Here is a 95,849-nt window from a genome sequence, read left to right on the forward strand (position 1 = left end):
GCGTCAAACAACTTGGAAAGAGCTAGCTATTACCAAGTTGTTTTCCTTACTCTCGAATCAATGACAACGCTCTGAATCCTGCATCTTGAAGTCACTTGGGTATAATTGGGTGATATTTCACTTTGGCGTTGATTCCAGTTCAATATCATGGCGATAGAAGACAAAGTGTGATTTATTGACGCCTCAATCGTTGAGATTTTAGGAACAGAAATGGTGATTCTCGACCACACACTCGCGCAGCAAATCGTCGATCGCACTATGTCGATCATTGGACACAACATCAATGTGATGAACGCGGCAGGCACTATTATTGGCAGTGGTGAAGCTGAGCGCATTGGTCAAAAGCACGATGGGGCGGTGCTAGCGCTCAACCACGGTGATTCGCTGGAGTTGGATGAGCAAACTTGCCAATCCCTGCAAGGCGTGAAACCGGGCATCAATATGCTGCTGCACTTTAAAGGTGAAGTGGTTGGTGTGGTGGGCGTCACTGGCAAACCTGAGCAAATCCGAGCGTTTGCTCAGTTAGTTAAGGTGACAGCGGAACTGACCATTGAGCAAGCTTCGCTGGTGGAGCAGTTGCAATGGGATCGTCGCCACCAAGAAGAGTTTGTATCAGCATGGTTAAACCAACAACTCAATGATTCAGATCTGCACGATTGGGCTCAGCGTCTTTGCATCGATTTAGTAACACAAAGAGTTGCCGTGGTGATCGAGCTTATTGCAGATAATGCTCCTGTTAGTTTGAGCAAGGTACGTGAAGTGGTGGACGTACTGTATCGTTCTGAAGATAAACCGTTGGTGGCGATCATGTCGATGAACGAAATTGTCGTTCTGAAGTCTTTGCGTTCTTCCTCTACCTCGAACAGTGACCAAAGTGTACTTGAGCGCATTCAGCGCCGATTAACTGCGAATCAGATTGACGATGTTCGCCTTGCGATTGGGCAATATTTTGATGGCGCAAAACAACTCCCTCTTTCCTACCAAAGTGCCAAGCAGGTGCTTGCGGTCGGTCGTCGTTCTCATCCTGAACAAACCACATTGAGCTTCTCTGAGTATCGCATACCTGTGTTACTCGCCCCGTTAGCCGACTCTTGGCAAGGTGAACAACTCGCTCAGGCGATGACTTCTCTTGCTTCAGCAGACAAATCTGGGCAGTTAGTGAAAACCTTAGAGGCGTATTTTCATGCCAATGGCAACGCTAATGATTGCGCTAATGCATTGTTTATTCATAGAAATACATTGAGGTACCGTCTAGATAAAATCAGTGAAGTGACGGGCATTTCAACGCATGATTTTACGGGGTTGGTTGAGCTTTATATTGCCAGTCATCTCAATAAGTTAAGTTGATTTATTGTGCAGGTGCACAATATTTAAATAAATAAGCTCAGTGTGATTTGGTTGTTTGCCTAAAGAATGCGCCGAGTTTTTAAGTGAGAATAGCTACATTGATGAGTTGCGAATTGTTCCTCGCAACGCGCTGTTTTCAGGAGAATGAAATGAAAGTTGTGATTGCCCCAGATTCGTTTAAAGAGAGCTTGACCGCTAAACAAGTGAGTGAGGCGATCAAGGTGGGTTTGTCTCGTGTTTGGCAAGACGCAGAGTTTGTCACGCTACCTGTTGCTGACGGCGGCGAAGGTACAGTTCAATCTTTGATTGATGCGACTGAGGGGGAGCAGGTTTTCGTGACTGTAAAAGGTCCGCTCGGTAATGATGTGAAGGCGTTTTACGGTATTCTGGGGGATGGCGAAACCGCAGTGATTGAGATGGCAGAGGCAAGTGGTTTGCATCTTGTGCCAAGTGATTTTCGTGACCCGAAAAACACCAGCAGCTTTGGTACCGGTCAGTTAATTTCGAATGCGCTTGATCGCGGTATTCAACGTTTGATCATCGGCTTAGGAGGTAGCGCAACCAATGACGGCGGTACGGGTATGCTGGCGGCATTAGGGGTGAAGTTCTTAGACCGTTCTGGTCGTGAAATCACCCTCAATGGTGGTGGTTTGGTTGAGCTAGCAAGCATTGACGTGTCTGGTCTCGACGCTCGCTTAGCTGATTGTGAGGTGCTGGTGGCGTGTGATGTTGATAACCCACTGTGTGGAGAGAAAGGCGCATCAGCAATTTTTGGTCCGCAAAAGGGCGCAACGTCAGCAGATGTTGAGCTGTTAGATTCTGCTCTCAACAAATTCGGCGAACTGACGGAGCAAGTGACGGGCAAGCACGTTCTGACTCAAAAAGGTGCAGGTGCAGCCGGCGGTATGGGCGCGGCGTTGCTTGGTTACCTGCCAGCACGACTGAAGCCGGGTATCGAGATTGTGCTAGAAACCGTAAAGCTCGCAGAGCACGTAGCAGACGCTGATATTGTCTTTACTGGTGAAGGTCGTATTGACCATCAAACCGTGCATGGCAAGACACCAATGGGTGTGGCGAAAGTGGCGAAAGAATATGGTTTGCCAGTCATTGCCCTAGCAGGCTGCACAGGTGATAACTTCCAAGCAGTCTACGAATGTGGCATTGATGCGGTATTCGTGTGTGTGTCACGCGCCATGAGCTTGCCTGAAGCGATGGAAGAAGCGGATACAAACCTAGCCAATTTGGTCGAAAACGTGGCGAGATTGTGGCAGTTGCCACACTAACTCTCGCAGTGTTTAGGAGCGATGAGCTGTGGAGGTTTGTGGTTTTCGTCGTTGCGGAAAACAGGCACAAAAAAGGGGAGGTGTTACCCTCCCCAAGCTAGCACATGATTGCGCCTACTGTTTTACTTCTTAGTTACCGTTACGATTGGTGCCGCCTTGTCTGCCGCATTGAAGTGGAAGTTGTAGTTTCCTGCTTCAGCAATCGTAATTTTAAGGTTTTTGCTACCGCCACCAGCATTCATGGTGATCGCTTTACCTAGCTCCACGCTGCCGTCACCACCAAAGTTGGTCGCGTCAGCCCAGTCTGCGCTTGCGATCTTCATTTCGTAGCTGCCTGCTGCTAGAGCGATGTCTAGTGAGTAAACATCAGCGGCTACGTAAGAGAATTTAGCGCTAGAGTCTTCAGCTGGCGTATCCCAAGTGGTGATAGTGCCGCGTAAGAACAGTGACGTGTCACCAAACGTTGGTGCATCTGCTGCTTTCGTTACTGAAATTACTGGTTTTTCTACGCTTTCATCTTGAACATTCAGTGCGTTTAGAGTGAAGTTGTATTTGCCAGTTTCAGCCACTGATAGCTTACAGTTGCCCGCTGCACCTAGGTCTAAAGAGTCACTTGCTTGGGTTGCTGCATCACAACCGATGTTTGGATTTGACCAACCTGAATCTGCAAACTTGAACTCGTGCTCACCAGCTTCAAGTACACCTGTTACTGAGTACAAGCCATTGCCGATAAAGGTCATTGCCCAATCGCTGCTATCAGACCAACCGTTCATAGAACCCTTCACGTAAACCACAGTTTCGCCGTAAGGAGGAATGCTTGATACGTCTTTGTTGTCCTTGTTAACCGGTAGACCGTCGCCTTGTGCACCGCCCTGAGGCTGTACAAATACCGCTGTTGTTAGCGCAGGAACTGTGAACGTCTCACCCGCGAAGCTTGCACCTTTTACGATGTCGTCTGCTGAGTTCTTCTGAATCTCATGCAGTTCGAAACCTGTTGCACCTTTCACTGTGAAAGATTGCTCTTTAGACGTTGAGTTCACCACTGCCACAACGGCATCGTAGTTGGTGTCTAGGTCTTTACCTGCTGATTTACCGTCATCGATAGACATCACGATCAAGCCTTCTACTTGGTCTTTGCCTACGTTACGGAAATCGACGCGGTTCATTACTTCTTGTGCAGTATCTAAGCGGAACAGTTCGCTAGAGCTGCGGATTTTCAGTAGTTCTAGGAATTGCTTCTTAGTTAGCTCGATATCTTCAGCACTTGGTTTCGCAGAACTGTCACCAACGATCTTCTGGATAAGCTCCCAGTTTGCGCCATCTTTATCTTGACGAGGTAGACCGACGTTCCAGTTGTTGTCCGTACCGTTGAAGAACACACGGTTGAACCAGTCACCAGAATCGTAAGAGTCACGCTGCATCGATTTTGAACGTAGCAGCTCAGAACCCATGTGAATGAATGGAATACCTTGCCCCAACATTACCGTAGATAGAGACACGTTTTGCATACGAGCGCGTTCAGCAGAAGGGGTGCCTGTAGCAATCTTGTAAGCGTTGTTGTCCCAAAGCGTTTGGTTATCGTGCTTAGATACGTAAGAGATGTTCTCTGATGGCATCTTAGTGTAGCCCGCAGGTGCACCGTTGTAGTCTACGTTCTTACCAAGTTTAGTGTCGCCCTTGTAATCAAGAAGAACGAATTCAGCCAAGTTACCCGCCATACCTAGGCGAACAAGATCTTGGTTGTGTAGACGACCGTTTACTGAATCAGCGTCTGTCTTCGTTTCTTCGTTAGCGTATGCCGCGTTACCAAAACCTTGGTTGAAGCGAAGTGGGTGGTTACCTTCTGAGTCTTTACCGCCATCGAATGGGCTGCCGCCACGAACTGCATCACGTAGACGGTCCGAGAAAGTACCGATCTCTGTGCCAGCCATGTTGACTTGCGTCGCTTGGTCGAAGCGAGCGTTTTGTGCCACTTCACCAAAGTCCCAACCTTCGCCGTAGAATAGTGTGTTAGGGTCAACTTTACGTACTTGCTCTAACGCGTAAACCATCACGTCTTTTGGCTGGTGACCCATCAAGTCAAAACGGAAACCATCCACTTTGTAGTCGTCTGCCCATACTAACAATGAGTCAACCATCAGTTTACCCATCATTAGGTTCTCTGTTGCTGTGTTATCACAACAAGTTGAGTTCTCTACGCCACCCGTGTTTACGTTCAGGCGGTGGTAGTATCCAGGGACAATCTTATCCAGAACCGACTTATCATTTACGCCAGATGCGTTAGTGTGGTTGTACACCACGTCCATGATAAGTTTTAGCTTCATTTTGTGTGTTGCTTGAACCATTTCACGGAATTCAACAATACGTTTAGAACCATTAGGATCGGTCGCGTAGCTGCCTTCTGGCACTGTGTAATGGAATGGGTCATAGCCCCAGTTGAAGCTGTCTAGCATACGTAGGTCATTCATCAGAGCCTGAGCTGAACCCGTTGTTGGATCGTAGCTGTTTAGGACATCTTCAATGACTTTACTTTCGTTTTCTGTACCACAAACAGAAGCGGCTGGTTTAATGTCACAGAGTTTGCCAACCGTGTCAGTAATATCCACGCGGTTTGCTTCGTTTTCATCGACGGTAGCGATATCGAATGCTGGCAGAATGTGAAGCGTAGTGAGACCTGCGTCTTTCAAAGCTTGAAGGTGTGAAACCGATTCACGATCCGCTTCTGTCAGAGCAAGGTACTTACCATTGTATGCTTTGGTCCCTTTGGTATCGCTAAAGCTGAAATCACGTAGGTGCGACTCGTACAGTACGTGGTCTTCGTCTTTAGCAAGTTCAGGACGTTTGTAATCATTCCAACCTTGAGGTTTCAAGCTATCGCTGTCTAGGTCTACAACTTGTGAGTACAGAGAGTTTTGAGACAAGCTTAGCGAGTATGGGTCAGTAACAAGGCGGGTTTCTACAACGCCTGTTGTTGGGTGGTAAACCTTAACTTGGTAACGGTAGTATTTGTTTAATACGTCGCTTTGCGCTTCTGATGCCCAGATACCTGTAGCTGGATCTTCTGTCATCGCAACGGTTGCTTGTTCTTTCAAATCTGCATCGTAGATGATCAGGTCAACGTCTTGCGCTGTTGGTGCCCAAAGCTTGAATGTTGCTGCGTTGCCATCAACAATTGCGCCAAGTTCCTGACCGATTGCGTTACCTGCATCTTTGTTAGCAAATACGGCATCAAGTACACCTGGTTTTTGTACTTCAGTTGCAGAAATAACATCGCCATCTGCGTTGTAAGCCACCATGACGATTTGCGATTTTAGAATGGTGTGAAGTACGTCAGCATCAACATCGATACCTGCTGCTTGTAGGCTAGAAAGGTGACGGAAACGTTTTTTCAGTGCTTCAGACAATTCGCCTGCTTTCGTCAGCTCAACTGCTGTACCACCAGTGATTTGCTTGTCTTCATCCATCTTGATGTCGTTAGTCAAGCTGTAGTAAAGCTTCATTGAGTCTGCATTCGCCGCCGCTTCCCAAGCGATGGTATTAGCATCTAGCCAATGCGCTTTTTGACCGTCAATTTCGACAGGACGTTCTTCAATTGGTTCGTAGTAAAGCTCGCTGCTGCCGTGGAAGCCGAACAAACCTTTCGATTCACCTAGCTTAGTCAGCTCAACTTTTGAGTTTGCACTGCCGAATGCCTTCTCATCGCCTTTGTGTAGGATGAAGTTCATACAGTTGTGTGGGTCAGATGCGTCTGGGTTCACTTTCAGAACGTAGTAAGCACCGTAAGTGTCACTGATGCCGTCGAATGGGCGAGGTGACCCCCAGTCCGTACCGCCCTCTGGGAGCCCCATTTCTTCAAGATCGGTACTTGTACAGCCTTCGCCATTCCAAAGGTGTAGACCCCAACCTTCGTAATCGCTTGCTGATGATGCAGCTGCGACATCGCGTTTGTAATAGATGACAACTTCGTTCTCTCCCGCAGGGTGTAGACCAGAGCCAGGGTTCGTTGTGTCATCGCTTGTGCTATCACTGCCACAACCGCTGATGACTGCCACAGAAAGGAGCGGCAGTACGGTTTTAGCAATCGCTGATAATTTAAATGTTTTATTGTCCACGTTTACAAATCCATTGTTATTGAATTGATAATAGATTGGCAAAATGCCGAAAAGGAAATGTTCAACAAGATGCTAATACACTGAACTATCAGCAAAATGTGAGAGCAGGCAGTTAAGTTTTTTACAAGTAAAAATTTTCTGTCACACTAGATTTTGTTCACAAATTAAATAATAAAACGGTCTCATAGTGAGATATTCAGCACAGCCTAAAGATGTAAATTTTTATAGGAGGAGAAAGGGGGGATGATAGGGGCGGAGAATGTCTAAGCCCCAAAACTGTGACTCATTTCTATAAAATTAGGGGTGTTATTTTTTAATTAAAAATAAGTTGCGGTGATATCGAATAAAAATTCGCCATACTCGACCAGTAAACTTCAGATTTTACCTACATGGTCGTTATATAATAGAGCGGAGTACGCCAAAGATGGCGCAATTATACCCCGAGTTAGAATTTTGCAGATTTTCCCAAGCGCGGAAAGTCTCGGTGAGCACTGACCTAAAAAGAGGCGGTTTATGAGTAGTATGGGCATTGCTATTACAGCAACTGGCCTTTCACTCATCCTGATATTTGTTTGGATGATCTCGTTGTCGATGCGTAAGCAACGTCTAGAGGCAGAGAGGAAAGCGCGTGAAGTGGCGTATCGCAAGGCGATGCAAAAAGCGCGCGAACAAGAACGTAAAGAGCGTGAGTTTAAGGCGGAGACCGGTCATATTCCGACAATTCTCTATTTAGCGAAAGAATCAGAGCGAGACAATCTCAAGCGCGCTCTGTATTGGTACGACAAAGCTGCCAAACTGGATAACGTCACAGGTATGTATGGTGTGGTGCGTTTGGCTGAGCGAATGCGTGAAGATGTTATCTTAAGAGAGCAAGCGAATTTTTGGCGTACTGCGATTGCCGGTATGGAAGGTGATATCGACGCGAAATTTGCAACGGGTAAGGCACTTTTGTCTGGACGTGGTACCGAGAAGAATATTCCCAAAGGGCATCAACTCATCGAAATGGCAGCAGATGAGGGTTGTATTCCTGCCATGTTGTATATGGGGGAATGGCAGTTATCACCGGAGAATACGGCAGGGCGTAGTGCTGATGCTTTGTTCTGGTTTATGAAAGCTGCCGAGCAAGACAGTGCTGAAGGTAAAATCCAAGTGGGTTTGTGTTATCTAAGAGGCACTGGCACTGATAAAAGCATGGTGAAAGCGTGTTATTGGCTTGAAAGAGCGGCGGAGAGTGGCAGCGCAGAGGCAATGTTTCACGCGGGAGAAGCGTGGAAAGATACCGGTAAAACAGGCAATGCGATTGCTTATATTTGGCTGTTTTTATCCGCGAACATGGGCTATGAGCCAGCACGTGTCGTTCGTGATGAAGTCGCAAGCAACATCGGCGTGGATGTTGTAGTGGGGCTGCAATCTATCGCTAAACCGCTGCAGAGGAAGCTCGCATCTGGTTTCGTCAAAAAGCACTCTATCATTCGTGCGTTAAACAAGGTCTACAAACGTGAACCTTACTTCCCAGATCAAGATGAACTCAATGAGTTGCTGAGTGAAGAACATCATGAAGAAGAAAGTTTGCTTGATGGCGCACCAGAGCTGAACTTTGATGCTGAGGTTCCACCACAGCAAGAGTTTGCTTCTCCACCCAAGCAACCATCAAAAGAAGTGCTCGACTTTACTCAGAACTTCTTACAGCCACAGAATCTCAACAAGCCTCATTCGTGAGGCTTTTTTATTGCCCGTGTTATAAGAAATTCCACCAAGTGCATATACCCAAGCATCTCTTAGGTATAAAGAGGTGAGTGATCTTTATGCAATTTTTCAACAGAAATCCATCACTTAATCACCTATCGTTATATAAATCGACAAATAGAGGGAAATCCCCCCTTGTTGGAAATACACGAATTAAGCTCCAATCCAATATTATTGATTAGCCAATAAAATGGCTATGAAAATAATTTGTTAGCTTAATTTGTGTTGATCTATCTAGATTCATTACTTTAACTAATATTAGCTATTAAGTTTTATATTACTAAATCTTAATTTCTATTTTCGGTTTTCTATTATCTCTATTGATCTTTAACTTAATTGAGCGCAATATACCCAAAAATAAAATAGCGCACACTCTGCGTATAAATACAGTAAGAAGCAACCTGTTATTATCCTTTTCAACATAAAGGGGCAAACTCACGCTCTTTTTATGTCTATTAGAGATTTGTGTATGTTGAGAATCATTAGTGCAGATAAGTTCATCTCTTCAAGGTTTATCTTGGAATACAGCAAAGTGGAATTTGCATCTTTGTTGGGAGTTTCCGTTGCTAAGATAACCAATATAGAGAATGGCAAAACATCGATTCCTCCGGTGTATGATTATGCCATCAACCACTTGCTCAGTGAGCACCCGTTTAAAGACAGCGCTGTTGAGGCTCTAAGCTCGCATGAAACGCTGAACTTCGCCCGTCGTGTGGATGTAAACAGTAAGGTGCAGCGCTTGTCTTGTAAGCGCTGTGACAGTCGAAGGTTACATGTTATGGCTGGCATGAGTGGTCTGTACTTTGTGGAATGTATGGACTGTAAGCACACCATGTACTCGTCTGGAATCGCGGTGAAACGGTATCAATTGTGGTCGAATAATGGCGTGAGGCTCGATAGCCATTTGTTTGATTAAACTGGCTCTCGCTGCTATCAAAGTAAAACCACCAAAGTAAAACAATAAAGTAAAAAGCCATCAGCAGAAATGTTGATGGCTTTTTGTTATAGTTTATAAATTGTTAAATATAAGCATATTTATTGTGTTTATTCTTGCTATTAAATCAATCTAGTAAAATATAGAGTGATGAAAATCGCAAAATTTTATTTTCTTTTGATTCCTTTTTTAATAATAACTGGTGAGGTCACATAATTCTTCACCTAAATTCAATTTAAACCAGAATCTAATATCATTGGCTTATCGAAAGGAAAGTGATAAAGATCGCGAAATTTTATTTCGAGAAAATAAGAGTTTTAATTATGAACTAATAATCACGAAATTTGTTTTTTGAATTTTAAATATTAATTTCGTTTGTAATATCTGTGCTTGTCGTCTTTACAGAACAAATAAGAGATATTTCAAATGAAACGTTTAATTATCGGTGTTAGTAATTACATGCCAGAAGACTTCAGTTTATTATCTGAATCTTTGGATGAGCAATTTAACCGAACTTTAAAACCACTTGAGCACGTCGAATTAACTGACGTTGGCGCTGCAATTATTACTTCTGCAGATATTAAGGCTGGTCTACACAAAATTATTTCTGAAACGGGTTATGGCATTCCGGTTTTCTTGGTCACAGATGAAAACCCAGTTTCAGCAGAAGATTACGTATGGTTAACCGGCGTTATCGATTTGGAAAGACAGTCAATTGAATACTACGGTCGCCAAATCAATGAGGCTGTCACCAAATACGAATGTCGCCTACTTCCACCTTTCTTCAAACAATTGACTCACTACGTGGAAATGGGCAACTCTGCATTCGACTGTCCAGGACACCAAGGCGGCCAGTTCTTCAAAAAACACCCAGCAGGTAAACAGTTCTACGATTTCTTCGGTGAAAACCTATTCCGTAGTGACTTGTGTAACGCGGACGTTGATTTAGGTGACTTGCTGATCCACGAAGGTTCTGCTCACCAAGCTCAAGCACACGCAGCAAAAGTGTTCAACTCAGACAAAACCTACTTCGTACTTAACGGCACTTCGGCTTCAAACAAAGTGGTTTGTAACGCGTTAGTGACCGAAGGTGACTTGGTGATGTTTGACCGTAACAACCACAAATCAAACCACCACGGTGCATTGATCCAAGCGGGCGGTATGCCGGTTTACCTAGAAACGGCACGTAACCCTTGGGGTTTTATCGGTGGTATGGATGAGCACTGTTTTGATGAAGAATACATCCGTGCTCAAATTGCGAAAGTGTCACCAGAGCGTGCTCGTGATGAACGTCCATTCCGTCTTGCGATCATCCAATTAGGTACTTACGACGGTACCATCTACAACGCACGTTACGTGATGGATAAGATTGGTCATCTATGTGACTACATCCTATTCGACTCGGCATGGGTGGGCTACGAGCAGTTCATTCCTATGATGAAAGACTGTTCTCCACTGCTACTGGATCTGAAACCAGAAGATGCGGGTGTGATTGTGACTCAGTCTGTTCACAAGCAACAAGCAGGCTTCTCTCAAACCTCGCAAATCCACAAAAAAGACCACCATATCAAAGGTCAAGCTCGCTACTGTAACCACAAACGCTTCAACAACGCGTTTATGATGCACGCGTCAACTTCACCATTCTACGCGCTGTTCTCAGCATTGGATGTGAACGCGAAGATTCACGACGGTGAAGCGGGTCTGCGCCTATGGCGTGATGCGGTTAAGACGGGTATCGAAGCACGTAAAGAAATCCTGAAAAGCTGTGAGTTGATTCGTCCGTTCATTCCTGACCAAGTTGATGGTCAACCATGGGGCAGTTACGACACCGATCTTATCGCAACTAATAAGAAGTTCTTCATGTTCGAGCCAGACGCAAGCTGGCATAAATTTGAAGGCTACGGCGAAGGTCAGTACTTCGTTGACCCATGTAAATTGCTACTCACTACAGCAGGTATTGCTGAAGATGGTAGCTACGCAGACTTTGGTATTCCTGCAACGTTATTGGCTAACTTCCTACGTGAGAACGGCATCATCCCTGAGAAGTGTGACTTGAACTCTATCTTGTTCCTTCTCACTCCAGCAGAGGACATGGGTAAGATCCGTCATCTTGTGGCGCAAATTAACCGTTTCGAGAAATTCATTCGTGATGATGCGCCGCTAAACATCGTGCTTCCTCGCGTTTACGAAGCGAACAAAGAACGCTACCGCGGTTACACCATCCGTCAGCTATGTCAGGAAATGCATGACATGTACAAAGAGCTGAACGTGAAACAGCTACAAAAAGCGATGTTCCGTAGCGAATACTTCCCAACTATGGTGCACAAACCAGATGTGGCAACACGCAAATACTTCCGCGGCGAGTGTGATTACTTGCCTCTGAAAGAAGCGGTAGGTCGTGTCGCAGCAGAAGGTGCGCTTCCTTACCCTCCAGGCATTATCTGTGTGATCACGGGCGAAATCTGGACTCAACAAGTGGTCGATTACTTCTTATCTCTAGAAGAAGGCATCAACCGATTCCCAGGCTTCGCACCAGAGATTCAAGGTGTGTACCTAGAAGACGTCAATGGTCGCACCACCGCCCATTGCTACGCCCTTAAAGATTAATCTACCCCGTTCGCATCGTGACTTGGTTGTCGCGGTGCGAACCGTTTATTCGTGGAGAATAATTTATGAGTACTGAAACCAAAAAAATGTCGGTGGTGCAGCTAACCATTCTGACATTCATTAACATGGCTGGCTCGGGCATCATTATGCTGCCAAGTAAGCTGGCGCAAGTGGGCACGATTTCGATTCTATCTTGGCTGATTACTGCGGCGGGTTCATTGGCTCTTGCCTATGTATTTGCAAAGTGTGGTCGCTTTAGTAAACGTGACGGTGGTATGAACGGTTATGCGTCGTACGCGTTTGGTAAATCGGGTGCGTTTATGGCGGGTTGGACCTACGGCTTGTCGTTGTTGATCGCCAACATCGCGATTGCGATAACCTGTGTTGGCTACGGATCTGCGTTTTTTGAAGTGACCTTGTCGCCAGTAGAGACCTGTCTGTACACCATCGCTATCCTTTGGATTTGTACCTTCGCTAACTTTGGTGGTGCGAAGATTACTGGTCAAATCGGCTCGTTTACGGTCTGGGGCGTTATCCTTCCTGTATGTTCTTTGGGTATCGTTGGTTGGTTCTACTTTAGCCCAACCATGTACGTAGAAGCGTGGAACCCACACCACCTACCATTTGGTGAAGCGGTAAGTGCGTCGATCGCGATGACACTTTGGGCATTCCTAGGTCTTGAATCGGCTTGTGCGAACTCAGAAGCGGTAGAAAACCCAGAGAAGAACGTACCAATCGCAGTATTGGGCGGTACGCTGATTGCGGCGGTGGTTTACATTGTTTCAACCAACATCTGTTCTGGTATCGTAGCGAACTCTGAGCTTGCTGCATCTACAGCGCCATTCTCAACAGTATGGACAGTGATGCTAGGTTCTACCGCTGGTAAAGTGGTTGCAGGCATGGCAGTTCTTGCTTGTGCAGGTTCACTACTGGGTTGGCAGTTCACTATCGCGTCAGTATTCAAATCATCTTCAGATGCAGGCTTCTTCCCGAAACTGTTCTCACAAGTTGATAAACGCGGTACACCAATCAAAGGCATGGTGGCTATCACGGTTATCCAATCGGTGCTTTCTTTAATGACTATCTCGCCAACATTGAACGAGCAATTTGAAGCACTGGTTAACCTAGCGGTAGTGACAAACGTTATTCCTTATATCCTATGTATGGGTGCAATCTTCATCATGCAGCAAGTGGCGCACGTGCCTGAGCGCGAGATGAAGACAACGAACATCATCGCTCTGATTGGTTCTCTGTACAGCTTCTATGCGTTGTACGGTTCTGGCTACGAAGCCATGATGTGGGGCTCTATCGTTACCTTCCTAGGTTGGAGTGCGTACGGTCTGATCGCTTCTAAACACGAACCTCTCGTGAACTAAGTTTTTTCAATCGAGCCTTCCCATACGCGGTGTGGAGGGCTCTTTTGCTTTTATCCATAACCTTTTGATTTGAAACACTAGGTAAGTTGAGGACACAACACCACTCGTAACGTGAAAACTCATTTTCGACAATTGGGGGACGAAAGATGATTAGCCAACCTGTTAAAATCGGTGACGATACCGTCGTAGTCATTCCAAGCGTGATCCTGACTGAGCTCGGGATAAGGGAAGGGGACACCCTCGAAATTGCGCTCAATAAAGACAAAATGGAAATTAAGAAAATGGTACTGAAAACCAGCTCTCCAAACGATTCCAGCGAAGAAGGCTAGAATTGAGTTAGAGAATCTTGGTTTGTCGGATACACTACTGGTTTCGCAAATCTGGCGCTCGCCGCTGTCTTTGAACTATTGATAACAACAAGAAGAGGTCTGGTACTATGCAAGGTATCCTCTCTATACAATCTCATGTTTCTTTTGGTCACGCTGGTAACAGCAGTGCCGTTTTCCCAATGCAACGCATGGGCTTTGAAGTGTGGCCTATTCACACGGTTCAATTCTCTAACCACACCCAGTACCAAGAAGGTTGGACGGGGCGTGCGTTCTCGGCTGATGACATCAGCGAACTGGTTCGTGGTCTTGGCAACATTGGTGCGCTAGAAAAGTGCCAAGCGGTTCTGACTGGCTATCAAGGCAGTGCTGAGCAATGTCTGGCAGTTGAAGAAACCGTCTCCAAAGTAAAACAAGCAAACCCAGACGCACTTTATGTGTGTGACCCAGTGATGGGCGCGCCAGATAAAGGCTGTATTGTGGCGCCGGGTATTGCAGAAAACTTGTTAAACCGTCTGATGCCAATGGCAGATGTGATCGTGCCTAACCAGTTCGAGTTAAGCCAATTTGCAGAGATGGAAATTCATACGCTGGATGATGCGATCAACGCTTGTCAGCGTGCACTAGCAAAAGGTCCTAAAGTGGTGTTGGTGAAACACCTTTACTGTTTGTCTGACGATAGCTTCAATATGTTACTTGCGACGCAAGAAGGCACTTATTTAGCGAAGCGCCCTCATTTTGAATTTGCTAAAGCCCCCGTCGGTGCAGGTGATTTGATCTCGGCGATTTTTACCGCTGGCTTGCTGAAAGGTTGGACGCCAAAACAAGCCTTCCAACACTGCCACGACGCGTGTTACGGCGTACTTAATGCGACTTACCAAGCGGGCGAATGGGAACTGCAAACCATCGCAGCACAACAAGAGTTCGTTGAGCCGAGCAAGCACTTCCCATTGGAAGAAGTGACATTAAGTTAAGTCTTATCATTGGTAGGAAAGAGGGAGCACAGTGCTCCCTTTTTTGATCTTCATTAACAGCCAGTGGTGTCAATTCTAAAGCTGTGTCCATCAACGCCTTTGCTGTCCATTCGATAGTAGGCGTAACACTGATTTGCCATCAGTGCCTCTGGTGATTCGTCACTACCGTAACCGACAATTGAATAACGATTGTTTTCGATAAAGACCAAGTCTGCTTGTTTCATCTCATCAGTGATGGTCAGATTGTCGAAAAATCCAACTTGCTCACCACACTCACTCTGAGTCTCTGGATAACCGTTGTAGAAATCTTGATAGCCAAGAGCTGTCAGGACGCACTGGTTTGCGCCTCGGTCCTGCTTAAACGCTTTTGCATTGTTGTGTAGGAGCGAGACGTAATACTGCATGTCAGCGAACAGAACTTGGATTGCAGCACTGCGGGCAGCAGAAGTACGTTGGTTAGAATAATGGACTGTGGCTACGGTTAACCCTCCGAGTACCACGGCGGTCAACAGCCACTCTTTTGCTGAGAATCCAGACAACAATCTCATTGGTTTTTACCCTATGTACAACTCAACCATATGCGTAACTGAGCGGGATTCTACGCATCGATTTTCGAAAATTTAAGGGCAAATAGCGTGTTTCAGAAAAACCTGACAGAAACTTGAAGTACGATCAAAGTATGAAAAGAGGAGCATAGTGCTCCTCTTGATTTTTGGATTAGTTTGGTGTCGGCATGGGAATAAGGCTAGGTGATACAATCAGTTGGGCTTCTGTCGCCGTTTGTACCTCTTCAACGGAAAACTCCGGTGCGAGTTCGGTTAACATCATGCCTTTATTGGTGATTTCGAACACGCCCATTTCAGTGACAATCAAATCTACCTGACCCACAGCGGTCAGCGGTAAAGTGCAATGCTTAAGCAGTTTTGGATTGCCTTTCACCGTGTGTTCCATGGCGACAATAACTTTCTTTGCGCCGACCACAAGATCCATTGCGCCGCCCATTCCAGGCACCATTTTGCCCGGAATGATCCAGTTGGCAAGATTGCCACGTTCATCCACTTGCAGTGCTCCGAGCACGGTTGAATCCACGTGACCACCGCGAATGATGGCAAAAGAGTCCGCGCTATTAAAGTAGCAAGAGCCTGCTATGGCGGTGATGTTTTGTCCGCCGGCATTGACCAGATCAGGGTCGATTTCTGCCTCAGATGCCAGCTTATCAATGCCAATTAAGCCATTTTCAGCTTGCAGTAATAGCTCGACGTCTTTGTCTACTTCATTGGCAACCAACGTTGGTAGACCGATTCCTAGGTTAACGATGTCGCCATCTCTCATCTCTTGAGCAACGCGCCATGCAATGCGGCGGCGAACGACTTCTTTATCTAATTGTGCAGTCATTAGTTGTCCTCCACTAAGATGTAATCGACGTACAAACTTGGGGTATGCACGGCTTCAGGCTCAATATCGCCCAATTCCACAATCTGCTCTGGTTCCACCACCACGATTTCCGCCGCAGTTGCCATTAAAGGATTAAAGTTCTGAGTGGTTTTGCTATAGAAAACGTTGCCACGACGGTCAACTTTAGATCCACGAATCAGTGCTAAATCGGCCTTCAGTGGCATTTCCAAGAGATATTGTTTGCCGTCAACTTCAATCACGCGTTTGTTCTCTGCGACGATGGTGCCAAGTCCTGTTGGTGTTAGTACGCCACCCAAACCTGCGCCAGCACTGCGAATGCGCTCTGCCAATGTACCTTGAGGAACAAGCTCCACTTCAAGTGTGCCTTCATTCATTTGTTTGCCCGTTTCGGGGTTAGTGCCGATGTGCGAGGCATACAGTTTCTTCACGCGTTTTTCCGCGATAAGTCGACTAGAACCTCGACCCGGTGAGCCTGTATCGGTGCTGATTAAGGTAATGTTTTTGATGTCTTTTTTGATCAACAAATCAATTAAACGTTCTGGTGCGCCTGTTGCCATAAAGCCGCCAATCATAATGGTCATGCCGTCGTGCAATAGGCTTTCAACTTGCTCTGTAGTGGCTGCTTTTTTCATGTTTTTCGTGTTCATGAGAGGCTCCTTCTAACAACGTTTCAAAATTAACGCCGTGCCCATGCCACCGCCGATGCACAGTGATGCCAAACCGTAATCACGGCGAGTGCGCTGCAGTTGATAAACCAAGGTGGTCACAATGCGGTTACCTGATGCGCCGATTGGGTGACCAAGTGCAATGGCACCGCCACTTAAGTTACTGCGTTCTAGCAGCCAAGCTTCATCGATATTGTGTTGCTCGGTAAGGGAACGAACCACGCCAAGTGCTTGCGCAGCAAAGGCTTCGTTAAGCTCAAAAACGTCGATATCTTCAATCGCCATTTCGGCTTTGGCTAAGGTATTGGCAATCGCAGACACCGGACCTAAGCCCATCACCTCTGGGGCGATAGCACCTTGTCCGTATTCGATGAGTTCAGCTATCGGCTTGAGGTTATGGCGTTTTACGGCACTTTCTGAAGCGAGCAAAATTGCGGATGCACCATCATTAATACCGGATGCATTGCCTGCGGTAACACTGCCTTCTTTATCGAATGCAGGACGCAGTGCTTGTAGACCTTCAAAGGTGCTGTCGGCTTTCGGATATTCATCGTTCTTTACTTCGAATTGGCGCTTGCGATCCACTATCGTAATTGGCGCAATTTCTGCTTCAAAATGACCATTTTCTATCGCGCTGATCGCTTTATGTTGGCTTTGTAAGGCAAAGGCATCTTGGTCTTCTCGGCTGATTTGGAATTGCTTGGCGATGTTTTCTGCCGTAACACCCATGTGGTAATTGTGGAAGGCATCTGTCAAACCATCTTTGATGATGCTGTCTTCTTGGAGTTGATGACCCATGCGATAACCGCGACGAATCTGACCGGAAGAGATGTATGGTGCGTTGGACATACTCTCCATACCACAAGTAAGCACTAGTTCTGCGTCGCCCGCTCGAATATGGCTTGCACCGTCCATGATGACTTTCATCCCACTGCCACAAATCATATTGAGTGTGTAAGCCGGAACGGATTCTGGAATGCCTGCCTTCATTGCGGCTTGGCGACCCGGTCCCATGCCTACGCCTCCAGTAAGTACGTTGCCAACAATCACTTCATCGATTTGTTCTGGGGCAATGTCCACTTGCTCCAAGGCTGCCTTGATGGCATGAGCGCCCAGTTCAACACTAGACAATGACGCTAATGAGCCATTAAAGCTGCCAATTGGGGTGCGCTTTGCCGCCACAATAAAGATTCGTTCCATACCGCTGTTTACTCCGTAATCGTTCTGTCATAACCAGTGTAGGGAGTGCGACGTGGTCGCGATATAGCCAGGAATTCAAAGCCGCTTTGCGAAAATGCAAAGTACAAACGAGGCGCAAATCACGAACTTTTACCCCTACCAATCTTAAGGTGAAAAGAAATCAACTTAGGAGAAAAACACATGCTTGATCGTATTGCTTGCGCCCCATGTTGCTGGGGAGTGGAAGAGGCATCTCATGCGACCAATCCAAGCTGGGGAAAGGTGTTAATGGATGCAAGTGACAGTGGCTTTCGTGGTATTGAATTGGGACCGGATGGTTTCTTCCCTGAAGATCCTGAACTGGTGAAAAGTGCGTTTCGTGTACGTGGACTGCAGGTGTGCGCTGGCAAGGTACAAGTGCCATTTTGCGACTCTGCAAACATGTCTGCCATTTTGGAAGAAGTCGACACCGTCTGTCAGCGTTTAGATTCGCTGGGCGTAAAGAATTTACTGATCATGGAAGGCATTCATACGGAACGTTATGGCTATATCGGACAAAGCGTCACTGCACCGCGTCTGAATATGGAAAATAAACGGACCATGATTGTTAACCTTGAGCGAATTATTCGCGTGGCAAGCCAATATGGTTTGCGCTGTTTGCTTCATCCGGGCATTGGCGGCTACATCAGTTATAAAGATGAGATCGATTTTGTCATGAGTCAGATTCCCGGGACCAAACTGGGATTATGCATCGATATTGGGCATGTGTTTTTAGATGGGATGGACCCGCTAGGGATCATTCGTCAGTACGGATCACGCATCGAGCATATTCATGTTAAAGATATCTCGACGGACAAATTGAGACTAGCTATCCGTGATAAGTTGGAGTGGGTTGACGCCTATAGTAAAGGATTGATCACTCCCTTAGGGGATGGCGATGTCAAGCTGCAACAAGTGATGAGTGCACTTAAAGCGGTCGACTATCAAGGTTGGATCGTGGTCGAGCATGAGCACGGCACCGCAGACGTGAGTCAGGTTTCGCGTGATTTAAAACGCAGTCGCGATTATCTCGCTCAGATTGTGGCGTGATTCGAAACTAGATGATGAAAAGGCAGTAATGATGCTCAGCGATCCTTGGTTCTATCTTTTGGCGATTCCTGCGGTGCTAATTTATGGCATTGGTAAAGGTGGGCTCGGTGGAGCGCTGGGCATTTTGGCTGTTCCTATGATGGCGCTGGTGGTGCCGCCAACACAAGCGGCGACGATTTTATTGCCGATTCTATTGGTGATGGACGCATTTGCGGTGCGTCATCATTATCGAAATGCCGATGTTCGAGTACTCAAAACTATGTTGCCGGGGGCTTTGCTTGGCGTGGTATTAGCGGGGTTATTTTTGAGTATCACCCCAGAGTCGGGGTTGAAGATCACCGTTGGCGTGTTGTCTTTGCTGTTCTGTTTTCAGTATTGGCTAAATGGTGAAACTCCATCTCAATCAGGGAAGTTAGGCGCTTGGATTTGGAGTACTCTGAGCGGTTTTTCCAGTACCGCAATTCATGCTGGTGGCGGTCCAGCGAGTATCTATTTACTGCCGTTGAAACTGCCTAAAATCAACTTAATAGCGACCATGGCACTGTTGTTCGGCATAGTGAATGTAGCGAAACTCGTACCTTACATTTGGCTTGGCGAGTTTGATTCGACCAACTTAATGACTGCGTTGGTGTTGATTCCACTCGCGCCTGTTGGCGTTAAGATGGGCGTGTATCTTTTGCATCGCGTCAGTCAGGAAAAAATTTATCAGCTCTGTTACTTGTTCTTGTTTCTTTCAGGCGCCAAGCTGACTTTCGATGGCGTGAGCACTTTATTGTTTTAACTCCAATCCGACTCAACAAGGTTTTTCCAATAAGAACTCTTTGAACTTTATTGCCACTGGAGATGCAGTTTTGGGTGAATGGTAATACAGATTCAAACTCCAAATACTGGTCTCATACTCTTCCAATAGTGGTACCAACTCGCCTTTCTCGACTGCTTTTTCGGTGACGAACTGCGGCAAGTAGGCGACACCAGCTCCTTTTAAGGAGCCACTTAATAATAGGTCGCTGTCGTTCACCTCGATTGTTTTTGGCACTTTGAGTACCATGTTTTCCACACCTTGGCGGAAGATCCAATCATTGCTGCCCGTCAGTGTGGTTGCAATTAAGCAAGCGTGGTCTCGTAGTGCTTCTGGGTGCGTGGGCAAGCCATACTTTTCTAGGTATTGCGGCGAAGCCACGACGATAAACGGGCACTGCATCAGCTCGCGTTTCACCAATAATAAATCTTTTTCACGGTAGCCTTGGAAGCTGGCATTGGCACTGATCATTAGGTCACAAGTACTGGCGTGATCCAATGCCCAAGGAGTGACGTTGATGTTGAAGGTCACCTTTGGGTTGAGTTTGGAATACTCGGCGATTTTATCCATCAGATAGTGATTGGCATAGACGGGCGTGCACGCGATGTTGATGTGACCTTTTTCGCTGTCTTGGAAGTCTTCTAACTTGCGACTGATGCGCTCTGCGCTATCGACCAAAGGAGAAAACTCTTCGTATAAGGTTTGCCCCGCTTGAGTGGCTTCCAATAACCGATTCGAGCGGCGACATAAGGTCGTACCGAAGTGTTGCTCCAGTTCTTGCAGCCAACGGCTTCCTGCGGAGACCGAAATGTTGAATTTTCGTGCTGCGGAGGAGATAGACCCAGAGCGGATCACATAGACAAAGAACGCCATTTTATCGAGCATGAGTTTTGCCTCCAAAGCAAAAAGGGAACAAGTGCGATCACCTGTTCCCTTTGTAAAACATTAAGTTATCTTATGCACGTGCTTCAGTCGCACTTCCAGATACTTTTTTACCCAGTTTTTTCGCCATCGCTTCTTCCATTTTCTCTAAGCTGACGCCTTTCGTTTCAGGCACATACTTAACAACGATGACCATACAGATGAGTGACAAGACGCCGAATAACCAGAAGCTAAATGCGCCATTGAATTGCTCTTTTAAGTAAGGGTTTTCGTTTAGCATTGGGAAAGATTGCGTCACGATGAAGCCTGTAAACCATTGTGCGCCGACGGCGATGGCCATGGCACGAGAGCGAATGCTGTTCGGGAATATTTCTGAAATCATTGTCCAACATGCACAACCCCATGATGTCGCGTAAGACACTACGTACAAACACAATGCGAACAGTGCTGCGTAGCCTTCGGTTTGTTGGTAAAGCACATAGCCGACCACGAACATACCAAATGCACAACCAAAGGTGCCGTATTTCATTAATGGTAGACGACCTACTTTATCAATCAGGTACATACCAAGTGCGTTACCACCGATAAAGACGATGCCGACAAAGGTAGTTTGGAACAGCGCGTTTTCTGTTGAGCCTGTGATCGGTTTTAAGATCTCAGGTGTGTAGTACATGATCACGTTGATGCCCGTTAACTGTTGAGCCGCCGCAACGAACGTACCAATCACTAAGATGGCGAACAATAATGGCGAACGCAGGCTGACTTTATTCTTCTTCGCACCGACGGTTTCTTTTAACGACTCTTGGATCTCTTTGATCAAACGATCTGCGTGTTTCGGGTTTGAGATACGAGATAACGTCTCTTTGGCATCGTCTACTTTGCCTTTCAAAACCAGCCAACGTGGTGATTCTGGGATGAGGAACAACAACATTGCGAAAAGCGCGGCAGGAATCACTTCAGAGCCAAGCATCCAGCGCCAGCCCATATCCACTAACCAAGCCTCTGACATGCCTTTTGCGATGAGGTAGTTGACGTAAAACACACCCGTTTGACCGATAACTGCCGATTGCTGGAACATGCTCACCGCACGACCTCGGAAGTCTTTTGGTGCGACTTCTGACATATACATTGGTGATACCACACAAGCCAAACCTACAGCTACGCCACCGACGATACGTAGAACCACATAGAAAGAGAAGGTTTGAGCGAGTGCAGAGCCAATGGCGGATATGATGAAGAGAATGGCGGCGATGAAGAGGGTGTTGCGTCGTCCGTATTTTAGGGCTGCCCAGCCTGCGCTGACCGCACCGATGATACTACCTAATACTACGCTGGATACGGCCCAGCCAGTTTGAGCTGGTGACAATCCGAAGTAATCACGGATTGGACCAATTGCGCCAGAGATAACAGCAGTGTCGTAACCTAATAAGATGCCTCCGAGCGCAGCGATACAACAAATCCTAACGATGTAGGCGATATTGTGCTTTCGAGCTTCGGCCTTGGATGTAGCTTCCATTGTTTTTTCCTTTATTAGATCCCCAAGCTTTCCTTTAACCATCGAATAAGATCAAGTTGGGTAGCGGCCAATACTCTGTTTTGTAGGGTACGAGTATTGGGTATCTATATTGCCGACTTTTAATGTTTATTAGATGTATGAAAATTATTTTTCATTTGTCGGTTGCATTTATCATATTTACTCTTTTGTTATTCGACTAGGTGTCTGTTCGTTTTTTATCCTAAAGTGTTACCCAAATCAAAAAATGAAAAACATTTTTCATTTTTAAATGTCAGTATAAATCATTGAAAATAAAGAGTTTAAATAAAATGAGATCTGGCGCAAGTTTGCTTGTAGGGCTTGCTGTGATTGGCTTTTTTCATGATTTAACAATTTGATGACATCGATTTCATGTTGTGAAAAATATTTTTCATTTAAAGTTTTTTTCGCTAATGTGATTTCCAGTGAAACGAAATCGGTGAAAGAGAAGCATCTATAAAAACCACGCTTTTACTTCACGACATTTATTAAATAACGGAAACATTGTCGGAGAATAAAAATGAGCAACGTGCAATATGGAATTAGCCCACTGACTTGGACAAATGATGACATGCCAGAACTGGGCGGCGACATCCCATTGGAAACGTGTCTAAGTGAAATGGCGGAAGCTGGTTTCACTGGAACAGAGTTAGGTACCAAGTACCCACGTGAGCCAGAAGTCCTAATCCCTCTACTAGAAAAGCATGGCTTAGTACTCGCTTCTGGCTGGTACAGCGGCAATCTCATGAAGCTGACTGCAGAAGAAGAAATTGCAGCGATGCAAGAGCACATCAAACTGCTTAAAGCGGCAGGCTGTAAAGCTATGGTGTTTGGCGAAGTGAGCAACACGGTTCATGGAGACATCAACACGCCGCTTTCTCAGCGTGTGATCCTGACGATGGACGAGTGGAAAACCTACTGTGCGAAGTTAACTCAAGTTGCTGAATACCTGCTAAACGAGCACGACATTAAACTCTCTTTCCACCATCACGTTGGCACCATCTGTGAAACCGAAGATGACATCAACATCATGATGGAATTCACCGGCGAAGCCGTTTACCTAACTCTAGATACGGGTCACATCACTTACGGTGGTGGTAACCCAGTGACCATGATTAAGCGTTGGGGTCATCGTATTGGTCACATGCACTTTAAAGACCTTCGTCTAGAAGTAATGAAAGCTGCACGTGATGCAGACAAATCATTCCTAAATGCAGTGCTTGATGGCGTATTCACTGTTCCTGGTACAGGTGACGTGGATTACGACGACGTATTCGCAGCATTGAAAGAGCGCAACTACCAAGGCTGGTTGCTGGTTGAAGCAGAACAAGACCCAGCGAAAGCGCACCCATTGACGTACGCGAAAACGGCTTACGAGAACATCACAGGCTACGCGAAGAAATACGGTCTATAAGAGCACAAGTAAGGAAGGGGAGATTCGTCTCCCCTGTATCAAGCCGTGGAGACAACGCGGCTACAAAAATGATTGATACTACCGGGGAAGACAATGAAAACTGTACGCCTAACTGTTGCAGAAGCGCTAGCTCAGTACCTAGCCGCACAAATGATTGAAATTGATGGTAAAAAAGAACAGCTGTTTGGTGCGGCATTTGCCATCTTTGGTCACGGTAACGTGACGTGTTTTGGCCAACAGCTAAAAAATATCGAAGACAAAATTCCGACTTGGCGTGGTCAAAATGAGCAGTCGATGGCAACAGCGGCAATCGCGTATGCCAAAGCGAACTTACGTCGTCGTATCGGTATCGCGACCAGTTCAATTGGTCCGGGTGCAACCAATATGGTTACCGCAGCAGGTATCGCACACACAAACCGTTTACCAGTGCTTTTGATTTCTGGTGATGCTTACGTCAGTCGTCTGCCAGATCCTGTGCTTCAACAGCCAGAGAATTTCTACGATCCTTCGATCACTTGTAACGATGCGTTCAAACCGCTAACACGTTACTGGGATCGCATTATCTCGCCAACGCAATTGATGCACTCATTGCCTCAGGCTATTGACACCATGCTTGACCCAGAAACCTGTGGTCCAGCGTTTATCGGCTTACCACAAGATATTCAGGGCGTAGCTTACGATTTCCCTGAAGTCTTCTTCCAAGAAAAAGTACACCGCATTCGTCGTCCAGAGCCAGAAGTGGCAGATCTAGAGGATGCAAAAGCGGCGCTGCTTAGCGCGAAACAACCTTTGGTTATCTCTGGCGGTGGCGTGCATTACTCACTAGCAACGGACGAGTTGGCTGCCTTTGCGAAAAAACACAACATCCCTGTGGTTGAGACCATTGCTGGTCGCGCCACGATGCTGCAAGACAATCCTCTAAACGCAGGTCCAATCGGCGTGACAGGTTCAGACTCTGCAAACTACATGGCAGCGCATGCGGATGTGGTGTTGGCTGTGGGTACTCGCTTACAAGACTTCACGACAGGCTCTTGGTCGGTGTTCAAGAACCCAGATATGAAGCTAGTTACCATCAATACTGCACGTTTTGATGCCATTAAACATCGTGCTATTCCAGTTAAAGCAGACGCAAAACGTGGCTTAGTTGAGCTGTCTAACCTACTGGGCGATTTCCGTAGTAGTGACGAGTGGGCGGCAACGGCGAAAGCGCAAGCGGATGAATGGAAAGCCGTGGTGCATCGTCGTACTCATCCTCAACCAGGCGACCTACTCGACGGTACGTCTTCTTATGCAGAAGTGATTGGCAAGCTCAACAAATCTATGCAGCCGGGCGACACGGTACTTACGGCAGCGGGTGGCTTACCAGCAGAGCTCGCGATGAACTGGCAGAACTACCAAATTGGTAAGTTCGACATTGAATTTGGCTTCTCTTGCATGGGTTATGAAATCGCAGGTGGCTGGGGCGCTAAAGTCGCGAACCCAGATAACGATGTGGTTGTGCTCGTCGGTGATGGCTCTTACCTGATTCAAAACTCAGACATCTACTCGTCAGTTCTGACGGGTCACAAGATGATTGTCGTGGTATGCGATAACGGTGGTTTCGCGGTGATCAACAAGCTGCAAAACAATACGGGTAACGAGTCGTTCAATAACCTATTGGAAGACTGTCGCCGTCCTGATGGCGAGGTAGCTCGCGTGGACTTTGCTAAGCATGCCGAAGCGCAAGGCGCAATCAGCGAGAAGCTGACCTCAATCGACCAGTTTGATGAAGCATTCCAACGCGCTAAAGAAGCCGACCGTACTTACGTGATTGTGGTCGACATCGACCCAGTATCACCAATGGCTTGGTCTAAGTGTGATTGCTGGTGGGAGGTGGGACTTCCTCAAGTGACACGCAATGACGACACCGCAGAGAAAGTGGCTGCATGGGAAGAAGGCAGAGCAGCACAACGCGCCGGCGTTTAAGCCCAAACCGATTTATGTATCAAAACATCCAGCTTTAAAACAGATTTCAACAATTCGATTTATAGGCTCTTGAGCAAGAGCCTATCAAGGAGTCAAACATGTTTAATGAAGAACGTCATTTTGAGCAACCAATCCGTTGGGCAATGGTCGGCGGTGGTCGTGGCAGTCAGATCGGTTATTCGCACCGTAATGCGGCGCAGCGCGATGGTTTGTTTAAATTGGTCGCTGGTGCATTCGATTTGGACGCGGATCGTTGTCGTGATTTTGGTGAGAACTTAGGTCTCGATGGCGACCGTTGCTACGCAAATTACAAAGAGATGTTTGAGAAGGAAGCGCAACGCGAAGATGGCATTCAAGCTGTTTCGGTAGCAACACCAAACTCAACTCACTACGAAATTTGTAAAGCAGCACTCGAAGCTAACTTGCACGTGGTGTGTGAAAAACCAATCACCTTCACGACGGAAGAAGCAGAAGAGCTCAAACAGATCGCAGCAGAGCGCAACCGCGTGATTGGCGTGATGTACGGTTACAGCGGTTTCCCAATGGTTCAGCAAGCGCGTGAAATGGTGAAGCGTGGTGATCTGGGTGAGATTCGTGTGGTGAACATGCAGTTTGCTCACGGCTTCCACAACGAAGAATACGAGAAAAACGATCCAGGTTTGAAATGGCGCGTCAGCCCAGAAGTCTCGGGTCCAACTTATGTTCTGGGTGATGTGGGTACGCACGCTTTCTACCTGTGTGAAGTGATGACGGGTCTTGAAATCGACCGTCTGTCTTGCATGCGTCAAAGCTTCATCAAGTCACGTGCTCCGCTCGAAGATAACGCTCACATCATGATGCAATTCAAAGATGGCGCAGTCGGTACGCTTTGGGCGTCGGCAGTGAATGCAGGTTCGATGCACCAACAAAAAATCCGCATCGTCGGTTCGAAAGCGTCCATCGAATGGTGGGATGAGCAACCAAACCAACTTCGTTTTGAAGTGCAAGGCGAAGCACCACGCATTCTAGAGCGTGGCATGGGCTACCTATACCAAGATGCACCGGGTGTGGCTTCTAACCGTGTTGGTGGTGGTCATGCAGAAGGTTACTTCGAGTCATGGGCGAACTTGTACCACCGTTTCGCGTTGGCATTCGATGCGGCTGACCGTGATGACCAGCAAGCGCTGTCTGAAATTTGGTTCCCAGGTATCGATGCAGGTATCGAAGGCGTGCGCTTATGCGAGAAGTGTGTGGAATCGGCAGACCAGAACGCCGCTTGGGTTGAATACAAATAATAGGAACAGACGATGACAAACATTGCACTTGAAACAAATCGACCATTGGATGCCATCGTTTTAGGACGTGCGGGCGTAGATCTCTACGCTCGCGAAGCTAAAACCGACATGGCGGATATCTCTGGCTTCAACAAATTCGTTGGTGGCTCAGCCGCGAACATTGCGGTGGGCATTGCCAAGTTAGGCGGTAAGGTCGGCTTTATTGGCTGCGTGGCTGACGATGCATTCGGTGGTTACGTTAAAGGTTACATGACGGAGCAAGGCATCAACCTTGATGGTATGAGAACCGATGGTTCTGGTTCGCGCACCTCGGTGGCATTCACAGAGATGAAGCCAAAAGATTGCACCGTGCTTATCTATCGTAACAACGCATCGGATTTGACCATCAAGCCAGAAGAGATTGATCCCGCTTACATCGCTAGCTCAAAAGTTTTGGTTGTCACGGGAACGGCATTGTCGGAAAGCCCAAGCCGTGAAGCCACTTTGATTGCGATGCAGCACGCGCGCCGCAGCAATACCTTAGTGGTGCTGGATGTTGATTACCGCCCTTACTCTTGGCGCACGGATACCGATGCTTCGATTTACTACGGCATTGCCGCGGGTCTTTCAGACATCGTGATCGGTAACCGTGAAGAGTTCGACATGATGGAAACCGTCATTGCTCCGGGCAACACCGATGATGACCAAACGGCGGCTCGCTTCCTAACGGAGAACACCCAAGTCGTGGTGGTGAAAGCCGGTGAGCATGGTTCGAAAGTGTATGACCGTACGGGTCATAAGTTCGAGCAAGGCATTTTCCGAGTCGAAGCCAATAAGCCATTTGGCTCTGGTGACTCATTCGCTGGCGGTCTGATTTGGACGCTAGTTACTGGTGGTTCGTTAGAAGAGGGCGTACGCAACGGCACGGCAGCAGCGGCGATTAATGTCAGCGGTCACAGCTGCACAGAAGCCATGCCAACTAAGGAACAACTATTCGATTTTATTGAGACGCGAAGTTAAGCACGGTTTGGTGCTTTCGGGCACCACATTGCTGCGCGTTTGGTCTCCCGGGCCGGTATGTCACTTTGAGGGTAACCAAACAGTGCGCGTACACACCATCGTGGCCCGGCTTTTTTGTTAAGCCACTTTCAGAAGGATAGGGCAGCCTCGTTTCACTACGAGCTGTGAGGAGAAAAGAAAAATGGGAAAACACATTCCACCATTTGATAACAAGAATGAACCAATTATTGGTGCGAACGACGAAGTAACGCCGCTATGTTACTTCAACCAAGTGTTCTTGGATCAGAACGAAACCTTTGACCATGTTATCGAAGGGTATGAGTCTGTCATCGTATTGGCTGGCGGTACTTGCAGCATCACTGTGACGAAAGACGGTGAAAGTGAAACGTTCGACAACATTGGTAAACGTAAATCAGTTTGGGACGGCAACCCAGAAGCGGTTTACGTACCACTTGGCTACCGCGCGACCATCCAATGTGTGAGCGACAAGGCTGACGTTATGATTGCGGGTGGTAAGTTTGAAGCGTCACTGGAGCCTTTCTGTGTTCGCGAAGAGAACGTAGACATGGTTCAGTACGGTTCAGATGAGACTAAAACTCACCGCAAAATCAAACACGTGCTGGGTCAATCCAACGCAGACAAACGTGGTCGCTTATTGGTGAGTGAGCTATTCACCGTTGGTGCAGGTGGTTGGTCTGGCTTTCCACCACACAAGCACGATGAAGATCGTGTTAAGCCTGATGGCAGCAAAGAAACCCTTTATGAAGAAGTGTACCAATTCCGCTTTAACCCAGATTTCGGCTTTGGTGCGCAGTTCCTATACGAGCATGAAGACGACTTTGGTCCGGTTTACCATGTGCGCACTGGCTCTGTGATCGCCATCGACAAAGGTTATCACCCAAGTGTGGCGGCGCCGGGTTATGAAATGTATTACTTCACCATCATCGTTGGCAAAACAGAGAAATCTTTGATTCAGCATTTTGATCCGCACCACGAATACCAAGTGGAGACGATCCCTGGCATCAAAGACATGATCGCGAAATTTAAGTAGGGGAATCATCATGTTGGTAAATTTGAATGACCTATTGCCGGAGGCTGCGGCGTCTAACTACGCTGTCCCTTGCTTTAATGTGTTCGGCTTTGAAGATGCACGTGCTGTTGTTGAAGCAGCAGAGCAAGTGAACAAACCTGTAATTCTGGCGTGTAATAAAGACGTTGTGGACTTTTATGGCGTCGAAACCGCTGCGGCGATGTTCCTAAATCTAGCGCATAAGAGCACGGTGCCTGTCGTGCTTCACCTTGACCACACTTACGAAGAAGACATCGTCTTTCGCGCGCTTAAAGCTGGGTTTAGTTCTGTGATGTTTGATGGTTCGCAACTGACGTTGGACGAGAACATTGCTCGCACTAAGAAAGTCGTTGAAGTGGCGCATGCTCTAGGAGCATCGGTAGAGGGGGAAATTGGTTCGGTGCCTTACGAAGAAGGTCGCGACCACATAAAATCTATCTACACAGAACCGGAAGATGCGGCGCGCTTTGCAGAAGAGAGTGGCGTAGATTGTGTCGCAATTTCCGTCGGTAATGTTCACCGCTTAACCGAGCCGACTTGTACTATCGATTTTGGTCGCCTAGACCGTATCGCAAATGCTGTGGCTGTGCCGTTGGTGATTCATGGTTCGAGTGGTATTCGCGATGAAGACATGCTCAAGCTGAAGCAAAGTCGTGTGTCCAAGTTCAATATTGGCACCTGTTTGCGTCAGGCTCTGGGTCATAATCTTCGCGATTACATGAATCAGGAACCGCAAAAGTTTGACCGTATTTACTTCATGCAAAAGGCGATGCCGTACGTGAAAGAAGAAGCGGTACGAAACTTTGAATTATTATCTTAAAATAGCGGCCCCTTTTGTTACTATAAGGGGCCTCTATCTCCAAGCGTTCATTGATAGGAGAGCAGTATAACTATGGATGTTGAAGTGAAAGCACCTGCAGATTTAGACACACTAAAAGAGTTAATCGCAAAGCGTTACGACAGTTTGAGCGGACGTTTGCAGCAAGTCGCGGATTTTGTAACCGACCAGCCGATGCTGGTGGCGGTAGAAACCATGGCGACCATTGCCAAGCAAGCCAACGTACCATTGTCGACCTTGAGTCGATTCTCTAATGCGATGGGCTTTGATGGCTTCACTTCTATGCAAGTACTGTTTCGCGATCAGTATTTGAATCGCCCGAGAGATTACAAAGAGCGTGTTCGTAAAGCTCGTGAGATGGAGGACGTCCCACATGACTCGCCTCAAGCCATCTTCCAAGATTTCGGACACGCAAACATTGAAGCACTAGAACAGCTTCAAATGTCGGTCTCTCCACAAAAACTGGAACGTGCAGTGGCTCTGATGGATGGAGCAGAAACCATCTACATCCAGGGGACTCGTCGCGCTTACCCAGTGCCCTTCTATCTTTGGTACGCCCTCATGAAATCCGACAAGAGTGTAGTGCTCTTGGATGATCACGGTGGCATGTTGTCTCCGTTAACTCGACGAATGAACGAAAAAGACGTTCTGTTTGCTATCACCTTCAATCCATACGCAGAAGAAACCAGCCAACTGATTGATGATGCTTGCAAAAAGAACGTACCGATTGTCTGCATTACTGATAACCAAATGACGCCTCATGGCAGCAAAATGGATGTCTGTTTTGAAGTGCAAGAAGGCGAATTAATGGGCTTCCGTTCGCTCAGCAGCTCCATGTATTTGGCGCAGGCGATTGCGGTGAGTCTGATTTGTCGAGAAGTGAAGTAACTTCATCGCTCAGTAATCTCGAATAGGGACGCGATCCTGCGAGCAAATAAGCAGTAAAGCGCGCAGATTTTTCCATACCTTTGTCCACTGATTAAGTGCAACTTAGCGGTTGCGCTGCGGGTTTGCTCGAGCTGAATTCGGCTTATGTCCTGCAATATACAGGGCAGTGAGAAGAGGTAAATCTGATGCGTTTTGCTCTACATGGCATGTGCTCTCTGCACAGCAATATCCTATCTGATGTCCGACTTGCCAAAGAAACTGGCTACCAAGGGCTCGAAATTCACACCGAAAAACTCTGGCGTTATATTCAAGCTGGCTTCTCCGCTGAGCAACTCAAACAACGTATGGATGAGTTTGGCATTGTCCCAACGGCGATCGACATCATTGGCGCGGTTGAAGTGACAGATAAAGCCAGCCAACGTCAATTGTTCCAAGATTCAGAAACGCTGTGCCGTTTTGCGCAAGCCGTGGGTGCACCTACCATCCAGCTCAATGCTTTTGAGGCATTAAATGGCTTAACTAAAGAGCAAAACATCGAACTCACGGCACAGAACATTCGCCAGATTGTCGACATTGGTAAGAGCTATGGCATCCGTTTCCAATATGAAGGCGCGGCTTGGACTCCAATCGCCAAATTGGAAGATTACTTCCGCCTGTACGACGCCGTCGGCCGCGACAACTTTGGTTTTGTTCTGGATACATGGCACTTATGGGCATGTCGCGGGGCAACGTTGGAACAAGTGGCAAATATCGATGCCGAGCTGATTTACAACGTGCACCTGTCTGACGGTAAGCGTCCTGCTCCGGGTGAGGCTTGGCCTGATGAGCGCGCTCTACGTGGTTACTTGTTAGGACAAGGTGAAGTGCCATTGAAAGAGTGGGTCGATGCGATTCGACAAACGGGTTACGACGGATTCTACTCTGGTGAATTCCTTAACGACCAACTCTGGGAAGGTGACTATCACGATATCGCCGCAGACATGCTGACTGGCATGAAGCGTCAATTCGACTAAGCGACGCAGAAGGGATTTCCTATGTTTAATATTGCTTTATTTGGAGCGGGTCGAATTGGTCAAGTGCATGCGATCAATATCGAACGTTCACCAGAAACCGCGATTTATTCGCTTATTGAACCCTATGAGCTCTATGCGGAGCAGTTTTGTGCGCAGTATCCGCAGACCAAACGCCAAACCGTAGAAGAGGCGATGGCGGATGAGAACGTTCATGCGGTGTGCATTTGCTCTTCAACCGATACTCATGCGGATTTGATTGAGCGAGCAGCAAAAGCAGGCAAAGCGATTTTTTGTGAGAAGCCTATCGACCTTGATTTGGGGCGAGTGCGCGATTGCTTGGGCGTAGTAAACCAGCATCAGGTGCCGTTCTTATTAGGCTTCAATCGCCGCTTTGACCCGCATTTCTTGAGCCTTAAGAAAGCGTTGGATGACGGTCAAATTGGCGAACCAGCAAGCGTAGTCATCACCTCTCGCGATCCTGCGCCACCGCCAGCACAATACAGCAAATCGTCCGGTGGTATGTTCCGCGATATGACGATTCACGACCTCGACATGGCGCGGTTTATCTTAGGGGAAGATCCAATCACGGTTACGGCACATGGCAGCTGCAAGGTAGATCCTGCCATTGGTGAAGCGGGAGATATCGATACAAGTGTGGTGACGCTTACATTCCCTTCTGGTGCGATGGTGACGATTCACAATAGTCGTCGCTCTGGCTACGGATACGATCAGCGTCTCGAAGTGCATGGCGAGAAAGGCATGTTGCAAGTGGCGAATCTGACCGAAAATCTAGTCAGCCACAGCACAGAAATAGGGCAAGTAGGCGCAACACCGAAGTACTTCTTCTTAGAGCGTTATGAGCGTGCTTACGTGGCAGAGTGGCAACACTTTGTTGAAGTACTTAAAGGCGAAGCACCATGCTGCTCGGGTATAGATGGTGAGATTGCTCTGACGTTAGCGGATGCCGCGTTAGAGTCGATGCAAACAGGGAAGACGGTTCGTTTGTAGGTCATCCCTAGCAGGAAACAAAAAGGGGAGCCGCATTGGCTCCCCTTTCTATTATTGAGATCTTAAAGATGCTTAAGTCTTACTGAGCTTTTTGCTGTTCTGATTTGCAAACAGCGGCAGTGAAGATAACGTCTGTTGAGCTGTTTAGGGCTGTTTCAGCAGAGTCTTGAATCACACCGATGATGAAACCAACGGCTACAACCTGCATTGCTACGTCGTTTGAGATACCAAACAGGCCACACGCTAGTGGGATAAGTAGTAGAGAACCACCAGCAACACCTGATGCACCACACGCTGATACTGCAGCAACAATACTTAGTAGTACCGCTGTCATTAGGTCAACGTCGATACCCATAGTGTGTACCGCTGCTAGCGTTAGGGTTGTGATAGTGATTGCTGCACCCGCCATGTTGATGGTCGCACCTAGTGGAATAGATACTGAGTACGTATCTTCGTCTAGGTCTAGTTTCTTACATAGGTTCATGTTCACTGGAATGTTCGCAGCACTTGAACGCGTAAAGAATGCCGTTACGCCACTTTCACGTAGACATTGGAACACCAACGGGTATGGGTTTTCTTTCGTTTTGAAGTATACGATCGCAGGGTTAACCACTAGCGCAATGATAAACATTGAACCTAGTAGTACCGCTAGAAGGTGAGCGTAGCTTGCTAGTGCACCAAAACCTGTTGTTGCAAACGTTGAGGCAACCAGACCAAAGATACCAAATGGCGCAAGACGAATGATAAAACGAACAATGTGGGAAACACTGTGGCTTAGATCTTCGAATACCGCTTTTGTTGTTGCTGATGCGTGGTGAAGTGCAAGACCAAGACCCACACCCCAAGCAAGAATACCGATGTAGTTTGCTTCTACTAGCGCGTTTACTGGGTTATCAACCAGTTTGAACAACAAGGTTTGGATAACTTCTGCAATACCTTGTGGTGGTGTTGCACCTTCAGCGCCCGTTACTAGCGTTAAATTGGTCGGGAAAAGGAAACTTAGTACTACTGCGGTTAGTGCCGCAAAGAAGGTACCCGCTAGGTAAAGAATTACGATTGGACGCATGTAAGTGTGTTGGTTTTTCTTTTGGTTTGCGATAGACGCAGCCACCAAGATAAATACCAATACTGGAGCAATCGCTTTTAGTGCACCAACAAACAAGCTACCCAGCATACCAACGCTTTCTGCGTGGCTTGGCGAGATAGTCGCAAGCAGAATACCTAAGACGATACCGACGAGGATTTGGAGAACGAGGTTACCGCGAGCGAATCGGGCAACCAGACTGTTGTGTTGCATTTGCATACATCATTCCTGCAATTTTTGACTCAGCAACAGTGCAATATTCAGTCATTACACGGCGTAATGTTCCCTCGCATGAAGGGGCTGAATCTTGTGGTTGTGCTGCTAAGACATCCTGATTATCAATTATCCTGTTTTTATAAATCCAGCCATTTTCTTGCTGAATATCACATATCTTAACTTGGTAATATTTTGTGTCTAGTTTTAGTTTGTTCTTAGTTTAAATGTTTGCTCAATGTTATCGTTATTGGTCTTTTGTGTTGATTTGTATGGCGAAGTATGAATGATGGTTTTTCATAAAGTTATTAAAAAAGGAGGCGTTAGCCTCCTTTGTTCTATTGATTACGCAAATACAACAAACTAGTAACTCTGTTGGCGTTTGCGCTTTCCGTCAACAATACTGCGAACCATTTTGCCGAACTGTTTATTCTGCGCTCTTTGCTCTGCGAGACTCGCTCCGTTATGGGCTTGTTCACGCAATAACTTCTGATAGTTAGTAAAGCGTCGTAGCTCAAGAGAGCCATCTTCAATCGCAGCTTGAACCGCGCAACCTGGCTCGGTTTGATGTTGGCAATCATTGAATCGGCAGTTATCAGCTAAGGCTTCAACATCAGCGAAAGTTTCACTCACGCCTGCCTCGCAATCTGCTAATTGGATCTCTCGCATTCCTGGCGTGTCCATTAAGATCCCACCGGATGGTAATAGGTGGATTGAGCGTGAGGTTGTAGTGTGTCGACCTTTGCTGTCATCCTCACGAATACCACCAGTCGCTTGTTCTTGCTCGCCAAGCAGGGTGTTTACTAAGGTCGATTTTCCTACCCCTGAAGAGCCAATAAATGCGACGGTTTGACCTTCGCCGCACCAACTCATTAATTTGGCAACGTCTGATTCATCCAAACCATTAACGCTTTCCACCATAAGCAACGGATCGAGCTTTTGTACCTGAGCTTTGAGCTCGTCAACATCGTCACATAAGTCTGCTTTCGTCAGCACAATCACGGGCTCTACATCAGCTTCATTGATGAGAGCCAAATAGCGCTCAATGCGACTGAGGTTAAAGTCGTGGTTGAGTGAACAAACGATGAAGACAGTATCCACGTTGGCGGCGATAAGTTGCTCGGCGACCTTACTACCTGCGGCTTTGCGGCTGAATAAGCTACGGCGTTCAAGTAGGCGAGAAAACTGTTGCTGACCATCCAATACTACCCAATCACCAACGGTCATGCTGGGTAACGAGGGATGGATAGGTAAGTGAGTTTCACCTTGTTCGCTAACCACAACGTAACCACTACGATGGTGAGCAATCACTCGCGCGAAAAGCGTGTCTTGGTAATCGTCTAACGTCAGTTGTTGTTGAAAAAAGGGTTTCCAACCTAATAGCTTTAATGGGTTAGGTTGAGTTAGTAGTGTTTCACAAAAAGAATGTGTTTTATTCATTGTTGAATTATCCCAGACGCAACAAAGCGCCTTAATACAAATCGCATTAGGGTCTAATTCGCATAGAGCTGACCCCGGTGAAAACCGGGCAAGGAAGGGAGGGGGTGTGGCTTAGCCACGAGAAAAAAGTTGGACGTTTACCCTTTCACTGCCCAGTTAGTGTTATTCATTACAATCATCATATTTCCTCTTAAGTTGGTGAGTTAACGGTCGGAGTATAGCGACTGTGCTCCGACTCTTACAACTCCTTTGCGTTTTATATGTGTTTTATTCGACGTTCTTCCATCTCTTGTGAATAGGTGTTGGCTTTTACGCCGTAGATGATTTGGATATGTCGTTCATCGATGATCACGACACCATGCGCTCCATGTTCCTTTAGTGCTTTTTGATTCACAATGGTGGTGTCTTTTAGTGTGAGTCGTAGCCTTGTCGCGCAAGCACCAGTTTCCACCAAATTACTCATGCCACCAATAGCGTCAATGATGGTATCGACATCCTGTTCTAGGTTTGGATTTACTTGCGTCAGCATTTTAAATACGCGAGAAAGGGCTTTTAACATGGCGAGAAACTCGTTTGCAGCAAAGCCTTGTTTATATCTCAGCAGCGGCTGTTTCGCTCTGATTTAGGACACAAAATCATGCATTGATAGTTTGGCGAATACGGCTTAGAGAAAAGAGAGAGGAATAAAAAAGCTCCTCACGTTGGAGGAGCTTTGAATCGATGAAGTGAAGAGACACTAATGATGATGTTCGTGCTTTTTCATTCCAGCCATGACTTTTTTAACTGGTGCGGTAAAGCTTTGCTTTTGGTCGTTGTCGTAAGTTACTGTCACTTCGATTTCGTCGCCTTCATTAAGCGGCTTTTTAAGGTCGAATAGCATGATATGCAGGCTGCCCGGTTTTAGCTCGGTGGTCTCTTTTGCAGCGAGTGTGATGTGGTCTACTTGACGCATCTTCATTACATCGCCTTCTTTAATCACATCGTGCAACTCGACTTTACCTGCTGCAGGGGTTTCTGCTGCGACAATATTGATGTCTTCTTGGCTTCGGTTAGCAAAGGTCACAAACACAGCGCTCGTCACAGCACCTGGCGCCATTGCTCGTGCATACGGTTCGTGTGGCATCACGTTTAGGTTTGCTTGTGCCAAAGGGCTTAGAAGTAGGGCGGAGAGGGCTAACGTTTTGATTGCATGCTTAGCTTTCATTGGTTTTTCCTTCTGCTGTCAGTTTAGTTATCGCTTCGACAATTGGCGCAGGCGTTAAGGTGTGTGGCACTTTAGTGATGAGTGTGCCGTCAGGCTTCAAGAAGTAAAAGTAAGAGCTGTGGTCGAGCGTGTATTTCAGCTCTGAGCCTTCTAGCTCCGTTTTACGGAAAATAACACCGTATTTGTGGGCAAGTGGGGTGGTCACGTCGAGTGGTGCGGACAGACCTTCAATCATCGGGTGGAAGTAGTGGGCGTACTTGGCTGATGCATCTGCCTCGTCACGTTCTGGATCAAGCGAGATGAACATTGGGCGCAACTGCGCTTTTTGCGCATCGTCGATTTGATTGAGTGCACCTGCTAGCATGGCTAATGAGGTTGGGCATACGTCTGGGCAACGCGTAAAGCCAAAGTAAACAATGCGAATGCGATCATCGCTGGTATCGAAGATATCGACAGGTTTATCGCCTTCGCCAAACAACACGCTTTGCTCGGTAGTGACTTGTTGTTTTTTCTCTACGTCTTTTTGTCCATCTAGGTACGTTTTGGTACCAAAGCCAAGGACAAACGCAACCACGAGAAAGAGAGACCAATTACGGCTCATATCAATTCCTTATCTTTGCATTTTGAGGGCCGGGTAGATGGTGTCTTTACCGTCGGAAAGTTCACCAACCCACGTCATTGAATCTTGTGTACAAACGGGCAATGTCACATCACCCACAAATTTACCTGGTGCCACTTTCTTTAGCATGAATTTTGGCTCGCCCATTTCCATTTCTCGACCAACCAAACTTAATACGAGCTGATCCGCTTCGCTGTCTTGCCATTCGACTTCGAGCTGAGCTGGGATAAGAGGTTGAGCAGTATCGACGCTAAGCGTCATCGCAACATTATGTTGGATACAAGGTTCAGTAGAGAGGAAACAGTATTCATCGAGCGACTTAGGCTCGGGCGCTGAAGAGAAGTTTTTTATTAGGGTAGGCGCGTAAAAGCCAGCGACCAGTGCCACGGCTATCCCTGCGATTTGTAACACTTTCATTAAGATTCAGTATTTATCACTTAACATTGCCTGCATCCTAGCACAGATGGGATGTACGAAAACTCGTAACTTCAACAAATTGTGCACTATCCCCATCTATTTGAAACCTATTGTTTGTAAAGCGTAAATAAAAAAAGCGGAGCCAATGGCTCCGCTTCTTAAATGATGGAATTGTGGTTCAGATTTACTTGTTTGAATCCGCAAACTTCTCTAAACCAAGTACTAACGCGATAGCGGCTAGCATCATGAGCACGGCTAACACCAGTTGTGATGGTTGAGACGTGATGTGCTCAAACTCAAACGGTGATAGGTTTTGCTCTAGCAATGGCACTTGCTCACCCTTCGAGTTAGTACGCCATGTTAACGTTTCCTTCCAAGGCCAGATCTTTGGTAGCGTACCGATCATTAAGCCAGTTAGGAACATTAAGGTTAAATCGCGGAATTTGCGCAGTAACCAAGACAACAAGTGAGAGAAGGACAGCAGACCAGCAACACAGCCAACAAGGAACAGCGCAAGGATATCAATTTGGAAACCTTTTACCGCGCCCAATACAGGAGCATACATGCCGATCAATAGCAAAATAAAGCTGCCTGAGATACCCGGTAGAATCATCGCACAGATTGCGATAGCTCCAGCCAGAATGGTGTTGATCGCCGTTGGCTCCATATGAAGTGGTTTTAGCACGGTGATGCTGTAGGCGAAACCAATGCCGATCAATAACGCAACAAAACGGATAGCGTCACGCTTTTCTACTTGGCGAATGATGTGGTAGACAGACACCAAGATCAGACCAAAGAAGAATGACCAAATTGGAATTGGATGAGTTTCCAATAGCCAACTGATTAGTTTTGCCAGCGTCGCGATACTGGTGAAAATACCCGCAAACAAAGAGATAAGGAAGAAGCCGTTAATGTGATTAAACGCAGCTTTGAAGCCATCCTTTTTCCAAATCGAGAAAAGTGAAGGGTTAATACGTCGAATGCTTTCTAGCAGTGTGTCATAAATGCCAGTAATAAATGCAATGGTACCGCCTGATACGCCTGGGACAACATCGGCTGCACCCATCGCCATTCCTTTGAAGTAGGTGATTAGATAGTTCATTTCTCAAGTACTAAGTCATGTAGATGGCCCTGAGTATACAAACATTGATGTCAAAAAAGTATGAAATAGTGGTGAGGAAAATATCTAAATGATTGCTTATCTAGGATCTGTTGAACTTTCGTGGTTAAGTTTTGTTCTGATGGGCGCATGGTTAAAATCGTTTTAGGCAAGAAAAGGAGTGTATTGCTTAGCCATTCTAGGTAAACACTCGCTGTAAAAATCAGCTTGAAAGGCCAACAGAACCTAGCAACGTTAAGCTTTTTGGTTAGTTTAGGTGAATAAAAACAGAAAGATACACGATAAAGAAATGGATTTGTTATCAGCTGTAAAGGGGCGCTTGATTGAATAAATGTCAGCGTAAAATTGATAAATTTGTTGAATGAAGTCGTTTGGTGACTTATTTATCACTTATGCCACAGAGTTGCGACTTGCAACTGCAATTTGCATTTTGACTTTGCATATTGCAAATGTTGTAACATCTTGGCAGTTTGATATGAGATCTTGTGCCCAAAAATAATGCTTTTCAAATTGGCATGATTAATGCATAATCCTTTTCGACCCTTCTTAAGCCGAGGGTCACCTAGCCAACTGACGTTGTTAGTGAATATACATTGTTCACATCATACATAAGCCAATCGCCTTAATTGCGGTTGGCTATTTTTTTGTCTGTCGTATACCCAAGTGACTTTGAGATGCAGGATTCAGAGCGTTGTTATTGATGCGAGCGCAATGAAAACAACGCCGTGTAATAGCCAGCCCTTTCCAAGTCGTATATATGTACAACGTTTCTTACAGGCTTTGCAATTTGCATGAATGCCCACAAAAAAGGGGCTGACGCAATACGCCAACCCCTGTTTAGCTACTCTCTTTCGAGTGATCAGTAACCCATCAATTGCAGCAAGTTCTCCGCCGTCACAATCGCTTCCTTACGGTTTGCAATGTTGAGCTTTTGGTACAAGTTACGAATGTGAGTCTTAATCGTTGTGCCTGCTACGTCTAACTCTTGAGCGATTTGCTCATTGCTAAAGCCTGAGTAGATCAAACCAAGCACTTGCCATTCACGTTGCGTGAGTGGACTGGTTCGAACCAGCTCCGGCACGTTCGGGTGGTTCACCAGTTTCTCAATAAAGTCTTCATCAAAGTGAATCGAACGGCTGCGTTGGTTTGAAGAGATGTCTTTCATCAATTGCTGAGCACGGTGACGTTCTAAATCGCCCAGCTCATGACGAAGACTTAGCTTCTCTAGTAGACCACCAATCGTTGCACCGTCGATTAAGAAGTTGCCGACCATACCGGTTTGGTTTGTCATCACTAGTGCTTCTTTCAATAGTGCTTTTGCTTGCTCTTCGTCTTTCTGACGCGCGGCAAATACCGCTTCAACCACAAGGTTGCGATTGGTATCGGTCACCAAGTTAGTACGACGAGCTTCGCTTTGTAGGAAGTCCAAAGCTTGTCGCGCTTCGCCATATTGGCCAAGGTTGATGTGAGCACGAGCAATATTGCGCCACTGTAACTGCAAGAAGTGGTTACACGCTGATTCCGGGCGAACTGCGGTGTTCAACCATTCTTGAATTGCTTCTGTGTTGCCACGAGCTTGCCAGAACAAGATCAGAGAGAGTGATGCGTTTGCCGTCCAGTCTACGTGATAAGTGGATTGTTTCATCAAGTGCTGGATGTGTTCGATAAACTTACCCGCTTTGTCTAATTCACCGCGACCAATCGCAATACGTGCCAACATTGAGTAGCTATGTAAGTGCTTACTTGGTGAGTGGTTTTCTAGAATTTGTAGCCCTTTGTATGAGCACTCTTCTGCTTCATCCAAGCGGTTCCAGCACCACAATACTTGCGCGCGAATTCGTAATAAAAACTCGTGAAGAGGAACATGCTGAAGCTGTTGATCTTCAATCAAGCGGAAGCCGGAATCTTGCAGCTCAAATGCTGCTTGGACGTAACCTTGCGCGATCATGATTTCACTTTGTTGCAAGATTGCCCATAACGCTTGGTGGTAAACCTGATACTGACGTGCCAGTTTTTCGGTTTGTTGCATCATTGGTAATGCGCGGTCAAGTTTACCCAGTACGTGGTTTACTTCACCAACGACTGACGTCGCCACGATACGGCTGCGGTACACCGTTGGGTCAAGTTGGCTCAGTGCTAACTCGGCTAACTCTAATGCACGCTCTGGTTGGTTGCTGTTGATTGCAACCTGAGCGAGTAGGGCATTAGCTTGACCTTGGTAGCCAGAATCAAGTTCGATATTACGTTTCTTATGCTCTTCTTCGGCTTCTGCTAGTAGCTCACCAACCTGGTTGTAGCGGTGTTGGCTTTGCGCCAACCATGCGCGCAACATCGACAGTTTCGGGTGGCTGAAGAGTAAGTCTTTATCAAGCTGGTTGATCGCCGCTTCTAGCGTTGTTAACTCACCTTGGTTGAACATCTTCCAACCAAATTCATTCAAGATTTCTACGATTAGATCAGTGTCGTCAGATTTCTGTGCGTGGTGAATAGCTTGATGCGGTGCTTTCTGTTTTAGCCAGGCGACAGCTGCGTTGCGGTGTAGATCTTTCTCTTGTTGAGGAATACGCGCTTGACGTTCATGCGACAAAAATTCGCCAAACAGATTGTGGAATCGGAACCAGTTTTGTTCACCTTCCAGTGGATAGATAAACAAGCCGTATCGATTGAGTGACTCAATCATGCCGAGTGCATCTTCACGTTGCGTCAATGCAAAGACGAGTTCGTCGTTGAAATGGTCGAGTACCGACACTTGCATTAAGAAATGACGTGTCTCTTTGTCTAATAGATCAAAGACTTCTTCGACTAAGTAATCCCATAAGTGTGCATGATTAAACTGAGACACCGACTCTACGGTTTGTGCCAGAGTGCGGTTCTGATGCTGTGCTTGTAGGGCGATAAGTTGTAACGCTGATGGCCAACCTTCAACGTAAGTACGTAAGTTGTTCGCCATGTCTTCATCGATGCCATCGGCAATGCGTTGGTTGAAGAAGCGTGTGGTTTCTTCGGTATCGAATGCCAACATTTCGTTGCCGATTTCGATCATCAAGTCACGGACACGAAGGTTCGCAGTGCCTAATGGCGGTGCCGCACGGCTAGTAACCACTACAGTAAGGTTGTCTGGCATGTGCTTTAAGAAAAAACGCATGGACTCGTGAATTTCGTCGTTAGTGATCAGATGGTAGTCATCGAGTACGACGTAACACTCATGCTGAAAATCTGCCATTTCAGCGAAAACTTCGCTGAATAAAGAGCGTAAAGAAGAGAACTGACGCTTTTCAGCCAATTTTTGAGCGTTAGAGCAGTTGTAGTTGGTCGCTTTGTTTAAAGCTTGCAGTAGATAGTTAACGAAGCGGAAACCATCGTTATCACTGTCGTCGATACTGTACCAACCTACATTGGGTTTGTCTGACAGCCACTGTGCCGCCATGGTGGTTTTCCCGTAACCAGCCGGCGAGCGAAACAATACCAGTTTGTAGTAAGGCGCTTGTTGCAGTAAGTCCAACACTCGCGGACGGACGATTGCGTTGTGCAGGCGACCTGGGCGAGTAAGTTTAGATGGAATCCACATTATAAATTCTGTCCTTAATTTTTTGAGCTAGCGAAACTAGAAACTGACTCACACCACTAAATTCTAGTTTGTATAAAAAGTGTACAGGCTTGCGAGTCGTTTTGGATGTTACGACAACAGAATTGGTTGTTACTTTGATCCACTTCCTAATTCTCAAGAGTTGATGCAAATGCCACCAACTACGCCCTGTATTTGTGATTTTGGTCACTTAAACATCGATGGTATTGATCCCATGTAGAGAGAGTTGCACATCTATTAAGGAGAAATTATCAATGTTAAAAGACGTAATGTGATCGATAAGACAGTTTTTACATTGGAGTTGGAAGGGGGAATAAAAAACGTCATGAACAAATTTTAATCTTTCTCACAGGTGGCTGTGATCCGAATCACTAAGAATAGGGTTATAGGCTGCCGTGTTGCGATTTGGATCACTAAGTTTGCAAGCTTACGCCCTCTACGCCCTACCCCCTCCTCCTTGTAGGGAGGACAAATGGGAGGATGTTTATTCACAGAGGGAAATGCACGATGTATGGCAGATGAATTACTAAAAGACGTGAGAATTTCTTAATGAAACCTACTCAACAGAAACAATTTGACAAGAAGTCGTTCCAAGAAAGCGTAAAGAAACATCTATCTGTGACTTACGCTCACACGGTTGAAAATGCAGATAGCCGCGCATGGTACCTAGCAATGGGTCGTGCATTGGCTGAGTTTACGACTTGTGATTTGCTTGCTACTGAAGCAGACGCTCGCATCCAAGAAGCGAAAAGCGTTAACTACCTTTCACTAGAATTCCTTATCGGTCGTTTGACTGGTAACAACCTAATCAGCATGGGTCTTTACGAAGAGATCACTGAAGCGATGGCTGAACTAGGTCACAACCTAACAGACCTTCTAGAAGAAGAGCGCGACCCATCACTGGGTAACGGTGGTCTAGGCCGTCTAGCTGCATGTTTCATGGATTCATGTGCGGCTCAAGAATTCCCAACAGTAGGTTACGGCCTACACTACGAATACGGTCTATTTAAGCAGTCGTTTAAAGATGGTCGTCAACAAGAAGCACCAGACGCATGGCGTGGTGTAGAAGGTTACCCTTGGGAAGTGGCTCGTCCAGAGCTAGCGCAAGAAATCGGCTTCTACGGTCACGTTGAAGTGGTAAACGAAAACGGTAAAGAAGTTCGTAAATGGGTTCCTGGCATGTCTGTAAAAGCAATGCCTTGGGATCTACCTATCGTAGGTTACGAATCAGATACTGTTTACCCTCTACGCCTTTGGGAATGTCAGGCAATTGCACCATTCTCACTAGAAAGCTTTAACAACGGTGATTACTTCGAAGCTCAGCACGCACTGATCGACGCAGGCAACATCACTAAAGTGCTTTACCCGAACGATAACCACGAGAAAGGTAAAACACTGCGTCTAATGCAACAGTACTTCCACTCTGCAGCATCTGTACGCGACATCCTACGTCGCCACGAAGCAGCAGGCTACTCGCTAGCGGATCTACCGAAGCAAGAGACTATCCAACTGAACGATACGCACCCAACAATCGCTATTCCTGAGCTAATGCGCATCCTAGTGGACGAGAAAGGTCTGACTTGGGAAGCGGCTTGGGAAATCAGTTCTCAGACCTTCGCATACACTAACCATACGCTACTTCCTGAAGCACTAGAGACATGGCCAGAGTCGCTAATCCAGCGTCTACTTCCACGTCACATGGAAATCATTTTTGAAATCAACCACCGCTTCCTACAAGAAGTTCGTAAGATGTGGCCTGGTGACGGTGAGAAGCAAGCTAAGCTTTCTATCATCCAAGAAGGTTTCAACCGCATGGTTCGCATGGCAAACCTATGTGTAATCGGTTCTTACGCAGTTAACGGCGTAGCAGCACTTCACTCTGAGTTGGTTAAGAAAGACCTATTCCCAGAGTTCCACGAGATGTACCCAACTCGTCTACATAACGTAACAAACGGTATCACGCCACGTCGTTGGTTGAAGTTCTGTAACCCAGGTCTATCTAAGCTAATTACCGATAAGATCGGTCCTGAATGGCCAGCAAAACTTGAGCAACTAGAAGGTATCGCTAAGTACGCAACAGACGCGAAATTCCAAAAAGAGTTCATGGCTGTTAAGAAAGAAAACAAACAGCGTCTTGCTGATTGGGTTCTAGATAACATGGGTATCGAACTAGATACTAACGCTATCTTCGACGTTCAAATCAAGCGTCTACACGAGTACAAGCGTCAGCACCTAGATCTGCTACACATTCTGTCTCTATACCACCGCATCCTAAATGAACCTGGTTTCGAGTGTGAGCCACGCGTATGTTTCTTCGCTGCGAAAGCCGCTCCAGGTTACCACCTAGCGAAAGAAATTATGTTCGCAGTGAACAAGGTTGCAGAGAAGATCAACAATGATCCACGTATCGGTAACAAACTGAAAGTGGTCTTCATCCCTGACTACCGCGTGAGCATGGCTGAAATCATCATCCCTGCGGCAGACGTTTCACAACAAATCTCTCTAGCAGGTAAAGAAGCATCTGGTACAGGTAACATGAAGATGGCTCTTAACGGTGCCCTAACTATCGGTACGATGGATGGTGCTAACGTTGAGATTCGCGAAGAAGTGGGCGACGAGAACATCTACATCTTCGGTCTTGATGTTGAAGGCGTGAAAGCGGTTAAAGCAGCTGGCTACAACCCTTACGACTACTACAATGCTGACCACTTACTAAAAGCGTCTCTAGACCTACTAACAGGTGATGAGTTTACGCCAGGTCAACCAGGTCTACTACGCGCTACATTCGATAGCCTACTAGATGGCGGTGACCCGTACCTATGTCTTGCTGACTTCGCATCTTATGTGAAAGCGCATGAAGAAATGGGCAAACAATACAAAGACCAAGCTGGCTGGGCTAAGAAAGCCATTCTTAACACTGCCCTAGTTGGCAAGTTTACATCAGACCGCTCAATTCGTGACTATGTGAACAACATCTGGAAACTAGAAGCGGTAAAACGTTAAAAGTGATACCCAAGTAACCCCAGGATGCTTTGTTCAGCGAGATTGACTTGGTTTTCAGGCAAGGCAACTCGCCCTCTGGGAGCGTGTCATTGACCCGATTTCGGTGTCAAACAACTAGGAAAGAGGCTGCTATTCCACGGCGTTGTTTTCCTTGAACTCGAATCAATGACAACGCTCTGAACTGTGCATCTTGAGGTCACTTGGGTATAAGACCAAGGTAGCCGAGCGCTACCTTTGGTCATTTTCAAGAATTAGTTATTGATAACAATAAAACCCTACATGGAAGGTGTCGGTATTACCTTCGGAGAAAGCGATGAAAGAACAAACAGCATTAAAGAAAGTCGCAGACATGGCGCGATTAGCTGATAGCTACGTCAGCGCGTGGGGAGACGAGGCAAAAGTTTCTGAGGAGACGCTACGCCGCTTGCTCACTTCACTTGGCTACGATACTAGCAGCGATGAGAAGCTATTGGCTTCTGCTGAGAAAAAACATAAGAAAGACGTACTAGCCCCTGTTCTTGTTTTACGCGACGGCGACCCAGTCGAAGTGGAACTAAACCTAGGTACGAGTGCTCGTGAGAGTGAATTTAGCTGGCGTTTAGAAACAGAACAAGGAGAGGTACTTGAAGGCTATCTTCAGTCGCAAATTGTTCGTGATGAACGAGCTGAGGGTGGCCCTCTAGTGTTTGCATTGCCAAAGAATTTGGCATGGGGTTACCACAAACTGATCATCAGCCGTAAACGCCGTAAGACACCTTACGAAATGTCGCTGATCATCACACCGAAAGCGTGTTTCAAACAAGAAGATCTAAACCAACATAAAAAGCTATGGGGTCCAAGCATTCAGCTTTACACACTGCGTACTCAGCACAACTGGGGTATCGGTGACTTTGGTGACCTTAAGCAGCTGGTCAGTGATATCGCCTCTCGTGGCGGTGACTTCATTGGTTTGAACCCAATTCATTCATTGTTCCCAGCGAACCCTGAAGGTGCGAGCCCATACAGCCCGTCTTCTCGTCGTTGGCTGAACATCATGTACATCGACGTAAGCTCTGTGCCTGAATTTGCACTAAGTGCAGAAGCACAACAACGCGTTGGCAGCGCTGAGTTCCAACAGCGTCTGCAAAAAGCTCGTGAAGCACACTGGGTGAACTACACCGAGGTTTCTGAGCTTAAGATGAACATTCTTCCGCTGCTATTTAGCGAGTTCAAAGCACGTCATCTAGACAAGAACACTGATCGTGCGCGCGCGTTCCTAGAGTTTGTAGAACTTGGCGGTGAGAGCCTACTTCACCAAGCGGCATTTGATGCTCTGCATGGTGAATTACACGCTGAAGATTCAAGTGTTTGGGGCTGGCCGGTATTCCCTGAGAAATTCCGTACGTTTGATGCTGCGGCAACTCAGAAGTACATCAAAGACAACTCTGACCGCGTTCACCTGTACATGTACCTACAGTGGATTGCAGACGATCAAATCAAAGAAGCACAGGCTCTTGCAGAAGAAAAAGGCATGGCGGTTGGTCTATACCGTGACCTTGCTGTTGGTGTTGCAGATTCAGGCAGCGAGACTTGGGCTGATGATGGCAACCTAGTACTGGATGCAAGCATCGGTGCGCCACCAGATATCCTTGGTCCTCTGGGTCAAAACTGGGGTCTGCCTCCGCTAAACCCACAAGTGTTGGAAGCGACAGGCTACGACGCGTACATCAAGTTGCTACGTGCAAACATGAAGCATTGTGGCGCACTGCGTATTGACCACGTTCTTGGTCTGCTTCGCCTTTGGTGGATTCCAAAAGGTGAGAAGGCGACAGAAGGAGCATACCTGTACTACCCAGTTGAAGATATGCTAGCAATCCTAGCGCTAGAATCTCATCGTCATCAGTGTTCTGTAATCGGTGAAGATTTGGGTACCGTGCCTGATGAAATCGTTGATATCCTTCGTGACGCAGGTGTTCACTCATACAAAGTATTCTTCTTCGAAACATCAAAAGACGACGGCGGCTTCATTTCTCCGAAGCATTACGCTGAGCAGTCAATGGCAGCGCTGTGTACACACGATATGCCAACCCTACGTGGCTTCTGGCACTGTGATGACTTGAAGATGGGTCGAGAGATCGGTCTGTACCCAGACGAGCAACAACTGGAAGGTCTGTTTGATGATCGTTTGAAGTGCAAACAAGGCATCCTAGACAGTGTTCGTTGGCATGGTTACCTACCAGAAGGTATCGGTCATGATGCGCAGTACGTACCAATGGATGGTTACCTAAGTGAAGCATTGCAACTGCATGTGGCTGCGGGTGACTCAGCACTACTAAGTGTTCAGCTTGAAGACTGGCTAGAAATGGACCAACCGGTAAACATTCCAGGTACTGTTGACGAGTATCCAAACTGGCGTCGTAAACTATCGATGAACCTTGACGAAATCTTCAGCCGTGAAGACGTTAACCGTATTTCTAAGCGCCTCACTGAAGTGCGTGCGAAAGCGAGCAAATAAGGTGGAATGGGTGATGTAGGAGTTCGCGAATTTAATTGCGCTGAGGTACGAAAGTACAGCCTAGGTCACTCATTAAATCGGCACAATCCGTTAGGATGAAGTACCGTTATTATGCCCGCAACAATAGCGGGCATTTTTGTTTTTTGACGCTATTTTATTCATCTCTTGGATAGAGTGCGGTTTTTTATAATTGTGTGAATTCACAACGTTTGGCTGAGGAAATCCGATGTTCAAAAACCATAAGGAGAATATCGGTGCTAGGGAGAAAGATTTGAAAACCAAGGTAAAGAAAAAATACGAACGCGCCTATGAATTACTAGCTGAGGCGGCTTACTCAGACCCATTTGCGTCACTTGGTCCATTCATCGATGATGGCGAAGGATCGTTACGAGTTTGGATGCCGGGTGCAGACAAAGTTGAATTGGTTGTCAGCGGTGAACCTCGTGTTGAGTTAGAACGCGAAGGCGAGAGCGGCTTCATCTTGAAAGAGAAGCGTGACCTGCACCTAACTCACTACCAACTTGCTGTGGATTGGGATGGCGTGGAACAGCTCATTGACGACCCTTACCAGTACCACAACATTTATCAAGAATACGAACACCTGCACACGCCAAAAGACATGTACCGCTACATGGGATCGCAGTTTGTGACCATCGAGCGCGGTGGTGAAAATATCTCTGGTGTGCGCTTCCTTGTTTACGCCCCTCATGCTTCTGCAATCAGCTTAGTGGGCAGCTTCAACCAGTGGGATGGTCGTCGCCATCCAATGCAACGTCTCGACTACGGTATCTGGGGCTTGTTTATTCCTGGTTTGGAAGAGGGCGTACAATACAAATTCGAACTCAAAGGTCCAAATGGGGAAGGGCTCCCTCATAAGCAAGACCCTTGGGGCTTCTACTCTGAACAATACCCATCATTCGCGTCGATCACTTACGATCACAACCGTTACCAATGGCAAGATGCAAAATGGCAAAATCGTCCCGTCACACAGAAACGTGATGAAGCTTTATCTTTCTACGAACTGCATGCGGGTTCTTGGAAGCGTAACGCTGATGGGGATTTCCTAAATTACCGTGAACTCGCGGCTGAGTTAGTGCCTTACCTTGTGGATATGGGCTACACCCACGTTGAGCTGATGCCAGTTTCAGAACACCCGTTCTTTGGCTCTTGGGGTTACCAACCTGTAGGGTTGTTTGCGCCGACGAGTCGCTACGGCTCTCCAGATGATTTCAAGTTCTTCGTTGATGCGTGTCACCAAGCGGGTCTTGGTGTAGTACTGGATTGGGTTCCAGCACACTTCCCATCGGATGATCATGGCTTAGCAAACTTTGATGGCACACCACTGTTCCACGATCCAGATCCTCGCCGCGGTTGGCACCAAGACTGGAACTCTTACATCTACGATCTAGGTCGTGAGCATGTGCGCCGTTTCCTTGTGTCTAACGCGCTGTACTGGTTTGAGCAATTCCATATTGATGGTATCCGTGTGGATGCTGTCGCGTCGATGCTCTACCTAGACTACTCACGCAGTCACGATCAGTGGATTCCAAATGTGGATGGCGGCAACGAGAACTACGATGCGATCGCAACGTTGAAGTGGATGAACGAAGAAGTGTACAAGCACTTCCCGAATGCAATGACCATTGCAGAAGAATCGACGGCATTCCCAGGCGTATCTGCACCGACATTTATGGGCGGTTTAGGCTTTGGCTTTAAGTGGAATATGGGTTGGATGCACGACAGTCTTTCTTACATCCAAGAAGATCCTATTCACCGCAAATACCACCACAATACCATCACGTTCCCGCTTGTTTACGCACACAGCGAGAACTATGTGCTGTCGCTATCTCATGATGAAGTGGTGTACGGCAAAGGTTCTATCCATAACAAGATGCCAGGTGATGAGTGGCAACAAACGGCGAACCTACGTGCTTACTACGGTTACATGTATGGTCAACCGGGTAAGAAGCTAAACTTCATGGGCGCTGAGCTTGGTCAAACCGCAGAGTGGAATCACGATGACCAGTTACAATGGTTCTTACTTGAGTTTGGTCGCCACCAAGGTGTGCAAGCACTGATTCGCGACTTGAACCACTTGTACTGTGACGAAGCGGCGATGCACGATCAAGATTGTGTGCCTGCTGGCTTTGAATGGCGTCTGCAAGATGAAGCGGAAGCAAGTATCCTTGCGCATGAACGTATTAGCCAAGATGGCGAACGTGTATTGGTGATCAGTAACTTCACACCAGTGCCTCATGAGCGTTTCCGTTTGGGTGTGCCGATGGAAGGCAAGTACGAACTTCTGTTGAATACTGACGACGCGAAATACGATGGCAGCGATTTTGAGGTACTAAGTAACGTCGAAACGCAAGAATTAGAAAGCGAGTCGTTACCTCAATCTCTTGAGCTGCGTTTACCACCTCTATCGACAGTATTCTATAAACTGACGAAATAACTTTCATTAATCAAACAGTAAGCCCGGTTTACATTGTAAATTGGGCTTTTTTTAACCAATTTTTGACCTTGTAAACTTGTTGTTCTACCTTGAATCAGGCAACCTTCGCTCCCATTTACTTGAACACCCACACGTGTAAAAGTGGCGTATTCCTTACTCTGGCTAGGCAAATAAAGCATGCTGAAAAGACTGAAGTCGTTTCTATTCAAAATTTCATTGGTTTTGTTACTGACTCCCGTTTTGCTGGTGGGCTTCGTCAAATACGTGAATCCGCCTCTATGGGGATGGAAGATCAGCCGCATGATCTCGCCACCAGAAGGCTATCCAGAGAGTAGCCAGCAAGAGTGGGTACCGCTGTCTCAGATTTCAAAAAATATCCAACTTGCGGTGATGGCTACGGAAGATCAGAAATTTCCCCATCACTATGGGGTGGATTTTGATTCACTGTTTTCTGTTATCTCACAAGCCGGCGAGAACGGACCTTCTCGTGGTGCAAGTACGATTACTCAGCAAACTGCAAAGAACGTATTTCTATTCCCTTCACACTCTTATGTGCGCAAAGCGTACGAGCTCTACTTTGCTCTTTTAATGGAGGCGATGTGGAGCAAAGAACGCATTCTCGAAGTGTATTTGAATGTGGTGGAGTTTGGTCCCGGTATTTACGGTATCGAAGCTGCAGCACAAAACTATTACGGTATTCGGGCTAGCCAACTGACCCAATGGCAAGCGGCGAGGTTAGCGGTGGTTCTGCCGAATCCTTACAAGATCAAAGTGTATCCGCACACTAATTACACTCAACATCGCACCAATTGGGCTCTGACCCAAATGCGCAATCTTGGCAACGTCGAGTTATAAGTTTCTCTTTTCCTTAACTATCTTGTGTCCGTAAATAGAACTACGCCCCGATAAAGGCAAAATGTGAAGCGTCACAAGCTTTAGGGCGTAGCCTTATAGAATGATGTGCTCAGTTTTTCATCCATTTACTATTAGTGTGAATAAAACTACAACACGAATACTGCGTCTATGCGCAACCAATGGACTGAACGATGAAACTGAATCTGATTACGACTACCTTATTGCTTGCATCGGCAAGTGCCATCGCCGAGCCAAACATCACCATATCTACCACGACCAACAGCCGTGACTTTCCTTTAAGTGCAGAGCAGGCTTTGGTTGTGCCATTAACCAAAGACGGCTATACGCTTAAAATCACCGGCGTTGAAGGCGATTGCGTTGCGCCCGATGGTCAGAAAGTTAAATTCAACAAACCGATCGCGCTGAATTGTGGAAAGCCAACGGAATTGCCGTTAAAAATCCGTTTTACTGGCGATTACTCTTTCGCTTTTGATGCGGAAGCGAAAACACTGCGCTTCAAGCGTGAACCTAAGAAAGCTGCCAAGACAGAATTCAAACGCCCAATCCCACAAGTGCAATGTGAGGTTTACCAAGGTGGCGAAGTCACCATCGCGTTAGGTGACAGTTTCCCAGATGGCACCAAGTTGCGTGATGCTTACACTGGGCAAATGGTTGAAGTAAAAGATCAGCAAGTATCGCTGACGCCAAGCAAAGACTCCGGCGGTTTGGTGCTACTAGAGCCAGTGAAGAAAACCAAAGAAGCAGTGCCGTTTGATTATCGTAATGCCAACATTTACTTCGTGATGGTCGACCGTTTCAACAACGCCGATACGAGCAATGACAATAGCTATGGGCGCAAGAAAGACGGCAAAGAAGAGATCGGTACCTTCCACGGCGGTGATCTAAAAGGCGTGATCGAGAAACTGGATTACATCAAGAGCCTAGGTACAGATGCGATTTGGTTATCGCCAATCGTTGAGCAAGTACACGGCTTTGTGGGCGGCGGCGATAGCGGCTCATTCCCGTTCTATGCTTACCACGGTTACTGGACGCGTGATTTCACCAAGATTGATGAGAACTTTGGTAACGAAGATGACCTTAAAGTGCTGGTGGAAGAGGCGCATAAGCGTGGTCTCAAAGTCTTGATGGACGCGGTAATCAACCACACTGGCTACTCAACGTTAGCCGATTTGCAATTTGACGGTATTGAGGTGTTAAAGCCAAACGCTGACCTACCGAAGAAGTGGGGGGATTGGCAACCAAAAGCGGGCGAAAATTGGCATAGCTACCACCAGAATATTGATTACCAGAGTCCAAACTGGGCGAAATGGTGGGGCGGTGATTGGGTAAGAACCGGTTTGCCGGGCTACCCTGCTCCGGGCAGCAGCGATATCACTATGTCATTGGCGGGTTTACCTGACTTTATCACTGAATCAGACAAAGCCGTGAAGCCAGCGCAATGGCTATTGGATAACCCCGGCACACGTGTAGAAGCGCGTGACAATTACACCGTTTCCGATTACTTGATTGAGTGGCAAACTGATTGGGTGAAACGCTTTGGTATTGATGGTTACCGTGTTGATACGGTGAAGCACGTTGAAGGTGATGTGTGGAAGCGCTTGAAAGAAGAAGCATCAAGCAGTCTAGAGCAGTGGCGCAAAGAGAACGGAAAATCGGGTCTGCCATTTTGGATGATGGGTGAAGTATGGGGGCATACCGCTTATCGCAGCCCTTACTTTGACGATGGCTTTGATGCGTTGATTAACTTCGACATGCAGAAGAAATTAGATAAAGGCGCGGCGTGTTTCAGCCAAATGGCAGACACCTACCAAAGCTATGCAGATACTATCGCCAATGAGAAAGACTTCAACCCAGTGAGTTACATGTCTTCTCACGATACTGAGTTGTTCTTCTCTCGCTTTAAAGATTACGGCATGCAGCGTAACGCCGCGAATGCACTGCTTTTAAGCCCTGGTGCTGTTCAGGTTTACTACGGTGACGAAGTGGGTCGTAACATTGGTCCTTACGCGGATGATTTCCACCAAGGCACACGCTCTGACATGGTGTGGAAGCTATCTGATGAGAAGCAAGCGCTGCTCAAACATTGGCAAACCCTTGGTCAGTTCCGTAAAGCGCATCCAGCGATTGGTGCGGGTCAGCATCAAGTGATTGAACAAGAAGGCGCGTACGTGTTCTCTCGCTCGCTTGGCAATGACAAAGTCGTTGTCGCGTTTGTGGGACGTGACAAGTAGTTAGAACTTCGTTTTAAGCCTAGATAGAAAAAGCCCTTCCTTGAGTTCTCAGGGAAGGGCTTTGTTATTTTCGGTGCTCACTTAGCTACTTCAATAGCTATCGGCATCAACCGCTATTTATTTCTTTAGCTCTTGGTCGATGACTTTCTCAAGCTCTTCGAAAGGTACATAACCCGGAATGACTTGGTCATTTATGATGATCGCTGGTGTACCACGTAGACCTAGGCGAGTGAAGTACTCGTAGTTTTTATCCAACAATGCTTTGGTCTCTTTGTCGTCGACAAGCTGCGCTTCTGTGCCGGTCTTCTTAGCGATTTTTTGTAGTGAACTTGCATCGTGTGGACCCGGCTTCTTCACCAACAAGTCGTGCACTTCTTTGTACTTGTCATGTTGGTTCTGCCAAACGTTCAATGCGTAACTTGCCGAGTTGTAACCGTTCTTCTCGTACTGTTCTTTGAACGATACCGTCATGTTCAGCACTTTTACCTGTGGGTATTCTTTCTCTACCTTCACTAACTCACCTTCAAGACGTTTACAGAAAGGACAGCTGTAATCGGTCACGTTGATGATCGTCAGTTCAGGGTTCTCTGCACCGAAGTAAGAGTGCTTGCCATCGTTAAGATAGGCGCGCGCTTCATCCAAAGTCGCGTTAAACGTCTTTTGATAAGCGACGTAGTCTTGCAGGTTTTGATGCAGTGAATTGAGGATCTGCGGGTTTTCTTTCAGTAGTTGAGTAATTTCTTGTAGCTTCTCTTCTGACGTTTTTTCTGCTGCGTGTGAAAATAGAGGTACCAGCGCGATAGCCACAGTTAATAGTGTGCGTGTGAATTTCATGATATTTCCTAAAACTCTTTTTCTTCGCGGTTTTTGTCGCGAAGTGATTAAAAATAAAACAATTGATTTGGGGATGAATAGCAATCGGGTTTTATTCTCTAAACACACATAGCTTGAGGTGCACCCGATATTTGTCGGGTATCGGTTCAGTATGATGGCGGAAAGCATTGCGCTCGCTGCCACTGATAGACAGCAAGATGAACGCAAATAGGAATAAGGGAACAATGAAGCTGTCGAGATGGTTTTGTGAAACCTGAATCAGCTTTTCAGACAGCTCACACTGCTTAGTCAGTCCTTTTTCGCTCTTTTGCTGTTGCCCAGTGGCATGCTCAGTCGTCACTTGATCGCCAATGAGAGGACAAGATTGAAAGAGACCTGCATTTTTACTTAAACAGATCACGACAACCCAAGCCACAAGGGCGAGTGTCCATCGAGCGATGTTGGATTGTGATCGAAGCAAAAGGCAAACCCTGAGTAAGTCTCTAAGTAATGACCGCACCACCCTAAATTAAATTGCACAGAAAATTTGTTAGTTTTCGGTCAAGAAATCTTAAATAAGCAACAAATCATGAAGCACGTCGAGAATGTGGCTAATAGCAAACTTGTTCCAAACTTTAACTTGCTTTGTTAATGGATTGAACTAGCTGATTCTCAGATAAATCTACCTTATCTTGGTCATAAATATTTATTATCTTTTAAATGTGATTCAAATCATAAAATAAAACTTCATAACTAAGCAGCATGACTGTTCGGTAAATGGATTGATTTTGATCATCTCTCTAGCACGTCGTTCAGGGGATCATCTATGCGTTCTGTTCCACATATATAGGTGAATTTATGACAAGCCCTGTTCATGCTGAACGCAAGGTGACGATCGGGTGCTACATTGCACTCGCGTTTGCGGTTGTGTTCTTTTCTGGTCTGATGCAATCCAACGAATGGTACGGTGTATTCGACTTTACAACGCTTAATGGTTCTTTCGGTAAAGTCGCTTACGGCGTGACGGAAGGTGCAGATGGCGCGGTACAAGCTGCGACCACATCTTTCCGTGGTACTGGTGGTAGCGGTGCTCGTGACGGTTTCATTTTTGCGCTTACTTTGATTCCAACCGTTATGTTCGCGTTAGGTATGATCAACGTACTTGAGCACTACGGTGCACTTGAAGCCGCTCGTAAGCTTCTTACTCCTCTTCTACGTCCTCTAATGGGCATCCCTGGTAACTCTGGTCTGGCTCTGATTGCTTCTCTACAAAGTACCGATGCAGGTGCGGCTATGACGCGTCAACTAAAAGATGAAGGTCACCTAACTAAGCGTGAAACGGACGTATTTACCATGTTCCAGTTCACTGCGGGTGCAACCATCGTGAACTTCTTCTCATCGGGTGCGGTATTGTTCACGTTGACGATGGCAGACGGCTCTCTAGCAGTAACTTCTTCTATTGGTTTGGCGGTTGTGGTGATGTTCGCGTTTAAGATCATTGGTGCGAACCTGTTCCGTATCTACCTAAACATGACGGAAGGTAAAGAAGACAAGCAAGACCAAAACAAATCAGAGAACCTAAAAGAGGAGACGGCATAATGGGTGACGTTAAAGCGAAAAAACCAATGGTGACGGATATCTTCGTCGAAGGTGCTAAGAAAGGTTGGGTAATTGCGACTACCTCTACGGTTCCTAACGTATTAATGGCGTTCGTTATCATCAAAGCGCTGCAAATCACTGGTGCGCTGGATCTGATGGGCACTGTGTTCTCTCCAATCATGGCAGTGTTTGGTCTTCCGGGTGAAGCAGCAGCGGTATTGATCGGGGCTTGGATGTCGATGGGCGGTGCGGTTGGCGTAGTGATCACGCTGTTTGACCAAGGCATCCTGAACGGCACGCACATTGCGATTCTTGCGCCTGCTATCTACCTAATGGGCTCTCAAGTTCAGTACATGGGTCGTATCATGGGTCCAATTGGTACTGAAGGTCGTTACATCCCAGTTATGATTGCAATCTCAGTATTGAATGCATTTGGCGCAATGCTAGTGATGAATCTGTTTGTCTAGGAGTGAGTCATGCAATTCTCTCTAAATGAATATCTAGAAGAGCTACGTCCGCTAATCAATGTGGATTGTGGCACTTACACTACTGATGGTATCGAGTTCATCGCTTCTCAATTTGAAGAGAAGTACCAAGCGATGTCAGGTTGGAGCATAAAACGCATCGACTGTGGCAGAGCCGGTGTTGGTCTTGAAGTTCGAAATAAGCCGGAAGCTGAGCAAATCGATGTGATGCTGATTGGTCATATGGATACCGTGTTCCCCGTGGGTACCGCTGAGCTTCGTCCAATGTCTCAAGATGCAGAGAAAGCCTACGGTCCAGGTGTGTCTGACATGAAATCTGGTTTGCTTAACATCGTATACGCGATGCGCAATCTAGACCAAGCGGTGTTGGATAAGTTATCTATCGCTATCTGCATGAACCCAGATGAAGAGACTGGCTCTTTGGATTCTGTGGATTGGATTCAATCAGTTGCGAAAAACGCAAAGAATGTTCTGGTTGCAGAAGCGGCACGTGCAGACGGCGGTTTAGTGAAAGCGCGCAAAGGCATGGCTCGCTACAAAATGACCTTTAATGGCGTTGCTGCTCACGCAGGTAACGAGCCAGAAAACGGTCGCAGCGCAATCACTGAGATGGCGAATTGGATTTTGGCTGTCAATGCAATGACCAACTTTGAATCTGGTACCACGTTGAACGTCGGTATTGTCTCTGGTGGTAACGGTGCGAACATAGTTCCGGAACATGCTGAAGCGATCGTGGATGTGCGTTTCTGGAGCAACGAAGAATACGATGATGTCGATAGCAAGCTAAATGGCATGCTGGAAACACCATTCGTTGATGGCGTGAGCATTGAGTTGGTTCGTGAAGCTTATAAGCCTTCTATGGTGCCAAGCCCACAAACAGAAAGCTTAATGACATTAGTTGAAGAAGCCGCAAGTGAACTGGCGATCGACATCAACTGGAAAGAAGTGGGTGGTGGCTCTGACGCAAACAACACGGCGATTCTTGGTGTTCCAACTTTGGATGGTCTAGGACCTATCGGTGCAGGCTTCCACAGCGATCAAGAGTACTTGTTACTTGAGTCTATCGAACCACGTATCAAAATGCTGATGCGTGTACTGGAGAAGATTGCTCAATAAGGCATTCTGCTTCTAAAGCTTGGTTCCCAAAGCTTTTGGTTTCAAAACTTTTTGTTTCCAAGGCAATAATCCCCGGACTTCGGTTTGGGGATTTTTTTATCTAGCCAATTGGCTTCCTTTCTTCATTATCATTACTCGCTATTAATCCTACGTTCAGGTTCATCGTCTTAATATCTATGCCACAGTCATAAGTTTAGGAGGCACGATGACCACAAGCATGTCTGTAAATTCGGCGTCCGATGACGTCTTAGACCAAACGATGCAAGCACCAGATGAGAAAACCTTCTGGCGTAAAATGAAAAATTCCGTCAAGAAAGCAGGCGAAGAGATTGCTGTTATGGGCATCAAATCATGGCTTGCGATGGCAGATTCCAATACCTCTGTTCGCCACAAAGCTATCTTAGGTGGCGCACTGGCTTATTTCGTCCTGCCAACAGATATGGTACCAGACGTACTAGCAGGTGTCGGCTTTACCGATGACATGGCTGCACTTACCCTAGCGGCGAACTCGGTCGGCAATGCCATCACCGACGAGCATGAAGAACAAGCGAGAGAAAAGCTGAGTTTGATGTCAGATTAAGTTTTATTGTACAGCACTAATAGCCATTTGTGCTGCTCGATAAAGTTTTCCAAATACCATAAGAAAAACATTTCTAATAAACTTTGCAGACATATCTTCAATTGCTGTTACTGATTTTCCAATAAACACTAGCATATGGCCTAACAGCCCTTTGACTTGTGATTCTCTTACTGTAGAAGCTTTAGCTACTTTTTCTATATTTCTGGCGAGTATATCATAAAATGTCATTCCAGTAGATACTGTGGCTTGGGCTGCTATTGCTGAAAACAAGCCAGTATCTTTTAATAAGGTTATCAACGCTGCTTGAATTCTTTCTGACCAATACTCTGTAAATGATGCTTGGTTTCTGTGTTCAAACTTAAATCTAGTAGGTGTATACAAGTACTTGTTAGATCTGACTTTTATTGCTCCCCACGTTTCGGAGTTAGCATTATCTAAATACCCTAAACTTGTTTCGCTAGACATACTATGAGCATTTAAATTAAAGCCAGAACTAGCGTCTAAGCGGTACTCATCGCCATTATATGGAGCATGAATAAATGGCCAGACAGGTACTTTAGGTACAGGATCTGCGCCGTGAGTACAGCGGTATACTTTGTCGTTGCTTTTACTAGATTTACGGGAATATTGTTCTAAACCAACTCTAGGTGCGCCAAAAGTATATAAATTCACTCGTAATGAATATTCTTCTCTCAGCCAATCAGAACATAATGAAGCCAGAGCTCCTCCTAAGCTATGCCCAACACAATGAATACGGTTAGGTAAAATTTGGCATTGCTGTAAATATTGTTTTATGCTTGGTTTGATACTTGAAAATGAATTAATAAATCCAGCATGAGCGATAGAGCCATTTGGAGAGCCTTTAAGACCGACATTTAGGTTGGTTACCCAATCATTAGCGTTTTGCGTCCCTCTAATGGAAATTACTAAATCTCCCTTATATTTTCCTTTCCCAATACCAATTACCGCAAACGCTTCAGATGTTCTCATTACACCAGGTACCACTTTTCTAAACAATGGTATACGATCTAATCCTGAGATACCTCCAGTTCGGCCACTAAAAACATCTTGCTGCGAAAATACAAAGTGTTTTTCAAAACCTCCTTGTCCCTTAAACGCTAGTCTCCCTTGCCCCTGATATACTCCATACGGTATGTTCGCGATCTCTGACGCAAGTTTTGGTGTTAAAGACGGCATTATGTATCCTCCGTAAACTCTGTTTTATATAAAAATCCATTTAAATTGCAGTTGCTAATAACCATTAGATCTCGAGCATTATCTAGGTTTATATTCTTGAAAAAGTATCGAAACTCGGTATCTTCAAGCTCACAGTAAAGATTACTTAAGTTGTCCTCTATAAATATAGGTGGTGAAACGTAGTTTAACTGAGACTCCCAAATATATTTCTTTTCTTCATTTATATAGGTATATATTCCGATATATGAATATGTTTGATTCAAAGCTGATTCTTTGAACCTTTGAGAATGTATGACTGGTTTAAAGTGAAATTCACCGAACTCATTAGTACTTGAACTCCTTTTGTAATTATTCTTTAAAAAATTAGCTTCTAAGTAAACCGTTACATTTTCTAGAGGTCTTTGATCAAGAACTAAAGTACCTTTTATCTCTGGGCTTAACGTATATTTAAATTTCTTAAAAAAATCGAACATACTTTCTTTGAAACCTAATGCAAGTATTGGAAATGAGAAAATGAATAAAAAAAGACTATTTTTAAACATGAAATTATGATGTGTGTATCTTAGTACCAACTTAATTATCAGACTACTATCTATCGCGATTTGGTTTTGATCTTTAATTTGATAATGGAATTTGTATCTCTATATGATGAAAATGTCCCATATATCATTTTCAAAGTGATAAACATAGACCAGTTATCTTAACCCTCTAGATGAACTAATATAGAATCTAACTACTTACCGATTAGTAATTGAAACAACCTCGGGGGACGAGAATTGTATCTAAACCTTTTTGATTTCGGGTTTATTGGAAATAAAAAACCACCTCAGAATAAGGTGGTTTTTGCTTAGACAGGATAATTGAGTTTGGAAGGGTTTAAGCTTCCGCGCGTTTCAGATGCACTTCTTCTTCGGCGACCCCAGCTTTTGGATCGTTGAAGCGAGCTTCATCCAGTGCGCCTTCTGATTTAGCAACAATGATAGTCACTGCGCTGTCACCGGTGATGTTTACTGCGGTACGAATCATATCAAGTAGACGGTCAACACCCATGATAAGTGCAATGCCCTCTAGTGGCAGACCTACTTGGTTCAATACCATTGCTAGCATTACTAGACCAACACCAGGAACACCTGCGGTACCGATAGACGCCAATGTTGCCGTCATGATAACCATTAGGTAGTCACCCATAGTTAGGTCGATGTTGAATGCCTGCGCGATGAAGGCTGTCGCTACACCTTGCATGATCGCCGTGCCGTCCATGTTCACGGTTGCACCTAGCGGCACTGTGAACGATGATACGCGGTTCTCAACACCCATACGGTGCTTAGCCGTTTCCATTGTCACTGGAATGGTCGCGTTTGATGATGCTGTAGAGAAAGCAAACATGATTGCGTCTTCCATCTTACGTAGGAACGTAATTGGGTTTAGACCAGTGAAGCCTTTTAGCATCAAGCTGTAAGTCACAAGACCATGCAGCAATAGCGTACCTGCTAGTACAACGAAGTATTCAGCAAGGTTGAAGATTGCGCTTAGACCAAGACCTGTAAACAGCTTCGCCATTAGGAAGAACACACCGTAAGGCGCAAGGTTCATCAGAATCGCAACCAATTTCATGATTACTTCATTCAGATCAGAGAAGAATGCTGCGATACGCTCGCCTGGCTTACCTGCTGCACTGATCGCGATACCGAATAGGACGGCGAACACGATAACTTGCAGGGTTTTACCTTCTGCCATTGCGCTGATTGGGTTGGTTGGGAACATATCAATGATCACTTGACCCAAAGATGGCGCTTCTGCTGATTTGAATGAACTTGCTGCGGTTAGATCTGCACCAGCACCCGGCTGGAATAGCGTACCCATGGTTAGAGCAAGTGTGATTGCGATAGCGGTTGTTGCTACGTAGAAAGCAAGGGTTTTACCACCCATGCGACCCAATGTAGATAGGTCTTTTAGAGAGCTGGTACCACAAACTAGCGAAACAAATACTAGCGGTACAACAAGCATTTTTAAGCTGGCAACGAAGATCTGTCCACCAACTTCGAATAATCCATTAACAATGTATGCGTCGACAAATCCGTTGTCGGCAAAAAGTGTGCGAATTGCAAATCCTGTCAAGATACCCGCTACCATACCCAAAATTACGCGGCTGGTGAGCGACATCGGTTTCTTGGTATTCATGAGAACACTCCTTATAGTTATGCACCTTGAGTTCACTTCAAGGCGGCGTGCAGATTAGCAGCGGAGTGTGAAAATACGAAAGAATAATCCTCTGAATGGTCGATAGATGTGAAGTTAGTCACTTTAAAAAATAGAATATTAACTAAATGGCAACTAAAAGGCTGGTTGAAAAGTTTGTTAATTAACAAATTTATCGAATTTACAACCGATAGAAATGAATTCTTACATTCTTGATTGGTAGAAAACTGTTTGCATACAAGTAGAGGGCAAGATGCCAAGTGCATAACTAGGCATCTTTTATTCAGTTGTTTATTGCGGTGTTATTTCAATGGAGGGCGGGTTTGGTTATCGATGGTACGAGCAAAATTTGAAATCTGTTGATAATCTGTAGGTGTCCAAATTGATTTTGAGGTCAGAGACTTAGGCAGTGCTGAGAAGGCTTTCTCATTGTCGCTTGCTCTAAACTCTACACTCATCCACTGGTCAATTGGTTGTTGATCGGCAAAGGTCGCGGATAACGAAAGCTCATGGTTTGCACCAGAGTAGTTGGGCGTTAAGTTCAGTGCCATATGGTAATCTCGGAATCGAACTACCCATTTATCAGGTAAGCGTCGCGAGCTATCCCACCAATCACCATCGAGTTGCTGGATTTTCTGTTTCGTTATCGCTTTCGATTGAGCTTTTAAATCCTTTAAAGCTTGTTTGAAAGCGCTGTCCATGGCTCTAGAAAAGCCTTTTTGATCGAGCTCGGGGTTGTCCAGTAATACTTGCTTGGCTAATTTTGCGCCGAGCATGTTGGAGTAGAGGTCTTCGGATGAAAAGGCAGATGCCAGCTCTTTAAATCCGCTAACGGACACCATACCGAACCACTGAGCTATTTCATGCCATTGAGCCAGTCGAAACGCGGTTAGCGCTGCTGCTTGAGCACTGCGATCTAGCTTCTCTTCTTCGCTAAGCTTCTCTTTTTGTTCATACCAACGAATACGACGAACACGAAGTTCTTCAGGCAAGTCCAGATGCGCTGCGCGACCGAGATAATGTTGATTTAGGGTGAATAAATAATAGGTGTAATCTGCGGTATCACGGACGTGGGCAGTATCAATAAACCCGCCTAGTTCGGTAAAGATAATGCCGTTAGCTTCTTCATTCAGACCTAGCAGGCTACCAGAGACAGACTCACTGCCATCGTTATAGTGGTGAGTACCCACTTCGTTGCTGGATAAGACATTCTCAAGAGAAAAGAATGGAACAGGCACGCTTCCTAGTTGCGCTTTGAGATCGACACCAAATGCACAGCACGGTCTTACGCCAACCGGTGCTTTCAGTTCTTGCGCGTGGACGAGTCCACTACAAAGGCTCAGTAGTAATAGTGCTGCTTTCTTCAAACCCTACTCCTAGAATGCTTCATTAATTTGGAAATAAAAACCAGTGCTGTCTTTGCCGACGCCCAAATCGACGCGCACGTTAATACGTGCCTTAAAGGCAAATCGATAACCAACCCCGACAGTAGGTAACCAGCTACTTTTAAAGAGGTCGTGATAAGTCGGTGCGATATTACCGGCACCTAGCCACCCAACCACACCATGACGACCTGCAATGGTATGGCGAATCTCTACTTGTGTAGAAAGCTGGTGTTTATCGCGATATTGCCCTTGGTAGTAGCCACGCATACGCTGGTCATCACCTAACTGGGCGTAATCAAACCAAGGAGCGTCACCGAAAATCGATTGTGAATATACCTCCATTGCGATAATCGTAGTGTCAGACCATTGTTGGTAAACACGATAGTTAGCAACGAGGTTGTCGTAGTCTTCATCACTACCGAGTGAATCTCGGTTCGCTATCCATTCAATATCGAGAAACTGTCCACGCATTGGGTTCGGTTCGAAATCACGCGTGTCGTATTCCATTCCAACTAAGACACCACTGCTGGTGGCATCGGCAACTTCTGAAGGGAGAATATCGCCATCGACACCGTCGACCTTACTGAATGACTGCCATTGCCAGCCAAGTTTGGCGTAAGTATTTGGTGCGACTTCAACGGCGATTTTTGGGCTCAACTGTAAACGTTGCCCTTCATACTGCACTTTGTTGTTCTCGTTTTCTGCGGCTTGGCTGCCAATACCCCAATAGTAACCGGGGGTATGGCTTATCCATGCCTCACCTAAAAGACGGACTTTGTCATTTTTTAAATAGGTGCGATTGTTTAACCCCAAGCCGTAAGAACCTGAGGTTGAACCATAAGAAGTAACGGTGACGGTCGAGTAAGGATCGCCTTTTTGCCAGTCATAAGGCGTGTACAACCCCACTGCGGCAACGCCAATACCAAACCCTTGTTCTGGGTTAACAAAAGGACCTGGTAATACGCCCCAGTCGATTAACTTAGATTCATCCACGGTCTCACTTGAACCAAGCTTGGTCAGGATGTCATCCATTAAGCTACTTTCGTCTTGCTGCATAGCAAAAGCAGATGACGAACTAAGCAGCGCGGTGAGCGCAAGACTATAAGAGGTTTTCATCTTCTCGTTACCCTAGAAACGACGGTCTAAAGAGAAGAAGATGCTTTGACGATCTCCAAAACCGGCTTCACCCAAAAGGTACCAATCTTCATTAATTTGGTATTGCATGCCTGCGATGGTGTTCCATTCAGATTCTAAACGCTGTTTTACTTCAAAACGCGCGCCTGATGGGATTACGCCACCTAAAGATTGTGGTAGTCCAAGATCTTTGAGTGAACCAGAGAGTTCTTGTTCGACATCTTGATACATAGCACCAACCCAAAATCGAATTGGCACGCCATTTTGATGGAAGTCGTAACCAACACGAGGAGATACAACAAGCGCATCAATTGAACCGTCAATAACGGTTAAATTGGTTTGAGTGTAACTTGCATCGACCAGTGCGAACCATTGGTCGTAGCCGCCGGCAAGTACAAAGCCAAGACCTTTGGTGTAACCGTCAAGGTCTAGACGAAAGTTCTCAATACGTTGTGGTTTCACAAACGGCAACTTAACTTTGACGTTTACATCCGTTTCTGAATAGCCGTCGAGCGTGCCGATCAAGCCATAAACGTTTAAGAAAGGAAATAGCCAGACATCAGCACGCAATGTCATTACATCGGTGGCTTGTTTACCTGGTTCTGCTTGCATATCGACTAGTTTTTCAATCCCGCCCAAGCCTTTTAAAGCGATAGAGTCGACATTGATGCCTTGTTCCATACTCATATAGCTGAGGTTTAAACCAAAAGGTTTTGGCAAATTGTAGCCAAGCGCCTCTGCTTTCTCTTTCCAAATAGGAAGAGAAATGGAATCCGCATTCGCGACTCCGGTAAACAAGCAAGATGCAGCAACAAGCAAAGAAGGTAATTTCATAAGTCACTTCATAAATCGTGGCGATCTCAATGTAAGCGGAAGATAGGTTACTTTTAGCTTATGAGATTCAATTATCGTCACGGAAAAATCACTGCTTTCTCATAAGGAAAAAGCACCAAAACGAGAGTTAAGATCCGCGGCTTTTATGTGTTTTTAGAGAGGCTTCTTAACTTCGGCGAGCGCATCTTACTCTTAAAATTTAAAAAGTAAACTTTAAAGTGTACTTTAGATTCTTGCGCGCTATACTCTGCAGCCACTTACATGAGGTTGGTGAATCTAGAACGATGAAACTTTCGGAAAAAAAACGCATTGCGCTGATTGAAGCGGCTCAACAGGAGTTTATTGAGCACGGATTTAGTGGCGCAAATATGGATAGAGTGTGTGAGCGAGCTGGGGCATCGAAGCGTACCTTATATCGCCATTTTGAAAGTAAAGATGTGTTGTTTATCGAGTCGATACAAAGCGTGCTCGAAACTCAGCGTGCACGATTGCAACTCAATTACTCACCAGAGAGCGATATCGAAACACAACTTAGAACCTATCTGCATGCCAAGTTGGACTCTATGTATGAAGACTTTGGTTTGCCGCTCGCCAAGATGGTGATCAGTGAGTTTATGCGCACACCAGAATTGGCAGAGAACTACTTACACCAACTTCAACGCCAAGATGCATTGCTGGAAAACTGGTTTAAAGAAGCCATTGCGGATAACAAGGTCAAAGCGCTTGACCCTGTCATGATGAGTTGCATGCTAATGTGCTTATTGAAAGGAAACTGTTTGTGGCCACAATTGGTTGCTAATCAAGCGGTGCCGAGTATTGAGCAGCGCAAGAAAGTCGTTGAGGATATTCTTACGCTGTTTTTAGATGGCTACCGACGTTAGTTTGCTTATTGCTTATTGCTTATTGCTTATTGCTTATTGCCTCAAATGTTTAACTCATCACGACATGACGCAGTGTTGATAGAGAGGTGTGATCCCACGTCCAATAGTCTTGTTCTCGGTTATGGAGCCCTCCGACCCAATAGTCTTGAATGAAAAAGTCTTTCCCACTCAAACAAGCTTTGCCACGAGCATTAATACTGACTTGTTGCTCCCACCAATTTTTATCAAATGAATCCACAGCAAACAGTGGTTTTTCCGCTCGTGCGAGTGGTAGTAGCAATGCATAAAACATTACGTCACCGAGGGTGGGAAGGGGCTCTCTTTGCTGACTTCTCTGAAACCAATCTTTAACGGTGATGGCTGTGCTTTGCTCGCCCAATACTTGCAACGCCAAATATTGGGTGAAGCTCAATCCTGACTCCGAGTTAGGCAGTTCTTGAAGGTGTCGTTTCATCACTGCTTTGATATTCGGTAAGCAATCTAATTCATGTTGTTCTAGCAAGTTAAGGAGCGGCTGTGGTGTTTGAGCCCGCAACGCTTGCCAGCAGCGTTTGGCTTGACTGAAAAGCTTCGCTGTAACCGGCTTTCGGTGTTGCCAACATGAGCGAATAGCTTCGGCAGGGAGTTGCCCAAAGCCAATAAACCGTTCTGTTCCTGGAAACTGGTTGAATTCGATGATCTCTATCACTTTACCTACCCTGTTCTCTAACAAGGAAAGTCCTCGAAGTAGCATGAATTGATCATAGGCATCGTGTTCAACCCAAAAAACAATACGTTCATATTGATGGTTAAGTAGAGTATGGATATTGTTTTGCTCAAACTGCGCTACATTTTGAACCGAATCTTTGCGACCCATCACGGGTAGCAATGTGCCTACGACGTATTGTGCTCGAATGGCGACAAAGCCTTTTTTATCATTGGGAATAGGACCGATGCACAGTGGATCAATCATAGGTAAGAAATCACCTTCAAACCCGCAAGTCTTTAATAGTTGCTGAATATCGTGCCCACAGCGGACATGGAGTGTTTTTAAATCTGCATCAAGCGGGTTTGCTTGGTGGTCAATAGCGTGCTTGTGCCTTTCTAATTCCTCTATATGTGCTTTTAACTTGCTCCAACTGGGTAAGCCAAGCTCTCTAGCTAGAGCGTGTTGAACGTCTGACAGCTGGATAGAGTCAGGAGTAAGCGTTTCTGGTTGAGAGTGAAACTGTTTAACCTGTTTGAGTGCAATGGTGTCTTTTTGGCGGATCGCCTTTAAGCGTTTTTTTGCTACAGACTTTTGCTGGTTAAGGTTAATGGAGAAGCTATTGTAAGATTGCATTTTTCACCTTTCTTATCTCTTCCACACTCGCTTTATTAGAAGTTAAAAAGAAGGTAAAAACAGATTGTTCCTGCTAACAAAAGCAGGGTGGTTGAGGTGCCGTGAACCGAGTTCTTTCCGCGAGTGTTGGGTGCTTTAGGCTTGAGCTGCTTCAATGGTATGTAATCGAAACAGGTATCGCAACTTTGAATAATATAAAGAAGCAAAACTGCACTTAACTTCACATAAAACAGTTCTAGAACTTAAGCGAGGAGTAAGTTGGAGAAGAGAAAGCATCCATGATGAAGGCTTAAGAATTGCGCCGGTTGAGCTTGTTTTGTGTCGCTCTATCCAACTCGCACTTTGGCACTATCAAGTAGTGTTTTATAGAGGGCAAGGGCGGCGGGTCCACTTTTCGCCCCTTTCGGCAAGGTAAGATGTAGAGCGACTTGATATTGGTTCGAATGTTCAAGATCTATCTCTTTGATGTGGTCGTTTTGACGGTACTCAACGAGATGTTTTGGGAGGCGGCAGAAGCCGACACCTTGCTCAACCGCTCTAAATGCGTGGTCAAAATTATCTACCGTGATTCTTTGACGCGCGCGTAACCAGCCTACGTCTCGCTTCTCTTTGTTTGATTCCCCTAAGTCTCGAACCACAATTTGGCTGGTGGTTGCAAAGTCCGCCAATGAAATATGTTCCTTTTTTGCTAGTGGATGTCGAGCTGCGATCACAGGGACCATAGTGGTAGTGCCGAACGCTTCAGCAGGGTAGTTGGTGATCGGAAGGTTGATGATGGCAATATCCGCAAGTTCATTGATCACCATGTCTGTTGTTTTACTCAGAGAGGTCTCTACAACTTGAACGGAAGTCGTGTTGTTATGTGTGAGAAATTCACTAAGTGGAGTATAGAGCCAACTTGGGTCGCACAAGTGATCGATCGCTACCGTTATCTGTGATTCTACACCGCTATTTAGCTGCTCACTGATCATTTCAAGTTCACGAGCCTGCTCAAGCATTGATTGTGCACGGCGCAACATCGTCTGACCGTGTTCGGTTAATCCGGCCTTACGACCTTTTACTTCTATCAGCTTGATACCTAATTGGTCTTCGAGCTTTTTCACCGAATAGATAAGCGTGGTATGGCTTTTATTGAGCATCACTGCGGCTGACTGAATGCTCCCCGCCTGTTCAATTGCTTGTAGTGTTTGCCATTGCTCTAAGGTTGTTTTGAGTCTCATTAGTCAGTTTTTTCCACAGTTAATGGCAAAATTATGAACTTTTTTGTCAGTTTTATAAAGGTAATAATCTTCCCATCAAAAGCGAGTCAATAAGAAGAGGAGACTCAAGATGGCGAAACTATTGCAAGTTGATTTTGAATTTCATGGTCCGTTTGGAGAAGAGATGTCGAATGCTCTGATCGATTTAGCTAAATCAATTAACCAAGAACCGGGTATGATTTGGAAAATTTGGACGGAAAGCGAGACAGATAAACTTGGTGGTGGCATCTATCTTTTTGAAGATGAAGCCACGGCGCAAGCTTATCTCGAAATGCACACTGCTCGTCTGAAACAGATGGGGGTTGAACAAGTAAGAGGGCAGATATTTGATATCAACGCGCCACTAAGTACCATCAATCAAGGTCCAATCGGAGAGTAATATTATGACTAACCGCACCTTTCTAACCGTTCATGGCACGATTTATACGGTATTTGCTTTTGCGTTATTTTTTGTTCCGACCATGATGTGGCCGATGTATGGTGTACAAATCAATGACCAGTACGCACTGTTTTTGTCCCAGCATACGTCAATCTTTTTAGGTGGGATTGCTGCGGTAAGTTTGATGTTGCGTGATGTTGAATCTGGCAATACGGTGAAACAACTGTTTAAAGCTTTGTTGGTCACGAATGTCTTGGGCGTAGCGATCACTACTTATGCTGGCATCACGGGGGTTTTTGTTGGCTTTGGTTGGAGTGATCCCGCCTTCTTCTTGCTATTGAGTGTGCTCACTTTTCTTCAATTGAAGAAGCAATAATAGAAGCTATCTTAATTAGATCATTATTAAAAAGCCCCGCGATAATTGCGGGGCTTTGTGTTTCTATTTATGGTTTTCCCCAAGTATGCTTAAGTCACTTGGGTGTAGCGACATTACTCACTCTTATAGGCGTAGTTGTAATAACCGTAGCCGTATGAACTCGCCGCTTTCTTCTCAATTGCGTTAAGAATGACGCCTTTGACTTCTACACCTGATTGCTCAAATCGACTGCGAGCGACTTCAAGCTCTTTCGATGTCGTTTGGTCAAAGCGAGCTACCATCAGAGTGGTTCCTGCAATCGCACCAACGATACTAGGGTCAGTCACTGCCAATACTGGTGGTGTATCGATGATCACTAGGTCATACTCTTGTGATGCTTTTTCTACAAACTCAACAAATCGTGGGTGCATCAAAAGCTCAGAAGGGTTTGGTGGTACTTGACCACGAGTAATTACATCTAAGTTCTCAACTTTAGTCGGCTTGATCACCATATCTTGACTAATCTTACCGCTTAAGAAATCAGAAAGACCGTTATCAGCCGTCAGACCAAAACATTGTTGCAAGTAACCTTTACGCATGTCCGCATCGACCAACAACACTTTTTGACCTGTCTTCGCTGCTACTGCCGCAAAGTTTGTCGATACAAATGTCTTACCAATTGAAGGCGCTGGACCAGAGATCATCAGTACGTTGTTTTTCGCTTCCATCATCGCAAAATGAAGGCTAGTGCGAAGTCCACGTAGTGCTTCAATCGAAAGATCCGCAGGGTTTTCTTCTGCCAATAGAAGCAGGTCTTTGTTGCTCTTGCGCTTAAGTTTGCTCGCAACTTCTAATTGTTGTACCGACTTAGGAACACTTGCGTAAACAGAAATACCCGTTTGTTCAATCTCGTCTGGAGAAGTGACGCCGCGGTGGAAAGCGGTTTTAACCAGAACAAAAGCAACGGCAACCATACCGCCTAATAGTGTTGCTAGAACAACGATAAGAGGCTTCTTAGGCTTCACTGGAATAGCGTAAGACTGTGCACTATCGATAATGCGTACGTTACCAACGGTACCAGCTTTAATAATGTTCAACTCTTGAACTTTGTTTAGAAGCTGAATGTAGATCTGTTGGTTAACTTCAACGTCACGTGTCATACGTAGGACTTCACGCTGCGTTTTTGGCAGCTTCTGAACTTGTCGGTTCAAACGAGCTTTTTCTTGCAGTAACGTCTGACGTTTATCCAATAGTGATTTATATGCTGGATGATCCTGCGTGAACTTTTGGCTGATTTCACTTTCTTTGAATGTCAGTTCGTTCAGCTGCGCTTCAAGAGCGACCATCACTTTGAGTGTTGATTGTGCTTCAAGGTTTAAGTCGATCGATTCGTTTTCTTGTCTAAAACGATTCAGTACGTCTTCAGACCCTGTCAGTTTCTCTTTGATTTCCGGTAGGTGATCTTTTAGAAAGTTTAGGCTCTGTTCCGCTTCCGCTGAGTTCCTTCTTACATTCTGTAGGAAGTAGTTTTGCACAACGTCATTCAAAATTTGCTGGTTACGTTCAGGGTATTCGCCTTCAATACTCAGTGACACAATACCTGTTTTCGCGCCACGTTCTGAAATAGACAGTTGTGAAGCCAATCGGTTGATCGCGTCAAGCTTGCTAATTTTTCCGATTGAAAAACTGTCTTCGTTTTGCGCAACCAGTTCACGTACTTTGATGCGGTAGCCATTCATTTCAATCGTTTGACCAACAACGCCAGAAAGCACAATTTGATCTTCAATCATCAGATCAAAACTGCCTTTCTCTGCATCTGTTACCACAAGCTGATGCTTGTAACCTTGCGCGGTACGTGGCATCTCGAAAGTTGAAACTGAGATGTAATCTTGAGTGCCATTGATGCGAGCAAGACCTTTACCGATAAAAGGAAGATAGTCCGGAGTGGCAATCGTCGTTAGGTTAAATTTATCGACCGTATCACCAAGGATCATACGTGATTTGATGATCTCAATCTCAGTCGTTGCTGACGATTCTGCAGCAAAAAGCTCGCCCATATCGCCGACCATCGCCGAAATACCACCAGAGCTTTTCTGTTCGATCTGAATCAGAGCATCAGCTTTGTAGATAGGTGTCGATAGCAATGCCACGGCAATACCGATTGTTGCAAAGAGAAGCGTAATGCCAATGATGAACCATTTCGCATCTATCAATATGCCAAACAGTTTACCGAGATCGATTTCATCATCGGTTGGTGCAGATGAACTTATAGTTTGGTTAGCCATTGTTTTTTTATTTCGCCAAGTAATCTGAAGTTATAGTTTTTTTGCCCAAGCCTGAGCGGATTGCTCAATCAGAGAAAACGCATGATCAAATGCTTCTCTGCTTTGTCTGTATGGATCTGGAATGTCGACAGAATTCATCCAATGCCCAAACAGCATGGTCTTGCCTCTTGCTTCTGGAACGATCTCAGTTAATGCATCGATATGACCTTGTTCCATTACCAAGATAAGATCTTGTTTCGCACAAAGCTGCGCAGTAAGTTGTTGCGCTTGGTGATTCTCAAGAGAAAACCCTTTTTCCGAGGCAATGAGCGTTGCTGTCTCATCCGCTGGTTTCCCAGTCAGTCGACTTTTCTCAACGGCAATACCGGCTGAAGAAATGGTTTTATTCGGAAGAAGTTGTTGAAGCACTCGTTCCCCAGTCGGAGAGCGACAAATGTTACCTACGCATACGACAAGAATGTTTGAAAACATGGTTTGTTCCTTATCAATAACTATTGGAAAGGGCTTACCTCTTCACATAAGCCCTTTCAAGAACGTCTGAACTACGGCCAGTTTCTAACGCGTAGAACACCTTCTGTAAGCTCATTGAAGCCTGAAATCGTCGGTACTAACTGTGCAATAACGCGGTTCCAACGACTGACTGGTGCAGCAGTAACATACACAATGTCGTAAGGTTCCAAATCAAATTCAGTACCAATCACTAACGCCGCTGCGTCAGAGACATCAAGTTGGTAAATGTCGCCTAATGCTTGATTGTCTTGAGATTTTCTGATGACAAAAACGCCAGTTGCATCCGCAGAAAGTTGGTTGATACCACCAACATTGCTTAGAGCCTCGGTCAAGCTCATGCCTGCGCGATCCATTTTCAGTAGCTTAGGATCGTTAACTTCACCCATAACAAACACTTTTTGAGTGTCATTTCTTGGCACATGTACGATGTCGCCAGGTTGAAGTAATCGGTTTTCAGTAAGGTCACCTTCTTGCATTAGCGCATAGAGAGAAATGTTTTCGACTTTGCCTTGGCGTGTCAGTGTGACGTTACGCCAATCCGCATCTTCTGCTAGACCGCCAGCGCGGTTAACTGCATCAAGAAGCGTAAGTGGGATATTGGTGATAGGTTGTTGCCCTGGCTTGTTAACTTCGCCAGTGATGTAAGATTTCTTGGAACGAAATGCCGCAACACTCACATCCACTTGTGGACTCTCAATGTACTTCGCCAACTTGTTAGCAATAATGGTACGAATTTGGCGAACATTTTTACCCGCAACCTCAACAATACCTATGTATGGATAGAAGATGGTGCCATCAGCATGCACCCAGTTACCCGCTTCTTCAGAGCTACGGTAAGAGCCTGCTGGAATGGTAAGTTCAGGGTGATCCCAAATAGTGATATTCAGAATATCGCCAGGACCGACTTCATACTCGTAAGCCGCGAGTTGATGGTCAAGTGTTGGGTTCGCTTTGGTCTCTACATCTGAGCTTTTTAGCTGCGAGACTTTATCAAGAGTCAGTGGAAAGACGTTAAAATCTGCCGCCGTATTGGCGCTGTTGTCTTCAACGATGTGCTTTCCACTCGTGGATAAGTGACTGCCCGGTACTGTACATCCAGCGAGAAGTACAGAGGAAAGGAGTAAACTGCCTAGCTTTGTATAGTTGAAATTCATGCTTTTTCATTCATCTGACGTAAAGAGCGAGTTGCTAAGAACAACATTGTTTTTTGCCTAAACAACAACACGTCACAATTTTATTGGGCAGTATTATTTATTTTAATTTATAAAATACTCAATAAGAAACGGGTTGCATCTGGCGAGCGCACTCTAAAGAATTTTTTGAGGAGGGGCAATAGACGATAAATTGATAAAAAGCCAGCTATATATTGCTGAATTTTATATTTCTGTGCGTTGAGTAGCGTGGATTTGACAAAAGTGTTTATTAATTAGCTCTAATTTTCCGTATCAGCTCACGAAATTTGTAATTTAACAGTTTTTCAATTAGTTATTGATGCGACCATTTTTCTAAAAAAATTTATATGCTTTGTTTTAAAATGTGATGTGTGTCGTATTTTTTATTCTACGTCAATAGCGCTTTGTTATGGTTTTGCCAGAAAGTAGGCAGCGTATGGTCAAAATATGATGTGGGTTCAACAAAGTGATGGTTTGATGAACGATTTCATACAACAAACCATCATTTCAATGATATTAGCGTTTTGCTAGCCCCTTACTGTTCAAGTACGGCAGAATATGAGGTCGCGACTCACCAGCAAGCTTCCCAGTGACTTCTTGCGACCATGAACTCAGTTTTTGATTGCTTGTACGGCTCGCATAATACGCTTGCATAGTTTGATCGTAGCTCTGAATATCATCTAAATTTAGCTCTTGGTATTGATTTTCATGAACAACCACATGTGCAGGTAGGCGTGGCTTTACTTCGGGATTTTGATCGGGATGCCCTAAGCACATACCAAACAACACCGCGCTATTTTCCGGTAAGCCCAATAGCTTATCAACTTGAGCGGCGCTATTCCTTAGTCCTCCAATATATACGCCACCTAATCCCATGGACTCGGCTGCAAGCAAGCAGTTTTGTGCCATGATTCCAGAATCTACTGCTCCAATCAGAGTTAGTTCTGTAAAGTCTGCCTGTACATCAGGATTGATGGTTGCATGGCGCTGATAATCAATACAAAACACTAAGAACTCAGCCGCACTTTCAATATAAGCTTGGTTACCAGCAAATTGAGCCAATTGCTTACGCTTTTCAGAGTCAGTCACTCGAACTATTGAGACGACTTGAAGCATACTAGAAGAAGACGCAGCTAAACCTGCTTGAATGATGGTTTGTCTTTGTTCATCAGTAATAGGAACTGCGGTGAATTTTCGGATAGAGCGATGAGCAAGAATGGTTTCAATCGTATTGTTCATGATGTTCTGGCTTCCTGAAGAGTGGTTCTATTTGGCTGAATCTTCACCATAACGGCATTTATTGGGAGCGTAAACAGAGATGCACTACAAAGTGTGCCACAGGACAAAACTTGACGAAGTGCAACCGAGCAAATTGAACATAAAGTGACGTTATTTATAAACTTGGGTATATACTGATTTTTAATAATCAATAGCTTACCAAATGTGGAGAACATGAAAGAGCTAATACTTCATACGGTCACAGTGTTTATGGGCTTTTTTGCCATCATGAACCCTATCGCTAACATTCCTATCTTTTTAAGCCTAACAGCGGATGATGATAAACAAACGGTCCGCTCAATTGCATTTCGTTCGGTCTTTATCGCTTTTGTTATTGTTGCTGTGTTTGCTGTTGCGGGTAAGGTGATTTTCGACTTGTTCGGCATTACGTTATACGCGCTGCGTATTACCGGCGGCATCTTAGTCTTTTTAATTGGCTTTCACATGCTGCAAGGTGAATCAACGCACAAGAAGACCAAAGAGAAAGCCTATTCACCAGAGCAAGAACAGGCGGCTTTAAGTATTGCAGTTTCCCCACTGGCAATGCCGATTTTAGCTGGTCCGGGCACTCTCGCGACAGCAATGAACTTTGCAACAGCGGGTGGAATAACGGAAACCATTATTACTATCGCATCCTTTGCTGTGCTCTGTGCTATTACTTACGTTTTGTTTCTCTTTGGCGACAAGTTAGTGAAAGCTGTTGGTCCAAGTGCGTTAAATGTGATCACCAAAATGATGGGGCTGATCCTCGCCGTGATTGGCACACAAATGTTCATTGATGGCGCTGCAGAGGCGTATAAAACCGTTTTTGCTTAATTTCTTTAGCATCTGAATACTTTACTTTGAATCCACATTGACTAGGCAGTTGATGTGGATTTTTTGATCCTAAGTTTCCACTTAAAAAGCAAGAAACACATAGACTTCGCCTATCTCAATAATAAGAATAACCAATTGTTGCTGTAGCACGAATTTCAGTAACCTTTTCAGAGCAATTATTGGGGGGAAACATGGCAACAAAAGCAATCGTAGTCGAAGGTGGTGCAATGCGTGGTGTCTTTGCTAGCGGCGTATTGGATGCATTCTTAGAACAAGACTACAAACCATTTGATTTTGCGATTGGCGTATCGGCAGGGGCTTCAAATTTGATCGGTTATTTGACCGATTACCCGCACCGTAGCATCAACGTCATTACTAAATTAGCAACCAGCAAACGCTTTTTCGATCCTACTCGTTTTTTAAAAGGCGGTGATTTGATCGATGTGAAATGGTTGTTTGAAGAATCAAATCGTTTGTACCCAGTCGATGAAGCGAAACTGTTTGAAGGCATTCCTTTCTTAGCAGCGACAACGAACGTAAATACGGGTAAAGCGGATTATTACCGTGTAAATCGTCATAACTTCCATAATGCGATGGAAGCGACGACGGCACTGCCTATTGCGTACAAGCATACTCCTTGCTTCTCTGGTGGTTGTTATACCGATGGTGGTGTGGCGGATTCCATTCCGGTTCGAGAAGCACATCGTCGCGGCGCTCGTGATATTACGGTTATCCTTTCTCATCCTTTGGCTTATGAGAAAAAGCCGGTAAAAACGCCTTGGTTAATGAAGAAGTTGTTCGCTGAGCATCCACAGATGGCAGAGGCAATGTTGCGCCGTTCAGAGAACTACAACGAATCGTTAGATTTCATTCGTAATCCTCCAAAAGACACGCACATTCGCGTTATTGCACCGCCGGATGAATTCAGTGTACAACGTCTATCAATGCGCCAGTCGGTATTGCTAGAAGGTTACGAAATGGGATTGGAAGCAGGGCGCGCCCACCTTACCAATCGGGCCGGTGAACACGGCTTAGACAGAGAAAACTGCCACTTCTGTATTTAGCTTTTGATGTCTAAAGCGGTTAGTCCATATCAACTTCAAGTGCTCCCCAAGATGAAGGTTCTCCCTCCCTCGTCAGAGGGAATAGGCGAGCGTCTGGTTTGGCATAACTTAACCTATGCAGACGTTGCGTGACGTGGTAGCTGTCGAGCCCGGAAATGGTCACTAAGTCGAGTAGCTCTAGATCTAGGTAGCCATCGGGCATGATGGCTCTTTCAGGTGCGTGTACCATCAACACTTCACCAATCAGCATCTCTGTCTGATTGCTTTCAATCTTGATGTGTTCTCTCAACACCAACCCCATTTTGAGATTGCTCTCTAGGACAAATGGCGCAGGAAACGCATCATCATAGTAAGGAGTAAGTCCTACCGCTTCAAACTCTGATATCTGTTTTGGATAGCGGGCGGAGGTTTGATGTGCTTTTTGGACGAAATCGACGCCGACGGCATTAATGGTGAAGTGCTTGGTATCGAGGATGTTTTCTAATGTATGACGACGGCTTTTGCGTGGACGAACAATAAAACCAAACAGTGGCGGATGTGAGCCTAAGTGGATCACAGAGCTTACGATAGCCAGGTTCTCTTGTCCTTGCCTGTCTCTTGTTCCGATGAGGTTCGCGCTTTTGTATCCCGCAAGGGAGTTGACCAATCGAGTTCTTTGGCGCTGCTCCATCGTTTGTATATCATGCTTTGAGAGTTTGATGTTTTCCATGTCCTAAAAAGGGGCGAGAAACCTCGTCCTTCCATGTTGTGTCACTATTTCGGCATGATGACGGTGTCGATCACGTGTATCACACCATTCTTAGCTTTGACGTCGGTGGCAATTACGGTAGCGTTATTGATCATCACTTTATCGCCCATGGTTTTGATCATCACGTCTTGCCCTTGGACTGTCGTCGCTTTGTCCATTTTCACTACGTCTGCGGCCATCACTTTTCCCGGAACCACATGGTAAGTGAGAATCGCAACCAGCTTATCTTTGTTCTCAGGCATGAGTAGCATTTCGACTGTTCCATCTGGAAGCTTAGCAAAAGCTTCATCTGTGGGTGCAAATACAGTGAATGGACCTTTACCTTTTAGCGTATCCACTAAGCCTGCGGCTTTGACTGCTGCGACCAACGTATTGAACGAGCCATTTGCTGCGGCCACATCAACGATGTCTTCTTTCATCATTCCATGTTCATGTGCTTTCGCTGGCAGTAAAAAAGTTAGGGTGGCGAACAAAACCGTGGTCGTAACCAAGATGCGTTTCAACATAATGCATTCCTTTTGTTGTTTGGGTACCGCTCTCTCCCTGATAAAGTCCCTGTTTGTACGCACGCCCTTTTCTTGGCGATCAACTGGCTTTCTTTTTATTCGAAGGACGGACGTGCTGAGCTAAAATGCGTGTACCTTCCATTTTTACGTCGGCACGTTTTCGCCAAGCCCACAATCGCTCTCTGGCAGCTTTCGCACTCGCTTCTACATCGACTATTGGGGCGAGGTATTTTGAGTCCGGTTCTAACTGGTACATCACGACTTCCATTGCGGTCATTTTCCAAGGCTCAAACAACAGTGGGGTGGGTACCTTAGCGAGCTCCGGAATCCATTTATGAATGAATTCACCATCGGCATCGTGTTCTTGTGCTTGTTTCGTCGGATTGTAGATACGAATGGTATTGGTGCCAGTCACTCCAGCCTGCATTTGAAATTGTGGATAATGGATACCCGGCTCAAAGTCGAGAAATAGCTGCGCTAGGTGAGTTACGCCATCGCGCCAATCCATGTTCATGTGATGCGTTAAAAAGCTTACTAGCATCGCGCGCATTCGAAAGTTGATGTATCCCGTGTGATGAAGGCAGCGCATACAGGCATCGACGAGAGGTATGCCAGTGGTTCCCTCCTTCCAAGCATCTAGTCGGATTGGGTCGATGTTGCTCGCTTGGCGAAGCAAAGGGTCATAGGCTTGGTTCACACAGCGAAATTCCATCTCACATTCAGATTCAAATTTCTGCATAAAATGACAATGCCAATGAAGCCTTGAAGACAACGCAATTAGGCTGCGACGAAACCCAGTCACTTGCCAATGTTGCAAGAGGTATTGATACACTTCTCGAAGCGAAATATTACCCCATGCAAGATAGGGAGAGAGGCGAGTACAGGCTGTTCGAGATGCCGTCGGGTTGGAAATACTGCGGTAATAATCTCGTCCTCGGCGTTGAAAAAAGTCTTCCAATGTTTGCCAAGCGAGTGAGCTCCCGCCAGTTTGCATGCCTTTTACTTTTTCTAACCAAGAAGTGGGAGGAGTAAAGGTGAAACCTAGCGCGTCGATATCGAGGGTGATAAGAGAATCGCTTTCAAGCTCAACCTCTTCTATCGGAGCTCGCATAACGGTATCCCAGTGTTTGTCCCAGCCGAATCGGTCTTTTGCGCCTCGCACAACTGCACCATGTTCAAACTCATGCCATGGAATGCCTTGTGCTTGAAGCCATGCTGATACTTGTTTATCTCGCTCAAACGTACAATTCAATCCAATTTCTTGATGAGAGAAAACGGCATTGATGTTGAATTGTTTTTGAATTGCACTCAAACAATCCCGAGCATTGCCAAACATTACTGAGATCTTTTGATCATGTTGGGCAAGCTGTACGTCCATATCTTGGAGTGACTGCCAAACAAAGCGCCAATGACGTTCGGAGTAATGTGGGTCATCTAGCAGCATGGGCTCAAAAATATAGAGCAGCACTGTTGGATTCTCAGAAGATAGAGCATGCTGCAGAGGAAGGTGGTCGGTCAGGCGTAAGTCGCGTTTTAGCCATACTAAGTTGATTGTTTGCATCGGAGCCCTCACTGGTTTTCCGACTTCTACGCATGAGAGAGGCAAATTTCTCACTCGGTGATCGATTTTATTACGGTTGACGTAGAGGCACGGAGCAAGGAGGTGCTTTATGTCTATGCCACTCAGTAAACTGGAAAAATTCTTCTATATCGACAAGCTTGTCATCCACTCTCTCGATCTCGCTTTGTATCAAGTCTCGGTTCTAGTCGACGGAGAGGAACACTTTGTTACTGACGATAAAGGGAAGTTTTTAAGGGCGCATTCGATATTGGAGTTGCAAAAGCAATGTCGTAACTTGAAAGCGAACAAACAGGTACTTCGCCAGCAAAGTGCCTACGATGAAATGATTGGCCAGCCAAGTAGGAGTGGTACTAACGAGCTGGAAGTGTTGCTGAAAGACAACGACCTCTATTGAAATTAGATTGAAAGGGGAGAAAGTGCGAGCTAGGTTTGTTAGCTCGCACCTTACTAATTACGCTTGTTTACGTTGTGCGTCTTTCTTTGCCAGTTTTTCTGCACGTCGTTGCTGACGTTGTTTGGCACTCTCACCACCGACGTGCTGCTCGCCACGAACCGCAGCTAACGACACTTGCTTTTCACGTTCGCGGAAGCGTGCTACCTGTTCTTCGCTGTGTTTACCAAAACATTTTGGGCAGCTGACACCTTGCTCAAACTGCTCTGATTGTTTGTCTTCTTCTGTGATTGGCAATCGGCAAGCGTTACACAAGTCGTAGTCAGCTTTTTCTAGCTGGTGGTTCACCGCAACGCGACCGTCGAATACGTAACAATCGCCTTCCCACAAGCTTTCTTCTTCTGGTACTTCTTCAAGGTATTTCAGAATACCGCCTTCTAGGTGGTACACCTCATCAAAGCCCTGTTCTTTCATGTAAGCGGTCGACTTCTCACAGCGAATACCACCCGTACAGAACATCGCGACTTTTTTGTGTTTCTCTGGGTCCATGTTTTGTTTTACATAGTCAGGAAATTCGCGGAACGTGTCAGTATTTGGGTTAACTGCACCTTTAAATGTTCCGATCTCGATTTCATAGTCATTACGAGTATCAACCACAAATACTTCTGGATCAGCAATCAGCTCGTTCCAATCTCGCGGCTTCACGTAGGTGCCAACGACATGGCGAGGATCGATGCCTTCAACGCCCAATGTCACGATCTCTTTCTTTAGCTTTACTTTGGTGCGGTTAAACGGCTGAGTATCTGAGTACGACTCTTTGTAAACAATACCAGTAAGGCGAGGCTCGGCATTTAGCCATGCAAGCAGTGTATCAATACCTTCGCGTTTCGCTGCAATCGTACCGTTAATACCTTCACTCGCCAGTAGCAACGTTCCATGTACACCGTGGGCTTCCATTAGTGCAAGCAATGGCTCGCGTAACTCTTGGTAGTTTTCCAGTTCCACAAATTTATACAGGGCGCAGACAACATACTGACTCATGATTATTCCTTACTTTAAAAGGTTGATGGTTCGACGACTCGATACCTAACAATTTTAGCGGCTCGGAGTATACCTGAGTAATTTAGTCGGAAATACGGACAAACTATGCGGATATTTTTAGTCATGTTTCCCCGGCGTTTTTTTCAACAAATTTCAGCGCGTAGCATTGGAAGTTAAAGGGTGTGAAAGTTTGAACCAGATCACATTTGTTATTCTTTTCTAGAAATGAACTAAGTTAATGAAAATTAAAGCTTTGTGGAAAACTTCATCACTTTATCACGTTTGCGGTGCTTGCCTCTGATTGCTGTTCCTATCGAGCTTGGTGTCAGTGTCAATATGTTTCCTTACCCTCTCCATGGTCAGTTCTAACTTTTAAAAAACTTTCTTGTAATGATAACCATTATCATCTAGATCTATTGCGTACATATGGTGCTCAATATTTAAACTACACACAAGATATAGATTATGGACGTTATAAAACGAGATGGACGGAAAGAAAAAGCCAGTCTAGATAAGGTGACTCGAAGAGCCGAAGCGCTGGCTGATGGACTAAAAGTCGAACCTATTGCGGTTGCACAACGCGTGGTAAGCGGTTTGTACGACGGCATTAAGGTGACGGAAATCGATGTGTTCCTCGCTGAAACGGCAGCAAGCCTCGCGACGGAACACCCTGATTATGCCAAGCTTGCGGCTCGCGTGATGGTGAGTTCTCTGCAAAAAGAAACCAGCGGATACGCAACTGCAACACGTGAGCTCTCTGAAATCGGTATTCTTTCCGATATTTACGTCGACTTTGTTGCCAAGAATCAGTTTGCGCTCGAAGACATGATTGACTACAAACGCGACTATCAGTTTGATTACTTCGGCTACAAAACTCTCGAGCGTTCCTACTTATTGAAAGTAAAAGGTGTGGTGGTTGAACGACCGCAAGATATGTTCATGCGTGTAGCGGTCGCTGTCGCGGGTGACGATCTTGAAGAAATTAGAGAGCTATACGATTTGCTCAGTCTTGGCTACTACACCCACGCTACGCCAACGCTGTTTAATGCTGGCTGTAAGATGCAGCAACTGTCTTCGTGTTTCCTATTAGCGATGCAAGAAGATTCCATTAACGGTATTTACGACACCCTCAAAGATTGTGCGCTGATTTCTAAATCGGCGGGTGGCATTGGGCTACACATCCACAATATTCGAGCGACGGGTGCGCCAATCATTGGCACTAACGGTGTGTCGAATGGCATCGTGCCAATGCTGAAAGTCTTCAATGAAACTGCTCGCTATGTGGATCAAGGTGGCGGCAAGCGCAAGGGCTCGTTTGCGGTTTATCTGGAACCTTGGCATGCGGATATCGAATCCTTCCTCGATTTACGTAAAAACCACGGTAAAGAAGAGTTCCGCGCTCGTGATTTGTTCCTCGCTCTATGGGTGCCAGACTTGTTCATGGAACGTGTCGAAAACGACGCGGAATGGACTCTGTTTAGCCCACACAATACCAAAGGTTTGTCTGATTTATACGGCGCTGAATTTACTCAGAAGTACCAAGAATACGAGCGTATGGGCTTGGGCGTGAAGACCATCAAAGCCCGCCAATTGATGACACAAATCATTGAGTCGCAAGCCGAGACGGGTACGCCGTACATGCTCTACAAAGATGCGTGTAATGAAAAGTCGAATCAGAAAAACCTCGGCACCATCAAATCTAGTAACTTGTGCGCAGAGATCATGGAAGTCTCAACACCAGATGAAACGGCGGCTTGTAATTTGGCGTCTATGGCACTGCCTAAGTTCGTTACAGACACGGGGTTTGATTTCGACAAACTTCACCAAGTTACCAAAGTCGCGATTAAGAACCTCGACCGCGTTATCGATGTGAACTATCACCCAACCGATAAGATTGAAAAATCGAACCACGCGCATCGTCCTGTTGGTTTGGGTATCCAAGGTTTGGCGGATGTGTTCTTCAAAATGCACCTTCCATTCGATAGCGAAGAAGCATTGCAGCTTAACCGTGACATCGCGGAAACCATGTATCACGCCTCCCTTGAAGCGTCTTGTGAAATCGCGGCGCAAAAAGGCGCGTACTCCAGTTATGACGGCTCACCAATCAGTCATGGTCAGTTCCAATTTGATCTGTGGGATGAACAACCAAGCAGCCGCTGGGATTGGTCACAGCTCAAGCGCCAAATCGTAGAGCATGGTGTGCGCAACTCGTTACTGATTGCTCAAATGCCAACGGCGTCGACAGCGCAAATTTTAGGTAACAATGAAGCGTTTGAAGCGCAAACCAGCAATATCTATAAACGCCAAACCTTGTCGGGTGAGTTCATCATCATCAACAAACATTTGGTAAGCGATCTGGAACAGCGTGGTCTTTGGACGAGCAAAATCCGTGACGCCATTATTCTTAATAACGGTTCAGTACAAGGCATTGATGCGATTCCAGACGATCTTCAATCCGTGTATCGCACCGTGTGGGAAATCTCTCAGAAAGTGATCATTGATATGTCTGCGGCTCGTGCCCCGTTTGTTTGCCAATCGCAGAGCCTCAACTTATGGCTCGCATCACCAACGTTCGCCCAAATCAATGCGATGCACTTCTACGCGTGGAAACGTGGTCTGAAAACCGGCATGTACTACCTGCGATCTAAGCCATCGACGAATGCGGTGAAAGTCACCGTTGGTCAGCAAAGCGAAGATGAAGATTGCCTAAATTGCGGCGCATAACCTATCTCGCCAATTAAAAAGATTCACATCAACCGAAAGTAAGGAAACGGTATGATTGTTAAAAACAAATTTAGCTTGTTCCCCATTCAATACGAAGAGATTTGGCAAGCGTACAAAACTCACGAAGCGGCTTTCTGGACTACAGAAGAACTCGATTTTGCTCAAGATCTTGCTGATCTTGCCAAGCTGACCGAAGGCGAAAAGCACTTCATTCGACATGTGTTGGCGTTCTTTGCTCAGAGCGAAGGGATGATCAACGAGAACTTATTGACTCGATTTTATGGCGAAATTGAAATCGCAGAAGCGCGCTGCTTCCTTGCTTTGCAGGCGTTTAATGAGGTCATTCACGCAGAGACTTACGCACTGCAACTCGAAACTTACATTCCCGATGTTGAAGAGCGTGAGCGCTTGTTCAATGCGATTGAAAACGTCCCGACCGTGAAGCGTAAGGCGGAGTGGGTAATGAAGTGGATCTCTTCCGATAAACCATTGGCAATGCGTTTGATCGCCTTTGGCTTGGTGGAAGGCTTGTTCTTCGCTGGCAGCTTCTGTGCCATTTACTACTTCCGTAAACGTGGTTTGCTGGCTGGTTTGGCAGCAAGCAATGACTTGATTGCCCGTGATGAAGGGTTGCACTTTAGCTTTTCTGCGCTGCTATTCAAAACCTTGGGGCAGGGTAAAGTGACACAACAAGAGTTTGAAGAGATTTGCCGTGAAGCGGTTTCAATTGAGAAAGAGTTTGTAACGGAAGCCCTACCAGTGGACTTGATTGGTATGAATGCTGAGCTGATGTGCCAATACATTGAGCATACTGCCGATGTTATCGCTGGTTTGTTTGGTTTCAACCCGATCTTTGGTGCTGAAAACCCATTTGATTACATGCGCTTATTGGATATGGAAGGAAAGACCAATTTCTTCGAAAAACGCGTTACTGAGTACAAACGACCTCAAGATCGCCAATTGAGTTTTGATGCAGATTTCTAACGGCAAGGAATAGCAGAGAAGAGTGATGAAAATAGAAATGTACAGCAAGGAGCAGTGCTCCCAATGTGAAACCGCGGCAATGTGGTTGCAAAATCAGGGCTTTAAAGTGGCAACGCTCAAGTTAGGTGTGGAGTTTGAGCGGGAAACTTTGTTCGAGTTATTCCCAACCGCAAGAAGCTACCCGCAGTTTATGCTTGATGGCGAACCCATTGGTGATTTCAGTCGCTTAAAATCGGCACTCGCTTTTGAGCAAAGCGCTGCTTTCTAAGTTAGGTCTCTAATCCCCTTTTATTGAGAAAAGGGGATTTTTATTTCCACTTAAATTTTGTGGATGTTCAAATTATCAGTAAAAACTCATAAAACTGTTGAAAACGCACTCGACATAAATGGTCGAAATTTGTACTGTTGATTCGCTTCACATTCCTAAAACTTCTTATCCGATAATCAGTTGAAGCAAAGATCTGTGCTTGATACAGGTCGGTTGGCAAAGGAATTCAACATGCAACAGTTTCATATCAGAAGACTAAGAGAAGAAGACGTCCCTCTGTTGAAAACGCTCTTGGTCGAACTCGACACTTCTCACCATGATGCTGAGCCAGATTTCTACCGTTCTCCGGAAGAAATGGCGCAGTTAAGGGAAGATCGCAACATCTTCGATAAATATTTTGATGGCAGCATCACGGCTTTTATAGCTTGTTCGAACCGACAGGTGGTTGGTTTTATCTCTGGTACCGTGCGAGAGGTAAACTCGATTCTCTCTCCGGAAAGACGCGTTGGATATATCAATGAGTTGGTGGTGTCTGAAAGCCACCGTAACTTAGGTATCGGCTTGTCTTTGATGGATAAAATCGAGAGTGATTTGTGCAGCCAAGATATTGAAGAGCTCGGTTTAACCGTGGCGTCATTTAATCACGAAGGTGAAGATTTCTACCATAAGATGGGTTACCGCGTGATCACCAAAATGATGACTAAGCGAGTCAAAGACTAACGCCACATTATGTTGTGAGACACGCTCCCCAACCTTAAACTGAAAATGCCAAACGTTGGGGAGTGCTATATCGTTTAATCATCTAGTTTCTTCGTACTTCATTGAAGATTTCACAAGATAACTGATAATTGTGCTGTCTTGCTATTTTCTGTGAAAAAAACAATTGTGGTAGTTCATATATAATGAGTAACGCGAGGATAAGGAACGCACTAGGATGTCCAAGAACAAAGCCAACGATACTTACGATTAACAATATTAGCTCTAAAGCAAATAAAGCATATTTACCTAGGTAGCAATGGTGAAAACCGCCAAGAAAGAACCAGTTTAACGTTGCGTAGGTATCGGGGTCCTTGAGACTTTTAGACTGGCGTTCGTAGAATTCTTTCTTTTGATGTTCAGGTAATGAGTTTACCTGACTTCTCAGTAATTCTTCCTGTTTCTCTAGCTGTTCAATTGGCTCAAATAAGCGCATTACGGTACCTCGTCATATATTTTTTCAATGAGGTCGGGTTGGTTACACCGCTTAATTCTTGCCAAACCAAGTTTCCAACCTTTTATTGCCCCATACTTAGCAATACATTGTTTGGTGTACTCTGAGCAAGTGGGCTCAAAATTACATTCAATATTCAATAACTGCTTTGAACCACCGCTAGCCTGGTAGCGATGGATCAATTTCAAAGAGATATATTTAAGCAAACTTATCGGCCGAGAGTGATAATTACAGCCTCACGCTTCCAAAATAGCATAAAGCGTTTTTGTTCCACTACTTGGAATACAACTTGCCAACCATCTTGTGCGTACTTGTTCAGCTCTGCTTCCATCTTTTGCACAGGCAAGCCACTTGCACCTAGTAGAATTGTGCCGCAACCACCTTCAACAATGTGAACCACTTTATATTCTGTAAACTTTGTCATTTTTATAACCAACTAATTTAATAAAAACAGGATGTTACAATAAGAAATAAAATGCATCAAGATGCATTTGTCGGGTTTGCCTAATGGTATTTATTAATATTTGATGCTGAACCAAAAACGCCTCTCTATCTTGTGATAAAGAGGCGTTTTTCTATCTAGGTTTTTAGCGAATTCTGAGTACTAGCTGTTTATTTCAATGTTGCTGCGGTTTGTTTACCCATCGCAATTAACTTGTCGAGAATACGCTCACCATCTGCACGAAGACCGTTGTGCTCATATTCGTTGGTGATCCACGCTTTTGAGTTTGGCATTGTAGCGAGTGTTTCGCGGCTAATGTCCATTTCTACAAACATATCGTCGGCATAGACGGCGCAGCTCACAGGCACCTTATTGTTTGCCAGTTGCTGCGCATCGTATAACGGCGTCCAATCTGCTTTCTCTGCCAATAACTCTGCCACTTCTTTCAGTGGCTTTAAGTTCACGTATTGGTCGAACATCCAAGGGAATACCATTTCTCCAGTGAAGTAAAACGGCTTATTTTGTTCGTAATTGAACGCATCATGCTCTTGGCGCACTCGGTGCGCGCTCCATTGAGAAGCAAACCCTTGGCAGTAAATTGATTCGTGCAAAATCGCGTAAATTGGATTGGTCTGAAAGTTTTGCTGCGCCAACATGTCGTTGAGGAATTCATAACGAAGCTGAGGCTTACCGTTCACTTCAATCAAGGCACTTTCTAGCCAGTAATAAGTTGGCAAGAAGGTATCACTGACACCAAAGTTAATCCCAATTTGTTGGAACTGTTCGACAGTAAAGCGCTGACCATTTGGCAGAAACTCTTCGTGCTCCAATAAGTGATTAGCAATGTTCTGACATAGCTGCTGCGCTTGTGGGAATTGCTGGAAGAAGGCTTGGTTCTTCTCCATGGTGCGCTTAAAGGTTGCGTGATACACATCATCCGCATGGCGAGAAACCGAAGGAACACCACCTGTAATGTAGCTTTGCAGCAAGCTGTTCGGGAACAGCGATAGGTAAGTTAGTGAGCAGAAACCACCGAAGCTCTGACCCAAAATCGCCCACTTCTCAACACCAAATTGTTCACGGATAAATTCCGCATCGCGAACAATGTTGTCTGCGCGGAAGTGGCTTAAGTAGTCTGCCTGTTGCTTTGGCGTGAGGTGCGCAAGCGTCTGGTGATTAATCACGCTGCTGTTGCCAGTGCCGCGTTGGTCGAGCAGCAATACACGATACTCACTCAGTGCGCGTTTGATCCAACCGTTGTTTCCGTTTGGACGAGGAGAAGGGAAGCCCGGACCGCCTTGAAAATACACTAACCATGGTTTGTCGGAGTCTTCATCGCCGACTAAACAAACGGAGCGAGCGAAGACGTTGATCGTGCCTTTACTTAGATCTTGGTAATCCAGTGGCACGGTGAACGAGTGGGGTGTGTAATGCAGTCCTGCGTCGATAAATGATTGAGCGTTCATTGTTATGGTCTGTCCTTGGTTTATAGTCGCTTTACGATATCGAATTCCTTATTAGAAACAATAGATTTGTTGTAAGAACTCGATTTTTGAAGCCTGAAAGGCAAGTAATGGCACTCAAAACAGAAACTCTTCGATCTTTCCGTGTTGGTATGCACTGAGTGAACTATGATCTGATAGGTGCAGTTTAGACATCACTGTCTTACCGTTTTTATGAAACGAGACATTTGGCGGTCATTGACCATGGAGGATGCTTGATGAACACGTCACTTACCCGAATCACGCTCACTTGTTTATTACTACAGACCATAAGCGCCCCTGCATTGGCGGTCGTGACGCCGAATCCGCCTCAGTTACAGGCAAAAGGCTATGTGTTAATGGACTTTCAGTCCGGTGCCATCATTGCGGAGCAAAACGCGCGTGCTGGATTAGCCCCTGCCAGTTTGACTAAGTTGATGACTGCTTACGTAGTGGGGCAAGAAATCAAATCTGGGCGGCTCCAATGGGACGATAAAGTGACGGTGAGTGAGAACGCGTGGTCAGCCAAATTCCCAGACTCCTCAAAAATGTTTATCCAACCTAAAGATGAAATCACCGTCGCCAACCTAATGCGTGGTGTGATTATTCAATCTGGTAATGATGCTTGTGTGGCGCTCGCCGAACATGTTGCCGGTAGTGAAGGGGCGTTTGTCGCCTTAATGAACGGTTGGGCAGATAAGCTCAGCTTGAACGATACCTACTTCGTTAACTCGCATGGTCTGGATAGCGAGGGCATTCAAACTTCTCCTAATGATATGGCGACGCTGATGCAATCCATCATCAATGACGTTCCTGAGGTTTACGCGCTCTATAGTGAGAAGGTATTTAAGTGGAATAAGATCACCCAATACAACCGCAATAAACTGTTGTGGGACAAATCGATGGATGTCGATGGCGGCAAAACGGGCTACACCAGCAATGCAGGGTACAGTTTGGTCAGTTCTGCTAAGCAAGGAAAGATGCGATTGATCTCGGTAGTGATGGGGACACCAAGCAAGCAGTCACGCATTAGCCAGTCTAAGAACCTACTCAGCTATGGCTTCCGCTTCTATGACACTAAACAAGTGGCAAAACAGGGGGAAGTTCAGGCGAGTGCTAAAGTTTGGAAAGGCGATGTCAGTGAGATTGATTTGGGCTTTGCGCAAGATGCTTACCTGACGCTGCCTCGCTCTTTAACCGCTGGTTTAGACAAGAGTGTCGTCGTGAATGAGCCGCTGATTGCACCCATCGCAAAAGGGGATGTGGTTGGTAAAGTCGTGTGGAAGAGTGACGATAAAACCGTGGCGAGCTATCCATTGGTAAGTAACCAAGCGGTGGAAGAGGGCTCGTGGATTGGGAAGTTATGGGACAGTTTAGTGCTGTGGGTGAAGTCGTTGTTTAGCTAGCGCAAGGGTGATTTTCACATTAGTGATTTCAGAATTTCAGACAAAGAGAAGCAGCTCGAATGTGAGCTGCTTTTTGCTTTCGCGTTTATTGTGGTTTCAGTGATTATTCAGACAAGGTGATGATTGGTAAGTCATCCCAAATCTTGCTCTCATCCGAAGCGCCGCCAGAGAAGTTCCAAGGACCTTTGTCTTGTTCTAGTGGACGGTAAGTAGCAGACAATCCATCCAAGTCCCAAGTTGTCACATAGAATCGAATGCCATTCAGTGAATCAGGTCGACCAAGCGCGTCACTCGCAAAGTCCATCGAAATGGTGTTGTTAGCTTTGTCTACGGTGACCATTGGTGCAGGTGTTACGGCTTCGCCCCATGTTGTTGCGTTTGCGCCTTGAGTGTTGTAAATCGAGCTTTGCCAGCCGAAGACCACAGCATTGCGACTCCATGTTCCGCTTGGCATAGAAGCGTTGATCTTAGGCAGTTCCGTTAGGTTGCTTGCTGCTTCTTCCGGTAAATCAATGAAGATGGTGAAACCAACGTGGTCAAAGCCGTTTGGCGGCAACCAAGTATCGGTGATCTTGTCCATGGTGAAGGTCAAGCGCACATTACTGCCGACAGTAAACACCTCGGCTTTGTTGATTGCGAGTTGGCTGTTGTCTTTGTCGAACGTTGGATCCGTTGGTAGCGAGTAGTTACCGTTAGGACCGCCCATGCCATCTTGCGCATCACCTGCGTCATCAGTAGTGTCGTCTGGCGTGTTTGACCAGCTTAAGTCCGACACAAAGTTCACATCTTCAATGCCCGCTTTTTTCTCAGTGGAGTAAATCGCGAAGCGGTGTTGCTGTTCGCCAATCGCAAAGTGACGGGTAGATAAAGTCACGCTGAACTGAGCGTCAGCACCTACTGTAATGGCTTGTGCTGTTTCTAGGTTACCGTCTACGACAAGGTTCAATTTCTCGTTTGCGCTAGCAGTACCAGTAATCACGATGTCATCAGTGATGGTTTGTCCTTCCCAATCTTGCGCCAGTTGGATGTTGAGGTCTGGTGTATCTACCGATTGGGTGTCGTTAGTTTTCGAGTAAATCACGGCAGCTTTGGCTGGTAGCTCAAGGGTTACGTGACCGTTTTCATCTGCGATTAACTGCTCCGGAGCGTCTGCCCAGTTCGACATGATTTGTTGTTGGAAGACGGTGCCGCCCGCTTGCTCTACATCGAGTTGGTTCATCAACATCGGGGAATTCGATGTGTTCATTACCACTAAGACTTCGTCGCTATCCAATGTTCGTGTAAAGGCGAACACACCGGCGCCGGCTTTATCGCTGCCAATCACTTTCATTTCGCCGCGTGTCATGACTTTGTTCTCGGTACGTAACTTAGCAAGCTCTTGGATGAACAAGTACATCTCGCTGTTTTGGTCGAATGAATCTACGTAGTCGCCGTCTTCACGGTAACCGCCAGCAAACATTGCATCGCGCGCCGCTGACATTGCCTGTTCAGTACCTTGGTAAATCACAGGGATGCCCGGTACCGCCATCATGGTAATCAGCGCTTGTTTCATATCGTTGACACTGCCTTGTGATAGAAAACGCGGCATATCGTGGTTATCAATGAAGTTCGGCATGATGTATGGATTCGGGAACATCTCCATCATTTTCTCAAGACGGAAACGTAAGTAATCGGTCGGTTGTCCTGCTGCAAACACGCGCGTCAAAGTAGCTTGCAATGGGAAGTTCAACACCGAGGTTAACTGCTCCGGTGAGCCGCTTTCGCCAATGTAAGTGAGCATCTTCTCTTCGCCTTCGGTGTTGTAAGGCGTAGATGTTTCGAACACTTCACCAAAGGTCAGGAAGTTATCGCGACCAGTATCAACCGCTTGAGTCATCACACCATCGTCGGCGTGCAGGAAGTCGTTCCAGAAATCGTGCTCAACAAACTTCACGGTATCTATACGGAAACCGTCAACGCCCACTTCGCGGATCCATTTACGGTAGCTCTCTTTTAGATAAGCGCGTACTTCAGGATCGGACGTATTCAGGTCATCCAGATCCGACAGTTGCCAGGTTTTTTCTTGGACGGGATCGTTGTGGTCGGTGATGCTTGGTGTCCAGTGGTAAATGCCAGTACCGTCTTCTTTACACTCATTCATGTTGAGCGGATAAGGCAGTTCTTGCCCTGCTGGCAGCGCATTTTCAATCAAGCGAAAACCTTGGCAAGGAAGGCTAGGATCGTAATTGTATGGGTCATCGTAAGTGAAGAAGTTACCAACGTGGTTGGTCACGATGTCTTGAATCAAGAACATATTACGAGCATGTACTTCTCGTGCTAACGCTTGGTAGCTTTCCATGTCACCAAAGTGCTCATCCACTTTTTGGAAGTCACGCGCCCAGTAGCCATGGTAGCCGCCGTAGTTTTGTTCTGCGTCCCACCATTGGTTTGCCACTGGCGGCGTAATCCAGATAGAGGTTGCGCCTAGGTCTTCGATATAGCCTAGCTTGTCACTAACACCAACAAGATCACCACCACTGAATTTCTTGTCTGAGGTAGGATCGTACTCATTCTGACCTTGATCGTTAAGTGTGTTGTCGCCGTCGTTAAAACGGTCGATCATCAAGAAGTAAATGATCTGGTCTTGCCAATCAGGAGATGCCACGTGGCTTCCTGTATCTGCTGGTGTAGTTTCATCGCTACCACAGCCAGAAAGAGCTAAGGCGATCGCTAAAGGTAGTATTTTTATTTTATTCATAGGGTTAGGTAAGGTTTCAAACACGGTTTTTGTCTCCGTTATGCAGCAATGCGGAAACGATAAATCAAAGGTTTGAAATTGAGAGTGTCATTTCGCGCCAAAAGAGACGTGAAATGATGTCACGAAGAGCTGAATTTGAACTGTGCTACATATTTAACTGAGTGGTTGCACAATTGGGTATTGAATCGGGTAATGGTCTTTGGCTAACTCATTACCAGAATGATCATAGAGTCGGAATCGACACTGTTTAGCTGTTTGGGGGAGGGGAAGTTGTAGCGCCCAGCATGTGTAATCTTCTGCATTCTGAGTTTGGCTCATTGCGTGCGGAGTTAGCGCATCACCTACGTAGCAATCGATCTTCGCCACGTCTTTTAATCGACACGCGAGTTCCACAAACAAGGTGTGCTGAGTGCCGAGTTGAATAAGTTGTCTTGTCGGGACAATGTATTCTGTTGCGCCAATTAAAAGCCCTTTAGAAACCACGTAATCGCGCTGGTGGTTGTTATCAATGTAGCGTTCACCATCGACTTCATAACACAGTCTAAACGTCAGTGGATGAGCGACGGGCAGCTCTGTCGTCGCCCATAGTTCAGTGCCATTATTCAAGAAACGCTCGAAGAAGGCGGGGTAGCGACGCCAAGTGCCATCACGGTCTCGACACTCAACGGAGACCACTTTTTCAAACGCAATATTATCCACTTCCATCCAGATTTTACCGACGGGTTGGTCAATGTCGTTATCGGCTAAAGTATTGGCTTTGGCGTAGTACAAGCGGATGGGTTGGTTATTGAGATGAGTGCGGTTATCCAAGCACTGCTGACGATATTGCATTGGCGAAAACGGATACCAACGGCGAAAGGTTCGGTGGAAGTTGGAAGGCTCTTCATAACCCAACTGATAAGCGATTTGCTGCGTTGTGAGTTGAGTGTCTGCAAGTAGGGCTAATGCGTGCTTTTTCTTGGCGAAGTCGACGCATTGCGAATAGCTCATTTGTTTTTCTTGCAGGCGACGTTGCAAGGTACGCTTGGATACGCCCAGTTGTAGCGCGGCTTGTTCTAGTTTCAGTGCGTAATTGCTGTTTTTGACGAACAGAGCATTAAGCACGCTTAGCAATTCTGGCTGTTCAATTGGTTGGTGAGACAGCAGCAAATAAACATGTTTCACCAAGTCGAACACAACCGAGTTCTGATTCGGGTTAGTCTCGTCTTCTAGTTCTAAATGAGCAGAGTAAAGGTCATGGTTGTGAAGCTGAATGTGCACCGATTCACCCAAACCTAACTGTTCCAATTGCATCAGCAGCAAGTCATAAACCGATTCTGCCCAACTTGGCATCTCGGTAGCTCTGCACTCTAGCTGCATCTGAATCTGGTTATCACTGTGTTCGAAAACAATGTACAAGCGACGGTCGAACAGCGAAACACTTTTGCTCCACCACAGCAAACCTTAACGTAGCGTCGGTGCCTCTTGCAACATCATACATTGCAAGGCAACCAGCTTTTCAATATGCCAATATTCGCCAGCAATTCTTAGGTGATTGTGCCCAAGTTTTTTGCAGAAAAAGGGCGTGATGATGTTGTCTTGAGGCAGCATGAAAGTGGTTCGGTAATAAAGCAAAGGCGACATTATTGCTTAAACCAAGTGTTGCTTCAGTGAGAGTGCTCAAAGCTTGTTACATCGGCGATTTTCAAATTTATTTTGAAGATGTTTTTAACTGAAATCGGTTTTTCCCTGTAACTCATAAGGTTAAAGTGATAACCAGCATAAACTACTCGACTGGAGACCCTGATGGACATCGTTCAAGCTGCTAAATCTCGCTACTCAACCAAAGTCTTTGACCCAACTCGTAAGCTGCCACAAGAGAAGATCGACGCAGTTAAAGAACTGATTCGTTTTAGTCCATCGAGTGTGAACTCTCAGCCGTGGCACTTCATTCTGGCGAGCACAGAAGAGGGCAAGCAACGTATCGCAAAAGCAGCGCAAGAGAACTACGCGTTCAATGCTGCGAAGATCTTGAACGCATCACACGTGTTGGTGTTCTGTGCCAAAACGGGCATCGATAACGACTACATCGAAGCGTTATTAGCGCAGGAAGAAAAAGACGGTCGATTCCCAACCGAAGAGGCAAAAGCAGCGGTACGTGGCGGTCGTAGTTACTTTGTAAACATGCACCGTTTTGACCTAAAAGACGCTAATCATTGGATGGAGAAACAGGTTTACCTCAACGTCGGTACGTTATTACTGGGCGCTTCAACGCTAGAAATTGATGCGGTGCCAATCGAAGGTTTTGACCCGAAAGTGCTGGATGAAGAATTTGGTCTACGTGAAAAAGGCTACACTGGCGTTGTGATTGTGCCGCTTGGCTACCACGCGGAAGATGACTTCAATGCCAAGACGCCTAAGTCACGCTGGGAAGCAGAAACTGTATTTACCGAGATCTGATCAAGATGATTCATTTAGTTGCAGAAATTAAAGCCTACCCAGATAGTATCGACAACGTAACCAACTTACTTTCTGGTCTACTAGAACCTTCTCGTGAAGAAGAGGGTTGTTGCCAATACGAACTGTATTTGGATCAAAAGATCGAAGGCTTGTTTATGTTCCAAGAAATTTGGGCATCGCAAGAAGCGTTAGATAAGCACTTACAAAGCCCACATATCGCACAGTTTATCTCGACGCTAGAAGATAACGATTGGGTTGAATATTCTCAGATTCGCCCAATGACGTTTGTCGGTTAAGCTTCTGAGCAGAATGTTGCCAGCACTTTCTTACGTTGCTGGCAGCATTTTTCATGAATGAATTCACGGAAAGTACGAATGGTTGGCGTCAGCAAACGACGATCAGCGCACACCATGTATAGCGGTACTGGACCACAATCCCACTCAGGTAATACTCTTACCAATCTTCCCTCAATCAAATCTTGGCTGATGTCCATCAGTGATTTGTTGGCGATGCCTTTGCCTTTGATTGCTAAGCGATGGGATAAGTCACTGTCGTTGCTAAGCAGCTTGCCACTTACAACAACTTGTTCTGTTTCGTCTCCGCGAGTCAGCGTCCATTTGTTGTAAACCGAATCCGCCACCATATAACACAAACAGTTGTGTTGGTTTAGGTCTTCCGGTTTGGTCAACACAGGATTGTTTGCGACGTATTCTGGAGAGGCACACAGGATTCGCTCATTTGCACCACATAACGCCAATACGACAAGGTTAGAGTCAGCAGGTTCGCCGTAACGAATCGCGATATCGACGGGCTTGGTGTACATATCGGTTAAGCTATCAGACAGCTCTAACTTGATCGAGACGTTTGGGTAAACATCAATAAATTCATCAACCCAATCAAGCAGCATGTTGCGACCAAAATCAGATGGCGCGGTGATGTGCAGCTGACCTGATAACTCGCCACGCGCGCTTGAGATCTGATCTAACCCCTCTTGCAGTGTTGCGAGCGCTTGAGTGGTTTTGTCTAAGAACAGCTCACCTTCCGACGTTAAGCGAAGGCTGCGAGTGGAGCGCACAAACAGCGGAAAGCCAATTTGTCCCTCAAGACGTTTGATCGATGCACTGATGGCTGCTGGTGTCATGTCCATGCTGTTGGCGGCTTTCGAAAAACTGCCTTGGCGTGCGGTTTCGACAAAGATATTCAGATCGTTGAGGGCTTTCATAATGAAAAGGGCTTTTAAGAAGTTTGGGCTACTATAGGGGAGAGTCGCAGGGCAATTCAAGGTTAAAACATTAGGTTGCGCGGCGAGTTTGAGTTAGATTAGCGCGCAACTTCACTTTACCGGATCAATAGTATGAGCCAACAGCAGCCGAATAACCCACTTCACGGGTTGAGTTTAGAAAAAATCCTTACCCGTTTAGTTGAGCACTTTGGGTGGAACGGAATGCATGAACGCGTTCGTGTGAACTGCTTTAAGAAAGATCCTTCAATCAAATCGTCGCTGAAGTTCCTGCGTAAAACGCAGTGGGCAAGAGATAAAGTAGAAGCGCTGTACATCGAGACGTTCTGCTAATCGGATTTGGTGCACGTCTAAAAGAGAGATTCCGGATGGCTCGCTTAGGCTCGTCCGGAATGACGTCTGCCCCTGTATTGTAGGGCTGATAACCGTCATTCTGAACCGCGAGGAACAAGCGTGATTCAGAATCTACTCTCAGAATATATTGAGTTTATTTATTGCGTTATGGTCTG

General features: G+C 45.9%; 83 protein-coding genes. 42 read left to right on the forward strand and 41 right to left on the reverse strand.

The features are described 5' to 3' along the window. Positions 1–210 precede the first annotated feature (210 nt). Positions 211–1,347 (forward strand): sugar diacid recognition domain-containing protein, encoded by a 1,137-nt coding sequence (locus VHA02S_RS11150; RefSeq protein WP_038898281.1) that lies wholly within the window; start codon positions 211–213, stop codon positions 1,345–1,347. 149 nt (positions 1,348–1,496) lie between these two features. Beyond that, positions 1,497–2,630, forward strand: coding sequence for a glycerate kinase (locus VHA02S_RS11155; protein ID WP_038898280.1), 1,134 nt, complete (start codon positions 1,497–1,499; stop codon positions 2,628–2,630). A gap of 122 nt (positions 2,631–2,752) precedes the next feature. Here the strand turns inward: VHA02S_RS11155 and pulA are convergent, their stop codons facing one another. After that, the gene (pulA, locus tag VHA02S_RS11160; protein WP_038898279.1) at positions 2,753–6,742 is read right to left on the reverse strand and encodes a pullulanase-type alpha-1,6-glucosidase; all 3,990 of its coding nucleotides are present in this window, start codon (positions 6,740–6,742) and stop codon (positions 2,753–2,755) included. A 513-nt stretch (positions 6,743–7,255) separates the two neighbouring features. On the opposite strand from pulA, the gene VHA02S_RS11165 reads away from it, so the two are divergent. The 6 genes from VHA02S_RS11165 (at position 7,256) to pdxY (ending at position 14,705) form a co-directional block, all read left to right on the forward strand. Then, positions 7,256–8,461 (forward strand): tetratricopeptide repeat protein, encoded by a 1,206-nt coding sequence (locus tag VHA02S_RS11165; protein ID WP_005447367.1) that lies wholly within the window; start codon positions 7,256–7,258, stop codon positions 8,459–8,461. A 496-nt stretch (positions 8,462–8,957) separates the two neighbouring features. Beyond that, on the forward strand, positions 8,958–9,404 hold the full coding sequence (locus VHA02S_RS11170) for a helix-turn-helix domain-containing protein (protein ID WP_005447369.1): 447 nt from the start codon (positions 8,958–8,960) through the stop codon (positions 9,402–9,404). Positions 9,405–9,848: 444 nt separating this feature from the next. Then, positions 9,849–12,029, forward strand: a complete 2,181-nt coding sequence (gene speF, locus VHA02S_RS11175) for an ornithine decarboxylase SpeF (protein WP_005429232.1) — start codon at positions 9,849–9,851, stop codon at positions 12,027–12,029. A gap of 65 nt (positions 12,030–12,094) precedes the next feature. Continuing rightward, entirely contained in the window at positions 12,095–13,405 is a 1,311-nt protein-coding gene (gene potE / locus VHA02S_RS11180; protein WP_005447372.1) for a putrescine-ornithine antiporter, read from the forward strand. A gap of 146 nt (positions 13,406–13,551) precedes the next feature. After that, complete coding sequence (locus tag VHA02S_RS11185; protein WP_038898278.1) at positions 13,552–13,734, forward strand: AbrB/MazE/SpoVT family DNA-binding domain-containing protein; 183 nt, start codon at positions 13,552–13,554, stop codon at positions 13,732–13,734. Positions 13,735–13,841: 107 nt separating this feature from the next. Further along, entirely contained in the window at positions 13,842–14,705 is an 864-nt protein-coding gene (gene pdxY, locus VHA02S_RS11190; protein ID WP_005447374.1) for a pyridoxal kinase PdxY, read from the forward strand. A 53-nt stretch (positions 14,706–14,758) separates the two neighbouring features. On the opposite strand, the gene VHA02S_RS11195 is transcribed toward pdxY, so the two are convergent. From VHA02S_RS11195 to VHA02S_RS11210, 4 genes are all read right to left on the reverse strand, one after another. Next, the gene (locus VHA02S_RS11195) at positions 14,759–15,253 is read right to left on the reverse strand and encodes a hypothetical protein (RefSeq protein WP_029788364.1); all 495 of its coding nucleotides are present in this window, start codon (positions 15,251–15,253) and stop codon (positions 14,759–14,761) included. A gap of 169 nt (positions 15,254–15,422) precedes the next feature. Beyond that, on the reverse strand, positions 15,423–16,100 hold the full coding sequence (locus VHA02S_RS11200; RefSeq protein ID WP_038898277.1) for a 3-oxoacid CoA-transferase subunit B: 678 nt from the start codon (positions 16,098–16,100) through the stop codon (positions 15,423–15,425). Next, positions 16,100–16,753 (reverse strand): CoA transferase subunit A, encoded by a 654-nt coding sequence (locus VHA02S_RS11205; RefSeq protein WP_038898305.1) that lies wholly within the window; start codon positions 16,751–16,753, stop codon positions 16,100–16,102. The genes VHA02S_RS11200 and VHA02S_RS11205 overlap by 1 nt, the downstream gene beginning before the upstream one ends. A 27-nt stretch (positions 16,754–16,780) precedes the next feature. Further along, the gene (locus tag VHA02S_RS11210) at positions 16,781–17,986 is read right to left on the reverse strand and encodes an acetyl-CoA C-acetyltransferase (protein WP_038898276.1); all 1,206 of its coding nucleotides are present in this window, start codon (positions 17,984–17,986) and stop codon (positions 16,781–16,783) included. 180 nt (positions 17,987–18,166) lie between these two features. On the opposite strand from VHA02S_RS11210, the gene VHA02S_RS11215 reads away from it, so the two are divergent. Further along, a complete protein-coding gene (locus tag VHA02S_RS11215; protein ID WP_038898275.1) occupies positions 18,167–19,054 on the forward strand; it encodes a TIM barrel protein in 888 nt (295 codons plus the stop codon). A 31-nt stretch (positions 19,055–19,085) separates the two neighbouring features. After that, entirely contained in the window at positions 19,086–19,835 is a 750-nt protein-coding gene (locus VHA02S_RS11220) for a sulfite exporter TauE/SafE family protein (protein WP_038898274.1), read from the forward strand. Between the two features lie 12 nt (positions 19,836–19,847). Here the strand turns inward: VHA02S_RS11220 and VHA02S_RS11225 are convergent, their stop codons facing one another. Together VHA02S_RS11225 and VHA02S_RS11230 are read right to left on the reverse strand one after the other, a co-directional pair. Next, on the reverse strand, positions 19,848–20,738 hold the full coding sequence (locus VHA02S_RS11225) for a LysR family transcriptional regulator (protein WP_017189707.1): 891 nt from the start codon (positions 20,736–20,738) through the stop codon (positions 19,848–19,850). 70 nt (positions 20,739–20,808) lie between these two features. Beyond that, positions 20,809–22,251, reverse strand: a complete 1,443-nt coding sequence (locus VHA02S_RS11230; protein WP_005447390.1) for a sugar porter family MFS transporter — start codon at positions 22,249–22,251, stop codon at positions 20,809–20,811. A gap of 538 nt (positions 22,252–22,789) precedes the next feature. On the opposite strand from VHA02S_RS11230, the gene iolE reads away from it, so the two are divergent. From iolE to iolG, 9 genes are all read left to right on the forward strand, one after another. Beyond that, positions 22,790–23,683 (forward strand): myo-inosose-2 dehydratase, encoded by an 894-nt coding sequence (gene iolE / locus VHA02S_RS11235; RefSeq protein ID WP_005437833.1) that lies wholly within the window; start codon positions 22,790–22,792, stop codon positions 23,681–23,683. Positions 23,684–23,776: 93 nt separating this feature from the next. After that, the gene (gene iolD, locus VHA02S_RS11240; protein ID WP_009698037.1) at positions 23,777–25,648 is read left to right on the forward strand and encodes a 3D-(3,5/4)-trihydroxycyclohexane-1,2-dione acylhydrolase (decyclizing); all 1,872 of its coding nucleotides are present in this window, start codon (positions 23,777–23,779) and stop codon (positions 25,646–25,648) included. A gap of 98 nt (positions 25,649–25,746) precedes the next feature. Beyond that, complete coding sequence (locus VHA02S_RS11245) at positions 25,747–26,922, forward strand: Gfo/Idh/MocA family protein (RefSeq protein ID WP_005437837.1); 1,176 nt, start codon at positions 25,747–25,749, stop codon at positions 26,920–26,922. A 12-nt stretch (positions 26,923–26,934) separates the two neighbouring features. Beyond that, entirely contained in the window at positions 26,935–27,921 is a 987-nt protein-coding gene (iolC, locus tag VHA02S_RS11250; protein ID WP_005447397.1) for a 5-dehydro-2-deoxygluconokinase, read from the forward strand. Positions 27,922–28,102: 181 nt separating this feature from the next. Then, positions 28,103–28,972, forward strand: coding sequence for a 5-deoxy-glucuronate isomerase (locus VHA02S_RS11255; RefSeq protein ID WP_038898273.1), 870 nt, complete (start codon positions 28,103–28,105; stop codon positions 28,970–28,972). 10 nt (positions 28,973–28,982) lie between these two features. Next, on the forward strand, positions 28,983–29,810 hold the full coding sequence (locus VHA02S_RS11260) for a class II fructose-bisphosphate aldolase (RefSeq protein ID WP_005437843.1): 828 nt from the start codon (positions 28,983–28,985) through the stop codon (positions 29,808–29,810). Between the two features lie 72 nt (positions 29,811–29,882). After that, entirely contained in the window at positions 29,883–30,716 is an 834-nt protein-coding gene (locus tag VHA02S_RS11265) for a MurR/RpiR family transcriptional regulator (RefSeq protein WP_038898272.1), read from the forward strand. A 185-nt stretch (positions 30,717–30,901) separates the two neighbouring features. Then, positions 30,902–31,729 carry a sugar phosphate isomerase/epimerase family protein gene (locus VHA02S_RS11270; protein ID WP_005447410.1) on the forward strand — a complete coding sequence of 276 codons (828 nt, stop codon included), beginning with the start codon at positions 30,902–30,904 and terminating at the stop codon, positions 31,727–31,729. A 21-nt stretch (positions 31,730–31,750) separates the two neighbouring features. Further along, complete coding sequence (gene iolG, locus VHA02S_RS11275) at positions 31,751–32,737, forward strand: inositol 2-dehydrogenase (RefSeq protein WP_038898271.1); 987 nt, start codon at positions 31,751–31,753, stop codon at positions 32,735–32,737. Positions 32,738–32,816: 79 nt separating this feature from the next. Here the strand turns inward: iolG and sstT are convergent, their stop codons facing one another. The 8 genes from sstT to malT form a co-directional block, all read right to left on the reverse strand. After that, positions 32,817–34,034, reverse strand: coding sequence for a serine/threonine transporter SstT (gene sstT / locus VHA02S_RS11280; RefSeq protein WP_026000277.1), 1,218 nt, complete (start codon positions 34,032–34,034; stop codon positions 32,817–32,819). Positions 34,035–34,397: 363 nt separating this feature from the next. Beyond that, entirely contained in the window at positions 34,398–35,474 is a 1,077-nt protein-coding gene (rsgA, locus tag VHA02S_RS11285; RefSeq protein WP_009700613.1) for a ribosome small subunit-dependent GTPase A, read from the reverse strand. A 256-nt stretch (positions 35,475–35,730) separates the two neighbouring features. Continuing rightward, positions 35,731–36,033 (reverse strand): PTS sugar transporter subunit IIB, encoded by a 303-nt coding sequence (locus tag VHA02S_RS11290; protein ID WP_009698030.1) that lies wholly within the window; start codon positions 36,031–36,033, stop codon positions 35,731–35,733. A 177-nt stretch (positions 36,034–36,210) separates the two neighbouring features. After that, positions 36,211–36,678 (reverse strand): copper chaperone PCu(A)C, encoded by a 468-nt coding sequence (locus tag VHA02S_RS11295; protein ID WP_029788352.1) that lies wholly within the window; start codon positions 36,676–36,678, stop codon positions 36,211–36,213. Continuing rightward, the gene (locus VHA02S_RS11300; RefSeq protein WP_005447419.1) at positions 36,668–37,279 is read right to left on the reverse strand and encodes an SCO family protein; all 612 of its coding nucleotides are present in this window, start codon (positions 37,277–37,279) and stop codon (positions 36,668–36,670) included. Before VHA02S_RS11300 ends, VHA02S_RS11295 begins: the two co-directional genes overlap by 11 nt. 9 nt (positions 37,280–37,288) lie before the next feature. Continuing rightward, positions 37,289–37,714 carry a hypothetical protein gene (locus tag VHA02S_RS11305; RefSeq protein ID WP_029788351.1) on the reverse strand — a complete coding sequence of 142 codons (426 nt, stop codon included), beginning with the start codon at positions 37,712–37,714 and terminating at the stop codon, positions 37,289–37,291. Positions 37,715–37,898: 184 nt separating this feature from the next. After that, entirely contained in the window at positions 37,899–38,816 is a 918-nt protein-coding gene (locus VHA02S_RS11310; RefSeq protein ID WP_038898270.1) for a polyprenyl-phosphate transporter, read from the reverse strand. 877 nt (positions 38,817–39,693) lie between these two features. Further along, positions 39,694–42,402 (reverse strand): HTH-type transcriptional regulator MalT, encoded by a 2,709-nt coding sequence (gene malT / locus VHA02S_RS11315; RefSeq protein WP_005447421.1) that lies wholly within the window; start codon positions 42,400–42,402, stop codon positions 39,694–39,696. 567 nt (positions 42,403–42,969) lie between these two features. Between malT and VHA02S_RS11320 the strand changes: the two genes are divergently transcribed. The 5 genes from VHA02S_RS11320 (at position 42,970) to VHA02S_RS11340 (ending at position 53,479) form a co-directional block, all read left to right on the forward strand. Further along, positions 42,970–45,423: a glycogen/starch/alpha-glucan phosphorylase gene (locus tag VHA02S_RS11320; protein WP_005447423.1), complete on the forward strand. Its 2,454-nt coding sequence runs from the start codon at positions 42,970–42,972 to the stop codon at positions 45,421–45,423. Between the two features lie 313 nt (positions 45,424–45,736). Further along, positions 45,737–47,917, forward strand: coding sequence for a 4-alpha-glucanotransferase (gene malQ / locus VHA02S_RS11325; protein WP_005447424.1), 2,181 nt, complete (start codon positions 45,737–45,739; stop codon positions 47,915–47,917). Positions 47,918–48,143: 226 nt separating this feature from the next. Continuing rightward, the gene (glgB, locus tag VHA02S_RS11330) at positions 48,144–50,372 is read left to right on the forward strand and encodes a 1,4-alpha-glucan branching protein GlgB (RefSeq protein WP_038898269.1); all 2,229 of its coding nucleotides are present in this window, start codon (positions 48,144–48,146) and stop codon (positions 50,370–50,372) included. A gap of 177 nt (positions 50,373–50,549) precedes the next feature. Then, complete coding sequence (mtgA, locus tag VHA02S_RS11335; protein WP_005447428.1) at positions 50,550–51,227, forward strand: monofunctional biosynthetic peptidoglycan transglycosylase; 678 nt, start codon at positions 50,550–50,552, stop codon at positions 51,225–51,227. Positions 51,228–51,418: 191 nt separating this feature from the next. Next, positions 51,419–53,479 (forward strand): alpha-amylase, encoded by a 2,061-nt coding sequence (locus VHA02S_RS11340; protein ID WP_038898268.1) that lies wholly within the window; start codon positions 51,419–51,421, stop codon positions 53,477–53,479. 117 nt (positions 53,480–53,596) lie between these two features. Here VHA02S_RS11340 and VHA02S_RS11345 read toward each other — a convergent pair whose 3' ends face one another. Together VHA02S_RS11345 and VHA02S_RS11350 are read right to left on the reverse strand one after the other, a co-directional pair. After that, the gene (locus tag VHA02S_RS11345; RefSeq protein WP_038898267.1) at positions 53,597–54,313 is read right to left on the reverse strand and encodes a DsbA family protein; all 717 of its coding nucleotides are present in this window, start codon (positions 54,311–54,313) and stop codon (positions 53,597–53,599) included. A gap of 91 nt (positions 54,314–54,404) precedes the next feature. After that, on the reverse strand, positions 54,405–54,728 hold the full coding sequence (locus VHA02S_RS11350; protein WP_038898265.1) for a hypothetical protein: 324 nt from the start codon (positions 54,726–54,728) through the stop codon (positions 54,405–54,407). 422 nt (positions 54,729–55,150) lie between these two features. Here VHA02S_RS11350 and VHA02S_RS11355 point away from each other — a divergent pair, with 422 nt between their 5' ends. From VHA02S_RS11355 to VHA02S_RS11370, 4 genes are all read left to right on the forward strand, one after another. Continuing rightward, on the forward strand, positions 55,151–55,891 hold the full coding sequence (locus tag VHA02S_RS11355; protein ID WP_005437881.1) for a nucleoside recognition domain-containing protein: 741 nt from the start codon (positions 55,151–55,153) through the stop codon (positions 55,889–55,891). Continuing rightward, positions 55,891–56,358, forward strand: coding sequence for a YjiG family protein (locus VHA02S_RS11360; protein ID WP_005374849.1), 468 nt, complete (start codon positions 55,891–55,893; stop codon positions 56,356–56,358). The genes VHA02S_RS11355 and VHA02S_RS11360 overlap by 1 nt, the downstream gene beginning before the upstream one ends. A gap of 9 nt (positions 56,359–56,367) precedes the next feature. Then, on the forward strand, positions 56,368–57,492 hold the full coding sequence (locus tag VHA02S_RS11365) for a M20 family metallopeptidase (RefSeq protein WP_038898264.1): 1,125 nt from the start codon (positions 56,368–56,370) through the stop codon (positions 57,490–57,492). A gap of 205 nt (positions 57,493–57,697) precedes the next feature. Next, positions 57,698–58,072, forward strand: a complete 375-nt coding sequence (locus VHA02S_RS11370; protein ID WP_005447445.1) for a YkvA family protein — start codon at positions 57,698–57,700, stop codon at positions 58,070–58,072. Positions 58,073–58,075: 3 nt separating this feature from the next. On the opposite strand, the gene VHA02S_RS11375 is transcribed toward VHA02S_RS11370, so the two are convergent. The 6 genes from VHA02S_RS11375 to VHA02S_RS11400 form a co-directional block, all read right to left on the reverse strand. Next, entirely contained in the window at positions 58,076–59,269 is a 1,194-nt protein-coding gene (locus VHA02S_RS11375) for a lipase family protein (RefSeq protein WP_038898263.1), read from the reverse strand. Then, entirely contained in the window at positions 59,269–59,811 is a 543-nt protein-coding gene (locus tag VHA02S_RS26530) for a DUF6795 domain-containing protein (RefSeq protein ID WP_038898262.1), read from the reverse strand. The genes VHA02S_RS11375 and VHA02S_RS26530 overlap by 1 nt, the downstream gene beginning before the upstream one ends. Before the next feature lie 334 nt (positions 59,812–60,145). After that, positions 60,146–61,450, reverse strand: a complete 1,305-nt coding sequence (locus tag VHA02S_RS11385; RefSeq protein ID WP_005447448.1) for a dicarboxylate/amino acid:cation symporter — start codon at positions 61,448–61,450, stop codon at positions 60,146–60,148. 320 nt (positions 61,451–61,770) lie between these two features. Beyond that, positions 61,771–62,835: a DUF4056 domain-containing protein gene (locus VHA02S_RS11390; RefSeq protein WP_038898261.1), complete on the reverse strand. Its 1,065-nt coding sequence runs from the start codon at positions 62,833–62,835 to the stop codon at positions 61,771–61,773. Between the two features lie 9 nt (positions 62,836–62,844). Continuing rightward, on the reverse strand, positions 62,845–63,969 hold the full coding sequence (locus tag VHA02S_RS11395) for a BamA/TamA family outer membrane protein (protein ID WP_009698019.1): 1,125 nt from the start codon (positions 63,967–63,969) through the stop codon (positions 62,845–62,847). Between the two features lie 12 nt (positions 63,970–63,981). Next, a complete protein-coding gene (locus VHA02S_RS11400) occupies positions 63,982–64,821 on the reverse strand; it encodes a hypothetical protein (RefSeq protein ID WP_005447451.1) in 840 nt (279 codons plus the stop codon). A gap of 284 nt (positions 64,822–65,105) precedes the next feature. On the opposite strand from VHA02S_RS11400, the gene VHA02S_RS11405 reads away from it, so the two are divergent. Further along, positions 65,106–65,702 (forward strand): TetR/AcrR family transcriptional regulator, encoded by a 597-nt coding sequence (locus tag VHA02S_RS11405; protein ID WP_029788340.1) that lies wholly within the window; start codon positions 65,106–65,108, stop codon positions 65,700–65,702. Between the two features lie 49 nt (positions 65,703–65,751). Here VHA02S_RS11405 and VHA02S_RS11410 read toward each other — a convergent pair whose 3' ends face one another. Together VHA02S_RS11410 and VHA02S_RS11415 are read right to left on the reverse strand one after the other, a co-directional pair. After that, a complete protein-coding gene (locus VHA02S_RS11410) occupies positions 65,752–67,023 on the reverse strand; it encodes a DUF1835 domain-containing protein (protein WP_009699767.1) in 1,272 nt (423 codons plus the stop codon). Between the two features lie 326 nt (positions 67,024–67,349). After that, positions 67,350–68,243 carry a LysR family transcriptional regulator gene (locus tag VHA02S_RS11415; RefSeq protein ID WP_009698016.1) on the reverse strand — a complete coding sequence of 298 codons (894 nt, stop codon included), beginning with the start codon at positions 68,241–68,243 and terminating at the stop codon, positions 67,350–67,352. A 109-nt stretch (positions 68,244–68,352) separates the two neighbouring features. Between VHA02S_RS11415 and VHA02S_RS11420 the strand changes: the two genes are divergently transcribed. Together VHA02S_RS11420 and VHA02S_RS11425 are read left to right on the forward strand one after the other, a co-directional pair. Then, entirely contained in the window at positions 68,353–68,661 is a 309-nt protein-coding gene (locus VHA02S_RS11420; RefSeq protein WP_038898260.1) for a monooxygenase, read from the forward strand. Between the two features lie 4 nt (positions 68,662–68,665). Next, positions 68,666–69,037 carry a hypothetical protein gene (locus tag VHA02S_RS11425; RefSeq protein ID WP_038898258.1) on the forward strand — a complete coding sequence of 124 codons (372 nt, stop codon included), beginning with the start codon at positions 68,666–68,668 and terminating at the stop codon, positions 69,035–69,037. A gap of 113 nt (positions 69,038–69,150) precedes the next feature. Here VHA02S_RS11425 and VHA02S_RS11430 read toward each other — a convergent pair whose 3' ends face one another. From VHA02S_RS11430 to nfsA, 4 genes are all read right to left on the reverse strand, one after another. Further along, positions 69,151–71,301 carry a polysaccharide biosynthesis tyrosine autokinase gene (locus VHA02S_RS11430; RefSeq protein WP_009698013.1) on the reverse strand — a complete coding sequence of 717 codons (2,151 nt, stop codon included), beginning with the start codon at positions 71,299–71,301 and terminating at the stop codon, positions 69,151–69,153. Between the two features lie 30 nt (positions 71,302–71,331). Beyond that, complete coding sequence (locus VHA02S_RS11435) at positions 71,332–71,772, reverse strand: arsenate reductase/protein-tyrosine-phosphatase family protein (RefSeq protein ID WP_005447459.1); 441 nt, start codon at positions 71,770–71,772, stop codon at positions 71,332–71,334. 71 nt (positions 71,773–71,843) lie between these two features. Beyond that, positions 71,844–72,965, reverse strand: a complete 1,122-nt coding sequence (locus tag VHA02S_RS11440) for a polysaccharide export protein (RefSeq protein WP_009698012.1) — start codon at positions 72,963–72,965, stop codon at positions 71,844–71,846. A 534-nt stretch (positions 72,966–73,499) separates the two neighbouring features. After that, complete coding sequence (gene nfsA, locus VHA02S_RS11445; protein ID WP_038898257.1) at positions 73,500–74,222, reverse strand: oxygen-insensitive NADPH nitroreductase; 723 nt, start codon at positions 74,220–74,222, stop codon at positions 73,500–73,502. A 213-nt stretch (positions 74,223–74,435) separates the two neighbouring features. Between nfsA and VHA02S_RS11450 the strand changes: the two genes are divergently transcribed. Both VHA02S_RS11450 and VHA02S_RS11455 read left to right on the forward strand, forming a co-directional pair. Next, complete coding sequence (locus VHA02S_RS11450; RefSeq protein WP_005447464.1) at positions 74,436–75,077, forward strand: MarC family protein; 642 nt, start codon at positions 74,436–74,438, stop codon at positions 75,075–75,077. A gap of 191 nt (positions 75,078–75,268) precedes the next feature. Further along, on the forward strand, positions 75,269–76,141 hold the full coding sequence (locus VHA02S_RS11455) for a patatin-like phospholipase family protein (RefSeq protein ID WP_005447466.1): 873 nt from the start codon (positions 75,269–75,271) through the stop codon (positions 76,139–76,141). 19 nt (positions 76,142–76,160) lie between these two features. On the opposite strand, the gene VHA02S_RS11460 is transcribed toward VHA02S_RS11455, so the two are convergent. The 3 genes from VHA02S_RS11460 to VHA02S_RS11470 form a co-directional block, all read right to left on the reverse strand. Beyond that, positions 76,161–76,850: a flavin reductase family protein gene (locus VHA02S_RS11460; RefSeq protein ID WP_005447467.1), complete on the reverse strand. Its 690-nt coding sequence runs from the start codon at positions 76,848–76,850 to the stop codon at positions 76,161–76,163. Positions 76,851–76,894: 44 nt separating this feature from the next. Beyond that, positions 76,895–77,395, reverse strand: a complete 501-nt coding sequence (locus tag VHA02S_RS11465; RefSeq protein ID WP_038898256.1) for a fasciclin domain-containing protein — start codon at positions 77,393–77,395, stop codon at positions 76,895–76,897. Positions 77,396–77,474: 79 nt separating this feature from the next. Then, positions 77,475–78,956 carry an FAD-binding domain-containing protein gene (locus VHA02S_RS11470; RefSeq protein WP_038898255.1) on the reverse strand — a complete coding sequence of 494 codons (1,482 nt, stop codon included), beginning with the start codon at positions 78,954–78,956 and terminating at the stop codon, positions 77,475–77,477. 109 nt (positions 78,957–79,065) lie between these two features. Between VHA02S_RS11470 and VHA02S_RS11475 the strand changes: the two genes are divergently transcribed. Beyond that, positions 79,066–79,371: a DUF6482 family protein gene (locus VHA02S_RS11475; RefSeq protein ID WP_038898254.1), complete on the forward strand. Its 306-nt coding sequence runs from the start codon at positions 79,066–79,068 to the stop codon at positions 79,369–79,371. A gap of 57 nt (positions 79,372–79,428) precedes the next feature. On the opposite strand, the gene trhO is transcribed toward VHA02S_RS11475, so the two are convergent. After that, positions 79,429–80,409 carry an oxygen-dependent tRNA uridine(34) hydroxylase TrhO gene (gene trhO, locus VHA02S_RS11480; protein WP_038898253.1) on the reverse strand — a complete coding sequence of 327 codons (981 nt, stop codon included), beginning with the start codon at positions 80,407–80,409 and terminating at the stop codon, positions 79,429–79,431. A 465-nt stretch (positions 80,410–80,874) separates the two neighbouring features. Here trhO and VHA02S_RS11485 point away from each other — a divergent pair, with 465 nt between their 5' ends. From VHA02S_RS11485 to VHA02S_RS11500, 4 genes are all read left to right on the forward strand, one after another. After that, positions 80,875–83,133: a ribonucleoside-diphosphate reductase subunit alpha gene (locus VHA02S_RS11485; RefSeq protein ID WP_009697999.1), complete on the forward strand. Its 2,259-nt coding sequence runs from the start codon at positions 80,875–80,877 to the stop codon at positions 83,131–83,133. Between the two features lie 51 nt (positions 83,134–83,184). Next, the gene (locus VHA02S_RS11490) at positions 83,185–84,117 is read left to right on the forward strand and encodes a ribonucleotide-diphosphate reductase subunit beta (protein ID WP_005447479.1); all 933 of its coding nucleotides are present in this window, start codon (positions 83,185–83,187) and stop codon (positions 84,115–84,117) included. A gap of 25 nt (positions 84,118–84,142) precedes the next feature. Then, positions 84,143–84,385 (forward strand): glutaredoxin family protein, encoded by a 243-nt coding sequence (locus tag VHA02S_RS11495; RefSeq protein WP_172461350.1) that lies wholly within the window; start codon positions 84,143–84,145, stop codon positions 84,383–84,385. A gap of 231 nt (positions 84,386–84,616) precedes the next feature. Beyond that, complete coding sequence (locus VHA02S_RS11500) at positions 84,617–85,105, forward strand: GNAT family N-acetyltransferase (RefSeq protein ID WP_009697997.1); 489 nt, start codon at positions 84,617–84,619, stop codon at positions 85,103–85,105. Positions 85,106–85,187: 82 nt separating this feature from the next. Here VHA02S_RS11500 and VHA02S_RS11505 read toward each other — a convergent pair whose 3' ends face one another. The 4 genes from VHA02S_RS11505 to VHA02S_RS11515 form a co-directional block, all read right to left on the reverse strand. Then, positions 85,188–85,577 carry a hypothetical protein gene (locus VHA02S_RS11505; protein ID WP_005447482.1) on the reverse strand — a complete coding sequence of 130 codons (390 nt, stop codon included), beginning with the start codon at positions 85,575–85,577 and terminating at the stop codon, positions 85,188–85,190. After that, positions 85,577–85,801 (reverse strand): membrane protein insertion efficiency factor YidD, encoded by a 225-nt coding sequence (yidD, locus tag VHA02S_RS25330; RefSeq protein ID WP_005447483.1) that lies wholly within the window; start codon positions 85,799–85,801, stop codon positions 85,577–85,579. Before yidD ends, VHA02S_RS11505 begins: the two co-directional genes overlap by 1 nt. Before the next feature lie 2 nt (positions 85,802–85,803). Then, positions 85,804–86,019 carry a DUF4177 domain-containing protein gene (locus VHA02S_RS11510; protein WP_005447484.1) on the reverse strand — a complete coding sequence of 72 codons (216 nt, stop codon included), beginning with the start codon at positions 86,017–86,019 and terminating at the stop codon, positions 85,804–85,806. 188 nt (positions 86,020–86,207) lie between these two features. Continuing rightward, the gene (locus tag VHA02S_RS11515; RefSeq protein WP_038898251.1) at positions 86,208–87,503 is read right to left on the reverse strand and encodes an alpha/beta fold hydrolase; all 1,296 of its coding nucleotides are present in this window, start codon (positions 87,501–87,503) and stop codon (positions 86,208–86,210) included. Between the two features lie 254 nt (positions 87,504–87,757). Between VHA02S_RS11515 and VHA02S_RS11520 the strand changes: the two genes are divergently transcribed. Then, positions 87,758–88,924 carry a D-alanyl-D-alanine carboxypeptidase family protein gene (locus tag VHA02S_RS11520; protein ID WP_038898250.1) on the forward strand — a complete coding sequence of 389 codons (1,167 nt, stop codon included), beginning with the start codon at positions 87,758–87,760 and terminating at the stop codon, positions 88,922–88,924. A 103-nt stretch (positions 88,925–89,027) separates the two neighbouring features. Here VHA02S_RS11520 and VHA02S_RS11525 read toward each other — a convergent pair whose 3' ends face one another. The 3 genes from VHA02S_RS11525 to VHA02S_RS26340 all read right to left on the reverse strand — a co-directional run bounded on the left by VHA02S_RS11525 (position 89,028) and on the right by VHA02S_RS26340 (position 93,284). Further along, a complete protein-coding gene (locus tag VHA02S_RS11525) occupies positions 89,028–91,685 on the reverse strand; it encodes an alpha-amylase family glycosyl hydrolase (protein ID WP_038898249.1) in 2,658 nt (885 codons plus the stop codon). 129 nt (positions 91,686–91,814) lie between these two features. After that, a complete protein-coding gene (locus tag VHA02S_RS11530; protein WP_227740446.1) occupies positions 91,815–93,101 on the reverse strand; it encodes a helix-turn-helix transcriptional regulator in 1,287 nt (428 codons plus the stop codon). 3 nt (positions 93,102–93,104) lie between these two features. After that, on the reverse strand, positions 93,105–93,284 hold the full coding sequence (locus VHA02S_RS26340; protein ID WP_227740444.1) for a hypothetical protein: 180 nt from the start codon (positions 93,282–93,284) through the stop codon (positions 93,105–93,107). 162 nt (positions 93,285–93,446) lie between these two features. Here VHA02S_RS26340 and nfsB point away from each other — a divergent pair, with 162 nt between their 5' ends. Both nfsB and VHA02S_RS11540 read left to right on the forward strand, forming a co-directional pair. Then, positions 93,447–94,100: an oxygen-insensitive NAD(P)H nitroreductase gene (nfsB, locus tag VHA02S_RS11535; protein ID WP_038898248.1), complete on the forward strand. Its 654-nt coding sequence runs from the start codon at positions 93,447–93,449 to the stop codon at positions 94,098–94,100. 5 nt (positions 94,101–94,105) lie between these two features. Further along, positions 94,106–94,396: a putative quinol monooxygenase gene (locus VHA02S_RS11540; RefSeq protein WP_005436210.1), complete on the forward strand. Its 291-nt coding sequence runs from the start codon at positions 94,106–94,108 to the stop codon at positions 94,394–94,396. On the opposite strand, the gene VHA02S_RS11545 is transcribed toward VHA02S_RS11540, so the two are convergent. Then, positions 94,393–95,322 (reverse strand): LysR family transcriptional regulator, encoded by a 930-nt coding sequence (locus VHA02S_RS11545; protein ID WP_029788322.1) that lies wholly within the window; start codon positions 95,320–95,322, stop codon positions 94,393–94,395. The two genes, VHA02S_RS11540 and VHA02S_RS11545, sit on opposite strands and share 4 nt — an antisense overlap. Positions 95,323–95,454: 132 nt before the next feature. Here VHA02S_RS11545 and VHA02S_RS11550 point away from each other — a divergent pair, with 132 nt between their 5' ends. Further along, complete coding sequence (locus VHA02S_RS11550) at positions 95,455–95,673, forward strand: VF530 family protein (protein ID WP_005436214.1); 219 nt, start codon at positions 95,455–95,457, stop codon at positions 95,671–95,673. Positions 95,674–95,849: the final 176 nt, after the last annotated feature.

Source organism: Vibrio harveyi NBRC 15634 = ATCC 14126 = KCTC 12724 (assembly GCF_001591145.1).
Taxonomy (GTDB): domain Bacteria; phylum Pseudomonadota; class Gammaproteobacteria; order Enterobacterales; family Vibrionaceae; genus Vibrio; species Vibrio harveyi.

What these genes read in the sequence shown, in the direction of transcription:
- VHA02S_RS11150 (WP_038898281.1), top strand. Translation starts at nt 211, where the DNA reads ATGGTGATTCTCGACCACACACTCGCGCAGCAAATCGTCGATCGCACT.
- VHA02S_RS11155 (WP_038898280.1), top strand. Translation starts at nt 1,497, where the DNA reads ATGAAAGTTGTGATTGCCCCAGATTCGTTTAAAGAGAGCTTGACCGCT.
- VHA02S_RS11165 (WP_005447367.1), top strand. Translation starts at nt 7,256, where the DNA reads ATGAGTAGTATGGGCATTGCTATTACAGCAACTGGCCTTTCACTCATC.
- VHA02S_RS11170 (WP_005447369.1), top strand. Translation starts at nt 8,958, where the DNA reads ATGTTGAGAATCATTAGTGCAGATAAGTTCATCTCTTCAAGGTTTATC.
- speF (WP_005429232.1), top strand. Translation starts at nt 9,849, where the DNA reads ATGAAACGTTTAATTATCGGTGTTAGTAATTACATGCCAGAAGACTTC.
- potE (WP_005447372.1), top strand. Translation starts at nt 12,095, where the DNA reads ATGAGTACTGAAACCAAAAAAATGTCGGTGGTGCAGCTAACCATTCTG.
- VHA02S_RS11185 (WP_038898278.1), top strand. Translation starts at nt 13,552, where the DNA reads ATGATTAGCCAACCTGTTAAAATCGGTGACGATACCGTCGTAGTCATT.
- pdxY (WP_005447374.1), top strand. Translation starts at nt 13,842, where the DNA reads ATGCAAGGTATCCTCTCTATACAATCTCATGTTTCTTTTGGTCACGCT.
- VHA02S_RS11195 (WP_029788364.1), bottom strand. Translation starts at nt 15,253, where the DNA reads ATGAGATTGTTGTCTGGATTCTCAGCAAAAGAGTGGCTGTTGACCGCC.
- VHA02S_RS11200 (WP_038898277.1), bottom strand. Translation starts at nt 16,100, where the DNA reads ATGACTGCACAATTAGATAAAGAAGTCGTTCGCCGCCGCATTGCATGG.
- VHA02S_RS11205 (WP_038898305.1), bottom strand. Translation starts at nt 16,753, where the DNA reads ATGAAAAAAGCAGCCACTACAGAGCAAGTTGAAAGCCTATTGCACGAC.
- VHA02S_RS11210 (WP_038898276.1), bottom strand. Translation starts at nt 17,986, where the DNA reads ATGGAACGAATCTTTATTGTGGCGGCAAAGCGCACCCCAATTGGCAGC.
- VHA02S_RS11215 (WP_038898275.1), top strand. Translation starts at nt 18,167, where the DNA reads ATGCTTGATCGTATTGCTTGCGCCCCATGTTGCTGGGGAGTGGAAGAG.
- VHA02S_RS11220 (WP_038898274.1), top strand. Translation starts at nt 19,086, where the DNA reads ATGCTCAGCGATCCTTGGTTCTATCTTTTGGCGATTCCTGCGGTGCTA.
- VHA02S_RS11225 (WP_017189707.1), bottom strand. Translation starts at nt 20,738, where the DNA reads ATGCTCGATAAAATGGCGTTCTTTGTCTATGTGATCCGCTCTGGGTCT.
- VHA02S_RS11230 (WP_005447390.1), bottom strand. Translation starts at nt 22,251, where the DNA reads ATGGAAGCTACATCCAAGGCCGAAGCTCGAAAGCACAATATCGCCTAC.
- iolE (WP_005437833.1), top strand. Translation starts at nt 22,790, where the DNA reads ATGAGCAACGTGCAATATGGAATTAGCCCACTGACTTGGACAAATGAT.
- iolD (WP_009698037.1), top strand. Translation starts at nt 23,777, where the DNA reads ATGAAAACTGTACGCCTAACTGTTGCAGAAGCGCTAGCTCAGTACCTA.
- VHA02S_RS11245 (WP_005437837.1), top strand. Translation starts at nt 25,747, where the DNA reads ATGTTTAATGAAGAACGTCATTTTGAGCAACCAATCCGTTGGGCAATG.
- iolC (WP_005447397.1), top strand. Translation starts at nt 26,935, where the DNA reads ATGACAAACATTGCACTTGAAACAAATCGACCATTGGATGCCATCGTT.
- VHA02S_RS11255 (WP_038898273.1), top strand. Translation starts at nt 28,103, where the DNA reads ATGGGAAAACACATTCCACCATTTGATAACAAGAATGAACCAATTATT.
- VHA02S_RS11260 (WP_005437843.1), top strand. Translation starts at nt 28,983, where the DNA reads ATGTTGGTAAATTTGAATGACCTATTGCCGGAGGCTGCGGCGTCTAAC.
- VHA02S_RS11265 (WP_038898272.1), top strand. Translation starts at nt 29,883, where the DNA reads ATGGATGTTGAAGTGAAAGCACCTGCAGATTTAGACACACTAAAAGAG.
- VHA02S_RS11270 (WP_005447410.1), top strand. Translation starts at nt 30,902, where the DNA reads ATGCGTTTTGCTCTACATGGCATGTGCTCTCTGCACAGCAATATCCTA.
- iolG (WP_038898271.1), top strand. Translation starts at nt 31,751, where the DNA reads ATGTTTAATATTGCTTTATTTGGAGCGGGTCGAATTGGTCAAGTGCAT.
- sstT (WP_026000277.1), bottom strand. Translation starts at nt 34,034, where the DNA reads ATGCAACACAACAGTCTGGTTGCCCGATTCGCTCGCGGTAACCTCGTT.
- rsgA (WP_009700613.1), bottom strand. Translation starts at nt 35,474, where the DNA reads ATGAATAAAACACATTCTTTTTGTGAAACACTACTAACTCAACCTAAC.
- VHA02S_RS11290 (WP_009698030.1), bottom strand. Translation starts at nt 36,033, where the DNA reads ATGTTAAAAGCCCTTTCTCGCGTATTTAAAATGCTGACGCAAGTAAAT.
- VHA02S_RS11295 (WP_029788352.1), bottom strand. Translation starts at nt 36,678, where the DNA reads ATGAAAGCTAAGCATGCAATCAAAACGTTAGCCCTCTCCGCCCTACTT.
- VHA02S_RS11300 (WP_005447419.1), bottom strand. Translation starts at nt 37,279, where the DNA reads ATGAGCCGTAATTGGTCTCTCTTTCTCGTGGTTGCGTTTGTCCTTGGC.
- VHA02S_RS11305 (WP_029788351.1), bottom strand. Translation starts at nt 37,714, where the DNA reads ATGAAAGTGTTACAAATCGCAGGGATAGCCGTGGCACTGGTCGCTGGC.
- VHA02S_RS11310 (WP_038898270.1), bottom strand. Translation starts at nt 38,816, where the DNA reads ATGAACTATCTAATCACCTACTTCAAAGGAATGGCGATGGGTGCAGCC.
- malT (WP_005447421.1), bottom strand. Translation starts at nt 42,402, where the DNA reads ATGTGGATTCCATCTAAACTTACTCGCCCAGGTCGCCTGCACAACGCA.
- VHA02S_RS11320 (WP_005447423.1), top strand. Translation starts at nt 42,970, where the DNA reads ATGAAACCTACTCAACAGAAACAATTTGACAAGAAGTCGTTCCAAGAA.
- malQ (WP_005447424.1), top strand. Translation starts at nt 45,737, where the DNA reads ATGAAAGAACAAACAGCATTAAAGAAAGTCGCAGACATGGCGCGATTA.
- glgB (WP_038898269.1), top strand. Translation starts at nt 48,144, where the DNA reads ATGTTCAAAAACCATAAGGAGAATATCGGTGCTAGGGAGAAAGATTTG.
- mtgA (WP_005447428.1), top strand. Translation starts at nt 50,550, where the DNA reads ATGCTGAAAAGACTGAAGTCGTTTCTATTCAAAATTTCATTGGTTTTG.
- VHA02S_RS11340 (WP_038898268.1), top strand. Translation starts at nt 51,419, where the DNA reads ATGAAACTGAATCTGATTACGACTACCTTATTGCTTGCATCGGCAAGT.
- VHA02S_RS11345 (WP_038898267.1), bottom strand. Translation starts at nt 54,313, where the DNA reads ATGAAATTCACACGCACACTATTAACTGTGGCTATCGCGCTGGTACCT.
- VHA02S_RS11355 (WP_005437881.1), top strand. Translation starts at nt 55,151, where the DNA reads ATGACAAGCCCTGTTCATGCTGAACGCAAGGTGACGATCGGGTGCTAC.
- VHA02S_RS11360 (WP_005374849.1), top strand. Translation starts at nt 55,891, where the DNA reads ATGGGTGACGTTAAAGCGAAAAAACCAATGGTGACGGATATCTTCGTC.
- VHA02S_RS11365 (WP_038898264.1), top strand. Translation starts at nt 56,368, where the DNA reads ATGCAATTCTCTCTAAATGAATATCTAGAAGAGCTACGTCCGCTAATC.
- VHA02S_RS11370 (WP_005447445.1), top strand. Translation starts at nt 57,698, where the DNA reads ATGACCACAAGCATGTCTGTAAATTCGGCGTCCGATGACGTCTTAGAC.
- VHA02S_RS11375 (WP_038898263.1), bottom strand. Translation starts at nt 59,269, where the DNA reads ATGCCGTCTTTAACACCAAAACTTGCGTCAGAGATCGCGAACATACCG.
- VHA02S_RS26530 (WP_038898262.1), bottom strand. Translation starts at nt 59,811, where the DNA reads ATGTTTAAAAATAGTCTTTTTTTATTCATTTTCTCATTTCCAATACTT.
- VHA02S_RS11385 (WP_005447448.1), bottom strand. Translation starts at nt 61,450, where the DNA reads ATGAATACCAAGAAACCGATGTCGCTCACCAGCCGCGTAATTTTGGGT.
- VHA02S_RS11395 (WP_009698019.1), bottom strand. Translation starts at nt 63,969, where the DNA reads ATGAAAACCTCTTATAGTCTTGCGCTCACCGCGCTGCTTAGTTCGTCA.
- VHA02S_RS11400 (WP_005447451.1), bottom strand. Translation starts at nt 64,821, where the DNA reads ATGAAATTACCTTCTTTGCTTGTTGCTGCATCTTGCTTGTTTACCGGA.
- VHA02S_RS11405 (WP_029788340.1), top strand. Translation starts at nt 65,106, where the DNA reads ATGAAACTTTCGGAAAAAAAACGCATTGCGCTGATTGAAGCGGCTCAA.
- VHA02S_RS11410 (WP_009699767.1), bottom strand. Translation starts at nt 67,023, where the DNA reads ATGCAATCTTACAATAGCTTCTCCATTAACCTTAACCAGCAAAAGTCT.
- VHA02S_RS11415 (WP_009698016.1), bottom strand. Translation starts at nt 68,243, where the DNA reads ATGAGACTCAAAACAACCTTAGAGCAATGGCAAACACTACAAGCAATT.
- VHA02S_RS11420 (WP_038898260.1), top strand. Translation starts at nt 68,353, where the DNA reads ATGGCGAAACTATTGCAAGTTGATTTTGAATTTCATGGTCCGTTTGGA.
- VHA02S_RS11425 (WP_038898258.1), top strand. Translation starts at nt 68,666, where the DNA reads ATGACTAACCGCACCTTTCTAACCGTTCATGGCACGATTTATACGGTA.
- VHA02S_RS11430 (WP_009698013.1), bottom strand. Translation starts at nt 71,301, where the DNA reads ATGGCTAACCAAACTATAAGTTCATCTGCACCAACCGATGATGAAATC.
- VHA02S_RS11435 (WP_005447459.1), bottom strand. Translation starts at nt 71,772, where the DNA reads ATGTTTTCAAACATTCTTGTCGTATGCGTAGGTAACATTTGTCGCTCT.
- VHA02S_RS11440 (WP_009698012.1), bottom strand. Translation starts at nt 72,965, where the DNA reads ATGAATTTCAACTATACAAAGCTAGGCAGTTTACTCCTTTCCTCTGTA.
- nfsA (WP_038898257.1), bottom strand. Translation starts at nt 74,222, where the DNA reads ATGAACAATACGATTGAAACCATTCTTGCTCATCGCTCTATCCGAAAA.
- VHA02S_RS11450 (WP_005447464.1), top strand. Translation starts at nt 74,436, where the DNA reads ATGAAAGAGCTAATACTTCATACGGTCACAGTGTTTATGGGCTTTTTT.
- VHA02S_RS11455 (WP_005447466.1), top strand. Translation starts at nt 75,269, where the DNA reads ATGGCAACAAAAGCAATCGTAGTCGAAGGTGGTGCAATGCGTGGTGTC.
- VHA02S_RS11460 (WP_005447467.1), bottom strand. Translation starts at nt 76,850, where the DNA reads ATGGAAAACATCAAACTCTCAAAGCATGATATACAAACGATGGAGCAG.
- VHA02S_RS11465 (WP_038898256.1), bottom strand. Translation starts at nt 77,395, where the DNA reads ATGTTGAAACGCATCTTGGTTACGACCACGGTTTTGTTCGCCACCCTA.
- VHA02S_RS11470 (WP_038898255.1), bottom strand. Translation starts at nt 78,956, where the DNA reads ATGCAAACAATCAACTTAGTATGGCTAAAACGCGACTTACGCCTGACC.
- VHA02S_RS11475 (WP_038898254.1), top strand. Translation starts at nt 79,066, where the DNA reads ATGTCTATGCCACTCAGTAAACTGGAAAAATTCTTCTATATCGACAAG.
- trhO (WP_038898253.1), bottom strand. Translation starts at nt 80,409, where the DNA reads ATGAGTCAGTATGTTGTCTGCGCCCTGTATAAATTTGTGGAACTGGAA.
- VHA02S_RS11485 (WP_009697999.1), top strand. Translation starts at nt 80,875, where the DNA reads ATGGACGTTATAAAACGAGATGGACGGAAAGAAAAAGCCAGTCTAGAT.
- VHA02S_RS11490 (WP_005447479.1), top strand. Translation starts at nt 83,185, where the DNA reads ATGATTGTTAAAAACAAATTTAGCTTGTTCCCCATTCAATACGAAGAG.
- VHA02S_RS11495 (WP_172461350.1), top strand. Translation starts at nt 84,143, where the DNA reads ATGAAAATAGAAATGTACAGCAAGGAGCAGTGCTCCCAATGTGAAACC.
- VHA02S_RS11500 (WP_009697997.1), top strand. Translation starts at nt 84,617, where the DNA reads ATGCAACAGTTTCATATCAGAAGACTAAGAGAAGAAGACGTCCCTCTG.
- VHA02S_RS11505 (WP_005447482.1), bottom strand. Translation starts at nt 85,577, where the DNA reads ATGCGCTTATTTGAGCCAATTGAACAGCTAGAGAAACAGGAAGAATTA.
- VHA02S_RS11510 (WP_005447484.1), bottom strand. Translation starts at nt 86,019, where the DNA reads ATGACAAAGTTTACAGAATATAAAGTGGTTCACATTGTTGAAGGTGGT.
- VHA02S_RS11515 (WP_038898251.1), bottom strand. Translation starts at nt 87,503, where the DNA reads ATGAACGCTCAATCATTTATCGACGCAGGACTGCATTACACACCCCAC.
- VHA02S_RS11520 (WP_038898250.1), top strand. Translation starts at nt 87,758, where the DNA reads ATGAACACGTCACTTACCCGAATCACGCTCACTTGTTTATTACTACAG.
- VHA02S_RS26340 (WP_227740444.1), bottom strand. Translation starts at nt 93,284, where the DNA reads ATGTCGCCTTTGCTTTATTACCGAACCACTTTCATGCTGCCTCAAGAC.
- nfsB (WP_038898248.1), top strand. Translation starts at nt 93,447, where the DNA reads ATGGACATCGTTCAAGCTGCTAAATCTCGCTACTCAACCAAAGTCTTT.
- VHA02S_RS11540 (WP_005436210.1), top strand. Translation starts at nt 94,106, where the DNA reads ATGATTCATTTAGTTGCAGAAATTAAAGCCTACCCAGATAGTATCGAC.
- VHA02S_RS11545 (WP_029788322.1), bottom strand. Translation starts at nt 95,322, where the DNA reads ATGAAAGCCCTCAACGATCTGAATATCTTTGTCGAAACCGCACGCCAA.
- VHA02S_RS11550 (WP_005436214.1), top strand. Translation starts at nt 95,455, where the DNA reads ATGAGCCAACAGCAGCCGAATAACCCACTTCACGGGTTGAGTTTAGAA.